The following is a 107197-nucleotide window of genomic DNA, read 5'->3' on the forward strand; positions in this document are numbered from 1 at the left end:
GTTCGAGGCGCCGCTGGCCCTCGGCACCGACACCGGCGGTTCGATCCGTCAGCCCGGCGCTCTGACCGGAACCGTCGGCGTCAAGCCGACCTATGGTGCGGTCTCGCGTTTCGGCGCCATCGCCATGGCCAGCTCGCTCGACCAGATCGGCCCCGTCTCGCGCACCGTGCTCGACGCGGCCCTGCTGCAGGAGGTCATCGGCGGCCACGACGTTCGTGACTCCACCTCCATCCCCATGAAGGTCCCGGCCATGGTCGCCGCCGCACGCGAGGGCGCCAAGCGCGACCTCAGCGGCATGAGAATCGGTCTGGTCAAGGAACTCAGCGGCGACGGGTACCAGCCCGGCGTCCAAGCGCGGTTCGACGAATCGGTCGCCCTGCTCAAGGACATGGGCGCGCAGATCGTCGAGGTCTCCTGCCCGCACCTCGAGTACGCCCTCGGCGCCTACTACATCATCATGCCTTCCGAGGTGAGCTCGAATCTCGCCCGCTACGACGGCATGCGGTACGGGCTGCGGGTCATGCCGCCCGACGGTGTGCCCCAGACGGCCGCCAACATGATGGCCGCCACGCGTGAGGCCGGTTTCGGCGACGAGGTCAAGCGCCGCATCGTCCTGGGTACCTATGCACTGTCCGCCGGGTACTACGACGCGTGGTACGGCTCGGCGCAGAAGGTCCGCACGCTCATCATCGAGGACTTCCACAAGGCGTTCGAACAGGCCGATGTGCTCGTCTCCCCGACTTCGCCCACCACGGCGTTCAAGTTCGGCGCCAAGATGGACGACCCGCTGGCCATGTACATGAACGACATCGACACCATTCCTGCGAACATGGCCGGAACCCCCGCCATGAGCATCCCCGCGGGTCTGAGCGACGACGGGCTGCCCGTCGGATTCCAGTTCATCGCGCCCCAGAAGCGCGACGATGTGATGTACAAGCCCGCGGCCGCACTTGAGGCGGCGCTCGACGAGCGTCGTGGCGGGCCCATCTGGGGTTCGCTCAAGACCCCCTGGCTGGCCAAGTAACGCATCGGAAGGATTGATATCATGGCTGAGAAATTGATGAAATACGCCGATGCCGTCGAGAAGTTCGACCCGGTCTTCGGTTTGGAAACGCACGTGGAGCTGAGCACCAACACGAAGCTCTTCTGCCCCGCGCACAGCGAGTTCGGCGGCGAACCGAACACGCAGCTGACCCCGGTGAGCCTGGGCCTGCCCGGGTCGCTGCCGGTGGTCAACAAGACCGCCATCGACTACGCAATCAAGCTGGGCCTCGCCCTGCACTGCAAGATCGCCGAGTGGAGCCAGTTCGCACGCAAGAACTACTTCTACCCCGACATGCCCCGCGACTATCAGATCTCGCAGTACGACAAGCCGCTGAACGGCGAAGGCTACCTTGATGTGGAGCTCGAGGACGGCAGCATCTTCCGCGTGCCGATCGAGCGCGCCCACGTCGAGGACGATGCCGGTAAGAACACGCATATCGGTGGTGCCGACGGCCGCATCGAAGGCGCCGACCATTCCCTGGTCGACTACAACCGCGCCGGAGTGCCGCTGATCGAGATCGTCACCAAGCCGATCGAGGGCGCGGGAGCCCGTGTGCCGGAGATCGCCGGCGCCTATGTGCGCGCGATCCGCGACATCGTGCGTGCCCTCAACATCTCGCACGCCCGCATGGAGCAGGGCAATATGCGCGCCGACGTCAACATCTCACTGCGCCGTCACCCCGGCGATCCGCTGGGCATCCGTTCCGAGACCAAGAACGTCAACTCGTTCCGCGGCATCGAACGCACGTTGCAATACGAGATTCGCCGTCAGGCCGCAAGGCTGGAGGACGGCCTCGATATCCTGCAGGAGACCCGTCACTGGGACGAGTCCTCGCAGACCACGGCCGGCGGCCGACTGAAGTCCGACGCCAACGATTACCGCTATTTCCCCGATCCCGATCTGGTCATGGTGCACGTCACCAAGGGGCACATCGAGGAGATGGCCAAGCAGATGCCTGAGATGCCGCACGAGCGACGCAAGCGTCTGCAGGCCGAATGGGGCTTCAGCGACCTCGAGATGCGCGACGTGCTCAACGCCGACGCCCTCGATCTCGTCGAGCAGACCGTCGACGCGGGAGCCGAGGCCGGCGCCGCCAAGAAGTGGTGGCTGGGCGAGCTTTCACGCGAGGCCAACGCCCGTGGCCTGTCCCTCGAGGAGATGCCGATCACGCCGCAGGATGTGGCGCAGGTCGAGAAGCTCGTCGTGGCGGGCAAGCTCAACGACAAGCTCGCCAAGCAGACCATCGCCGGCGTGCTCGCCGGGGAGGGGACGCCGGATGAGGTCGTCAAGAAGCACGGCTATCAGGTGGTCTCTGACGACGGTGCGCTGGATAAGGCCGTGGACGATGCCATGGCCGCCAATCCCGACGTCGTCGAGAAGCTCAAGAGCGGCAACATGAAGCCCATGGGTGCCATCATCGGCGCCGTCATGCGCGCGACGAGGGGCCAGGCGGACGCCAAGGCGGTCACCAAGATCGTCATGGCTCGCATCCGCGCCTAGTGGTCCAGCTGGCCTAGCGGTACAGCTGGCCTAGCGGCCTAGCGGCCTAGCGGCCTAGCGGCCTAGCCGCATAGGCCTGACGGTGCGACCGGTCCGTACACTTCCGTACGCGACTGGTACGACCGTGCACACCGTCCGGCGCCAAGCCGTCACTTGACAACCGCGCCCCAGCGTGTCGACGCTCCGACCGCCGAAACACCTGGCGAACGTCCGGAATCGACCCGAACCACTGGTCGAATCAATCCCGGACGTCGGAACACTACGGACACCGCTGGGGCGCGGTCGTATGTTCGAAGGCGTCCATTCATGCTCACGGCCGCCGGTCGGTGACCGTACAGCACCATTTAAGGTGGCCAGAGTAGCATGGTGACGTGGCGAATAACGGTGAACACCTGAGACAAGGGATGTGACGTATGACTGGGAAGTCCGAACCCCCGCTTGACGAGACGGCATCTCGGGAGCTGCCTGAACAGCTCACCATTCCACCGATCGACGGGGAGATGCTCAAATTGCGGCCCGCGGGTCTCGACGATCTGCACAAGCTCGATCGACTCGAGGCCTTCTACAATGCTTCCGGCATCACTGGCAAGGACGAGCAGTCCGAACGCGCCGCTGTGGCGGCATGGGTCCGTCGTTCTGTTGCTTGGAGTCAGGGCGTGGCGGCGGATCAGTCGGGTGTGGGCGATCCCGAATCCCGTCGCACCATCGCATGGTCCATCATCGTTGACTCCGCACGCACGTCGGGTGGCGTTGACGATGACGACAGAAGCACGCCGGTCGATGGCGTCATCGGCATGATCTTCCTCATCGACATCGATGGGTGGGCTCGTTCGGCGCGCATCCAGGTCGTGCTGGGCAAGGACTACCGGGGTCGCGGCTATTCCCGTGACGCCATGCCACGGGTCATGACTTACGGCTTCGCCCCCGAACCATCGGGACTGGGCATGCACCGTATCTGGGTCGCCGTGCCTGAGAAGAACACCCGTTCCCTCTCCGTCTACCAATCGCTGGGCTTCGAGCACAGCGGCATATCGCGTGACGCCCTCTGGGACGCCGAGAACGGCAAATACCAGGATCTCAACGTGCTTGACACCCTGGTCGACGAGTACGACCCGATTCGTTCGCTCGACGCCTTCGGCATGCATGTCATTGAACACAACCCCGGTGTGCGTGAGGCGCTCAGCGCCCGCGAGCATTCGTTGGCCATCGAGCAGCGGCTTGGCGTGCGGACCGGGGATGTCATCCCCGACGGTGCCGCTTCGAATGGCCAGCGGGTCCAGGCCGACCGGTCGGTCGGAGACGGTGCGGCACCGGAGAGCGGTCGTGGCGTGTCGGGAAACGGTGATCCGCGGGTCTCGGTGAATCCGACATCGTCCGATATCACCGAGTCCTTCGACTGGCTGGACGTGCAGGGCGTGGGTCCGCGCGATGAACACGTCGATGCCGGCACGCGTGGTGACGGTGGGGCGGTATCGGCGGCGTCGCATGCGGTGGCCGCGGAGCCGTCGAGTGGTCAATCGGAGGGCTCCGCTTCGACCGCTTTGACGGTGCCGGACGGTACCGATCCGGTCGAGCCGGACAGCTGGCCGTATGCCCCCAGCGCCCCGAAACGCTCCAAGCAGGCGTGGTGGCGCAATTTCGGGCGCGGACACAGAAACGGTAAGGGGGAATAGCCATGGCGGCCGAGGATCTGGACAACTACGAGACCGATGCCGAGCTGGCGCTCTATAAGGAATACCGCGACGTCATCAAGCTGTTTACCTACGTCGTGGAGACCGAACGCCGGTTCTATCTGGCCAACAAAGTGGATTTCAACGTCCGTTCGGCCGGGCAGGACGTCTACTTCGACGTCCAGCTTACCGATGCCTGGGTGTGGGACGTGTACCGTTCCTCGAGATTCGTCAAGAACGTTCGTATCGTCACGTTCAAGGATGTGAACGTCGAGGAAGTGCAGAAGTCGGATATCGATATCCCCGATACGCTGGGGTAGGCGACGCGGCGCACCCGTGCGGGTTTCTGGGGCGGGTACGTGAATATGCACGGCGCCGCATCGTGGCGGGCCGTGTGACTGTTACTATAACTGTTGATTAATCGCTGATGGATATCAGTGGAGTGGTATGAGGAGGACAAGTGGCACAGAAGCAATCTGTCGTGATCATCGGTGGTGGCCCCGCCGGTCTGACGGCCGCATGGGAACTGACGAAGGATGGCGGCGCCGAGCGCTATGACGTGACCGTGCTCGAGGCGACCAAGGAATTCGGTGGCATCTCCCGCACCGTGAAGCACAACGGCAACCGCATGGACATCGGCGGGCACCGCTTCTTCTCGAAGGACGACCGCATCATGCGGTGGTGGAAGAACATCCTGCCGCTGCAGGGTGCACCCTCGTACGACGACAAGAAGCTCGGCCGTCACCACGACCTCGAGCCCGGCGGTCCGGATCCCGAGCAGACGGACAAGGTGATGCTCAAGCGACACCGCGTCAGCCGCATCTTCTGGAACCACCACTTCCTCGACTACCCCATCTCGCTCACCCCCGGCCTGCTCAAGGCCTTGGGCTTCAAGCTGACCATGGAGGTGGGATTCAGCTATCTGTATTCGATGGTGCACAAGCTGCCCGAGGACAACCTCGAGAACTTCTACATCAACCGCTTCGGCCGCAAGCTCTACTCGATGTTCTTCGAGGGCTACACCGCGAAGGTATGGGGACGCCCGCCGAAGGAGATCTCCGCCGATTGGGGCGCCCAGCGGGTCAAGGGCCTCGACGTGGTCGCCGTGCTGAAGAACGCCTTCCTTAAGCTCATGCCGAAGAAGCGCGACAACAGCCAGGTCGAGACCTCGCTTATCGAGGAATTCTGGTACCCCAAGCTCGGCCCGGGCCAGCTGTGGGAAACCGTCGAACAGCAGTGCGTGGACCAGGGCGCCACCGTGATCACCGATGCGAAGGTCACCGAGATCGTGCGTGAGCACGGCACCATCAGCGCCGTGCGGTATGTCGATGCGAAGGGCAAGTCCACCGAGCTCAAGGCCGACGAGTTCATCTCCTCGATGCCGCTCAAGGACCTGCTCAACGCGATGGATGCCGCCCCGGTCGACGATCGCGCCGCGAAGTCCGGCAAGGCCGGCGCGGCCAAGGCGGTGCCGAAAGATATGGTGACCGTGGCGAACGGCCTGCCCTACCGCGACTTCATCACCATCGGCCTGCTCGTCAAGCGCCTGCGCATCACCAACACCACCGACATCCCGACGCTGGGCAACCCGCCGATCGTGCCGGATTGCTGGATCTACGTGCAGGACCCGGGTTACAAGGTCGGTCGTGTGCAGCTCTTCAACAACTGGAGCCCGTATCTGGTCAAGGACGTCGACAACACCGTGTGGGTCGGTCTCGAGTACTTCTGCCAGGAGGGCGACGAGTTCTGGACGATGAACGATGAGGAGGCCACCGCCTTCGCGATCAAGGAACTCACGCGTATGCGGCTCATCAACGGTCCGCAGGATGTGCTCGACTCCCATCGCGAACTGGTCAAGAAGGCGTATCCCGCCTACTTCGACACCTACGATCGCATGCCCGAACTCGCCGAGTACCTTGACTCCTTCGGCAACCTGTATTGCGTGGGTCGTAACGGCCAGCACCGGTACAACAACCAGGATCATTCGATGGCCAGCGCCATCGAGGCGGTCGGCAACATCAAGGACTGCAAGACCTCGAAGCGCAACGTGTGGTCGGTGAACACCGAGAAGTCTTACCAAGAGAAGAAGTAAGCGTTAACCGCTTGTCGTCGGTCGGCCACGTGTCGATGAGGCGACGAGCACGGTCACGGACCCCGTCTTGGCAGCAGTGCCAGGGCGGGGTCTCGTCGTCCGGGTTGCGCCCGTCCACGTCGCGTTATAGACTTGATACCGTTCAGTTAGCGGTTGAAGCTCTGAACGTTCATAGCGGTTATTCCGCATCTTTTTCATAGAGCTCTCGGGTATGCCCGTTGGGCCAAGGGAAGGCAACACCAGTGGCAACAAGCCAGAATATTGAGGATATGAAGCTGCCTGAGCTCAAGGAGCTCGCCAAGCACATGGGGCTGCGTGGAACGTCGACGATGCGTAAATCCACGTTGGTAGCCACATTGCAGGCGGCCCGGAGCGGTGGCGAGGCCCCGGCCGGAGTCAGCGTGCGCGTGCCCAAGACGGCTCCCGTCGCGGCGAACACATCAACGAACGCATCACCGACCACCGGGGCGACCACGGTGACGAAGGCGATGGGCGACGTGCCCGCAGCCTCGTCGTCACCGTTGGCCGGTGCACATGCCGGTGCGATGGGCACCGTTTCCGCGGGGAAGTCCGCGGCTGCGACATCCGCCGATCGCACGCCGTTCGAGGCGCCCGGTGATGGCAACGAGCGTCGCACTCGTACCGAGCAGCCGTCCGCCGAGAGGGGCCGGAGCCACGTTGGAGACCGGTCGGGCGCTCGTCGCCGTAATGACCGTCGTGACCGCGACGATCGCCATGACGAGGGGACCGAAGCCAATCTGCTCGACGAACTGCATATCGACGTTCCCGCGACCGATGAGGGCGGTTCCACGAGAATCCGTCGCCGCGAGGGCGGGCATTCCATGGATCGTGATCAGCCGCGTCGTCGCCGTCGTATCGAGGCCGCGCATGCAGGCTCCGAATCCGGTACCCGCGATTTGAGCGACATCCTCGCCGCGTTGCCTGTCGAGCATGACGGCGACGACGCTCACGACGAGCAGGAGGGCCAGGAACGGCAGCCTCGCGAATTCAATCGACGCAATCGCAACCGTGATCACGAGCGCGGGGAACGTGGCGACGATCGTCATCAGCGTCGTGGCCGTGGCAGGGATCGCGACTACAACAACCGTGACAATCGGGACAACCGTGAGGACCGCGACGAGCGCGATATGCGCGACGAACGTCGTGACAACCGCCGCGAGGAGAAGTCCGAGGATGTCGTGCCGGTCGCCGGCATCGTCGACGTGCTCGATTCCTATGCCTTCGTGCGTACGTCGGGCTATCTGCCCGGCCCGAACGACGTCTATGTCTCGATGGGTCAGGTCAAGCGTTACGGTCTGCGCAAGGGCGACGCCGTGCACGGCTCGATTCGCACGCCCCGTGAGGGCGAACGACGCAACCAGCGTCAGAAGTTCGTGCCGTTGCAGTCCATCGACACGATCAATGGCATGAGCGTGGAGGATTCCTCCGCGCGACCCCACTTCTCGAAGCTCACGCCGTTGTATCCGCAGGAGCGGCTCAAGCAGGAGACCACGCCGAACAAGATCATCGGCCGTCTCATCGATATCATCGCGCCCATCGGCAAGGGACAGCGCGGACTTATCGTCTCCCCGCCGAAGGCCGGCAAGACGATCACGCTGCAGAACATCGCCAACGCCATCGCGACGAACAACCCCGAGGTCCACCTCATGGTCGTGCTGGTCGACGAGCGGCCCGAAGAGGTCACCGACATGGAGCGCACGGTGCAGGGCGAGGTCATCTCCTCGACCTTCGACCGCCCGGCCTCGGACCACACCACGGTCGCCGAGCTCGCCATCGAGCGCGCCAAGCGTCTGGTCGAACTCGGTCAGGACGTGGTCGTGCTGCTCGACTCCATGACGCGTCTGGCACGCGCCTACAACATCTCCGCCCCCGCATCGGGCCGTATCCTGTCCGGTGGCGTTGACGCGCAGGCACTGTACCCGCCGAAGCGGTTCTTCGGCGCGGCCCGCAACATCGAGAACGGCGGCTCGCTGACCATCATCTCCTCGGCGCTGGTGGAGACCGGGTCCAAGATGGACGAGGTCATCTTCGAGGAGTTCAAGGGCACCGGCAACATGGAGCTGCGCCTGAGCCGTGAGCTGGCGGACAAGCGCCTCTTCCCGGCGGTCGACATCAACGCCTCGGGCACGCGCCGCGAGGAGCTCATCACGCCGAACGACGAACTGATGATCGTCTACCGTCTGCGTCGTCTGCTGGGCGGCCTCGAGCCGGAGCAGGCCTACCAGACGCTCGTGTCGCGTCTGAAGAAGGCGCCCACGAATCGTGACTTCCTGGGTACGATCGTGCAGCCGACCAACATGAAGATGAACTGACGGCGCAGTGCGCTGACCACGAGGGTGAACCGACCGCGAAGTGTACTGACGGCGGGGATGACTCAACCGCGAAGTGCACTGACGGCTGGTGACGGGTCGACGGCGTAGTTCGCTGACCTTGAGGACGCACTGACTGTTGGTGGTGGATCGCCGGCGGGGCGGGAACTGCCTGCACTCGACTGATTGGTGCGCCTGCACTTTCCCGGGCGAGGGGCATCCGTGAAGTGACAGCGGTTACGTAGTACCCGTCCTTCGCGGTCGGGGATCGCGGCAACCTGTACATTCACCCCGACAAACTCCCCAAACCCGCACCTCGCGGGTGTGGATGACGACGGTATGGTGTCGTGAGCATGCATGGTGATGCTCGCGGGGCCGTACCGTCGAATTCGTTCAGGCCATCATCTCGACTGGGTGGAAGGCGCGGGTGTGCCGGGCGAAAACCGGTGGTGTATGCGTGGCTGCAAATCGTCGCAGCCGCATCATGGCCTCGGTGAGTTCCTGGGTGTCGCCGGCGTACGACAGACGGATGAACCCCTCGCCTACCGCGCCGAAGGCATTGCCGGGGACTACCGCGACGTGTTCGTCATGCAGCAGGCGCGTGCTGAAGGTCTCGCTGTCCATACCCGTGCGGCGGATGTCGACGAAGGCGTAGAACGCCCCTTGGGGGTCAATGGCGTTGAGCCCGTTCGTCTCACGTAGCGCGTTGAGGACGATGCTCCGGTTGTGATCGTAATGCCTGCGCATGGATTCGATATGGTCGCGAGGCCCGGTCAGTGCCGCTACCGCGCCGTATTGCGCTGTCGCGTTCACCGAGGAATGCATGAGCTCCGCGATCTTCGCCGTCTGCTCGATGACCGCGTCGGGGGCGAGGAGGTATCCGATGCGCCAACCGGTCATGGCGAAGGTCTTCGACAGACTCTCCACCACGATCGTGCGCTCCTTCATGCCCGGAATGCCGGCTATCGACGGGGCTGCCGGCATGGCGGCGGTCAAGGCTGCTTCTTGTGGCGGCGGGACGACCGGGTTCGCCTGCGCCGACGGAACGACCGGGTTCGCCGCGGAACCGAAGACGTAGGGATGATATACCTCATCCGATATCGCCCAGATATCATGCCGAATGCACACCGCCGCGATGCGTCGCAACTCCTCAGCAGGGGTGACAGCGCCCGAGGGATTGCCGGGGGAGTTCAGTATGACCGCTTTCGTGCGTGGTGTGATCGCACGCTCGATATCGTCGGCGTTGAGTTGCATATGGTGCTGCGCGCGCAGCGGCACTGTGATCACGTCGGCACCGCAGAGCATCACCTCGGCATCATAGGACGTGAAGAAGGGCGAGGGGATGATGACTTCGTCGCCGGGCCCCACGACCGTCTTGAGGGCCAGGAACAGCCCCATCGTGGCGCCGTCGACCGCCTGGATCTCTGCTCGTGGGTCGTAACGCAGCCCTTTTACCTCGGCGCTGTAGCGCGCGACCGCAGTGCGGAACTCCTCGATGCCGAGGATGTTCGTATACTTCGTCTGGCCGTTCCTCATGGATGCGCACGCGGCCTCCACGATATGCGGTGCTGCGGTGTCGCTCGGTTCACCGACGCACAGCGATATCGCGTCGGGCACTGCGTCCACGCGATCGAAGACGTCGCGGATGCCGGAACGGGGGATATCGAGCGCACTCTGGGATAGGCGATGCTTGGGCTGGTTTTGCTCATGCTGGTTCTGCTCGGGCAGGCGAAGCTGGGGCTGGCTCTGCGGGGACGAGCCCTGTGGAGACGAGCCCTGCGGAGACGAGCCCTGCGGAGACGAGCCCTGCGGAGATATGCCCTGCGGAGACGCACGCTGTAGAGACGGGCCCTGCGGAGATATGCCTTGTAGAGACGAGCTCTGCGGGGTCGGGCGCTCTTGAGGAAGGCGAGGAGTAACCATGGTCGTCACTTTCGGAAGAATCGAGTATGTAATAGATAATCATCATAAAAATTACTCTGTACAAATTAACTATTGGTAAAATATACGGCGTAAGGATCCTCTGCTTGTCTGAGTGTCATGGTGGTGCGTGCATGCCTCGGCGGTGACGCGGACCCTAGCGGTGGTGCGGCCGTGGTGGTGACGCGGACCTTGGGGGATACGGACCGTGGTGGTGCGGCCCCTGGTGGGCTTGTGGTGCACTCGTGGTGCGTGATTCTGGCGGGCACAGGCATCGCGTGACGGGCGTCACCGACGTATCCTTGAATCAGAATTCTTGAACCATGGGATTGTGGTCGATACGAGTCGATACGAGTCAATACGAAAGGAACGCCCGCATGAAGGATGGGGAAGCCCGAGTTCGCAAGGCACAGGGGCGTGCCGCGGCCGATGCGGAACAGATCGATGCAACCGACGCCGTGATACTCGATGCGCTCGAGCGCGACGGCCGAGCCACACTGTCCGATCTGTCGGAGATATCGAAGCTTTCGGTGTCGGCGGTGCAGTCGAGGGTGCAGAAACTCGAACGGCGAGGCGTCATCATGCGGTATCGTGCCGTGATTGATGACGAACGGCGCGGGTTGCCCATCCGGGCGTTTGTCTCCGTCACGCCACTCGATTATTCGCAGGAATCGACGATTCCGGAGCGACTGGAGACCCTCGACGGGGTGATGTCCTGCCATTCGGTGGCCGGAGCTCCCAGTTTCGTATTGGTCGTGCGGGTGGCTTCGCCTGCGGCGCTGGAGGAGCTGCTTAATCTCATTCATCGCACGGTGCCCGTGAACACGGAGACGACGATGATCCTCAAGACCTATTTCGGCAAGTGAGCGCGTTGTGGGGTCGGTGGGGTCGCCGGGCGATACAGTGGGGTCCATGCATGTGAAGAATGAAGCGCACGACGACGATATCGAGGGTGACTGGTCCGGCACTGTCATCGATGCCGCACAGATGCGACGGGATCCGAAAGTCGAGCATGAGGTCGAGCGGATCGAGACGTTGCGGGGCTCCATAGACAATCTCGATGGTGCGATGGTGGCCATCCTGGCCGAACGGTTCCGAGCCACGGACGAGATAGGGCATGCGAAAGCGGCTGCCGGATTCGGTCCCGAGGACCCCGAACGTGAACGGGAACAGGCGTCACGACTCCGTGATCTGGCCGAGCATGCGGGGTTGGATGCGGGCATCGCGCGGCGTTACATGGAGTTCGTCGTCAGTGAGGCCAAACGCCGGCATCAGGAGATCGCCGAAGGACGGGTTGGTCGCTAGAGCCTAAACGACTGGCTGCGCGGGCCATGTTCGAGGTTTACGCGTGGTGCAAGTCGATGGTTTGGTGACGCAACTAGACGATTGATTGACGCAAGTTGGCGATATCCCGACAAGGATGGGCGGTTCGCTGACGCAAGTCGTCGGTTCACTGACGTAAGTCGATGGTTGCGTGACAAGGATGGGCGGTTGCCAGACGCAACTCGACGGTTGCGTGACATAGGTCAACGGTTCACTGACATAAGTCGCCGGTTCACATAGACAAGTAGGGTGATAGCTTTTTCGAAGGGCCATTTTCCGCCACTCGAAAAAGCTATCACCCTACTTGTCTATCAAATCTCGGGCGAGTCGGGACCGGGAGCCCGGACCTGAGGAGTCCGGACCCGTGGGTTGACGACTGTGCGAGTCAAAACCGGGAGTTGGGACGCGAGGAGTCGGGGGTGAGAGGAGTCGAGGGCGGGAGTTGGGACGTGGGGAGTCCGGACTGGGAGAGTTGACAACTGGGAGTCGGCACCCCGGAGGTGTCGGCACCCCGGAGGTGTCGGCACCCCGGAGAAGTCGACTCCCGTTCCGGACTCCCGGCGAGTCGCAACCTAAAAGCTTTGCAACCCCGGAACTCGACTTCCTAGAAGAATCGGGTTCCCAAGGCTCATCGCCTCGGAAACCCGATTCTTCGGTTGCTTCTGATTCAGCCCTTGTGCTTCGGCTTCTTGGCCGGAGGTTCGCCGAGCTCGGCATCATCGGCGATGCCGACGCTGAACTCGGGCACCTCGCCGGCGCTCTCGGCGCCGGTCGTCGTATCCGAGCTGGTGCCGGTTGTGCCAGTGGTGTCACCGGGCGTGGAGTTCGCGGGCGACGTCGAGCCAGTCGAGCCAGCCACAGCAGCCCCAGCCGAGCCAGTCGCACCAGCACCAACAGCACCCGCACCAGCCCCAGCTTCGGCCAGCCCGAGTTCACCGGTCACGCGACCGGCCTCAGCGATGTCGTCGAGCGCCTGACGCAGCGCCTCCACACCATCGGTGGTCGCGGTGAGCGTCGCGTGGAGAATCGGGGTCTTCATGGAGACCTTCGCCTGCGACTTCAGTCCGCGCAACTCGGCCAGCGCGTTGCCGGCCCACAGCAGCAGATTCGGATCCGTGCCGTGCGCGGCCTGGGCGTAAGGAGCCGAGGTGGGCCACGGGGCGCGGTGCACGGAGCCCTGCGGCGCGTGCATCCAAGACCAGATCTGCTCGGTGGCATACGGCAGGTAGGGGGCGAACAGACGCGCGAAAGCGTCCAGACCCAGACCCAGCGTGGTCCGAGCCGATTGGATCGCCTCGGCGCTGGGCACATGACCGGTCGCGTCGGCGGTGCCGTAGGCACGGTTCTTGACCAGTTCGATGTAATCGTCGCAGAACCGCCAGAAGAAGGTCTCGATGGTTTCGAGCGCCTTGGAATGTTCGTACGCATTGAGATTCTCGGTGGCTTCGTCGATCACGGCGGCCAAGGAGGCCATCACCGCGCGGTCGAGCGGTTCCGTGATCTGCTGCGGGTCCCATTGCGCCGTCGCGGCCTGGGCCACGTGGTGCTGATCGTCCTCGCGCCCGATGGCCAGCGCGAACTTCGTCGCGTTGAGCAGCTTGATGGCCAAGCGGCGGCCGATCTTCATCTGTCCTTCGTCGTAGGTCGCGTCGAGGCCGAGCCTGGCCGAAGCCGCCCAGTATCGTACGGCGTCGGCGCCGAACTTCTTGATCGGCTCGTTGGGGACCACGACGTTGCCCTTGGACTTGGACATTTTCTTGTGATCGGGGTCGAGGATCCATCCCGACAGGGTCGTGTGCGACCACGGCAGGCAGTGGTTCTCGAGGTGCGCGCGGTCGATGGAGCTGAAGAGCCAGGTGCGGATGATGTCCTGTCCCTGCGGACGCAGATCCATGGGGAACGTCGCCTGGAACAGGGCCTTGCTGGCCTCGTCGGGTTCGGCCCAGTGGGTCACGATCTGCGGGGTGAGAGACGAGGTCGCCCACGTGTCCATGATGTCATGCTCGGCCATGAACCCGTTGGGTTGGTCGCGCTGCGACTCGTCGTAACCGTGCGGCACGTCGCTGGTCGGATCGATCGGCAACTCGTCTTCGTTCGGCGTCAGCGGATGCTCGTAATCCGGCTCACCCTGCTCGTCGAGGCGATACCACAGCGGGAACGGGACGCCGAAGAAGCGCTGGCGCGAGATGAGCCAGTCGCCGTTGAGGCCGTGGACCCAGTTCTCGTAGCGCACGCGCATGAAGTCGGGGTGGAACTGCAGTTCCTTGCCGCGCTTGATGAGCTCGGCGTTGAGTGCCTCGTCGGTGCCGCCGTTGCGCAGGTACCACTGGCGTGAGGTCACGATCTCGAGAGGCTTGTCGCCCTTCTCGTAGAAGTTCGTCATACGCTTGGTCGGCGTGGGCTCGCCGTCGAGGTCGCCGCTGTCACGCAGCTGCTCGACGATGATCTTGCGCGCGGAGAAGGCGGTCTTGCCTTCGGTCATGGCGAAGATCTCGCGGCCCTTCTGGTCGGTGATCCAATCCGGTGTCGACATCACGATGCGTCCGTTGCGCTGGATGATCGGTCGGGTGGGCAGCTTGAGCTCGCGCCACCACTGCACGTCGGTCACGTCGCCGAAGGTGCAGCACATGGCGATGCCGGCTCCCTTGTCCATCTCCGCGGCCGGATGCGCGAGGATCGGCAGCTTGACATGGAACAGAGGGGAGTAGACGCTCTTGCCGAAGTACGGCTGGTAGCGCGGGTCGTCGGGGTTGGCGATGAGCGAGGTGCAGGCGGCGAGCAGTTCGGGCCGCGTCGTCTCGATGTAGATGGGGGTGCCATCCTCGAAATGGAAGGCGATCTTATGGTAGAAGCCGGGGTATTCGCGGCTTTCGAGCTCCGCCTGCGCGACGGCGGTCTGGAAGGTCACGTCCCACAGTCCGGGGGCGTCCTGCTGGTAGACCTCGCCGCGGGCGAGATTGCGCAGGAACGCCTTCTGGGCGACGCGCTGCGGGTGCTCGCCGATGGTGTGGTAGGTCTGCGACCAGTCGATCGACAGGCCCAGCGCGCGCCAGAGTTCCTCGAACTGCTGCTCGTCACGCTTGGTGAGCCGCTCGCACAGCTCCACGAAGTTCTTGCGGCTGATCGGCACCTGGTCGCGCGCCTCGATCTTCTTGCCGGTCGTGCCTTCGAACGGGGGCTTGAAGTCGGGGTCGTACTTGAGCGAGGTGTCCACGCGCACGCCGTAGTAGTTCTGCACACGCCGTTCGGTCGGCAGCCCGTTGTCGTCCCATCCCATGGGGTAGAAGACGTCGTAGCCCTGCATGCGCTTGAATCGCGCGATGACGTCGGTGTGGGTGTAGGAGAAGACATGTCCCACATGCAGCGATCCCGACACGGTGGGCGGCGGGGTGTCGATGGAGAAGACCGCCTTGCGGTCACGTGAGCCTTGGAATGCGTTGACGCCGGAATCGTCCCAGTTCTTACGCCAGATATCCTCGAGGCCGTCGACCCCGACCTTGTCGGGGAGGGGGCTCAGATTCGCCGTAATGGCACCGGTGTTGCCGGTTGTATCCTGATCAGTCATGGGTTTCAGTCTAGAAACCAACGGTGACATACGGTGTCTCACGGATCAAGCCGACAGCGCCGTCGCCGGCTTGATCACGATCGTCGGCTCGGCCACCATAGCCGGGTGAGCCACGTGCCGCCATCGCGTCGCCATCCGACCGGCATGGGCATGCCCATCGCGACGGCCATGCCGACCGTTATTTCACTTGCAGATTTTCGACGCGCAGACGGGCCCCGCTCATCGCGACCTGGTATCCCTCGAGCCGTGACTTCACCAGAGCCTGGTCCTTGCTCACATACAACCAATCGGCGGCGGCGTCCTGGCTCACGGTCCTTGCGAATTCCCGAAGATGGCGTTGGTAGTCCTTGTCGTTGGTCGAGGCCAGGGCATCGCGGTATTGGCGCTGCGCGGTGCCGTTGGTGTAGCGGAACACCGAATCGGCGTTGGCGAAGGTCCCGGCGGATTCGTCGCCCTCCAGCGTGGTGAGCGCGATGGTGTAGTTGCCGTCGGTCAGGCGGGTGGCCATGGTCGCGTCGTCGACGACCTGCATATCGACGCCGAAAGCGCCGTCCTGTTCCAACTGTTGGGTGAGGGCTTCGCCGAGATCGCGATACTCCTGCGGCACGAGGAACACGACGGTGCCCAGATACTGCGAGGAGAAGTAGGACAACATGGAGCGGGCCTCCGCGCTGTCGTGGGGGAACAGACCGGTCAGATCCTCGTAGCCGGGCTCGAGCGGTCCGATCGGCCCCCCGAGCCGAGTCGCGACATCATGCCTGCCGTTGATCGCCGCCGGCACGTCGATGAGATGGCGGGTCGCCTGACGGACGCGCTGGTCGGAAAAGATTGAGGAGGGGTCGGCGTTGAATCCGATGAGCACGGTTCTCGTGCCGTTGTCCTGGGCGATGGACAGCGAGGAGTCGTTACCCCGCAGCCGTTCGAGATCGATGGTGTCGGGCAGACCCATTTGGATCTCACCCTTGTGCAAGGCCGCGGCGACGGCGTCATCCGTGGCGAAATAGCGCAGCGTCACCTGCGATGAGGCGGGGTCGGGGCCGGCATACTTGGGGTTGCGGCGCAGGGTGATCGAGGATCCCGGCGTGTATGCGGCAACGACGAAGGGCCCCGAACCCATGGCCTGGGAGGTGTAGTTGATGGTCGCATCACGATCGAAGACGATCCCGATCGGGCCGCTCAACGCACGCAGGAGCCGTGGATTGGGCTCTCCCAAGGTGAGGACGAGCGTATGGGCGTCGGGGTTGGCCACGTTCGTGAGTTTGCCCAGCGTCTCGACGCCGGGGCGGTGCTGCTGTATCGCCTGCTGCAGCGACCACACGGCATCGGAGGCGTCGAGCGCGTCGCCGTTGGAGAAGGTGATGGCCCGGCGCATCGTGAAGGTGTAGGTCAGGCCGTCGCTCGATGTCTTCCACGATGAGGCTAGCGAGGCGTGCAGCCGATTGCGGCCATCGACGCCCACGAGGGTCTCATAGACGTTGTCGAGCAAGGCTTGGCCTACTGGCCTATCGCGCTCAGTGCGGATATCCAGTGATTTCGGTGCATCGCGCAGCCCGACGGCCACGGTGCTGTCCGAACGCACGTCCTCGCCCCACGGTGCCGGCACGTGGCGATCGGCCAGCGACCATGCGACCCACAGGAGGGCGAAGAGGGATACGGCCACGGCCAGGAAGATGGCCCACCGCCATGGACTACGACCTTGATGCTGTGCCATGATGCCTCACCTTCGTCGTTCAGAACAGCGCTGCACTGGGGCAGGTGGCGTTGAGTGGGCAGTTCGCACAATCGGGCTTACGTGCGTGGCATACCGCCCGACCGTGCAGGATCAGCCGGTGGGAGAGGTTTGTCCAGGTCTCGGGAGGGAAGCAGGCCGTGATCTCGCGTTCGATCGCCACCGGATCGGGGTGGGTGGAACGCCAGTCGGTGCGCCACCGCAATCTGCCGGTGACGCGCATCACGTGGGTGTCGACCGGGAATCCGGGGATGCCGAAGGCGTTGCCGAGCACGACATTGGCGGTTTTGCGCCCCACACCGGGCAGCGTGACCAGATCGTCCATCGAAGGGGGCACGGCGTCGTGCATCCGGGTGTGCACATCATGTGAGAGCGCGATGATGTGGGCGCTCTTTGAGCGGAAGAACCCGAGCGGATGGATGATGTCCTCCACTGCCTCCGGGTCGGCCGCCGCCAGCGATGCCGGCGTGGGGTAGCGGTCGAAGAGCTCGGGCGTCACCGAATTGACCCGGACGTCGGTCGTCTGGGCGCTGAGCACGGTCGCGATGAGCAGCTGGAACGGCGTCTTGAAATGCAGGGCGCAGGCCGGGGTGGGGATGGCCTCGCACAGCAGATCGTATTCGGCGTGCATGCGTTCCAGACGATGACGCCGTGATTCGCGTGGCATACCTGCCGCCTACTTCGTCTTCGTATCGGCCGAGGCCGCGTGGCCTTCAGATGCCTGGGCCGCGTCGCTGGCTCGGCGGCTGGCCCGTCGGCCCTCGGCGTCGCCATCGTCCGACTCCGGTTCGTGCGTCTCCTGCTCGGCTGGCGGCTCGGGCGGGTCGAAACGGTATCCGACATTGCGCACGGTGCCGATCATGTGCTCGTATTCGCCGCCGAGCTTCGCGCGCAGACGGCGGATATGCACATCCACGGTTCGGGTGCCGCCGTAGTAGTCGTAGCCCCATACCTCCTGCAACAGCTGTGCTCGGGTGAAGACCCGGTTGGGGTGCAGGATGAGGTACTTGAGCAGCTCGAATTCCTTATAGGCCAGATCGATCGGGCGGCCGTGCAGGCTCGCGGTGTAGCCGTCGGTGTCCACCACGAGATCGCCGCTGCGAATGTGTCCGTCCGCATCGCGCTGCGCCGGCTGGTCGCCGGGCAGTGGAGCCGTCATCTGACGCGTCCCGCCGTCGGCGATCATCCGCAGTCGGCCTTCGACCTCCGCGGGGGAGGCGCTCGTCACCACGACGTCGGCCACGCCCCATTGTGGGTTGACCACCGTGAAGCCGCCCTCGGTCAGAATCAGCATGATGGGGGTGCTCAGTCCGGTCGCCTGAACGAGGCGGCACAAGGTCTTCGCCATGGCGAGATCGTCTCGGGCGTCGAGGAAAAGAATGGTGTTCTCCGGCATCTTGACCAGGCTTGCGGCATCCATGGGCAGCACGCGTACACGGTGCGACAGGAGGGCAAGCGAAGGCAGCACGGAGGCGGGGTCACTCGCTGACGTCATCAGCGTAAGATCGGTCACGTAGCTCCTCTCTCCAAGCCTTATGGACACCAGTGTACAGCCGTGCCGCAACCGGCCGGTCCCGATGATTGCATCTCGGTTATGCAACCGACCTTGTGCGGGCTCCGCACTGGCCCTGTGTTGGCCTTGCGCGGAATTTGGGGTGAACTTGCACCGACCCTGCGCCTACTCTGCACCGACCCTGCGCCTACCCGGCGCCGGCTCGTATTCCCCCGTCGCATGTGTGTCATGATCCCCGCGGCACTCGGCCCGGCGCGTGTGGGGGTATGTGGGGTTAGATTGAAGGCATGCATGACGCCGGGCGGCACGTCGCCGGGCGTCAAGTGGGCCTTGACGACAAAGGGGATGGCGCATGACGGATATGGCTGGAAGCGATGAGGCTTCGCGTCCCGGACGGCCGTGGGGCCGTATGGTCGCCGCTCAGATTGTCGCCTATGCGCTGATGTGCGCCGCACTGGCCGCCTGCTGGTGGGGTGTACTGCCGCAGTTGGGCGTCAGCGTGATCGCCGTGGTGATACTGGCGGTCTTCGTGGTGGGTTGGCCGTTTGAGACGTTCGGCCCCCGTGCCGGTCTGGCGGAACGTGTGACGACCGCCGTGTTCGGACTGGTGTCGATAGGCATCGCATCCTGGGCGGGGGCCGGACAGGGCTTGGCGGGCCCGGGTCCGCGCAATGCCGGGTGGGGACCCGTGGCGCCCGCACTGGTGTGGTTCGCCGATACCATGGTTGGATTCTGGGCGTTCGCGTTCATCGTGATGGCCGTCGTGTTGGTCGTCATCGGCTTTATTCGACAGATGGCACGTGAGCGGCGCGATCACCTCATCCGGTTCCTGTCGACTTCGTTGTTGGGTGGCATCGCGGCCATTTCGCTGGGCGGTTGGGTCGTGGTCGCACGGTTCTGGCCGGCATGGCATACCGCGAGTGTGAACGGTTCCACCCAGATCGGGTTCGCCACGCTCCCGGTGGCGCTGTGGTCGATCCTGGTCGTGCTGATGGCGGTGGCCCTGTTCGTGGCGTCCTGCCGCTGGTGGGCGTGGGTGAGTCATGGACCAAGGACGTCTCTGGCTTGGTTGGGATTCGGTCTCCTGCCGATGATGTGCGCCGGATTGTTGCCGTTCCTCGCCACGGCCGGTCTGCTGGTGATTGCCTGAGGGCGAGCTTGCGACCGGGAGGGGGGCCTTCGAGCGGCCGGTCGCCGTGATGACCTCGTGCCGTGGATGACCTTGCCGTGACCGGCCGTCGCGTTGTTCCGTCGTGACCGTCCGCGTTGGGCGTCTGGCCCGAACGGAGCGTCTGACCCGGAGCGCCATCGGATGACGCATGATGGCCCGGATCGAGCGAATCGATCCGGGCCATCATGATATGGAGATGATGCACGCCAACTATGCCCGACCGGCATGCGCATCGTCGCGGTCGGGGTGATGCTTAGTGCTGTGCGGCGAGGCGCTCGCGGGCTTCCTTGATGTCCTGTTCGGCCTTGTCGACGCCGGCCCAGAAGTCACCGGGCTCGACCTTCTTGTTGGGCTCCAGCGCCTTGTACTGCTCGAAGAAGTGCTTGATCTCCGCCTTGTGGAATTCGCTGACGTCATCGATGTCCTTGATGTCGGCATACCGCACATCGTCGGGCACGCACAGGACCTTGTCGTCCCCGCCAGCCTCGTCGACCATGTGGTACAGGCCCACGGCGCGGCAGGAGATGATGCATCCGGGGAACACCGAATCCGGGATCATGACCAGTGCGTCGAGCGGATCGCCATCCTCACCGAGGGTGCCGTCGATGTAGCCGTAGTCATCCGGGTAACCCATGGACGTGAAGAGCGTGCGATCGAGGAAGATGCGGCCGGTCTCGTGGTCGATCTCGTACTTGTTCTTCGAACCCCGCGGTATTTCGACGACGACGTTGAACGATTCTGCCATTTCATAACTCCTTGACGACTGTGATATCGGGCTGGTACCGCCCTGGCCTCCAGCATACCCGTTCCGGCCCACTGCGGGGTGATGAAGGAGCGCGTGGATGAGGCCGGGACGCTCAGTATTCGACGCTGAGGATATGCGCCACGTCGCACCAGGGCGCCAGTGACACGAAGTTATCCCAGCCCCACTGGAACGAACGCCCCGTCAACTCGTCATGCATGGGTATCGCCTGGTCGGTCGGCAGGCCGTAGTCGCCGAGTTCCAGATGGACCATGGACTGATGGGCGTTGTGGCCATCGAGGTTCACCACCACCACCAGGGTGTCGGGTTTGCCCGTCGCCGTGAATTCGGCGGGCGTGTGACGGCAGAAGGCGATGATGTTCGGGTCGTCGGTGCGCAGCACGCTGAGATTGTGATAGCTGGTGGTTGCGGGGTGCCGGCGGCGTATTGCGTTGAGCGAAGTGAGCAGCTCGGCGATGCCGGAACCTTCGGCCTTGCTCCAGTCGCGCACCTTGACTTCGTATTTCTCGTTGCCGGCCTGTTCCTCGTAGCCGGCCCGCTGACGGTTCTCGATGAGCTCGTAGCCGCTGTAGATGCCCCATGACGGCGATCCCATCGCGGCGAGGACCGCTCGTATCGCGTGGCCGGCGACACCGTTATCCCGGATGTAGTCGGTGAGGATGTCGGGGGTGGTGGGCCAGAAGGTGTTGTGCTGGTAGAAGGCCGCATCGCCGTTGGTCAGCGGTAGGTAATCGCTCAGATCCCTCTTGCTGTTGCGCCAGGGGAAATAGCAGTGCGATTGCGTGAATCCGGCGTAACTCAGCGCCCTCATCATGCCCGGTCGCGTGAAGGCCTCGGCCAGGAACAGGGTTTCGGGGTGCTTGCGTGTGACGGCTGCGATGACGTCCTGCCAGAATCTCACGGGCTTGGTGTGTGGGTTGTCAACGCGGAAGATCGTCACGCCAGCATCGATCCACAGGCCCATGATGCGTTCGGTTTCGCGTTCGATGCCCGCCATGTCCTCGTTGAAGTCGATCGGGTAGATGTCCTGATACTTCTTGGGCGGGTTCTCGGCGAAGGCGATCGATCCGTCGGGCTTGTGCAGGAACCAGTTGGGGTGTTCCTTGACCCAGGGGTGGTCGGGCGAGCACTGCAGGGCGAAGTCCAGCGCGATTTCAAGGCCGAGCTCATGCGCGCGGCGGCAGAACGTCTTGAAGTCGTCCATGGTGCCGAGCAGCGGATCCACGGTGTCGTGGCCGCCGAGTTCGGAGCCGATTCCGAACGGTGAGCCGGGGTCGTGCGCGCCGGCGGTGAGGGCGTTGTCGCGCCCCTTGCGATTCGTGGTGCCGATGGGGAAAATCGGCGGAATATAGACCACGTCGAAACCCTCTTTGGCGGCCCGTTCCAAGCCCGAGACCGCAGAGCGCAGGGTGCCCTGCACGATCTCGCCGGTCTCGGGATCGAGATGGGCCCCTTCGGAACGGGGGAAGAACTGGTACCACGCGGCGAAGCTCGATTTCGGGCGTTGCACATGAACCGGCCTGCTGACCGTCGACACTGCCTCGCGCAACGGATGCGTCGTGTGCAGCTGTTCGATGACCGGGGTGTCGGCCGCAGCCAGACGGGCGTTCTCGTCCTGGCCTGAGTCGGCGACGGTTTCCGCGGCTCGTTCCAATACCCGGCGATTGCGTGCGTGCAGGCCGGAGTCGGTGCTCTGCGCCCAACGGCGCAGTATGGTGGCGCCGGTCTGCAACGTGTTTTCGATGTCGTCGCGGGCCGCCACTTTGATGCGCGCATCGTGCAGCCATGAGGCGTAGACGTCACGCCATCCCTCGATGGTCAGGCTCCAGTTGCCCAGTTGGCGTTTGATCGAGGGCCAGTCGCTCTGCCATGGCTTCGCATCGCTGTGCTCCCCGGCCTGCAGCTGCACCGACCAACGATCGAGACCCGGATTGACGCAGTGCATCGGCAACCGCTGCGTGATGCGGCCATGCGGAGTGCGCAACACCGCGTCGGCGCCGATGGTGGACCGGCCTTCGGTGAAGATCTGGGCGGAGACGTCGAAGGTCTCTCCCAGTTCGACGCGCATGGGGAAGACACCATCCTCGGCCTGGGGCGTGATGTCGATGATCGCCACCCTGCCGAACTGGCCGGGTGCGTGAATGGCGAGGCTGAGTGCGGGGCTGTCGGCGACGAAGCCGGCGCTTGGTCCCTGTACGGCGTCCTTCTTTGGCCGCCGTGTTCTATGTGACGTGTGCATGCTGTGTGTGCGCCCACTGGCGCTTCTTTTCGCTGCCATATAGCCATTGTAGGGCCTGATGCTCGGTATCGGCGTATATCGGGCCAAGGGGCGGCCTCGATGTGCCGGCGCCTGATGGCACTCCGCCCGACACGCCAGGTAGACCCTTCGACCACAGCATTCGGTGCTGACCCCGTGGGGCGTGGTCCGCGTGTCAGGCTCGTGGTCATACGCGGCGGCGCTGGATCGGTGCGTATCGATGACGGAAGGACAACCATGAAAGCGGTGTTACGCAATCGTGTCGTCGCGCTGATCGCCCTGATGGCGGCGGTGCTGATGGCCGTCGGCTCCCCGGTGACGGCCCACGCGGCCGATTTGAAACTGGCCGAGCCGGACCAATATCTGACCTATCGGGTCGACGGAGAGCAGCTGTTCATCGGTGTGGTGGCCGTTGACCCGCGGGGATCCCACTACTACTGCATCGAAGCGGGAGTGCCGGTCGACTATGTGGTGACAGGGACCTCGTCGATGGATGACACCGAGGATGCGCGCCGCCTGGCGTGGCTGATGGAGCACTATCGCGAGAGCGTCGACCGTGAGGCCCAGGCGGCCATCGGAGTGCTCACCCATGACCGATACGACCAGCATCCGGAAGTCTGGCGGAGGCACCGTGAGGTCATCGTCAAGGCCTACCCGCAGTTGGAGGCCCGGGCACAGGCGTTGTGGAAGGAGGCGTCGGATCGCTTGCCGGTGTCGGCCGCCGCATCGGTGCGCATGGTCGAGGGGCTGCGCCGCGGCGTGGTCGATATCGAGGTGAAGGAGGCGTCCGGAGCGCCGGCAACAGGCGAACGGTATACGGTCACGCTCGAGGGGCCGGCGGTGTTCGACAACGGCCAGGCGAGCATATCGGGCGCGTCCGGTACCGGGGTCGTCTCACATGCCTGGCGCGCCACCGGATCGGGTGAGGTGAAAGCGACCGTGACCTACCTGCGACAGGGCTTGGAGCATGTGGCGAGCGGACAGGATTTCATTCGGTTGTCGGGCGGCCGTCAGGTCGGAGGCAGGGGCGTCAACTTCTCGGTACGCAAGGAGTTCGTGCCCTCGCTGAGCACCGAAGTAAAGCCCAAAGTGGCCGATGCCGGTGGCATGGTGGACGATGTGGTGCGATCCGGTGTGCGCGGTGCCGAGGACCATTGGGTGCCGGATCTGGAACTGGTGGCGAGCGGCTGGTATTTCGACCGTCTGGATGCCGCGGCCCTCAGCCAGCCGATGGCCCCGCTCGCCCGGGAAAGCGCATCCCAGTTCCTGCGTCGGCTGCAGGATCATGGGCATCGGCCGGCCGCCTACGGCACGGCGCGATTCACCGGCCCGGGTCAACAGGCCGAGGTTCGCGCGGTGACGAAGCCTGGGGGTGAGCCATACCGGGCACCTGAATCCTCGGGGTTCGGCACGTGGGTGTGGGCTTTCGAGCGTGAGCGGCAGAGCGAGCGTGCCAAAGGATTCGTGACGGCCGACGTCGTCACCGGATTCCCGGACGCCACCGAAACCAACACGCATCGGGGACCGCTGCATGTCACATCCACGGTCACGGAGCACAGCGCGACCGTGGGCTCCGAGTTGAGTGACACCGTGACGGTATCAGGATTCCCCGATGATCACGGACTGTTCTCCGGGGACGAGAAGTTCGGGTTCATGGCCGATGTGCCGTTGGCGCAGATGAGAGTGTGGTGGGCGGGCGACGAAGGTGATGCGGCTCAGAACGAACGGTATCGGCCTCAGGGGGCCGAAGAGCCGAAGGAGGACGAACACCACCGGCTGATCGGACAGTGGGATTACCCCGCGAAGAACGGGGTCATCAAGGTGGGGGCCGGGGCGAAGGACGCCCACGGGAACCCGGTCTCCATCAAGGCGGACCGGCCCGGCTGGTATGTCTTCGTATGGTCCTTCACCGGCGATGACCGGGTCATGCCTGCGACCAGTGCCTATGACGATGCATGGGAACGTACACGGGTGGAACAGGTCGTTTCGCCTCGGGCCCCCAGCATTACGACGAAGGTCGACCCGGCCACGGTGAAGGTTGATGAGGAGTTCCGTGATACGGCCATCGTGAAGGGTGATCTTGAGGATGGTGCCCATGTCGAGTTCACGGCCTACGAGGCCGTCGACAAGGATGAGACGCCAGGCACGGGTCCCAAACTGTTAGACCGGGATCGTGTGGCCGTCGACCACAAGAAGGCCGAACAGGAGGTGGTGTCGTCGAAGGTGAAGTCGTCGAAACCTGGTCTGGTCTATTGGAAGGCGTCGGTCATCGGCCCTCATGGCGATGTCCTCGCCACCCATGCGTTGGGTGTCCCCGGTGAGGTGGTGACCGTAGAGGAGCCGGCGAAACCGGTGCTCGAGCGGCCGAAGCTGGCCCATACCGGTTCGGCCATGACACCGCTCACGGTGATCGGGATAGCGGCGGTGGTCACGGGAGGATGCATGCTGGCCGTGATTCGGCGGCGTTCGAAGTGACGCGTAGGAGCGCGTGAACGCGCGACCGGTTGGGCCACTGACTGGTGATCCACTAGTGGAGGCTATCGGTGCAGTTCGCTCTCCGAGCGTTGCGCCGATGGGTCCTCCAGCTGGATCGTGGTGTGGTGGACCCCGAAGTCGTGGTCGAGCAGTTCGTGAATCCGGGCCAGGACCATCGGTGCATGGCCGTCACGGAAACATTGGTCCGCCAGCGTCACATGGGCCGAAATGGTGGGCAGGTCCGAGGCGATGGTCGAGGCGTGCAGGTCGTGCACCGCCGTCACATGGGGTACGGCGAGGATCCGTCGCCGGATCTCCTCCAGGTCGAGTCCTTCGGGTGTGTACTCCATGAGGATGTGCAGGGTCTCGCGCAGCAGGTGGATGGCCCGCGGGATGATCAGCGCGGCGATGCAGAGTCCCGCCACCGGATCGGCCTGTTCCCATCCGGTGGTTGTGATGACGATGGCCGCCACGATCACGCCTACCGATCCCAGGGTGTCGGCGAGCACCTCGAGGAACGCCGCGCGGAGATTCATGCTCTCTGCGCGGCCTCCGGCCAGGATGAACACCGAAGTCACGTTGCACACCAGGCCGATTGCGCCGAAGACGACCAGTTCGTTCGACGGCACCGACGGCGGTGACACCAGACGTCCGATACCTTCGATGATCGCATAGGCACCTGCTGCCAGGAGCAGGCTGGATTGGAACAGCGCTGTCAGCACCTCCATGCGGCGCATGCCCCATGTTCTTCTCGCCGAGGGCCTGCTACCCATGAGATGGGCGGCGATCAACGCCATGAACAGGCCCGATGAATCCACGAGCATGTGCAGGGTATCGGTCAGCAGGGCGAGGCTGCCGGTCAGGGCGACGCCGACGATCTGCGCGATCATGATCGTCGTGGTCATGGCGAACGCGAGCGTCAGGCGACGGCGCTGCCTGCGTAGGCTCGCGGTGAATGTGCTGTCGTTGTCGTCAGTTGTGGTGTCGTGCGTCGAACGTGGCGTGTGCGTGTGCATCAGGACTCCCGCGATGTCATGGGTTCGGCGGCCGCGGCGGCGGGCTGGTGCGCGAGCAGCGTGCGGGCCATCGCGAGGATGCGCATGACCGCTTCGGGGTCGCGGATGGCGTAATACGAGGCGCGGCCCTCAATTCGCTTGGTGATAATCCCACTCGATTTGAGTCTGGTCAGATGCACGCTCACGGTCGACTGCGCCAGTCCGATATGGTCGACCAGTTCACCCACCTGGTGTTCGCCCAGGCTCAGGTGGGCGAGCAGACGCAGACGAGTGGGATCGGCCAGCGACCGCAGGAGCCCGGCGACGGCGCCGTAGGAGTCATCCAGGTTCCTTGTGGTGGGGTTGGGGCCGGCCGCCGTATCGGTCGTGCGTGAGACAGGTCCGGTAGGTGCCGATGTGAGCGCCTGACCGGCTGATGGGCCGTGTCGGGGGAGGGGTTCGATCCTCCGCTCGCGGCAGCGGATATATCGTCGTTAATCATCGTCATACCACGATGATATCGCTTGGCGACTATCTATTCAAGAAACCAATGCAAGATGGAATTATCCTTGCCGTCCCATAATCTGGGGGCATGGCATATGCCCATTGTCTGCAGTGAGGGGACTGCGCTGGGAACCTGTTGACGGCGGGCGCGATAGCCGAGAGCACTATGACGTACTGCGGGGTGATGACCATGAAGCACACGATGGTGACCGAAACCGGATTCCCGTTCGAGATGGCCGAGAAACATATCACGGTGGTTCGCCATCACCGGTGGATTGTCGGCCATGCCATCTGGGCTGCGGTGCTGGCGGTGGTGCTGGTGTTCGCCGGGGGCTGCGGTGCGAAATCCGCCGAGCAGCCTAAGGAAGTCGGTGAGAGCGTCGCCTCGGCTCGGAAGAAATACGCCACCTCACAGCCCTACGATGTCGCCAACAAGGAGATCGTCCTCGGTCAGAGCGAAGGTACCACCTTCAAACTGGCCGACATGGACTCATCCGTCACCTACGAGCCATGGTTCCGTAAGTCACACGGAGCAACGCCATTCGTGCTCTATCGCGACCCTGAATTGCACACGGTGGAGCAGGTGTATTCGACGGCCAGTATCCGCAGCGATGGCACGCTGACAATATCCCCCAAGGAACAGTATGACGAAGAGGTCAGGTGGACGGACGAGTACGGCAGCGTACAGAGAGACGACCAAGGGAAGATCCTGCGGCTCAAGCTGTCCAGCGGCAACCGGTGGGGTACGCGCGAGATATTGTATCTGGCCCAGTATAACGATCTGAAGACCGGGAAGTTGTTGAAGAAGCCGCTGGTGCACCTCATGAGGATCAAGCCCTCGAGTGGACAGCTGGCACGCCCGTCGACCACCATGCGGATCGGCGACGACGGCAACCTCACCCTGAGCTGGAAGCCGGTGCGTGGCGCGGCAGGCTATGTCATCATGCAGGTGGGTATCGGAGGTGCGGAGAAGTGGCCCAATCGCGACGGTGACGTGACCACCACCGCCACTTCACGCAGGATGCTGGCCTCCACGACCGCGACATCGTGGACGACCAGCGATAGGAACCGATCCTCTCTCGATGCCGCCAGCGTCAGGGCCGATGACCTGGCCGACGGCACTAGCGGAACATTGTGGCAGCAGGAGCATTACGGCAAGCTGAGGGATTATGAACTGTTCGTCCTCGCCCTCGACGACGACTACGTCCCCTCCTTTGAGAGCGATCACATCCTCGGACGCGACATCGCCTACAAGATTCCGTTGATGCGGGCCGGTGAGACGCTCAAGAAGGAGAACATCCTGTCCCCAAGGACCATCGATGATGTCCCGGTGACCTATCCGGTCACCATGGCCGATGGCATGATACGCAGATTCCCGGTCCACTTGGATGAGGAAGGGGCGAAGCTGTATGTCCATCGTCAGGATGGAACCGAATGGGTCAAGATTCCATTTCGTGTCATCGGCACGGAGCTGACCGACGAATTCTATGTCAGGGCGTCGTCGAAGGACTACCGCGGGAAGCTCGCCGACCATAATCGCAAGGCATTGGCCGCGCGGGCCACGGGTTCGGTGCAGACCGTCACCCCCATGGAGACTCGAAATATTGTCGCGACCAAGAAAGACGCGTATTCGGATTCGATACCATCCACGGATTACGTCGTCGAGGCCGACAATGCGCTTGAGGAATACCTCGGGGCCAACATGGCGGCAGGCAAGGAATATCTCGATCTCAAGGCCTTCCCCGAGGTCGGGGATGACGGCGTCCTGAGGCAGGCGATGGACTTGGTCCGACAGCGCAACCCCATCCTTCCGGCGGTGATTTCCTATTATTATTCGCCATCCAAAAAGTTGGTGGAGCTGCGCTATGGCGACCTCAAGGATGCGCTGAAGCAGACCACAACCCTGATCTCCAAAGTCGGCGCAATCAAGAAAGCAATCATCAAGGACGGCATGGGAGACGAAAAGAAGGTGGATGCCATCAATCGCTATATCGCGGACCATGCACAGTATGATTATGAGGCGTTGGACAAGAAGAATGCCGCTGAGGCGATAGCGGACCAGCAGGGCCAGGATTCACGTGAGGCGATTAAGGCCAAAGACGACATGGACCTCAACTACGGGTATGCATGGAAACCTGAGGGCGTGCTGCTCAAAGGCAAGGGGGTCTGCGCGAGTTACGCCTCGGCGTTCCAGTTGCTGGCTTCCCAATCGGGTTTGGAGAGCGCCTACATCACCGGGCAGACCAGTGGTGGGATGCACGCCTGGAATTATGTGAAGGTGAACCGGGAGTGGAAGATGGTGGATCCCACATGGAACGATTCCGACGCGAATCCCAACGCATACCTCAATCTCTCGCTCAAGGATGACCGGTATCTATCGACGCACATACCCGATTCGAGTTTCGTCAACCGCTACCACAATTGAATGCGATCGCCCTGATTCTCGGTGAGACGGATCGGTGGTCAGGATTGCGCGAGCTCCCGTTGGCCTTGTGGCAATGACAACGGGAGCTCGCGCAACGACCGTGCGAACCGCGAACCCGTCAGGATTCCTTCGCGGGGGTCTCGGCCACCCCGTCCAGATGGTTCGCGAGCAGCGCCATGGCGAACAGGTAGTCCGACAGCCGGTTGATGAAACGCAGCCCTTCGGGTCGCACCCATTCCGGTCGTGCCTCGTGCAGAGCCACGCAGGCGCGTTCCGCTCGGCGGGCCAGCACCCGGGCGACCTGCAATTGGGCTCCCGTATGGCCGCCACCGGGCAGTATGAACGCACGGATGCGGTCGACTTGCGCCATGATCCGATCGATCGACGTCTCAAGCTGGATGACGTCGTCATCGTGGATGTTCGCGCTGCCGTCGATACTCACGTCGGCCTGGAACCGATACAGCAATCGCTGGATATGCTGCAGGTCATCGCGCATGCCGACGGTCTGTTCCGAGAGGTCGGCGATCACGAGACCCAGCCACGACTGCGTCTCGTCGAGTGCGCCGACGGCGAGGATCTGCGGGTCGGTTTTGGAGATGAAATGACCGTCCATCTGACGGCTCTGGCCGCCGTCACCCTTCTTGGTGTAGATCTTCATGGTGCCGACCTCAGTGCGTCGCTACGCCGTTTGTGCCGGCGTTGGATGCGGTAGGTGATGCCGTGGAGGTGGCGGTGTTCAGCGCACCGCGATGCAGGGTGCGCTGGATGAGATCCACGGCCCACGGTGTGGCGATCAGCAGCAGCACCGCGGTCGAGGCGGCGTTGATGGCGTCGAAGGGTGCGGAGGCGCCGAGCGTGCCGAAGAACGCCAGAACCGTGTAGATGCGGGTGTAGGCCAGCCAGGTCCAGATGTCGAGGATCCAACCGTAGACGAACGCCGATGCGATGCCCCACAGGGCCATCACGATGCGATTACGGCTCCAGGAGGTATGGCGAATCCAGCCGGCGGCGGCACCCATCAGGCCCCAGGCCAGCATCTGCCACGGTGTCCAGGCGCCCTGGCCGAGCCAGATGTTCGAGATGAGAGCGGTGAGCGATCCGATGAGGAATCCGGATTCCGCGCCAAGCGAGAGGCCCGCGAGGATCACGATGAAGCTTGTGAGTTCGACGTCGGGAATCGGCAGTTTGACGATGCGGGAGACGACGGCCAAGGCGGCGAACGCCGCGCTCGCAGTGATCTCGCCGAGCGAGCCGACCCGGGCAGACCGCGTTCAATCACCCAGAACGCCGCTGCCACGATCATGGGGGCGACCGCCGTGGCGAAAGCGAACAGGTTGTTCGCGCCCAAACCCGATTGGATCATGAGCAACAGAAGGCACAACCCGATGACGCCGCCCATCCAGGCCGTGAGCCGTCCGGCCGGTTTGGCCGAGCTCGCCGATACGACGGATGCGGGGGAGGCCTCCGCCGCGCTTCGGGCCGCCACTTCGGGTGTGGCGTCGGGAGTCGGCGCGCCGGCCGATTCGCCGGTGGTCCCGGTGTGATGCATGTCGGATGTTGGTGTGGTGTTCATGGATTCCTTCATTCCTCTTATTCATTCGTATGGCCCGTCGGCGCTGATGCGTCGGCAGGCGCGTTATGGTCGCGATGGGTATCGCGACACGTTGTTCCGGGTTCATGGGGTCACGGCCCCACCCCGGTATCCTCCGGCACGAGGGCCTCCGGATCGCGCTCCCGCAGCAATCGGTGCACGCCGGTGGTCGAATAGTCCTGTCGTGCGATGATGGCCCGGGGGGTGTCATAGGCCACGAGTTCGCCGTTCATGAGCACGGCGTTCATGGTCGCGTACCTCACGCAGAACTCCGAATCGTGGCAGGAGAAGATGACCAGTCCACCCTGTGCCGCACGGCGTTGCATCGCCAGGCCGACCTCCGCCGATGCCGGGGCATCGAGGCCCTTCGTCGGCTCGTCGAGCAGGGTGATCGGACGTCGTTCATTCAACACCTGACGGACCGCAGCGAGCTGCTGCTCGCCCAGACTGGATGCCATGATCCGCTGGCGCGAGAGGTCGTAGGGGTCCATGCCGGCGTGCAGCTCAAGCACGGCCCGGGCGTCGGCTGGCACGTAGCCCACCAGCCCCGCGCTCCTCGATGGTCTCACCCTCGCGGGCCGTCCGAACACTCGGCGCAGCATGTCGCCGATGCCGGGGCGTCGACCGTTCGGGCGGTCCATCGGTTCCCCGCCCCGTGCCTCGGGGCATAGCGAGATCGTCCCGAACTGGGGGCGTGTGGTGCCGAACAGCATGTCCAGCAGCGTGCTTTTGCCGCTGCCGCTTTGTCCGCTGATCGCAATGATCTGGCCGAATCGGGCGTCCACACTGACATCGCGCACCGCGGGTGCCTGGGCGTTCGGGTAGGTATAGCTCACGTTGTGAATGCGCAGTGCAGGCGTAGCCGTAGTCGCGGGGGTCGCCGAGGGTACGGGGGATGTGCGGATTGAATGTGGGTGCCTTCCGACCGCGGTATCGTCGTCGCGGCGAGGGGATGAGCCTTCCGTGGCGGTCGAAGCCCGCCCGTGCGCCGGCACGGCCGCCGGCAGCTCAGCCAGTGCGGCACGGCCCTCCGCGACGGTCATGGGCAACGGGGTAACGGTGTCCGAACCCCGCGCCGACGGCATGGCGCCGGCGCCGCTTCGCGCATCGAGGAACAGCCGGGGCACGTCGGGGATCAGATCGCGGCACTCCTGTGTCCGATGCAGCATCGTGACGGCCTCGCGAGGCGTCCCGTCCGCCACGATGCGGCCGCGTCGCATCGCGATGAGGTGGGTGGCCGTATCCAACAGGCCATCGAGACGGTGCTCGGCCATCACGATGCTCATGCCGGCGTCGCGGTTGAGTCGACGCAAGAGGTCGAGGGTGCGTTGGCGGGTGACCGCATCGAGACCCGATGTCGGTTCATCCAACAGCAGGAGCCGCGGGCGGGTGGCCAGTATGGCCGCCAGGCACACCAGCTGGCGCTGCCCTTCGGAGAGCGCGGCGATCGGCGTATCGATGAGCGCGGCGATGCCGAGGAATCCGATGATGTCGTTCGCCTGCAACGCTACCGCCGACCGATCCACTGATGATCGATCCACCGACGAGCGCCCGTGCCATGACCGTCCGTGCATTGTCGGGCCGTTGCCGAGCCGAATCGCCAGGTCGTCGCGCAGCGTGGCGGCGACAAGGACGTCCTGGGTGCGTTGGGGCACGTATCCGATGTCCGTCGATCCCAGACATGCGTTCGCCGGTCCGCCGAACAGTTCGATGCTGCCGCCGCGCTCGCCTGACGGGAACAGCTCCGGTTTGAGATGGCGCAGCAGTGTCGTTTTGCCACTGCCGGTGAAACCGGAGATGATAGCGAACTCGCCGGCGTCGATGGTCAGGTCGATGTCGTCCAATGCCGGTTCAGGCCCCGGCCCCGGTTCCGGTTCCGTTTGCGGTTCCGGGGCCAGGGTCGGGGAATGGGGATCGCCCAGATCGGAGTGATCGTTGGTGGCGATGATGGCGGTTGCGGCGTCAGCGCCGTTGGTCGATGTGCCGGTCTCGGAAGCGGCCATCATGGGATCCTCGGCGAAGGTGAAGCGCAGATGGGTCAGGCGTGCAATCTCGACCATAGCAGGTCACCTCCCTCCTGGAGATACGGCAACGTGACGATGAGGAACGCCACGAGGAACATGACGGGGGAGTACATCCCCCACGGATGGATAAGCAGTACGGCGAGCATGGCGGCGGACCAGACGATCAAGCGCCACGACCGCCGGTTTCGGGCGTCGTGGAACCTGCCCGTACGGATCGGTGCGGCGGATTCGTACGGATTGTTCGCGTCGGCGGCGGAGTTGGCGCTTGGGGCGCTACCGGCGTTACCGGACTCGGAGTTACCGGTATCGCCCGGGTCAGCGGAATCACCCGTATGGGCGGTCGCGATGGTCAACGCGGCGGCCTTCGACGACGCATCCTCCATCGTCTCGGCCAACATGGCGTACAGCAATGCCCGCAGGAGCACCAATCGCCGCATGACGGCGTGCCCCGTCGGGTTCCCGCGCCGTGGATCGGACGATTGTGACGCGGCGGCTCCCATCGACATCGGGTCCGGCGACACCGTACCGGTCGTGGTCGAGCCGATTGCGCCGGCACCGACTGGGCCCACACCGATTGCGTCGGCACCAATCGCAATCGCACCGGTTTCGACCGCACGCCGGGCGAGCGGGAACAATGAGGCGAAGCGTGACATGAGCGCGGGAATCATGGCCATGCAGATGCCCATGGTGAGCACGAGACGGGGCGCGCGTCGTGAGGACACGGCGGTCATCACGCCTGTGTCATTACGGGTCTGCGAGAGGGCGGTGAGCACGAGGATCATGAACGAGATCGCGTTCAGCGCGCCGGCGTACAGGGCCTCGCTCGTCGGCCCCCATCCGTGGATGGTGAATAGTCTGACCGAACCCTGGGTGTGGAATATCGCCGTGAAGATCACGATGAACAACCCCATGGAGGCACCGGTCCACAGGCCGACAAGGAGACGTCGGAGTGCTCCGAACGCCAGTTCGAGTGCCACGAGCAGAAGCATGATCCACAGGCCGAGCCTGATGGATCCGTTGGTGCCGCCGGCGACCAGCACCGCCACATGGTGCCAGAGCACTGCTGCAAGCGACAGCCTGGTGAAGGCGGTCCTGCCGAACAATCGCATGCGGCGGCACGCCTTCACCATGGGTTCAACGGTCTTTCGTCAGTGACTCAGCGCACCGGGCATGCGCCGCCGGCGCAGTCGGTCTGGTTCACGAGTTCGAGATCCTTGAGGTCCGTGTTGCCGTTCATCCGGGCGAACACCTCCTGGGCATCGCCGCTGATCCGGGCGAGGATCTCCTCGTACTGAGCCTTGCTGATCGGCTCCTTCGGAGCCTGCTTGAAGCCCGAACCGGTGTACGGCAGCATCGATGTCGACTTGATGGAGCCGGCATACTGGCTGAGGACCGCGGGCAGCGAAGGCTTCTCCTCGTCACGGAAGGTGACGGTGCAGCTCACGGCGTTGTCGGCCCAATAGGTCTGCAGGAAGGCCTGGGTGGCCAGCTGTTCACGCGCCGAGACCGAACCCGCCGAGGCGAAGTCCTTGGCGTCGGCGTTCGCCGCACGCACCGGGAATTCCACGCACATGGTGTGCTTGGTGTATACGTCGGGCTCGATGGTGTAGCCGCAGGCCTTGAGCGCGGGCAGCAGGGGGTCGTCCTCCTGGAAGCGGATGCGCTGGATGAGGTACGGGGCGTAGTGGAAGTGCATGCCCTCCGAAACGCCGGCCAGCTTGGACACGGTGCCGGAAGGCTTCACGGTCGTGTGCTTGAGCGAGGGGGAGCAGCCGAGTTCCGCGGAGTAGCGCTTGTCGGCGTCGACCACGGCCTGGTAGAGCCCATTCATCACCGTGACGGCGTTCTGGTCGTACCGCGGCCGGCCGTTCTCGTCGGTGCCGACGACCACGCGGTGGCCGAAGCGGGTGAGGAACCAGTCCTGGATGCCGGAGATCGAGATGCCGATGCGCCGGTTGCGTTCGATGACGTTGCGCGAGACCTCCCAGTCGTAGCTGCCGAAAGTGACGCGTTTGGTATAGCGTGCGGCCAGCGAGAAGGCCTCGTTGAGATCCCAGCCCTGCTGCTCGGCGATGTTGGGGAATACCTCGAACAGGTTGCACGGCTCGCCGTTCTCCAACGTGATCTCGCCGCAGGGATTCGTGCCCTCGGCGTGGGCGTCGCTGGTTTCGGAACGCCCGTCGGCCAGACGGCCGTAGTGCCGGGAGAGGTCGAGGTCCACGATGCCGGGTTCGCCGTTGGTGCGGATGGCGTCGGCGATGCGTTCGTACTGCTCGGGGTCGCCGGAGACCGCCACGGAGTTGTTCGAGGCCCAGCGATGGTGATAGAGCTTGGTCTGATCTTGCTTCATCGTGACGAAGCCCTCGTCGTCCCAATCTCCCAAGGCGAGCTCGGCGGAACGGCGCACATTGCCGGCCACGACCGCCTTGCCGATGAGATTGCCGATGTCGGTGGCGTCGACGGCGCTCAGACCGCGCCCGAGGGAGGCGTTCAGCGTCTCGTTCACGTCGCGAAGCATCTCGATCAGGGGCGCCGCACCGGATGCAGTGCCGCCGAAGCCGTGGATGCGTGCACCGCGTGGGCGGATGTCGGAGGCATCGAGCACGAGCGAGGATCCGTCGCCGTTGAAGTAGCCGAAGTGCGCATCGATGACAGCTGCGAGGGCCAGTACCCAGCCCTCGCGCGTGTCGGGAATCGTGGAGAAGAAGGGGGACCGTGCGCTGTCGGTGCCGGAGGCCTTGCGCTGCGCGAGCCACTCGTCGCGGTCCACGGCACCCGAGGCGCGTGATTCCTCGGCGGACCCATTGGCGCCGTCGATGACGATGGTCAGATCGGTGGTGCGGGCGACCGCGGGTATGCGCGAGGTGTTATCGCGGGTGACGGAGAATCCGACGCCGCCGCCCTTCATGAGCTGGTCGAACATAAAGGCGAAGGGCATGGAGACCGCGGGCTGCTTGGCCTCGAGGTAGTCGGGCACGAGGGCCGACTTCCCATAGGGCTGCGGCCTGATCGCAACGAACCAGCAGTTGTTGAGGGAATCGCCGTGGCGCCGCTGATAGTCGGTGCCGCTGACCCACAGGTTGCGTCCAGAAGGCGTTGCCGACAGACCGTAGATCAGGGAGTACAGCCGCTTGGCTTCGTCCTGGAGGCCGTCGACGATCTTGCGGTCATCCTCGCTCACGGCGTTGGGGTCGATGTCGTGCAGCCGTGGGTCAAGGTTGATGTTGCCTTCGACGACGCGCTTGACGGTCTCCTCCCAGTCCTCGGTGCGGTGTTCCTCGTCGAGGAACCGCGCGTAGGTGCGCTTGTAGGTCACCCATCCGAGCGGGCCCCAATGCGGCTGCACGTCCTGGCGCACCTGTGCGATGGTGTCATCGTCAAGCGTGATGACTGGCTGATCGTTCATTGTCCTGTTTCTCCCTAGTAACCGCTACATATCATACAAAACCACTAGATATAGTAGTAACTTCATCAATTAATGCAACATGTAGTTGATTTGACATTCTCGCGTCGTTCGTTATACGGGCTGGGGATGGGTGCAGCCGCTCTCCCGCCGAGCATGCGCGGCCATGGGCAACGCCGAAACGGAGCGTCGGCAACGGCGCCCCCGCGTGTCTTCGCATCTCCCCGCGCGTGCCGTAGCGATGGTGCGATGGGCCGTGGCGCCCTTGTGCGGTGCCGCGGGTCGAAGTCGCGCAGCAGGCGACAAGGCGACACGATGCGGACGACAAGGCGATATGTGAGGAATGTCATGATGGGGAGTGGACCGGCGTGGTGCGAGGGATCGTCGTCGGATGCGTCGGTGAGGCGCAGGCGATTATGGAGCGCGTTCGCGTCATTTGACGTCAACCGGTTGACTCTTTATCGTGTGCCGTGTACGAAGCAGTGGCGGTAACGATGAGGTTACGGGGGTGCACATGCGTAACGATATGCGAACTGCGGCAATGCGGATGGGTCGGCCTGCAACGGCGGCGGCCTGGCGGGGACGGCACGACCTGAGACGGCCATGGCGAGGGCGAGGCGACACGGCATGCGGTGGCTCGCCCTCGTGGTGGCCGCCGCCGCATCCACGGCACTCGTCATCGGTGCCGGTTGGCCTCGACGGGCCGTCGCCGCGGGTTCCGGCGACCCGCGATCCGCAACGACGGCAGTGAGCGGCATGACCACGAGCCAGTTCGACCAGGCCTACCATTACCAGACCTCGCAGGGGTTCATGAACGACGTACAGACCATTTGGAAGGGCGGCGATGGGTATTATCACTTCCTTTACCTGCGCAACGCCCGGTACCGGCACGACGGCGACGGCACGGAGTGGTACCACGTCAAGACGAGGGATTTCGTGCACTATACGGATGTCGGCGTATCGATACCGAAGTTCAACGGCGTGTGGCAATGGATGGCGACCGGGTCGGTCATCACCAACGAGAGCGGATTCTTCGCCGATCTGCCCCGCACCGCCCTGGTCGCGTATTTCACCAGTTACATCGACGGCGTGCAGCGGCAGTTCGTCGCCTACTCGCGCGACGAGGGGAGGACCTTCCTGCCGTATCGCGACACCGCGGTGATGAGCGCGCCCCACGCCGAGACCAACGCCCGGGACCCATACGTCACCTACGACGCGCGGTCGAAGACGCTGGTCATGTATCTGGCGGAGGGCGACCGGATCGGCACGTATGAGAGCGCCGACGGCGTAGGGTTCCATCACGTCGGCGCCCCCATGCTCGACGATGGCGCGCTGGCCGACCTCGGTTTGGAGGACGGTGACCTGGGCCTCATCGAATGTCCGAATCTCAAGACCCTGCGCGACCCGCGGACCGGCGAGACCAAATCCATACTGTTCTTCGGTGCGAACGGCTATCGGTACGGTCAGACGACGGGCACCTACTATATGGTCGGGCATCTGGACGGCCACCATGTGTTCGTACCCGAGCAGCGGCCGTCGCGCGTGGACGACGGGTCCGATTACTACGGCGCCAACGTCATGCAGAACGGCGATACGCTCCTGACCTCCCTCGCCTGGATGGGCAATTGGGGGTATTCGGACAAGCCGATCAGCGACGACCACGGACCGGTCTACAAACTCGGTTCGCTGAGTCTGGCGCACCATCTGACTCTGGCTGGCAAGCCCGGCGACTACTCTCTGGTCAACACGATCATCGAGCCCAAGGCCCTGTACCAAGGCGCCGTGGCCGGCATCTCATCGAGCACCGGGCGTCGCCACACGATGCTCGACGTGAGCAGATCGACCAGGCAGAACACCGTGCTTACGTTCACGCCGGGTGAGGGTGGGGATGGCGATGGCGGCGGCGATGCCGGCGACGGCTGGAGTAGGGTCCATGGCCATGGCGATGGCGGCGGCGCGCTGAGCGGCACCATCACCGTGCGATTGCTGCACCGGGATGCGACGGAGACGATACGGTACGTCGCGGCGACCGGCGCATACGAGGTGACGCGGGAGACGAGCCGTATCGGTGACAGCGGCGGGTCGCGCGAATACGAAAAGTCCATAGCGGCTTCCAGCGGTGTCGTCGCGTCGCAGCGACTCACCTTCCATATCGTGCAGGATCAGAGCAGCGTCGAGTTCTACGTCGAAAGCAGCGGCCGATCCTACTCGATGGCGCGGTACACGGCCGATGACCACACGCGCATCCAGGTGAGCAGCGACACACCGACCCGCCTGACCTATGAGTTCAACGACATCCGCGACCCGCATGCCGCCTCATGGGCGCCGATGTCGTCGCCGATGCCCTTCGCAGTCCCGTCCCTCTCGTCGTCCTCTTCGTCGTTCCGCTGATTTTGCGGGCCGTATCGCCGAGCGTGCCGTCGATTTGGTGTTGTCTGTGACCGCGCTGTGCAAGTTCAACTGAATGCATGTTCAACTGTGCTGCATGTTCAACTGCGCCGTGCATGTCGCCACCGCGCTGCGGCGTCTCACCATGGCATACCTACCGCTCGGCGGCCCGGGCTTTCCCGGGCTGGATCTCGGCCGCATCATGGCATCACACACGGATATGTGCACACGGATACGTGACGGGGTCGGTCGTCCGTCCGGAACTCGTTGCAGATCGGCGGTTTCCGGCGCACGAGGGTCCCGGTGAATATGAAGGAGACGGCGATGAGCACGATGGTCAGGGCACGGCATCTGTCCAAATGGTATGGCACACACGAGGCGGTCCACGACGTCTCGCTGGACATTGCGCCCGGCGCATTGACGGCGGTGATCGGACCCAACGGGGCCGGCAAATCCACGACGATCGGCATGCTGACCGGTGTGGTCCGGCCCGATGGCGGCGTCATCGAGTACGGCGGGACGCGAGCGCAGCCGACGCCGCGAGCGCTGCCTCGGTCGCGGGCCGGGGCGCCCCGTCTCGGCGTCGTGTTCCAGGGCAGCGTGCTGGATGGGCCGCTCACCGTGCGGGAGAACCTGTCGATTCGTGCGCGGTTGTATGACGGGGTACCCGGCGGTCGGGTGGACGAAGTCATCGCGCTCGTCGATGCCACGGACTTCGCGGATCAGCGCTACGGCTCGCTGTCGGGAGGCCAGCGACGCAGGGTCGATATCGCCCGTGCGTTGATCAGCCATCCGACGTTACTGATACTCGACGAGCCTACGACCGGACTGGATATCGCGACCAGGAGGTCGCTGTGGACGATGCTCGATGGGTTGCGTCGGCGGGAGAACCTCTCGATCCTGCTCACCACGCATTATCTCGAAGAGGCCAACATCGCGCAACAGGTCTATCTCATCGACCACGGGCGGATCCATGCGCAGGGTTCCGCGCGGGATCTCATCGCACGCTACACGCAGTACACTCTCGAGATCACCTTCGAACCGAACCGCCGGAGCGATATCGAGTCGATGGTGCGCGGTCGTGTGAAGCATGCGCCGGGGGCGGTTCGCCGAGGCGATGACGGTCGGGGCGGTGGTCCTGACGATGCGGGCGATGGTCGTGGTGATGAAGGTGCCCGTGGTGGTGACGGCGGTCATGGCGTATCCGGGAACCCGGTCGTGATCGACGGCGACCGCATGCACCTGAGCGTGCCCGACGCCGACGCATGCATCGAACTGTTGATGGTGATGCGCCCGTATGTGCGTGATTTCCGATGCCTGCGCGGCACGATGAACGATGTGTTCCTCACCCTCACCGGACGCGATGCGCACGGCGCGAGTGCCTCCGCCGGCTCGGCTTGCGACGGTGCGACTCTCACTTCAACCGTTCCGACCGCTCGAACCGACCCAGCCGCTGCGGCCGTTGCAGACAGTATCATCACCGAAGGGTCCCGATCATGATCGCATTGACCACACGCAACCTCCTGCTGTTCATCCGAAACCGCAGCAACGTCCTGTTCTCCCTGCTCGGCGCGCTCATCGCCTTCCTGCTCTATATCGTCTTCCTCAAGCAGACGCTGGAGGGAAGCTGGACCGATGCGCTGCAGGCCGGCAACGCCGTCGCGGCGCTCGCACGAGGTCCGGCTGGGACATCTGCCGTCACTGCCGCGGATCCCGTCACCGTCAGCGACCTGCTCGACCCGTGGCTCATGGGCGGCATCCTGTCGATCACCGCCATCACCACCGCCTTGGCCGGCATGGGCCAGTTGGTCTACGACCGCGAGAACGGGCTGATCGACGACTTCCGTCTTGCCTGTCGCTCGACGTGGCGCATCCAGGCCTCGTACCTCGCCGGCTCGGCGATCATCAGCGTCGTCATGCAGCTGATCGTATTGGTCGTCACGGGAACGTATTTCAGCGTGGTCGACCATGTCACCCTTCCGTGGCGCGATGTGGCCGCCGACGTGCAACTCGCGGGGATCATGCTGTGCAGCGCGGTGTTCGGAGCGGCGCTGGCTTTCGCCCTCACCGTATCCATCACGACCCAGCGCGCGAATTCGGGACTGAACACGGTCGTCGGCACGGCGGCCGGATTCCTCAGCGGCGTCTATGTCCCGATCGGGGCGGTGCCCGCCGGCGCCCAGCACGTGATGAAACTCTGGCCGGGCGCCTACTCCGCCGCGTTGTTCCGACGATTGCTGCTGGGGGATGCCGTATCGCGCGCCTTCGGCCGGGCGCCCGCATCCGTCGCCGAGCGGTTCCGGGAGGATATGGGGATCGGATACGGCATCGGCGGCGTGCTCACCACCCCCGTTCAGGAGCTCGCGCTGCTTGCCGGCATCACGGTGATTATCGTATCCGCCATCCTGCTCGTACGATGGGTGTCGAGACATGTACCCATGGCGAATCAGGGACGGCGGCGCAGTGAGCATCATCTTCAAAGCGAATCCTGAGCTCGAGGATGGCGAGGTGAACGTCATCGTCGAGGCGGCGGCGCCCACCCCCGCGGTCGCCGAGCTCATGCGCTCGGTGGAGGCCATCGGCCAGAGCGCCTCGGGGTCGGTTGCCATCGAGACCTCCAACCGTCTGGAAATCGTTCGTAAATCCGCGATCGTCGCCATCGCCGTGCAAGGCGACGATTTATTGGTGCGCACCACGACGCACTCCCTGACCACCCGGAACCGACTCGTCAGATTGATGGCGAAGCTCTCGCCCCGCGATTTCGTGCAGATTTCCCGTCAGGTCGTCATCAACCTGCGTCATCTCGAATCGCTGGAGGCGAGCTATTCGGGCAATATGACCGCGCGGCTGTCCGGCGACATCCGCGAAACCGTCAGTCGCAGGTACGTGCCCGCGCTGCGTGAAGCCTTGGAGGCGTGATCATGGAACCGAACATCCATACGGACGGATCCGGCGCCCCGGATGTCGACGAGCATGACCTCAGGCGCGAACGGCTCCTGTCGCAGATCTCCGGGCGTGACCGGACCGCGGTGCGGACCCGCACATCAGTGCGGCGATCGTTCCCGGTGCATGCGTTGCGTGAAGCGGGGATCAACGCCATGGGTGGCGTCGGCGTCGGCTCCTTCGTGTTCCTGGCCGTGCAGGCCTTGGATCTGCAGCAGATACCCATCACGCCGCTGAGCGTGGTGACGTTGTTCGTGATGTCCGCGCTGATTGGTGTACTGAGCCTGCTGTTCAATTTGCAGCTTCCCTATGGGGCGACCCTGCTCATGCACTGCCTGCTCACATTCGGGCTGGTGACCGGGTGGTTGCTGATCAACCGCTGGTTCGTGGTCTTCTCGGGGCACTTCGCCGGTTTCGCCGCATTGTTCGCCGTCATCTACATACTCATCTGGGTTGGTGTCGTGCTGCACGGCTGGCTGCTCACCGAGCGTCTCAACGCTTCGCTGCGGCGTCGACGCCAGCGCGATGATAATGAAAAGGTCGACGATTGATTGACGTAAGTCGACGGTTCGCTGACGTAAGTCTACGGTTCGAATAGACAAGTCGATGGTTGACCGACTCAGGTCGACGGTTCGGGTACTGTCTTGAAGAGTGTGTAACTGGCTTTGATCGCCGATCCACTGGATCGGCGGGAAGGAGCCGGTGAACATGCCGACCGGGACGATGGCTGGTATGACAGCCAAAGACAAGGAACCCGACAGGGGGCGTTCCGCCGAGATGGACGCCGCCGTCGAGCCGGTAGCGTTTGGCGAAACAACAGGGCCTGGCGTCGGCCGGGCCGGGTGGCCTCCCGAAGCAATTCACCAAGACCGTGCCGGAAACCGCGTTGGACGAAGAGATGAACGAGCATCTTGGCCGCGCCAAGCACGAGAAGAGCAAGGACGGTCGGGCGCAAAACGCGCGCAACGGTGTCACGAGGAAGACCGTGATCACCCATGCGATGGGTCCGGTCGATATCGCGGTGCCGAGTGATCGTGATGCCTCGCGTCGCCCCGGTCATCGTGGAAAAGCGTCAGCGGCGCTTGAATGACGTGGACGAGGTGGTGCTCTCCCTGTACGCGAAGGGACTGACCACGGGCGAGATCAGTGCGCACTTCCGGGAGGTCCACGGCGCTTCGGTATCGAAGGAGACGGTCAGCAGGATCACGGACAGCGTCATCGAGGAGACGGACGAATGGGCGTCCAGGCCGTTGGATGCGGTATATGCGGCGATCTTCATCGATGCCATTCGAACGTCAAGGTCAGGGACGGTCAGGTCGCCAACCGGGCGTTCCGCGCGGCCATCGCGTGGATCCGGACGGCAATCGGGACGTGCTCGGCATCTGGGGTTCCCCCGCTTCGGAGGGCGCCAGGTACTGGCTCTCCGTGCTCACCGATCTGAAGAACCGGGGCGTGGGCGACGTGTTCGTGCCTCTATGCGACGGGTTGAAGGGCCTGCCCGACGCGGTGGGAACGGTCTGGCCGCTGTCGATCGTGCAGACCTGTGTCATTCACCTGATGCGCAACACGTTCAGGTACGCGTCCAGGAAGGACTGGGAAGCGCTTCGCCGTGACGTGAAACCCATCTACACGGCCGCCACACCGGCCGCCGCCGAACATGCGCGTGACGAGATGCTCGAACACTGGGCGGGCAAGTACCCGGCGGTCAAGGGCTTGTGGCTCAACGCATGGGAACGGTTCATCCCTTTCCTGGACTACGACGTGGAGATCCGCCGGGTCATCTGCTCCACGAACGCGATCGAGGGTCTGAACGCCAGGTTCCGCCGCTCCATCCGGGCGCGTGGGCACTTCCTTGGGCGGGCGGGCCGCATTGAAATGCCTCCACCTGACCGTGCGTTCGCTCGACCCCACAGGCAAGGGCCAGGTACGATGGGTGACACGATGGAAGCCCGCGTTGAACGCGTTCGCCATCACCTTCGCCGACCGCTGGCCGGACGGCAAGGAACAGCAACGAAAACCGCCAGTCACACACTTAATGAGATAGACCCACGGTTCGCTGACGCAGATCGGCGATTGACTGACATAGGTCGGCGGTTCGTGAACGCAAGTCGGCGATTCGCTGACATAGGTCGATGGTTGACCGACGCAAGTCGGCGATTGACTGACGCAAGTCAACGGTTCGCATAGACAAGTCGGGTGATACGAAAAACGAGGGGCCATATTCCGCGGTTGTTTTTCGCTATCGCCCGACTTGCCTGACGGATGGAGACCTGACCGTCCATTCTTCGGCCACGCTGACCAATGGCCGGACAAGCATGTTGTTGGATAGCTCTCTCATGGTATTTCATGGCATTTCAGGGCGTTTTCGGCCCATGATAAGGCGAGCATCACGCATGAAGTCGGTGACCTTGACGCGTCATACACGTTGTGTAGTGAATGGTGCGGAGTGCGCTGGTGCCTGACCCGTCGTGGTCCTGCAGATTGGCGGTATATGGCCGTTTCTCGTTTTCCGCTTTTCGAGGCTACTTGGAAAGTGCTACACAAAGTGAGGGCGATGGGTCATAAAGGGATATAAGCCGTGAAATGTATCCGCGCAGTGCTTGAGGATTCGTTTCCGCTGCCTCTTCAGCTGATTGAACTGATGTTTGGAAAGTAGAAAGCCCGGAACCATGAAGATTCAGGCCTTCAGCAACTGTGCGTACTGTTGTGCGTACTATGCGCCTTGAAGAAAAAAATAAGGGCGCCATATCGTTGATATGACGCCCTTTTAGTAGCGGGGTCAGGATTTGAACCTGAGACCTCTGGGTTATGAGCCCAGCGAGCTACCGAGCTGCTCCACCCCGCGACGGCTGCTGTAAGGCAGCTCAATACATCTTAAGGGCAGAATCGAGAATGTCAAGCCTGGGGCGGATATTCCCGAAGCACCGCGTGTCACAGCACTGGATTCACCTGCAGACGATAGTGGATGAACGGTAGAGTTCCACGACTGAGCTCCAGTTTCATCACCATGTATATGAATGCCATATGAATGCATTTGATCACCGCTCGGCCGTCGGGTCGCGGCACGCGCCTCACGATCCACCGTCCCGTCACTCATCCACCTGCGAGGCATTCGCCTTCTGCCCGCGAGACGTTCGAGAGACGTTCGACCCTCTGCCCCCGCGAGACGTTCACCTCGCGACCCTTGACCAGACGCTCCTGGGACAACGTTCACACCTGCTCGCAAGACATTCATCCGTTGCCCGCGAGGTGTTCGACCCCTGCCGGCAAGGTGCTCACCCACCGCCCGCGCGCACGCCCCAACGCTGGGCCCTGAGCGAGCGCAGCATGCGCGATATCCACCGCGATGCGATAATACCGGTATGCCTATCAAGATTCCCCGTGGTTTGCCGGCGCGTGACATTCTTGACGCGGAGCGCATCTTCGCGTTGGAACAGCCCGAAGCCGAGCGTCAGCGTGTCCGCCCTCTGCGTCTGGTCATACTCAACCTCATGCCGAAGAAGATCGAGACCGAGACGCAGCTGCTCCGGCTCATCTCGAAGTCCCCGCTGCAGGTCGACGTCGATTTCATGACCACCTCGACCCACGAGTCCAAACACGTCAGCGCGGATCATCTCGTCAAGTTCTACGAGAGCCTCGATGCGTTGCACGACAATTACTATGACGGTCTGGTCATCACGGGCGCACCCGTGGAGCACTTGGAGTTCGATCAGGTCGACTACTGGGAGGAATTCAAGCAGATCCTCGATTGGTCCTCCAGCCACGTGTTCTCGACCATGTATCTATGCTGGGGCGCCATGGGTGCGTTGTGCTACCGGTATGGCGTGCGCAAGCACATGCTCGACACCAAGATTTTCGGCGTTTTCCCGCAGTATCTGCAGGATGAGTACTGCTTCCTGACCAACGGCTTCGACGAGATCGCGCTCCAACCCCATTCGCGCCTGGCCGGCGTGGACGAGGGCGATGTGGCACGCCACTCTGATCTGCAGGTCCTCACCTGGGGGCCGCAGAGCGGACCCGGGCTCATCGCGACCAAGGACTTTTCGGAGGTCTTCGCGTTGGGGCACTGGGAGTACGGCAAGTACACCCTCGCCGAGGAGTACGAGCGGGACAAAGCCAAGGGCATGGATAACGTGCCGCTGCCCTACAACTATTTCCCCGACGACGACCCCACCAAGGAGCCGTTGTTCGCATGGCGCGCCCACGCCAATCTGCTGTGGCGCAACTGGCTCAACTGGGTCTACCAGACCACGCCCTACGACCTCGCCGAAGTGCCGTCGTTACGCGCCGCCAAGCGCCTCGGTACCGATCGGTCGATCCGGCACCGGCCCGGCAGCCCGCGTGACGACGGGTTCGAGCCGTTCAGGAACACCGGCTACGGGGTGCGATCCGAGGGCTGAGGCAGGGTGAGCGTGCCATGTGTCGCATGGAGCACACCGCACGTCGTCGGGAAACGCCGTGGAGGCCTTGCGCGCCAAGACTGGCGGAGCATTGGAGTTTGCCGACGTAGAATGTGCACCGAGTCATTCGAGGCGGAGTGTCGGCCGGCTCTCGGGTCCGGCTCGGCGCGTCCCCTCGAATCTGTCGGGTGTGATGTAACCATCGCGTTACCTCCGTCCCGTGGTTGGGCTTAGACTTGAGCGTGAATGAGCTAGGAGGCGTAGATGAGTGGATTCCAGGGTGCGGGCATGCTGCTCGCCGCCAAGGCGGGTCCGGATTTGCCGGCGATGAAGGACTTCCTTCCCCCGCAGATTCTGTTTCAGGGCACGCCGTTCGCAATCAACCGCATCATCCTGATCCGTATCGTCGCCACCATCGTCCTGTTGGTCGTGATGTCCGTCACCGCTTCCCGGGCCAAGCTGATTCCCGGACGTTGGCAGAGCGCGGTCGAGTGGCTGCTCGATTTCGTGCGCACGAACGTCGTCTATCAGGTGATGGGCGAGGAACGCGGCAAGCGTTTCGTGCCCATGATGACGACCCTGTTCTTCACGATCTTCATCTTCAACCTGTGCAGCGTGATTCCGGGCGCCAATATGGCTGCGACCGCGAGCATCACCATGCCGTTGGTCTTCGCCCTGTGGATTTTCGCGCAGTACTGGGTCGCCGCCTGCCGAGAGCAGGGCTTCTTCAAGTACCTGCGTTCCGAGCTGGCCCCCGCTGGGGTCCCGCCGCTGCTGCTCATCCTCATCGCACCCATCCAGCTCATCGAGGTCCTGCTCATCCGCCCGTTCTCGCTTACCGTTCGACTCTTCGCGAACATGGTGGCAGGGCATTTGCTCGTGGCCACATGCCTGGCGTTCACCCAGTACTATCTGGTCGACGCGCAGAACGCGCTGCTCGCGGGCGCCGGTGTGCTGTGGTTCGTCGGCGGTATGGTGTTCACGCTGTTCGAGATGTTCGTCGCCGCGTTGCAGGCTTACATTTTCACCATTCTCGGCTCGGTCTACATCAGCCAGAGCTATCCCGAGCTGGGGTAGTATCAATGAATTGTGCGTTCCCGCGCCGCGGGTTCGCGTACCGCATGTTTTCGGTAGGAAAGGACAACATATGGATATCGTTACTCTCGCTGAGGTCTCCGGCAATATCAGCGTCCTCGGTTATGGCCTGGCCGCGTTGGGTCCTGGCATCGGCATGGGCATCCTGGTCGGCAAGGCGTTGGAGAGCACGGCTCGCCAGCCCGAGGTCTCCGGCCGTCTGCAGACCATGATGTTCATCGGCCTCGGCATGATCGAGCTCCTCGGTCTGCTCGGCTTCGTCGCCTTCATGCTTGCCTGAGATGCGTTCGCCCGCAAGGGCGTGCCCGTCATATCAGTAGGTAATCGGAAAGGAGGCGTCCATGGTAGAGTCAGCCCGTTCAGGAATTGATTTGTTCATCCCCAGCCTGTACGACGTCGTGTGGTCCCTGGTCATCCTCGTGATCGTTGCGGCGGTGTTCTATAAACTCGTCATACCGAAGTTCCAGGCGGTCTTCGATGAACGAGCGCAGAAGATTCAGGGCGGCATCGCCAAGGCGAATGCGGCTCAGCGCGACGCCGAAGATGCCAAGCAGCATTATCAGGAGCAGCTCAGCCGTGCCCGCGTCGATGCGTCGAAGATACGTGACGACGCCCGTGCCGAAGCTTCCCATATCATCGCCGACGCGCGTTCGCGTGCCGAGGGTGAGGCCGCTCAGATCACCGCCAACGCGCAGCGTTCGTTGGAATCACAACGTCAGCAGGCGCTCGTCTCCCTCAAGGGCGACGTCGGCACGCTGGCTGCGGCTTTGGCGGGAAAGATCCTCGGCGACAAGTTGCAGGATGCATCCGTGCAATCCTCGATGCTCGATACGATGATCGACAATCTGTCCTCGGAGCAGCAGTCCGATCAGCAGTGAGTCGAGATCCGGTAGTGGTTCGACGCCCAACCCGGATACAAGGAATTAGGAGGTGATCATGCGAGGAGAGGCATCGCGTATATCCGACAGGGCATCACGAGACTCCATGGCGGCCCGATTGAAGGACGCTGGGGAGCGTGCGTGCCGTATCGGCCGTGAGCTGTTCGATATCACCGCACTGCTTGATGGCAATCCGGCCATCGCAGCGGCCCTGACTGATCCTTCACGCCCCGTGGACGACAAGTCGGCGTTCCTGCGCACGTTGCTCGGCGATAAGGCTGATCCGCTGACCGCGGAGATACTCACTGATCTGGTGAAGCGCAAGTGGAGCCGACCGAAGGATATCGCCAATGCGGTGGAGGACTTCGGTGTGGACGCGTTGATGTATTACGCGGATTTCACCAAGTCGACGCTCAAGGTCTCGATCGAGCTCGCGCAGCTGCATTCGTCGCTGCTCAACCTGCCCGTCGTGCGCTCCAAGCTGTATGACGATCTGGCCACGCCTGAGGCGCGCGTCAAGCTCCTGCGGGAGCTGCTCGCGAACAGCGGTTTCGATCAGGTGACGATGATCCTGGCGGAGCACGGCACAGCCAATCTCCGTAAGCGCCGTTATCTGGCCACCATCCAGTGGCTCATCCGCAAGCTGTCGAACCACATGGGCGAGTCGATGATCACCGTGACCACGGCCACGCCGTTGACTCCGGAGCAGATGCACAAGCTCGTGGCCTTGTATACGGCCAAGCTGCAGCGTCCCATCCACATCAACTCGGTGGTGGATCCGGCGGTGCTCGGCGGCATGCGCACGCAGGTGGGCGACGAAGTGACCGACAACACCGTGGTCAACCAGTTGCGGCATCTCGAGGGGCATATCAAGGCCACGGCCTGATGCACGCACATGACTTCACAAGAACAATCAATCAATAAGGAGTGATCATGGCAGAACTTACCATTGATCCCGCCACGATACGCAAGGCGCTCGATGATTTCGTCGAGTCGTACAAGCCGTCGGACACCCCCACCCAGGAGGTGGGATACGTCTCCACGGCCGGTGACGGCATCGCGCACGTGACGGGGCTGCCTGGTTGCATGGCCAACGAGCTGCTGACCTTCCAGGACGGCACGCTGGGTCTGGCATTCAACCTTGACGCCCGCGAGATCGGCGTGGTCATCCTCGGCGACTTCGTAGGAGTCGAGGAGGGCCAGGAGGTCCGGCGTACGGGCGAAGTGCTGTCCGTGCCCGTCGGCGACGGGTATCTCGGACGAACGGTGGACCCGTTGGGCAAGCCGATCGACGGACTGGGCGAGATCAAGAGCGAAGGACGACGCATCCTCGAGGCCCAGGCGCCAGACGTGATGCACCGTCACCCCGTCGACGAGCCCATGCCGACCGGACTGAAGGCCATCGACGCCATGACGCCGATCGGCCGCGGCCAGCGTCAGCTCATCATCGGCGATCGTCAGACCGGCAAGACGGCCATCGCGATCGACACCATCATCAACCAGAAGAGCAACTGGGAGACCGGTGACCCGAGCAAGCAGGTGCGTTGCATCTACGTGGCCATCGGTCAGAAGGGCTCCACCATCGCCTCCGTGCGACAGAGCCTCGAGGAATCCGGCGCCATGGACTACACCACGATCGTGGCCAGCCCCGCTTCGGACTCCGCAGGATTCAAGTACATCGCCCCGTACACCGGTTCGGCCATCGGCCAGCACTGGATGTACCACGGCAAGCACGTGCTCATCGTCTTCGACGATCTGTCGAAGCAGGCCGAAGCCTACCGGTCGATTTCCCTGCTGCTGCGTCGCCCGCCGGGGCGCGAAGCCTACCCCGGCGACGTGTTCTACCTGCATTCCCGTCTGCTCGAACGCTGCGCCAAGCTGTCCGACGATCTGGGCGGCGGTTCGATGACCGGTCTGCCGATCATCGAGACCAAGGCGAACGACGTCTCGGCGTACATCCCCACGAACGTGATCTCCATCACCGACGGGCAGATCTTCCTGCAGTCCGACCTGTTCAACGCCAACCAGCGTCCCGCCGTCGACGTGGGCATCTCGGTGTCCCGAGTCGGTGGAGCCGCGCAGACCAAGGCGCTCAAGAAGGTATCGGGCACCCTGAAGATCTCGCTGGCGCAGTACCGCTCGCTGGAATCCTTCGCCATGTTCGCCTCCGACCTCGACTCGGCCTCCAAGGCCCAGCTGACCAGGGGCGCGCGGTTGACCGAGCTGCTCAAGCAGCCTCAGTTCTCCCCGTATGCCATGGAGCAGGAGGTCGTTTCGGTGTGGGCCGGCACCCACGGCAAGTTCGATGATCTCGATCTCGCCGACGTGCTGCCCTTCGAGAAGGCCCTGCTGGACTACCTCGCGCACAACACGACGATCCTCAAGACCATCGCGGAGACCGAGGACTTCACGGCGGACACGGAGAAGACGCTCGACCAGGCGGTCGAGGAGTTCCGCTCCACGTACGTCACGAAGGCCGGCAAGCCGCTCGTCGACAAGCAGCCCGCGGTGGTCAAGCCCACCACGGTCGAACAGGAGCAGTTCGTCGCGGGGGAGAAGAAGTAGCCGATGGCCTCCCAACTTGCATTGAAATCACGGATCAATTCCACCACGTCGTTGGGTAAGATCTTCAACGCCCAGGAGATGATCGCGTCCTCGCATATCGCGAAGGCGCGCACCGTGGCGTTGAATGCCAAGCCCTACACGGATGCGATTTTCGATGCGGTGCAGGCGCTGGCGGCGCACAGCGATATCGATCACCCGATCATGAAGGCGCAGGACCCGAACTGCAAACGGGCCGCGGTGCTGGCATTGACCGCGGATCGCGGCATGGCCGGGGCCTATACCTCGTCCATCCTTCGCGAGACCGAAGCCTTGCTCGCCCGGCTCAAACAGCAGGGCAAGCAAGTGGACCTCTACGTCTATGGCCGTCGCGGCGCCAGCTACTACCGCTACCGTGACCGTCCGCTCATGCAGTCATGGGAGGGCGACAGCGATCATCCGGGCGTGGACGTGGCCGAGGCCATCTCCAAGACGTTGCTCGACGCCTACATGCGTCCGACCGAGGAGCATGGGGTCGGCGAACTGTACATCGTGTTCACGGAATTCGAGAACATGGTCGTGCAGCGGCAGCGCGTGTTGCGTATGCTCCCGGTCGAGCTGATTCGCACGAACACCGCGGATGACAGCGAGGGAGCGATCGTGGGTGATTCCGCGACCGACGACCCCGGCGAGAAGGAGGGCGTGAGCGCCCTGTACGCCTTCGAACCGAGCGTCGACAAGGTGCTTGACGCGATTTTGCCCAAGTACATCCAGTCGCGCATCCACGAATGCCTGCTCACCGCCGCCGCTTCGGAGACCGCCAGCCGGCAGAACGCGATGCATACGGCCACCGACAACGCCAACAACCTGATCGACGATCTGACCCGCAAGCTCAACGCCTCGCGCCAGGCCGCCATCACCCAGGAACTTACCGAGATTATCGGCAGCGCTGATGCGCTGAACAAAGAGGAAGAGTAGGAACGCATATGGCTGAAGATCAGACCACAGCGGCTTCCGAGGAGACGACGGCGGAACCGACGTTCGGGCGCATCACACGCGTTCAGGGCTCGGTCATCGACATCGAATTCCCGGTCGGCCACCTGCCCGACATCTACAATGCACTGACCGTGAAGATCACCAACGTGGGCAGCACGGAGGGCGAGACCCTCCATGAGATCCCGTTGGAGGTCGAGCAGCATCTGGGCGATTCCACGGTTCGCGCCGTCGCCCTCAAGCCCACGGACGGTTTGGTGCGTGGCGCCGCGGTCACCGATACCGGCGGCCCCATCGAGGTGCCGGTCGGCGATGTGACCAAGGGACACGTCTTCGACGTCTCCGGGCACATCCTCAACAAGAAGGATGGCGAGACGATCACCGTCAAGGAGCGCTGGCCCATCCACCGCAATCCTCCGGCTTTCGATCAGCTCGAACCCAAGACGCAGATGTTCGAGACCGGCATCAAGGTCATCGATCTGCTGACCCCGTACGTCGAGGGCGGCAAGATCGGCTTGTTCGGCGGCGCCGGCGTCGGCAAGACCGTGCTCATCCAGGAGATGATCCAGCGCGTGGCGCAGAACCACGGCGGCGTTTCCGTGTTCGCCGGTGTCGGCGAGCGTACCCGTGAGGGCAACGACCTCATCGGCGAGATGCAGGAGGCCGGCGTCCTCGAGAAGACCGCACTGGTCTTCGGACAGATGGATGAACCGCCGGGAACGCGTCTGCGTGTGCCGCTGACCGCGCTCACCATGGCGGAGTACTTCCGCGATGTCCAGAACCAGGATGTGCTGCTCTTCATCGACAACATCTTCCGGTTCACCCAGGCCGGGTCCGAGGTCTCCACGCTGCTGGGGCGTATGCCTTCCGCAGTGGGATACCAGCCTAACCTGGCCGACGAGATGGGCGCCCTCCAGGAGCGCATCACCTCGACCCGAGGCCATTCCATCACATCGCTGCAGGCCATCTACGTGCCCGCCGACGATTACACGGATCCGGCCCCCGCCACGACCTTCGCCCACTTGGACGCCACCACGGAGCTGTCGCGAGACATCGCCTCCAAGGGCATCTACCCGGCCGTCGATCCGCTGGCCTCGACCTCGCGAATCCTCGATCCGCGTTACGTCGGTCAGGCCCATTACGACTGCGCCAACCGCGTCAAGGCAATTCTGCAGCGTAACAAGGAGCTGCAGGACATCATCGCCCTGATCGGCATCGACGAGCTCGGCGAAGAGGACAAGACCACGGTCAACCGCGCGCGCAAGATCGAGCAGTTCCTTGGCCAGAACTTCTACGTGGCGCAGAAGTTCACCGGACGTGAGGGCTCCTATGTCCCCGCGGACGAGACCATCGAGGCCTTCACGAGGATCTGCGACGGCGTGTACGACAACGTCTCCGAGCAGGCCTTCACGGGCATCGGCGGCATCGAGGATCTCGAGCGCAAGTGGCACGACATGCAGAAGGAATACGGTGAGTGATGAGTGACGCGACGCTGTTGGAAGTGAACCTCGTCGCCGCCGATCACCCCGTGTGGTCGGGCAAGGCGAAGTCGGCGACCATTCCGGCCGCCGACGGAGTCATGGGCATCCTGCCCGATCACGAGCCTGTACTCACGCTCATCGATGCGGGACGGGTCGTCCTCGTCGACGCCGAGAACGTGCGGCACATGTTCGAGGTCACGGACGGTTTCATCTCGTTCGATTCGAACCGTTTGACCATCGCGGTCGAACGGGGCAGGGACGTCGTGATTACCAAGGACAGTGACTGATGCCATCTCCTCGCTGAACCGGGAGTGTGGCTCCGCGGTTCGGCGCATGGCGGGCGGTCTTCTTCGGAAGGCCGCCCGTTTCGTATCGGTGAGTTGCGGCGATGGCTTGCTTCATGCTGCTGCCGTTGGTGTTTGCGTGGGCGATGCCGCCCAGGATGTATGGCGGCCATCCGAAGCGATGGCTGCTACAGTGGGTTGCCGTGCGTATCATAGTCGCCGATTGCTCGGCACAATACTCCGGACGCCTGCAGGCCACACTGCCGCCCGCACGACGGGTGCTGCTGGTCAAGGCCGACAACAGCCTGCTCATCTTCTCCGAACTGGGATCGTTCAAACCGCTCAATTGGATGGCTGCCCCGTGCACCATCCACGAGATCGAGCCGGGTTCTGAGGAGGACAGCGGCGCCGAGATCGAGCCGGGCGCCGATGCCGACGGCGCTGAAATCGAACCCGCGCCGCGTCCCGTGCGCATCCTGCATGTCGCGGCAGCGAAGTCGAACGACGTCCTCGAAGTGACCTTGTACCGTGTCTTCAGCGACGAATCCTTCGATCTGGGTCTCGACCCCGGGTTGGTCAAGGACGGCGTCGAGGATCATCTCCAGCATTTTCTCGCCGAGCAGATCGAGCGGATCGGCGAAGGCGCGCGGCTGGTGAGCAGGGAGTACCCCACGCCCATCGGCCCGGTCGACATCATGGCGGTCGATGCCGAAGGCAAGCACGTGGCCATCGAGATCAAACGGCATGGCGGCATCGACGGGGTCGAGCAGCTCACCCGATACTGCAAGCTGCTCAACCGTGACCCCCTGATCAGCCCGGTGCGTGGCATCTTCGCCGCGCAAACCATCACGCCGCAGGCCAGGACGTTGGCGCAGGACCGCGGCTTCGAATGCCTGTTGCTGGACTATGACGATATGAAAGGCACCGACGACGGCAGCCTTCGTCTGTTCTGAAGGCGGCCCTCATCGGTGCCTGGTGGCTTCCCGGCCTACGGTCGGGAGACGCGGTGGCCTCGGTGGCCGGGGTATGCGGCGGTCACGAGGCGTACAGGATGTCGACGACGAAGTAGAGCGTCGAGTTCGCAGGAATCTTCGCCTGCGCCTTGCTGCCGTAGCCTTCGTTCGGCGGGACCACGAGCAGCACCTGCGATCCGACGGTCTGTCCGGTCAGGCCCTTCTTCCAACCGGTGACGACGGAGCTGAGCGGGAAGCTCGCCGACTGGCCGCGGTCCCACGACGAGTCGAACTGGGTGAGCTTGCCCTTGGTGTCAAGCGTCCAGCCGGTGTACTGGGCGTCGACGGTGTCCGTCTCCTTGACCGTCGTCCCCTTGCCTGTGATGAGGGGCTGTGCCACGAGTGATCCGTCGGGTTTGTAGCCGTTGAGATCGAGCGAAGGCTTGCCGTTCTTGTCCAGCGTCACCTTCGGCAGATTGGCGGGCACGTTCGCCACCTTCTCGCCTTGGGCGCGCGTGAGGGCCTTCTGCCGCGAGATGAGCGTGAGCGCCATGATGTACGAGGTGCCCGAACTGTTGCTGTCGTTGACGCCGAAGGCCAGGGTCGCGCCGACGCGCTGGCCCTTGATGACGGAGTAGTAGCCGCTGGTGGTCGAACCCTTCTGTATGGTCAGTGTGCAGTCCGGGGTGTTCTTCTCCCAGGTGCTCATGAGTTCGCTGCCGTCCTTGGCGTTGAGCGCGATGCCTTGGGCGCACACACGGTCGCCATCCTGGATCGTCGCGCCCTTGCCCTGCTGCAGTACGGCGTAGGTGTCGTTCTCTACGCTCATCGGGTGATGGAAGGAGATCTTCGGTTTGCTGCCCGGGGTCCCCGTGGCCGATATGCCGGGGATCTGCTTCATGGTCGTGGTCGGTGACGAAGAAGAAGAGGGCTGCGTCTTCGCCGTGGCGGCGCCGCCGCACGCACCCAGCGTCAGGCAGACGACGAGCGAACAGAGGGCGGCCAGAGCCTTGAATGATGGTGATGGCGTGGAAATGCTATGCATGGGCACCACAGTACCGCCGCGTCCTGATTTGCTTACGTTCAGCAAGCGTTCGGAACTACCTGTAGAATGGAGGGCGTTATGACATTTGCACAGGAACAGCCCGAGGAGCGGGCCAGCGCACCGCGTCCCTCACATCACGCCGTCATCATGCGCGGTGTCGTCGCGCCGATGCTCGGCTTGCTGGCGGTCGCGAGCATCGTCTTCGGCGTATTGAACGCCACCATATGGAAGCCCGATGTCCATGTCAATGCCGCGGCACGTGTCAGTGCGACCCGCTACGTGGTCACTGACCCAGGGGTGCTGCGAATCGTGGATGACCATGCTCGGCTGCGCGTCTCGGGTGCCGGCGATCACGATGTCTGCATCGCTTTGGGCAGCCCCAAGGATGTGGCCGGCTGGGTAGCCGGTCAGGCCGTGAGCAGAATCACGGGGCTGGGATCGTGGTCCACATTGTCGGTCGAGCGCATGAAGGCGCAAGGCCCCACGGGGCAAGGCGATGCCGACGTGGACATCAAGGATTCCGATATGTGGTCCAAGGTCTCCTGCGGTTCCTCCGAGGCGACGATACGTGCCGACCAGGGGCAGTCCGGCGATGTGGCGCTGGTTGATCTCGGTGCCGATGACGCACGGGCGACCATCGCCATGCGTGCCGTTCGGCAGAAGACGCCCGACTTCGCGATGCCGTTCTATTTCGTGGGTGGGTTGCTCGCCCTGTTGACGGTGCTGGCGGCATCGGTCTTCGCCATGCCGTATCACAAGCGGCGCAAGCGGATGGTGGAGAGCGAGCCTGTCGAGTCGGCGGATGAGGTGGCCATCAGCGAGGCCTTCACCGGCAGCATACGTGGATTGACTTCAGCGGTGCGCAAACCCAAGGGCGGCTCCAGGCATAAGCGTCACTCTGACCGCGCTGCGGCGGAGGCGGTGACGAATGGCGGCTCGTCGGCGAAGGATGGCGTTCTCGGTATCGGCGCCCCACCCGACGGTTCGAACGGGGCCCTGCCAGCGTCTCCCGCCGTCATCGATCCCATGAACCGTAATCTCGTAGCCGATGTGCAGGGTGCGCAACCCACTACGGGTGCGCTTTCCGGTTCCTCGTATGCGTCCGGCTCCACCGATATGAACGGGGAAGGCGGCAGTGAGCTTCAGAGCGGCTCGACCGACGGCCCGGGCAGTGGGTTGTCGAATGCTGGGTCGTCGGACGCGGACGCCGAGACCACGGTGATTTCCGCCAACGAACTGCAGGCCTATTTCGCTCGACTCTCCCAGGAGTTCGCGCCTGATGATGGGGACGACGCGGAAGAAGCGTCCGGTTCGGCAGAGCGATCTGATGATGCGAATACAGACAGTCCGCATGCAGGTGCCTCGCAATCGTCGGATGAACATATTGATGGCGCCGAGGACACATCGGACTCAAAGCCAGCCGATGCCGAGCACGACGACGAAGCGGATAAAGAAGGGCAGCAATGATGAGTACGTGGACCACGAAGATCGCCGCCGCGGGCCTTGCCGTCATGATGATGGCGGGTCTGGCCGCCTGCGAGGGCCAGGTACCCGTTGCGCAACCCGAAACGAGCAGTACGCAGACCCCGGATCTGACCAAGGCCCAGGAGAAGCGGATCCGCCAGAACATCCTTACGGTTGTGGACAAGGCCAATGACGACAAGAACACCGATGGTCTTGATCAGCGCATGTCCGGGCCCGCGTTGGAGATACGCACGAGCGAGATCAACATCGCCAAGGTGACCGGCAAGCTCGACGCGAAGACCGCGATCCCCACCGACATGACCCAGACGGTCGTGCCGACGGATTCGGGTTGGCCGAGGCTCGTCTACACCATCACCACCACGACCGAGGACCAGCAGTCGAAGCGACTGCTCGTGCTGCGGCAGGACAGCGCCCGAAGCAACTACAAGCTGTGGGGCGTCGCCAGGCTGTTCCAGGGTGCTAAGCTGCCGAAGTTCGCCATCCCCGATCTCGGGGCCGAGATGGGTAACGAGAACGACAAGGGTCTTGTCGCCACACCCAAGGAGGCGGTGCGGCGGTACGCGGACGTGTTGCAGAACGGCGCGTCCAGCCAATACGCCTCAGGGTTCTCCGATGATTTCTTCCGTGACAGCCTTGGCGATCTGACCAAAACGGTCGAGGAGGGCATGAAGCGCAACAACGGCACCCAGCAGCAGGTGTTCACGCCCGCGAATGACGCCATCAGCGTCATGCGTTCCTCGGACGGCGGCGACCTGGTCGTCGCGCGCATCGACTCCCAGTGGACCCGTGCCGCCGGTGAAGGCCGCGAGTCCCAGCCGGCCTCGGACGCCGAGAAGGCGCTGTTCGGCAACGGCAAGCCCACCAGCACGATGCGGGTCACCTACGTCAACGTCGTCGCCCTGTACATCCCGCCGGCGAAGGACAAGCAGCCCATCACCGCGGTCGGCGCCGAATGGCAGCCGGTCAAGGTCGAGGCGGTCTAACGAATCGTGCGATCACGTGGTCCCGCAGGGCGAGTGGCGTGCGTCGCCGTCGACGTGCCTCGCCATGGCGGGCGCAGCGGGTCGCCAAGCAACTGATGACCGAGCAATGAATACTACGGAGGCATGATGGCAGACAAACAACAGTTCAACCCGGGGGTGTCCCTCGCGGGCGCCGTGGATCTCGAATCACTCAAGCACCAGGTCAAGGCCGAGCCGGGGCAGGCCGGGGGAGCGCCTCGGGCCGGCGGGTACGTCATCGACACGAGCGAGAACACGTTCCAGGCGATGGTGCAGACCTCGACGACCTTCCCGGTGCTGCTGCTCCTGTGGGTGCCCACCGATGAGCGTCTGTTCGCCCTCGCGAAGAGCCTGGGCGATGCCGTGAACGCGTTGGACGGCAAGATCCAGCTTTCTCGCATCGACATTAAGGAGAATCCTTCGATCGCCCAGGCGTTGCAGGTGCAAAGTGCGCCCGCGCTCTTCGGCCTGGTCGGGGGTCGGCCCATTCCGATCATCCAGGGTCTGCCCGGCGACCAGGAGGTGAAGCAGATCGTCGAACAGGTCATCCCGCAGATCATCGAGGCCGCGCAGAAGTCCGGCGTGACCGGTACCGCGCCGTATTCGGGAGATCCAAAGGCCGAGCGGTCCGAAGACGATGCCGCCGGTACGGAACCCGAGGTTCCTCCGGAGCACGCCGAAGCCGTACGTCTTGCCGAACAGGGCGACTACGCGGGCGCCGCGGTGGCCTACGAGCAGGTGCTCGAACAGGATCCCTCCGACGCCTTGGCCGCGCGCGAACGCTCGAAGGCGTTGTTGTTGGCCCGCTCAGGCAAGGCCGACGTCCGCGTCGTGAGAGCGGCAGCGGCCGATAAGCCCGACGACGTCGAGGCTCAGCTCGCGGTCGCCGACATCGACATGATCGGCGGACAGATCAACGACGCGTTCGAACGGTTGCTGGACTACATCGCGGCCGGTCATCGTGCCCAGATCGATCCGGTGCGTCGCCGGTTGCTCGAATATTTCGCCATTCCCGAGGCGACCGACGAGCGGCTGCGCCATGCCCGGCGTCGTCTGGCGTCGCTTATGTACTGATGTTGTCGATTCGTTCCGTTCGCTCTGTGTGTTCTGTGTTCTATTCGTGGCGGTTACGGCCGAAGACCTGTTCGAAATGCGTGCCTTCGACGGCGAGTTGGTGGCTGAAGGCTTCGCTCCATTGCGAGAAGGGGTGCGAAGCCAGGCCGTCGTTCGAGAAGCGCGCCTGATCGGTGATTTCCGTGATGCAGAAGTTCGGTATGACCAGATTCGTCACCGGGCTGCTGCGCTCGGCCTCCGCCACGATCAACGGGGCGTTGTCGCCGCCGAATACATCGATGCTCCACCCATCCTCGCCCAGCCACGCGGAGAAACGGTTCTTGATGATGGGCACCCCGCCGCGGCGGATGAGTTCGCCGGCGATATGCGGGTCGACCTCCCGCTCCGCCTCGTATCGGGTGCCGCCCACCGAGGGGCCTTTGATGGTGACGAAGGCCTGGGTGAAGGAGTCGCGGTACTCGCTCAGCACCGCCATCGGATCGGTGTCGGCGTCCACGGGAATGCGCACGGAGTTGCTCTGCAGGCGGATGCGCAACGCGTAGTTGTCGGCGTGCACGTAGTAGCTCTGGATGATGAGCGTGGGCGCGTCCCCGTCGTCCAATTCGTCGGGCATCTGACGGCAGAAGAACCGGCGCTCGTATTCGAAGTCGTTCATCGGATTATCCATGTCACCAGTGTACGCATGAACGCGTTTCGTGGTGGGGGTCAACGTTCGCCGACACGCATGGACGCGTTTCGTGGTGGGGGTCAACGTTCGCCGACACGCCCGGATTTTTATAGACAAGTCGATAGATACAAATCCGCACCCGCGGAATATGGCCCCTCGATATTTGTATTGCCCGACTTGCCTACGATAATCCGGGTGTGTCGCGTGGATCGATCCGATATGTGGACAGAAACATGGACGCGGACCCGGATATCGGACCCGGACTGACCTGGACACGGGCATATCCAGAGGGAAAGACGATGGATGCTCGTGAGTCCACGCCTTTCCGATGTTCCTGCCATCGCGATCAGCGGCGTAGAACGCGAGCTCTCAGTCCGCCGGGGCCCAACGTCGCACCCCTCGCGTGGTCGGGCGGGCGTGTATAGTGGTGTGGTGTTGCGGGCTTGTAGCTCAGTGGATAGAGCGTTCGCCTCCGGAGCGAAAGGTCGTGGGTTCGAATCCCATTAAGCCCACCAGAAGTGCCATGCGGGAGTGTGTGACGTCGATAGGCGCCACGCACTCCCGTTGTGTTTCCGGCTTTTGCTCCATGTGTCACGCTGTGCCCGTCTTGATGCAAGAAGAGCGTTCCCGTTGCGCTTCTTTGTCTGCACCGTCATATACGCATTTCATGGAAGACCGTGGAGAACGATGCCGCGGGTGTCGCGCGAAGTTGTTCCGTGCCGGTCCTCGGGTGTCGCGCGAAGTTGTTGCGTGCCGGTCCTCGGGTGTCGCGCGAAGTTGTTGCGTGCCGGTCCTCTGATCTCCCCGTTTAGCGGCGGTCAGCCAAATCTCGTGCGTAGTCGGCCCACGCGCGGAGGTAGGCGGTGGTCTCATTGCCCTCGCGCCGGCCGAAGCATAACGTGAACAGGCGGCCGATCATTCCGGGATAGGTCTGTCGGCGACGCAGTACGCAGGCACAAGGACCTGTGGGTTCGACCGAGCACAGCAGACATGATCGAAGTGGTCCGAGCCGCGCCTCGATGTGCACGAGACCGGTTCCCGTGTCGACTTCGGCGATGCGGCAGTGCATCACCGGGCCCTCGCTCGTTCGGACCAGATAGCGGTGTCCGGTCTTAAGCACCACGGAATTGGTCGGAGAGACCGCGGAACTACGCGAGAAGTTCGCGGCATCGGCATCGGCCTCGACGCTTCGCACCGTGGCGAGGTTCGGCGGCCAGTGTTCCATGTGCTCCAAGGCAGCCCATGCGGTGGCGGCGGGCACGTCGACCGGCAATCCATTGGAGAAATCGTTGTGAGTCGCCATGGCCTTGATTCTATCGTCGCGTGTACCGGGGGATTTGATGTCGACCACCGGAGGGGCTCGGCACACGTCGGGTGTGTGCACCTGCACGTCCGCCTACACAGGCAGGTGCACACTTGCACATCCGCACCCACATCCGCGTCCACCTGTGTACACCTGCACATCCGCATCCACACATACCCACGCCACATCCGCACATACCAACGCCGAGGCGCAGGAACCGCGGCGACATCATATCGATATCGGCGATCCCCACGCCCCGGCGTGGCGGTGATGATGGAAACTATCGGTTATCTCGCGAAGTCGACGTCCTTGCTCTCCTTGAAGGCGAGCAGCGCGACCAGCGCGAGTGCGGACATCGCGCCCAGGTACCAGCCGAGCGCCCAGATGCCGTAATTGCTCACCAGCCAGGTGGCGAGGGTCGGGGCGAAGGCGCCGCCGAGTATGGCCGCCAGGTTGTAGGCGAATCCGGCGCCGGAGTAGCGCACCTTCATCGGGAACATCTCGGGGAGGTAGGCGCCGCAGGGGCCGAAGAGGCTGCCCATGAGCACGAAGCCGACGCAGAGGAACACGAGCGCGCCCATGAAGTTGCGCTGACCGGTGAGCAAGCCCGGGGCCAGGAAGCTGAAGACCAGGGTGGCGGCGGTGGCCGCGAGCAGCACGCGCTTACGGCCGACCGCATCGGCACGCAGGCAACTGAGCACGATGAACGCGGCGAAGAACAATACGGAGAACACCTGCATGAAGAGGTACTCGTGCTGGGTGAATCCGAGGCTCTTCACGCCATAGGACAGCGACCAGGTGCCGAGTATGTAGAAGATGGTGTAGGTGATGCCCATGGCGCAGGTTCCGAGCACGACGTTCTTCCAGTAATGGCGAAGCTCGAACAGGGGGTGATGCGCGGTGCGCTGCTCATGCGAGGCCTTGCGATAGACGGGTGTCTCGCTCATGTGGATGCGCATGTACATGCCGACGACCACGAGCACCGCCGACAGCAGGAAGGGAAGACGCCAGCCCCAGGCCTGCATCTGCTCCTGCGTGAACACGCTGGTCAGCACGAGGTTGAGGCCGTAGGAGAGCAGGAATCCGATCGGTGCGCCGAGGTTCGGGAATGATCCGTACAGCGCGCGTTTGTTCCTCGGGGCGTTCTCCGTGGCGACCAGCGCGGCGCCGGACCATTCACCGGCGAGGCCCAGACCCTGGCAGACGCGGCACAGGCACAGGAGCACGACCGACCAGATGCCGATCTTGGCGTATCCGGGCAGTAGACCGACCACGAAGGTCGAAGTGCCCATCACCATCAGTGCGACCACCAGCGTCTGCTTACGGCCGAGCTTGTCGCCGAAGTGTCCGAAGAGCAGGGAGCCGAAGGGCCGGGCCAGGAAGGAGATCGCGAAGGTGAGCAGCGACTGCAGGGTGCCGACCACGGGATCTGATTTCGGGAAGAACACCGCCGAGAAATAGGTCGCGGCGGCGATGCTGTAGCAGTAGTTGTCATAGAACTCGATGGCGGTGCCGACCATCGAGGCGCTCATTATCTCTCCCAGTGAGTCTCGGGTTCTCGGGGCGCTTACCGCCGTCGAGGTCAATGTGCTGGTCATGTTGTCTTCTTCTCTTGGTGTACGACTCCTCCAGGGTTCTCGGCGGTGGGGGAGGGTGTTATCAATGGGTCGATGGAACCGTGCGGTATATGGGTATGGGACTGCTCGAACGGCGTTGGGGCGATATCCTTTGTGGGGACGTGCGATGACCGGAGATTTCGCGATGGCGATAGCGTGGGCTATCGCGCCGTGAACGGATTCTTGGCGCCCGGCCTCATACGGTGTAGGTATGCAGGCTATCGTGCCGTGGGGTCTATGCGAATGATGGCATCAATACTGATTGTGTCAATGAGTGATGCGCAACGTCGAACGGTTCAGTTATACGGGGGATCAGCGCGTCGATGAGGACGCGACGATAATTCGGCGCAGCTCCGCGACGGTCGTCAGTGTAACGACTCGCAGCATGGCATTGCGCTTCATGGAGACCTCTTCCCGACTGAGTTCGTTCGACCCATCAGTAGAACACCGATGTATGTGGTATTCCGTGGCTCCCATTATGGGACGTCATCGCGATGAGGCCAGCTCATGGTCACTATGTGGACCTGTGGGGTGGGACGGCGTTGGGTGATCGCGCGCATATGCACCGTCCGTCGACGGCCTGGCGCGCGTTGTGAGCGTCGTTGGCCGTACACCGCACATCACAGATGAACCGCACATGAACTCATGATGATATGTAGCTGAAACCGGTGTCGGCAGGCTCGTTCCGGCCGTACAAATGAGATGAGGCCCGTCGGTATGTATGTGATTGGAGCGATGGGCGCAGGAGGATGGCCGACACCCGTTGCGTGGGTGGGAGCCTCATGAGGATAGCCGAATATGGAATTCGGAAGGACAGAGAATGAGTACACAGAAGTCGCGTCACGCCTTCGGGCGAATCGCCACGGTGGCCGTCGCCTCCCTGGCGATGATCATGGGCGGAGCCGTGAGCGCCCATGCGGAGGCAGCGTATCCATCGGATAAGAACCAACCCGATCTGGTCAATCTGCTTGCGCAGTACAAGGACTACTACAACCCATCCAATGCATTCAACAGCAAGGATCCGTCATCATTCGGCAAGGGGACCGTGGTTGATGCGAAGGTTCTCGGCCACAATGATCAATCCACACAGCAGATTAACAATGCGGCCGCCGCCGGCGGCGATGGTGTGACCCCGACTGAGCAGCAGAAGCGTGCGCTGATTGATTCCGACTACAAAATGAGCGAGACTCTCCCCGATGCTCTGGGTTCTCAGTTGGGAGCGTGGTTTTCGCAAGGTCTCAGCGACGGCACCTTGTCGAAGACCGCCGATCTGCTCACTCGTACCGACCCGGTTTCAGGCAGGGGCAACTCCTTGGTCGCTGACTATCTCGATACCGGCACCGCCAAGACCACGTTCAATCACCCGCGCCCCTACGTCGACCGTACTGAGGCGGGATATCCGGCGGCGGGATTGCACACGACGCTGGACATCAAGCGAGTTCCCGCGTGGACCGATGAGCAGGGCCGGAAGCACAACCCCAATTACGATGGCATGACGATTTCGGGCTCGTTCCCCTCGGGGCACACGACCTACGCGTTCTCCGGCGGTGTCGGACTGGCCACGCTGTTCCCGCAGTTGGGAACCGAAATCGTCACACGTGCTTCCGAGGCGGGCAACAACCGCATCGTGCTTGGTGTCCATTACTCGCTCGATATCATGGGCGGGCGCATCGATGGTGAGGCGGGCAACACCGCCCGATGGTCGGATGACCAATTCCGTGCCGACAAGCTCATGCCCGCTTACAACGAGCTCCAGAGCTACATGGCGAACAAATGTGTGAGTAATAACGTCGTGTCCAAGCAGTCCAGCGACTACGACACCGTTGGGGCGTGCGTGGCCAAACTCGGTGCCAACGGCGCCAAGGGCTATGCCAACGCCTTCACCGACGCCGTATCCACGAAGCCCGTCACGGACCGCGCTTCGGCCATCGACGCCTACACCGCCAGAATGTCCTACGGATTCGCACAGGATGCCGCCAAGGCCGGACAGGCCGCCGTGGTGCCCCAGGGCGCCGAGAACCTGCTGCTCACCGCGTTCCCCGATCTGAGCGATGCCCAGCGCCGTCAGGTGCTGGCCGCTTCGGAAAGCGACTCCGGTTACCCCCTGGACGCCAGCTCGCAAGGATATCAGCGGCTCAACCTCGCCAAGGCATTCAGCGCCAAGGTGGTGCTCAGCGCCGACAAGTCAACCATCCTGTCCCTCACGTTCGGCAACAAAGCACCACTAACCACGGTCGTCAACAGCGGTGATGGCGTCACCTCGCTGCTCACCGACTTCAACACCTACTGGAAGGCGGGCGTCGGCGTGACGGACGCCAGCAAGGCCGTGCTCAAGCATGACGACGAGCTGACCGAGTCCATCAACAACAAGGCCTTCGCCGAGGGCAAGGACGGTCAGGGCGCCCGTGCCGTATCCGACGCGCAGATGAATTCCACCAACACCCTGTACGACGCTCTCGGCCCGGTGCTGGGAAGCTACTACAAGAAGGCCATGGACGCCGGCAAGCTGCCGAAGACCGCCCAATACCTGGCGGCGATGAACAAGTCCGCCTCCACAAGCAACGCCAAGGCCACCTACCAGCACCCGAGGCCCTACATCGATCGTCAGAACTACGTGGGCACGACGCTGAACCTCAACGGGCTCAAACAGACGCTCACCATCGACAAGGTGCCGGCGTACTCCGACTTCAATTGGGGCGATGGGTCGGCCAACGTCGACGAATACGCCGACCTGTACAACTCCGGTTCGTTCCCCTCCGGACACACCACGTTCGCGTTCACCCAGGGCACCGGTCTGGCGAGCATCCTGCCTGAGCTCGGTCCCGAGATCATGACGCGAGTCTCCGAAGCGGGCAACAACCGCATCGTGCTGGGCGTGCACTACCCGCTCGATATTCTCGGCGGGCATATCGCCGGGCAGTACGGGGTCGCCACCGCGCTGAACGACGACACCGCACGCCAGCAGAACGCCGATGCCCGCGCCGAGCTGGTCTCGCTTCTCACCGCGCAGTGCAAGGCCGACAAGCACGGCGACACCCTGCAGCAGTGCATCGACACCACCGGTGCCAATGCCAACCAGGGCTACGCCAACGCCTTCGTCGACGAGGTTTCGACCAAGCCGGTAACCGACCGGACCTCCGCCATCGCGGCCTATAAGGCCCGCATGTCCTACGGATTCGAGAAGACCGGTGCGGCGGATGCCGCTCCCGTGGTGCCGGATCAGGCGGTCAATCTACTGGACAACGTCACTGCCTTCTCCGCGCTGACCAAGGATCAGAAGAAGGCCGTGCTGGCCGCGACCGAAGGTGGTTCGGGCTACCCGCTCGACGCCTCCAGCCAGGGCTGGGCGCGCATCGATCTGGCCGCGGCCTACAGCGCCAAGGTCACGCTCAGCGCCGACGGCACGAAGATCAAGAGCGTCGAACCCGGGCAGGCCACCGCTTCGGTGGTCCGCGCGACGACCGGCGGCGGGAATGCCGGGCATCCTGGAGACACCGGGGATACCGGGCAGTCTGCGGGTCAGCAGCCGTCGCACAACGACAACACCGTGAAGCCGAAGCCGACCGCCCAGGATGGTTCCGCGACGGGAACGAAGACCGTGGGATCCAAGCATGCCGGCCTGGCGACCACCGGTTCGAGCCTCGCGCCGATCGCCACCTTGCTGGTCACGCTGGTCATCATCGGCACGGTGACGCTCGAGGTGATCGGCTACCGGCGCCTTCGCCGATGATCCCAGCACTCGGCGCCGTGTGGCGTTGAGCCAGGTGAGTCGATACCGATATGGCGGCTGAGGCGCGGAGCATTCCGTGTCCCGGCCGCCACTCGTATGGTTATGAGGATTCGGCACGGCACCGTCGTGCATGTGCCGACGGGACGCATGCAGGTCCCGTCAGTGGCTGTGCATATCGTGACGCCGTGAACGGTGAAAGGCCGTTGCTCGACCGCCTGATTTGGATGGGCAGAGCCTTCTGGTTGCGATGGTAAGAGGGGGGTACTGTAGCCATCGAAGATAGCTCATAACGTCAATGTCGACAGAGGGTGGCGTATGGTTGCGTTGCTGAGAAGACAGCTGAGATCGGGGTTCCTCAGCTGGAAGTGGGGCGTCGTCGCGGTGGCGACGGTGCTCATCTTGCTGTTGCAATACCGCACCGCATTCTATATGCCATGGAAGTTGCTGCAACCGAACCCGAATTTCTTCAACTACATGCTGTTGTTCAGCTATTTCGGACGGGGATCGAATATCTATCTCGTGGTGCTGCCGTTCCTGGCGGCGTTCATCGGAGGCAGCATCTACTCCGATGAACGCCTCAGCGGGCGGCTCGGCCTGATCCAGACGCGCACCCCCCATGATCGCATTGCGCGCACCTCGTTGCTCTCGGGATTCATCCTCGGCGGTTGTGCGGGTATCACCCCGCTCATGGTCAGTCTGGTCATCGCCGTGATTCACCGCCCCCATATGTGGTTCGTCGAAGGCGTCCTCAATGCCTACAACTATCCGCTCATCGACAGTCGCTCGTGGGTGTATGGCATATACCGATACAATCAGATTCTGCTGCTTGTACTCACGGTCATCTATGTGTTTGTCCTTGCCGGCCTCATGGCTGATGTCGCCGTTAGCGTTTCGTTCTTCACGCGTACACGCTACATCGAGGTGCTGGCGCCCATCATCCTCACCGTGGCGGTGTGGGGTTTCGCGGGGGTGTTCGACGTGTATGGACTGTGCTACATCAATTTCCTGCATTTCGGCGTGGCGAACAGACCCCCCAACGAGCTCGGCGCCGCGCTCACCCTGCCGGTGCTGGCCGCGATCGTGGCCGCGTTATACATGCGGAAGCGTGCCCGGGATGCGTTCTGATGTGATGATGCGCTGGCAACGGATGAACCTCATCGCCAAGCTGGTTCTGTTGACGTTCGTGCTGCTCTCGGTCGGCACGAGAGTGTATCAGTTCGTGGATCCCAATGTGCCCACAGCGGCGTCCTCCATCGATTATTTCCTCAATGTGAATGCGTTCGCCACTCCCGAGATTTGCCCCTTTCTGATTGTGTTCTGCGCAGGAGCCACGCGGTATGAGGCCTTTGAACGGGTAAGGGTTTCGGCGCATCACGAACTCGGGGCCAATGTCATCTGGATGGTGCAGTGTGCCGCCGCCGTGGCGTTGTTCGGATTGCTCTCATGGTGTGGGGTCGAGTTCCTCCTCTCCGGAAGAACATGGGACATCCCCCTGGGTGTGAGCGTGGCGGTGTTCGCGCAGATGCTGATGAACACTTTCATGGAACTCATCGTCATCGGGTTCGTCCAGTTTCTGCCGATCAACGCCGGCGTGTCATGGGGCAAGGCCATGTCCGCCATGTTGCTGTTCCTGCTCGTCTGCAATTGGGTGTTTCACAACTGGGCGGAGATCATACCGGAGACGTTGTTCTACTTCCTGCCTCTGGTGCCGCCTACGTTCGACGGTCTGGCGTCCGCAAAACTGCCGCCGTTCGTGGGGGCGGTCGTGCTGCTGGTTCATGGCCAACCGGTTCCTCTATGATCACCATGAACGATTGACGGACTGACATGCGACGGCCATGGTTTGACCTCGGTGCGCAACTGCGTGATCGTCTCGCGCTGCGCGTGGCGTTGGGTTCCATCTACATCTGCATATTGCTGGCCTATGTGCTGGGAGTGCCCGATGCCGACAGGTTTCCCGGCATGATGCCCCGGGCGGATGCCACGCCGTATACGGCGCTTCCCTTCGATATGACATCATTCGCCTTTCTCATGTTCGGTGTGCTGCTTTCCCTGGAACAGCCGAGCGACTATCTGCTTGCGGACAACTGGATGGTCTACATCCGGCGACGTCGCGGGTTGGGCAGGTTCATGCGCTATCTGGCGGTGGTGCTCGCATACGCCCTGGCATTCTTGTTCCCTCAGCTCGCGATTACCTGGTGGGCGGTCCGGGGGTCTTTCAACGGGCATGTTCTGGAGGGATTCGTGTGTTCGACCGGCATGGTGATCGTCCTGCTCCTGGTCGCCAACATCGCCAGGATGTTGGATGGCCGCGCTGTGGGGTATCTCATATGCCTGGTGGTGGCATATGGCTATTCGGGCGTCGGGGACGTCCAGCATGCATTCGTGGGGCACACGTTGGGAGTTGTGCCGAACTGGTCCATCATCATCGTCGTGTCGGTCGTGGGCCTGACCGGCGTCAACGTCACGATCTTCAACCACAAGGAATTGCTGTAGGAGGCATACATGTACGTGCAGATCAACGACTTCACGAAGACCATCGGCGGGAAAACCGTGCTTGACGCGATTCGTGTGGGGTTCGAGGAAGGTACGGTGAACGGCATCGTCGGGCCCAACGGCTCCGGGAAGACCATGCTGTTGAGGGCCCTGTGCGGGTTCATACGCCCCACCGCCGGAGGCGTATCCATCGCCGGCAAGCCCGTCGTGTTCAACGAAAGCCTGCCCGAGCGTGTCGGCGTGATCATCGAGATGCCGGGCTTCATCGCGGGCAGAACGGCGATGGAGAACCTCGAGTATCTCGCCGGGCTCGACGGCGACTGGGATCCACGAGAGACGCTGAGGCTCATGAGCCTGTTCGATCTGTACGAACACCGCGACAAAAAGGTCAAATCCTATTCACTGGGCATGCGTCAGAAGCTCGCCATCGTGCAGGCGCTCATGGAGCACCAACGACTGGTGCTCCTCGACGAACCGACCAACGGGCTCGACCGCGCATCGGTCACAGCGTTTCTCGAGGAAATCGGTCGGCAGCGGGAGGGCGGGGCCACCGTGATCATCGCCTCCCACCACGATGACGAGATCAGGCAGGTCTGCGACCATATCTATACCATGGAAAACGGCCGTTTGGACACCGGCCACGTCGTATCGCCCGCGGTCGTTCTTGCTGGCGGGCATGGTGACGAGTCGGCTGACTGAACCGGCGCGTTCCGGCGCCCGCGAGAGCGTTCAGTCGTTCGGATCGTCTGGTTCCTCGTCGGTATAGTCAGAGCCGGCATCGTCGCGCTCGCGATGACGGGACCACTCGCGCACCATCTCGTCGTGATGCTCGTTGAGCGCGGCCTTCACGCCCGATTTCACAATCGCGCGGTAGAAGAGGAACACGAAGACCATCAGCACCGAGGTGACGGCGAACGCGACCAGTGCGCTGCCGACGTGCTCCTTGTCCTGTTGGGACAGGGGCAACGGATTCTTGGCCTGTGCCGTCTTCGCGACGTCGCGCCATGCCGCTTTGAGGTTGTCCGCCTGACCGGTGAACTGATCGCCGAGCTGATTGCGCAAGGCGTCGAGATCCAGGTCGTTGAGCTGTTGCAATGTCATGATTGCCTCCCTGTGGTATCGGGTGCCGGCGCCGTGACGACTTGGGGACGCCCCGATGCCGACCTTGTGCACCCATCATCCCATATAATGCTGATGCTTGTTTGTTTCAGGGGCGTAATAGCAGGCTTGGCCAAGCCGGTTTTCTGCGGTGATGATCGGATTGCAGTGGATTCTGAGCCGAGCGTGCAAGTTTTGAGAACTTGGTGAAGTAGGACGGTCCGTTTTCGGCTTCATTCCGGTCGGTTTTCCAAGGATTTGGGGCGTTGCTACTTCGGCAAGTTCTCAAAACTTGCACGCTCGCCGCGAGTGGGCTCAAATACAGGCTCCGGATGTGTCCGACGCAGCATTTCGGGGCCGGACTAGGCGCGGAGCTCGACGGTGCACTCGACGGTGCGCACGGCGGGGCGTGCGAGCACCCATGGCCCGGCGTGACCGGGGTCTCATGCGCGGGCCCGGGCGTCCCGCGTCCCGCGGCAACCCACATTCGTCCGCCGGTCCTCTGGAACGGAGCTCTCCGGCAGGTGCAGCGCTCAGTGTCACGATGGACGGGGCTGTCACGAGTGCGTATGATGAACCTTCGCCCGCGGTCATGACGGCTGCGGCGCCCGCGGAGGTCATGCGTGAAGGCCCATGACGACCGGCAATGGACGCGCTGCTCGTCGGCGTGGTATGTGGTATGTGAGGAGAATACGGGATTTTATGGTCGGTATGCGTGATGTGGCGAAGAAGGCCGGAGCCTCCCTGAGCACGGTGTCGTTGGTGGTGAACGGCAACGGGTATGTGTCGAGGGAGATGCGCGGGCGCATCGAGCGCGCCATGGCGGACCTCGATTACATCCCCAACGAGTTGGCGCGCAATCTGTATCGTGGTCGCACCGGCATCATCGGCATGATCGTGCCCACCATTCGTCATCCGTTCTTTGCCACGCTGACGGCCGCCGTCCAGCGCGCGCTGTCCGACAAGGGGCTGCGCACCATGCTGTGTTCGACGGCGGACGCCGGTCACGGCGAGGCGGAGTACGTCGACATGCTGCGCCGCCACATGATGGACGGCATCATCATGGCCGCGCACACCACGCATGATAAGGATTATTGGACGTCGATAGGCCGGCCGGTCGTCGCCTTCGACCGGTATCTGGGGCCGGGCATCCCAGTCGTTCGGGCGGATCACCGGCAGGAGGGCGAGCTGGTGGCGGACCTGCTGCTGCGTACGGGCGCCCGACACGTTGCGGCGATCGGCGGTCCGCGGGAGCAGTTCCATGATTGGTCGGGGCGTTCTTCGTCCGGGCACGCCGTGGACCCGGTCGGCGGTACCTTCGGTACGACGTTCCCTACTGTGGATCGCTATCTGCAGTTGGAGCGTCGGCTCGGAGCGGAGGGGGTGCGCTGCGCGTACCTCGAGTCGGGTGACGTCGATGATTTCGCCGGATACTCACACGCCGCCCGTGCGGTGTTCGAACGGTACCCAGACGCCGATGCCATCGTGGCCCCCGACGTCGGTGCGGCCTATGGCGTGCAGGAGGCGCTCCGAAGGGGGGTGCGCATACCCCAAGACCTGCAGGTCGTCGCCTATGACGGCACATATGTGACCCAGACGGCAGGCTTGCGCATGACCGCCGTGCGGCAGGACTTCGATGCGATGGCCGCCATGATGGGCCGCAGGATGCTGGAGGCGATCGATGCCGATGCCGCGCGCGGTGCACCGTTGTCAGCGCCGTCTCCGACAACCGCCTCACAGTCGGCTTCGGACCCGGTGGCGGCCGCCGGCGTCGGTGCGGCGGGCGCTGCACCGGATGGCGTCGACGGGTCGCACGAGGCCGTCATCCCCGTCGCCATGGTGCCTGGCATGACGACGCGTTGAGAGGGTGGGTAAGTTGTGCCCCTCGAATGCGTGCGATAGTATGAAACCGGTTCGATATCGTATGATGTGAGTCTGCGATTCGTCAACATTTGCCCGCTCATGACGTCAAAGGGGTCTCATGCATAATCAGGTACAGCTCATCGCGTATGCGAATCGGTTTGGCGACGGCGACCTCGCCTCGTTCACGAATGTCCTGCGCACCAGGTTCGACGGTGTGTACACGGGCGTGCACATCCTACCGTTCTTCACGCCGTTCGACGGCGCCGACGCGGGCTTCGACCCCGTCGATCACACCACGGTGGATCCCCGGTTGGGATCCTGGGACGACATCGGCGAGCTGAGCCGCACCCACGAGATCATGGTCGACACGATCGTCAACCACATGTCGTGGCAGTCCCGGCAGTTCCAGGACGTCATGGCCAACGGCGAGTCCAGCCCGTACCACGGCATGTTCCTGACCATGGCGAGCATCTTCCCTGAAGGTGCCACCGAGGAGGAGCTGGCCGGCATCTACCGCCCGCGTCCGGGCCTGCCGTTCACGCATTACCGGTGGGGCGACAAGACCCGCCTGGTATGGACCACGTTCACGCCCCAGCAGGTCGACATCGACACCGATTCCGACGAGGGCTGGCAGTATCTCACCTCCATTCTCGACACCCTGTCGCGCAGCCACGTCAAGGACATCCGGCTCGATGCCGTCGGCTATGGCGCCAAGGAGCGCCATTCCAGCTGCTTCATGACCCCGAAGACCTTCCGTCTGATCGAGCGCATCCGGCAGGCCGCCCAGGACCGTGGGTTGGAGACGCTCATCGAGGTCCATTCCCATTACAAGAAGCAGATCAACATCGCCTCGAAGGTCGACCGGGTCTACGATTTCGCCCTGCCGCCGTTACTGCTGCACTCCTTGTTCACGGGGCACACCGCCTCACTCGCGCACTGGGTCGATGCACGCCCCAACAACGCGGTCACCGTGCTGGACACGCATGACGGCATCGGCGTCATCGATATCGGTTCCGATCAGCTCGACCGCAGCCTCACCGGGCTCATCCCCGATGAGGAGGTCGACTCCCTGGTCAAGACCATCCACGCGAACACCCATGGCGAGTCCGAAGCGGCGACCGGCGCGGCCGCCAGCAATCTTGATCTGTACCAGGTCAATTCGACCTACTACTCCGCGCTGGGCCGCAACGACCAGCATTACCTCGCCGCGCGCGCGGTGCAGTTCTTCGTGCCGGGGATACCGCAGGTGTACTACGTGGGGGCCATGGTCGGCGCCAACGACATGGAGCTGCTGCATCGGACGAACAACGGTCGTGACATCAACCGCCACTACTATTCCACGGCGGAGATCGACGAGAACCTGCAGCGCCCCGTGGTTCAGGCACTCAATGCCCTGTGCCGTCTGCGCAACACCCTCGACGCCTTCGACGGCACGTTCTCGTACCGCGTCGACGACGCCGGTCATGATGCGCAGTCCGCGCCGATCGAGCTCTCTTGGAAGGGCGAGCACACCAGCGCGACGTTGGTCTTCGATCCGGCCCGCGGTCTCGGCGCCGATGACACCGATTCGGTCATCTCGCTGCGGTGGAGCGACGCCGATGGCGAGCATCGCACGGACGATCTGATCGCCGACCCGATCAAGTAGGTCGCCGGAGCGCGCATAGGCAACGGCTAGGCATCGGGCGTAGGCCGTCACATATGACTCGATACGGGTGACGGCCGGAACGCCCGACGTGATACATCGGACTCAGACCCGGACTCAGGAGGACAATATGGGGAACGAAACGACGAACCAGGCGCAGCAGCGTGTGGCCACGGATGAGGCCCCCGCGGCATTGGGTGCGTACAGCCAGGCGGTGAAGGCGAACGGGTTCGTCTTCGTCTCCGGACAGCTGGGCCTCGACCCGGCGACGGGGGAGCTGGCCGGGCCGAGCGCCGGTGAGCAGGCGCGGCAGGCATTGCGCAATATCGCCGGGATCCTGCGTGCGGCGGAATCCGACATGAGCCGCGTCGTGCGTGCGACGATCTACCTGGCCGACATCGCTGATTTCAGCGAGGTCGACGCCGTCTACGCCGAGGTCTTCGACTCGGGCGTGCGTCCCGCGCGGGTGGCCATCGGCGGCAACGCCATACCGAAGGGTGCGCTGGTCGAGATCGACGCCATCGCCCTGGCCTGAATATTTCGCTGCCCCTTTCGACCGCATTGAACGCCATGAGTGCCGACCCCGCATCCTCGATGAAGCTGTGGTGCACCCGGGCCGCGCCCGACGACTCCGGGCTGCTCGACACCATGACGGAACGGTCTGTTGCCGATGCGGCGGTTCGCGATACCGCGGCCGAACACCGGTCTGCATTGCCCTGCATCCATGTGGATCCTTCCCGCCGACGGCAACGCATCGACGGATTCGGCGCTTCGATCACTGAAGCCTGCGCATGGCTGTGGTCCAACCGTGTGCGGGACCGGGAGGGCATGATACGAGCCGTGTTCGATCCGCATGACGGCATCGGACTGTCCCTGCTGCGCCAGCCGATCGGCCCATCCGACCATGTCACGGCACCGTACCGTTTTCTGCGCCGTTTACCCGACCGACGGCTGCACTCATTGGATTTCGGTGAGGAGGATCGCCGCATCCTGCCGATGGTGCTCGCGGCCGCACGGGCCGTGGCGGGAGGAGACACAGGCCGCATGGCGGCCGGAGTGGCACCGGTGTTCGAATCCGCGGAAGGTGAGCGGGGCCATGGGCCGCACCCCACCGAGTCATCTCCTGCCGAACCGCGTCTCACCGAACCGCGCCCCACGCATCAGCGTCTGCGTATCATTGCCTCGGCGTGGAGCGCCCCATGGTGGATGAAGACGAACGGCAGCGTGCTTGGCCAGTGGCGTGCATGGCCGCACGTGCAGGGTTACCTGCGGCGGTCCTGCTATGACGCCTATGCACGCTATCTCACCGCATTCTGTGCGCACTACCGGGATTGCGGCCTTGACGTCTTCGGCCTGACGCCCGTCAACGAGCCCGATAACGCGCAGTCCATATGGCCGTCGATGGCTATGACGCCGGCGCAACAGGCCCGGTTCGTCTCCCGGTATCTCGCGCCACGGTTGCGCGAGGCCAACCTGGATGGCATACGCGTGATGGGCTGGGACCATAACTACGCCACACCGCGCTACCCGGACGGCGGGTTCGTGAGGTCGCTGTATGCCGACGAGCGGGCTAAGGCCGCCCTGGCGGGGTCGGCGTGGCATTACTACGGCGGCGACCCGGCGACGATGACCGCCATCCACCGGTACTGGCCCGACCACGGCATCTGGGTCACGGAGGCCTCGGGCGGCGAATGGGGGCCGAGGCTGTGGAGGGACGCACTGCTGACCATGGGCCGGCGCATCGTGGCCATGCTCAACCACTGGGCGCAGGCCGTGATCCTCTGGAACGTCGTCCTCGACGAACGTGGTGGACCGGACTACTACTATCGCAACAGCGCCGAGGGGCATTCGCTCAACCGCGGTCTGCTCACCGTGCTCGACGACGGCACCTGGCGGGCCAACGCCGACTACTATGCGCTGGGGCATTGCAGCCGGTTCGTGCCGGCCGGGTCGTTCGTGGTCGAGACCAGGGACGACGCCCGCGATGGCGTGCCGGCGCACGTCGCCTTCGTGACGCCTACGGACCGGCGGGTGCTGGTGATGATCAACGACCGCGCCGGGGCGCGCGATGTCGTCGTCGAGGAGGCGGGGCGCCGATGGGTCGTGAACCTGCCGCCATATTCGCTGTCGACCGCGGTGTGGTCGGGGGCCTGATCGGTTCGCCCAGACGTGCCTTCGGTGTGTGCGCCACACGCCGGTGTGGTCGGGGGCGTCGCCGCGCGGCGGCCTGTCACCTGCGCCGGTAGACTGTGAAGAATGAGTCCTGAAGCATTAAGTGAACTGATTGCAACCATCGCGCATCATCTCGTCGCCAGCGGCGCCGCCGGCGCGCTGACCGATGAGCTCATCCCCGGTGTGGACCGACTGGCCGTCATGCGGCCACGCGATCGTGCCCACGGGGATTGGGCCTCCAACGTGGCCATGCAGCTGGCCAAGAAGGCCGGCATGAAGCCGCGCGATCTCGCCCAGCTCTTCGCCGATGAGCTCGAGGGGGCCCAGGGCGTCGCGGGCGTCGAGGTCGCCGGCCCCGGCTTCATCAACATCACGTTGGATTCCGCCTCGGCGGCCGCCGTGGTCGACCAAGTCCTGGCGCAGCACGGCGACTATGGCAGGAACACGCACCTGTCGGGCCGGACACTCAACCTCGAGTTTGTCTCCGCCAACCCCACCGGGCCGATCCACATCGGCGGCGTGCGATGGGCCGCGGTCGGCGACTCCATGGCGAGGGTGCTGGAGGCCAACGGCGCGACGGTGGTGCGCGAATACTACTTCAACGACCACGGCGAGCAGATCAACCGCTTCGCCAAATCGTTGGTCGCCGCCGCGCACGGCGAAACGACCCCGGCGGACGGGTATAAGGGCGCCTACATCGACGAGATCGCCCAGCGGGTCATCGAGGAGGCGCAGGCCGACGGGCTCGACATCCTCGCGCTGCCGCGTATCGACGCCGGAGCTGACAAAGAGGGGGAGCCGCTGGGCGAGGGCGACTCCGCACAGCGCGAGGAGTTCCGCAAGCGCGCCGTGCCCATGATGTTCGCCGAGATCCAGCAGTCCATGGCCGAGTTCCGCGTCGCGTACGACGTGTGGTTCCATGAGAACAGCCTGTACGCGGACGGCGAGGTTGAGAAGGCCTTCGCCGTGTTGCGCGCCCAGGGCGACATCTACGAGAAGGACGGCGCCACCTGGTTCGCCTCCACCAAGCACGGCGACGACAAGGACCGCGTCATCATCAAATCCGACGGCGACTACGCCTACTTTGCCGCCGACATCGCCTACTACTGGAACAAGCGGCATCGTGCCGTGAAGCCCGCCGACGTGGCGATCTACATGCTCGGCGCCGACCACCACGGCTACATCGGCCGCATGATGGCCATGTGCGCCGCGTTCGGCGACAAGCCGGGCGAGAACATGCAGATTCTCATCGGGCAGCTGGTCAACGTGATGAAGGACGGCAAGGCGGTGCGGATGTCGAAGCGCGCCGGCAACGTCGTGACCATCGACGATCTGCTCGAGGCGATCGGCGTGGACGCCGCCCGGTATTCGCTGGCCCGCACCGACTACAACACGAGCGTCGACATCGACTTGAACCTGCTCGCCTCGCACAGCAATGACAACCCGGTCTATTACGTGCAGTACGCCCACGCGCGCGCCTGCAACGTCGATCGCAACGCACAGGCCGCAGGCATCGACGCCTCGGCGGCGGATCTGGCCCTCCTGGATTCGCCGTCCGACGGCGAGGTGCTCGCCGCACTCGCGCAGTGGCCCGCCGTCGTGGCCCAGGCCGGCGACCTGCATGCCCCGCATCGCATCGCCCACTACCTCGAGGAGCTTGCGGGCGCCTACCACAAGTGGTACAACCTCGAGCGCGTCGTGCCCATGGCCCTCACCGGCCAGGAGGAGGAGCTGCCCGAGGAGCGTCGTGAGGCGTTGCGTCGGTCCAAGGCCCCGCAGGCGTCCCGCGCCGCGGCACGGCTCAAGCTCAACGACGCCGCACGGATGACGATCGCGGCCGGTCTCGATCTGCTCGGCGTCCAAGCGCCCGAACATATGTGATCCCGGTTATGCCCGCTTGGCTGTGTCCTGCACGATGGCATGTGCCGATGGGCGTCGCCGACGATAGGGTGAGGTAACGGTACGCGGCCCATGATGCCGCGGGATGATGGGGGAGCGACGATATGGCAGTGACATCGATCTGGCCTGAGGCGAGTGCGGTGGATGAGCGTGGCGAGGTGACCTTCCACGGGCATACCGCGCAGTCGTTGGTGCGGGAATTCGGCTCCCCGCTGTACGTGGTCGACACCGATGAGATCCGCACCCGCGCCCGGCGATTCGTGCGGGCTGCGGCCGAGGCCTTTGCGCACACCACCACCCACGTGAGTTTCGCGGCCAAATCGTTCATCTCCAAGGAGGTCCTGCGCCTGGTCACGGGCGAGGGCATGTTCGTGGACACCTGCACCATGGGCGAGATGCGCATCGCCCTGGGAGCCGGAGTGCCCGGCCGTCGCCTGGTGCTGCATGGCAACAACAAAAGCGACGCCGAGATCGAGCTCGCGGTGCGCGAAGGCTTCGCCAAGATCGTCGTGGACTCGCCCGACGAACCCGCCAGGATCGCGGCCATCGCCCACCGACTGGGCAAGCGGGCCAAGGTCATGCTCCGCGTCACCGTGGGCATCCACGCCGGAGGCCACGAATACATCTCCACCGCCCACGAGGATCAGAAGTTCGGCGTGGGGCTGCTCTCCGCGGGCGTCGATCCGTCGGTCATCGACGTCATCGACCGGCTCATCGACCATCATGGGGGTCACGGCGGCCAGAGCGACGGTGAAGCCGACGGCAGGCCGGACGGCGATGTCGGATCAGCGCCGCGCTATCGGATGCGCTATCCCTACGATCTGGACCGGTCGGCCGTGGACGAGGACCAGCATCGGTTGATCGCCGCCATGACCGCGGTCTCGCAGGGTCCGGCGCTCGGCGTGCTCCGGGCCATATTGGCCCTGAAGCCTGATCTGGAGCTCGTCGGCATCCATTCGCATATCGGTTCGCAGATCCATGATGCCGGAGCCTTCATCGAAGCGGCGAAACGCATGATGCTGCTGCGGCGCACCTGCTATGACGCCACCGCCTACATGCTTCCCGAGGTCGATCTGGGCGGCGGCTTCTCCGTGGCCTACACCGATGACGAGGACGCCATGGACGTCGGGCGCGAGCTCGCTCGTCTGGCCGCCGTGGTGACCGACGCCAACACCGCGCTGGGCATGCCCGAACCGAACATCTCCTTCGAACCGGGTCGGTGGATCGTGGCGCCCGCAGGGGTCACGCTCTACACGGTAGGCACCGTCAAGCACGTCGCGTTGCCGGCCGGGACGCTGGATCGCGCCGGTCGGCCGTTGGCGCAACGCGTGTACGTGTCGGTCGACGGCGGCATGAGCGACAACATCCGCCCGGCCCTGTACGACGCCGAATACACCGCGCGTCTGGCGAACAGGGCAGGATCCGAGACATCGATGACGGCGCGCGTGGTCGGCATGCACTGCGAATCCGGCGACATCCTCGTGCACGAATGCCCCCTGCCCGCCGACCTGCGCCGCGGGGACGTGCTCGCCATCCCGGTCACCGGCGCCTACGGTCGGACCATGGCCAGCAACTACAATCAAGCGCTCATCCCCGCCGTGGTCGGCGTCGGCGAAGCCGGAGCCATGTGATGATCCGTCGCCAGACGATCGACGACCTGCTTGGCCTCGATCTCGGATAGTCCGGGGGCGCGGGCGCACGATGACGTACAGTTAGCCTAGACATGCGGGCCGCACCCTGCATCGATATGACCTCAAGGAGGGCACACGTGGCATCTGACAACGAGAACCCCATACGCATCGGATTGCTGGGCATCGGGACGGTGGGTTCCGAAACCGCGCGTCTGCTGATCGAGGATTGCGAGGAGCTTTCCGCGCGCGTCGGCAGGGCCATCGAACTCGTCGGCGTGGCGTGCCGCAATCCCGACGACGTCGATTTCCCCTGGCTTGATCACGGTCTGTTGACGACCGACACCGAGGCGCTGTGCCGCCGTGCCGACATCGTCGTGGAACTCTTCGGGGGGCTCGAACCGGCGAGGACGATGGTCACCCTGGCCATGGAATCCGGGGCGAGCGTGGTCACCGCCAACAAGGCGCTGCTGGCCACCTATGGTCCCGAACTGTACCGTACGGCCGCGGCGCACGGCGTCGACCTGTACTTCGAGGCGGCCGTGGGCGGCGCGATCCCCATCGTGCACCCGCTGCGCGAATCCCTCGCCGGCGACCGGGTCGAGTGGATGCTCGGCATCGTCAACGGCACCACGAACTACATCCTTGACCAGATGACCACCGAAGGGCTCGATTTCGACGTGGCCCTGAAGCAGGCACAGGAACAGGGCTATGCGGAAGCCGACCCCACCGGCGACATCGAGGGTGAGGACGCGGCCAACAAGGCCGCCATCATGGCGACGCTCGCCTTCCACACCAACGTCGTCCTCCGCGACGTGACCGCCGAGGGCATCACCAGCATCACCGCGGAGGACATCGAGGCGGCCACCGCCGAGCACAAGGTCATCAAGCTGCTCGCCGTCATGGAGAACGACGAGTCCGGGGTCTCCGCACGCGTGTACCCCGCGCTGATCGACGAACGCCATCCGCTCGCCTCCGTGCACGGCAGTTTCAACGCCATCTTCATCCATGCTCGGGCCGCCGGCGACCTCATGTTCTACGGGCGCGGCGCGGGCGGCGCACCGACGGCCTCGGCAGTCGTGGGCGACGTCGTCACCGAAGCCCGGCACATCGCCCAGGGCTGCACCGGACCGAGCATCCCCATGTATCTCGACCTGCCCAAGGCGCCGCTCGATGCGGCCAAGGCCGCGTTCGCCGTGCGCTTCGTCATCCACGACAAGCCCGGTGTGCTGGCCGCCATCGCACGGGAGTTCTCCGACCACGGCATTTCGATCAACGGCGTCAATCAGGACCTCACCCCCACCCGGCACGATCCGGGGTATTCCGGTGAGCTCCAGCAGCTGCGTCTCGTGACGCACCAATGCGACGAACAGACCCTGCGCACCACCGTGAAGGCGGTGCAGGGACTCGATTTCGTAACCGGGACACCATCGGTGCTCCGGGTGTTGGCCTAAGGCGGCGGGCATGGCCGCCCAGACGGACAAGGAGCAACGCATGACATCGAGATACCGTCACGTGAGCGTGCAGGTGCCGGCGACCACGGCGAACCTCGGGTCCGGGTTCGACACCATGGGCCTCGCACTCAACTTTCACGACGAGCTCTCCTTCACCGCGCACGACGATCCCGCCGATCACGGCGTCGACGTGAGCATCGAGGGCGAGGGCGCCGACACCCTGCCCCGGGACGAGACCCACCTCGTGGTCTCGTCGTTCCGCAAGGCGTGCCGGACGTTGGGGCTGGGGCGCGTGGGGCTGAGTCTGCACGCCCGTAACCGCATTCCCCAGGCCCGGGGCATGGGGTCGTCGGCCGAAGCCATCGTCGCCGGCATCACCGCGGCCATGGCCATGGTGCAGGGCGATCCGGATCGGCAGGCCATCTTCGATATGGCGGCGACGATCGAAGGGCACCCCGACAACGTTGCCCCTGCGGTGTTCGGCGGTCTGACGACCTCCTGGCGGCTTGACCTACCGGAAGGCCAGGGGTCGATGACCATACCCGGCTCCGAACCGCTCTCGCGCGGATTCCATGTGGCGCGCTATGCGGTGGATCCCGCCATCACCGTCTCCGTCTTCGTACCGGACTTCGAGCTCTCGACCGAGCGGGCACGGGAGGCGCTGCCCGATGCCGTACCCTACGCCGACGCCGTCTTCAACCTCTCCCGGGCCGCGCTCCTGCCCGCCGCGCTCAATCCCGGCCTGGCCGGTGCGGGCGATGACCCCAACGCGCTGCTGTTCGCCGCCACGCAGGATCGGCTCCATCAGCCCTACCGTCGCGGGTTGATGCCGGAATCGTGGAGACTTATCGAGACGTTGCGCTCCCGTGGATTCGCCGCCGCCGTGTCGGGCGCCGGGCCCTGCGTGCTGGTGCTGCATTACGGCCGGGCGCAGGACGTCATCGACCACGAGGCCCGCGAGCAGCTGGATTCGGGGCGCTGGCGCGTGCTGCACCTGCCCATCGATCACCGGGGCGTGGCCATTGACGTCGCCTGACGTCGGTCCGGACGGTTCACGGGGCGCAGCCATGCGGTACATATCCGTGTGCTGCATATTCCCGTGATACCTATCCAAGTAGAACACCAGTAGTACGCATCCGTCTGGGTGCGCAACAAGCGTCGTCATCGACGCGGACGGGAAGCATGCATGTCCATCCAAGTCGTACTCGCCTCACAGTCGGTCTCCCGGCGCAACGTCCTCACCACGGCCGGTGTGTGCCCGATCATCAGGGTCTCGCACGTCGATGAGCCGGCGGCGCTCGCAGCCTATGCGGATCGTCAGGACGTCGCGGTCGACGAGCTGGACACGTCCCAACGTGTGACCGTGCTCGCGCAGGCCAAGGCCCAGGCCGTATACGAGGCCTATCGCGACGTGGCACGCACGGCCGGCGAGGCCAGTGGCGAACAGGTGACGGCCCGACCTCTGGACGCCGAGACGTCCAGGTCCGCGAAGGCCGATGGACATGCGGCCCCCGCTGCCGAACGGCGGTTCGTGCGGATGTCGACCACCACGCGTGCATTCCTGGAGGCCCATCTGCCCATGAGTACCGAACCGCTGAGCGGCAGCGCGTCGACGAGTAACGGGCTGGGGCACGGCGAGGTCGGGCCCCTGATCATCGGCTGCGATTCCATGTTCTGCCTCGACGGGGTGAGCTATGGCAAGCCCCACAATCCCGATACCGCGCGCCAGAGGCTGCGGGCCATGCGCTCTCGCACCGGTGAGTTGTGGACGGGCCATTGCGTCATCGATTTCGCCACCGGCCGGCAGGTGGCGGGGACGAGCCATGCGCGGGTGACGTTCGGCGACTATTCGGACCGTGACATCGAACGGTACATCGCCACCGGCGAACCGTTGGAGGTCGCGGGTTCCTTCACGTTGGAGGGCTTCGGTGCCGCGTTCATCGACGGGGTCGAGGGCGACCCGCACGGCGTCATGGGTGTGAGCCTGCCGTTGCTGCGCCATCTGGCTAGGCAGCTGGGCGTCGAGTGGACCGATCTGTGGAATGTGACGCCGCATGTCGCCGAGCCCGTCGGCAAACGCGAGGCGAAGATGCAGACCCCGCCCAAGGAGAACGTGCACCAGCCGGGTGACGGCTGGGTGGAGTGCGCCTGCGGCCGCAGACACTGGGGCGTCAACGGCGCGGCTGGCGTGCTGCTGGCCCGGCGGGACGAGACCACGGGCCGCATCGTGGATGTGGTGATGCAGCACCGCGCGATCTGGAGTGCGGAGGGTGGCACGTGGGGCATTCCCGGCGGTGCCATCGCCGACGGGGAGAGCCCCATCGAAGGGGCTCTGCGCGAAAGCTTCGAGGAAGCCAACATCGCGGCCCGGGACATCGAGGTCGTCGGCGCCTACCGCGAGGACCACGGCCCCTGGGCCTACACCACGGTGATCGCCTTCGAAAAGCCGGGACACCATGTCGCGCCCCGCGCCAACGACGACGAGAGCCTCGAGATCGCCTGGGTGCCCATGGACGAGGTGCCGCATCGCCGTCTGCTCACCGCGATGCGTGCCGATTGGCCGAGGTTCGCCGTGCGGCTGGAGGAGCTGGCGGCGTCCGTGCCGTCGCATCATTCCCGCGGATGAGGCCGCCGTATCATCGTCGCGCCAATCATCCATGGGCACGATGGTGAGGCCTTGCCGGCGGCCATAGGCTGGCGGCATGACATCTCCAGTATCCGTAGCATCTTCCGCATCCGCAGCGCCTCCGGCAACCACGGCCTCCACCGCAACCACCGCGCCCGTCGCACCGTCGTCATCGGTCCTCGAGGCCGTCGATCTGGTCATGGACTATCGACATGACCTCGCACGCACCCGCACCGCCCGCACCGTCACCGGTGCGCCGCGTGCACCCATGGCCGACGCGCTCGCCCAACAGCCTCTCGCTCTGAACCACGTGCATTGCGTCCTGCATGCCGGCGAATCCATTGCCGTGATGGGGCCCTCCGGCTCGGGCAAATCGACGTTGCTGCACGCCATGGCGGGGATCATCAGGCCTACGGGAGGCGAGGTGCTCTACCATGGTGGTGATATCGGCGCCATGACCGATCGTGACCGCACGGCCCTGCGCCGGCGCTCCTTCGGATTCGTCTTCCAATCCGGGCAACTGCTGCCCGAACTTGGTGCGGTCGAGAACATCGCGTTGCCCATGATGCTCGACGGCGCGCCCTACGACCAGGCGACCGATGCCGCCATGCTGTGGTTGGAACGACTGGGGCTGCGCGCCTTGGCCGCCCAGAGACCGGGGGAGATGAGCGGCGGTCAGATGCAGCGCGTGGCCATCGCCCGCGCCCTGTGCATTCACCCCGACGTCGTGTTCGCCGACGAGCCCACGGGGGCCCTCGACCAGACCACCGGACGCGAGGTCATGGACATCCTCATGCGTGCGGCGCGGTCCTGCGACGCCGCGGTGATCGTGGTCACCCACGACCCCAACGTCGCCCGGTGCTGTCAGCGCACCCTCATGATGCGGGACGGCCGCCTGCTGCCTTCTCAGACGCCGGAGGTGAGTCGATGAGCACCCTGAGCCTGTGGCGGTTGTTCCATCGTCGTGGCAGGGGCGACCTCCGCGACACCTCGGTGCTGGCGATCGTCGCGTTTGCGGCGGCCGCGGCCATATTCCTCACCGTGCTGGGAGGCGTGCACGGATTCCTGTGGCGAGCCTCACCCGACCATGGCCTACGATGCCTGTTCGACCAGGCATCGTGCGTCGTGCGGCAGGCCCCGGCTGGTTCCGGCGGTTCGGGGGCCGCCATGTACAACGAGCTGTACCTTATGTTGGCGATCTTCGCCTGCCTGCTGCTCGCCGTGCCCTTCGTGGCGTTGGCGGGTTCCGCGGCGCGTCTGGCGGCGTCGCGTCGGGATGCACGTCTGGCGGGTCTTCGTCTGGCCGGGGCCACGAATGGCCAGGTCATTCGTCTCACGGCGCTTGATGCCGCCGGTCAGGCTGGCATCGGCGTGCTGGCGGGCATGGTGGGGTATGTCGCCATGATGCCGGCGGTGGGGCTGCTGAGCTTCCAAGGACGGCATTTCGGCGTATCGGAGCTCTGGGTCGGTGTGCCGACGCTGCTCGCCGTGGCGGCCGGCATGGTCCTGCTCGCCTTGGTGTCCTCGCTGGTCACCCTGCGCCGGGTCTCGGTCACCCCGCTTGGCGTCATGCAGCGCGCGGCACGGCCGTTGCCCGGCGCGTGGAGGGTCGTCGCGTTCGTGGCCGCGTTGGCCGGTGCCGTCGGCCTGTTGCGTTCGCGTGCCCCCCCAGGCCGCCGCGGCCGGCGTGATCGTGGTTTTCGCGGTGGTCATCGGGTGTTTCGCCCTGGTCAATCTCGTCGGCGTCTGGGCCGTCGCCGCGCGTGCGCGCCGCATGGCCCGGCATCCGCGTCGAGCCGCGTCACTCATCGCTGCCCGTCGCATCCTCGACGATCCGAAGCGCGCCTGGCGTAACGTCTCGGGCATCGCATTGGCGGTCTTCATCGCCGGCGTCACGTCGGTGACCGGCTATGTTGGGTCCATGGTCAGGGATGCGGATGCGTCCTCGGCGATGATCATGGGCGATATCGCCACGGGAGGCATGCTGACCCTCGGATTCGCCTCGGTGCTGGCCGCCGTGAGCTGCGGCGTCATGCAGGCCGGCAACGTCGCCGATCAGGAGCGCGAGTACCGGATGCTCATGCTGGAGGGCACCGATGCGGCGACGTTGGATCGCGCCCGGTTCATCGAGGTGCTGACCCCGCTCAACACGGTGGTGGTCATCGCGGCGGGGTGCTCCATGCTACTCATGCTGCCCCTGTTGGGTACCGCCATGGTGAGTGCGGCGGCCCTGGTGTCCTTCCTCGGCGGCATCGCCCTGTGCTATGCGCTTGTCATGATCGGCGTGCTCTGCGCCAACCGCGCGGCCCACCGCATCACCGATCCCGGCGAACATGCGGTGCCCCGTGTCGACGACTGAACGGTGTCGTCGACACGCTGGCGATCTGAGGTCCCACGGGTGTCGCCGTCCATACCGGTTGATGCGGCGTGGGCGACGGCCTCAGCTCAGGAGCGCGGCGACGACGGCGATGATGATCGGGCTGCTGATCGTGGAGATGAGGATGCCGTCGCGGGCGAAGCTCAGCCCCACGTTGTAGCGGGACGCGTAGTTGTAGACGTTCTGTCCGGTGGGCAGTGCGGCGAGCACCACGCAGGCGTACAGCGTGGCGCCGCGGAAGCCCATGAGGAAGTAGGCGAGCAGGAACGCGATCACCGGCATGGCCACGTTCTTGAGCAGGACGACGGCGATGGTGGCGTCGCGACGCTTGCGCTCGTTCATGGGCCTGCTGCCGCGCAGCGACATGCCGAAGGCCATGAGGATCAGCGGCACGGCGGAGTCCCCGATCATCTTGATCGGGTCGAAGATGAAGTTCGGGACGGGATACCATCCGATGCGTGCGTTGAGCGCCGAGACGAGGATGCCGGCGAGGCTGCCCAGGAGCAGCGGCTGGTGCAGGGGCTGCGAGGCAATCGCCTTGAGCGAGGCCTTGCCCTTCGTCGTCACGTCGAGCGTGGTCAGGCCGATGGGGGTGAACACCGCCTGCTGCATGACGAGAATGGGGGCGACGAGAGCCGGATTGCCGAGAATGTAGGTGGCGATCGGCAGGCCGATGTTGTTCGAATTGAGGTAGAGCGAATTGAGGGCCCCGATCGTAGCGTCGGCCGCACCGAGGTGGAAGAACGACCGGTTGAGCAGCAGGAAGGCGACGCCGACCGCCATGGCGGAGAGAAAGGCGACGATGATCGAGGGGTGGAAGATCTCGAAGATGGGTTCCTTCGAGAGTATGGCGAACATCAGGCATGGGCTGGAGATGAAGAAACTCACGCGGTTGAGCACCATCTGGGCGCTCGGCCCGCCGATCTGCATCCGCGCGGTCAGATAGCCCACGAGTATGACGATTCCGATGACGCAGAATCCCTGCATGGCGCTTACTAGACCCGGCATGGTGTCCTTTCCGTTGCGATGCACGCGATACCTCCCCAGTGTGCCACGGCATGCGGGCATCGACCGTGCGGATGTCCGCGGAGCCGTGAACCTTCATGTCCGCAGAATCCCGTGCCGCTGCCGGGACACGGGGCCGTTACCGGCTAGGATGGCGAATATGAGCATGCCTGCGAACGACCCCGTCCATTCCTCGAACAACCCTGTGAACCCGTCGAACGACACCCTGACCGCATTGAGCGATTTGCAGGCGATCGGAGGCACGCTGCCCGAACCCGATGGCGCCCTGGCCCCCGCCGATCCCTGCCTGCCCCGCGAACGGGAGCTGACCCGTCTGTTCGCCGACATCATGGCCGTGCGCTCCGTCAGCGGCGAGGAAGGGGCGCTCGCCGATCGGATCGAACGCATGCTGCGCACGCAGCCGCATCTTCAGGTACGCCGTCACGGCGATACCGTTGTGGCGGTGCACGATGCGGGGCGCGACCACGGCGTGGTCCTCGCCGGGCACATCGACACCGTGCCCGTAATCCGCAACTTCCCGCCGATGATCCTGCGCCCGGGCGACGGGCGCATCGACCCCGGGGTCGCCCGCGAGCATCCGGACGAACCGGTGATGTGGGGCAGGGGATCCACCGACATGAAGGCCTCCGACGCCGTGCTGCTGTATCTGGCCTGCACGGTGCTCGAACCGCAGTTCAATCTGACCTACGTCTTCTACGACCACGAGGAGGTGGCCGCCGAGCATAACGGCCTGCGCAAGGTGCTGCAGGACCATCCCGATTGGATCAGGGGCGATTTCGCCATCATCGGCGAACCCACCGGCGGGGCCATCGAGGGCGGTTGCAACGGCACGATGCGGTTCGACGTCGTCAGCCACGGGGTCGCGGCCCACTCCGCACGGGCTTGGATGGGGCGCAATGCGATCCACGCGGCGGGGGAGATCCTCGACCGCCTGCGCGCCTACACGCCGCAGGACGTGACGGTGGACGGACTCACGTATCGCGAGGGCGTGAACGCCACGATGATCTCCGGCGGAACCGGCACCAACGTCATACCCGACGAATGCCGGATCCATGTCAACTATCGGTTCGCACCCGACAAAACCCTGGCACAGGCCAAGGCCCTGATGATGGGGGAGGACGCCGGCGCCGAACTGGGCAACGGCGAGCACGAGGCGACGGGCGGCATGTTCCGCGGATTCGGCATCGAGATGCGCGACGAATCGCCGGCCGCGAGACCCGGTCTCGACGCGCCCCTGTCGCGTTCGCTGGTCGAGCTGGTCCGTGCCCGCACCGGTGCGGACCCCCATGCCAAGCTCGGGTGGACGGATGTCGCCCGGTTCTCGGCGTTGGGCATACCGGCCGTCAACCTTGGCGCGGGCAGCGCGCTGTTCGCCCACAAGGCCGACGAACAGATCGCCATGGGTGACCTGCCGCGCATGGAATCCTTGCTGCGCGATTGGCTGACCGGGCGGGTCGGTCAGGTTGGTCAGCCCGGTCAGGGCGACTCCCGCGCATAACCGATCGTCGTCGCGCGACCGTGTCGCGTGCCACGGCGGCGTGTCCGGATCGGTGTGCCTAGGGCGGTGACGACTGGTCCTCGGGTGCGTCATACCGACCGGTTCATCGCGGTCGGGCGCAGGCCGGATGCACGAGTTTGCGTTTTTTGTGTCATACTTAGCAGTGGCGGTTCTGCAAGCCGTCGCAGCATCGATGACGTCGATCCCCTCGCATAGTCACGCGAGCGCCGGTGTCCGTCGTCGATCAGCTAGGACTTTTCGGTTGCTTCGAAGGGCGCAGCAGATGCGCGGCCGCGGTGAGAGCGTGGTGTGAGACCTGACGGAGCCGTAGCGGTGGTGCGATTGCAGCGCAACACCAAGGAGCATTGTGCCCGATATGAATACCAGTCATTCCGAGAATGCGGCAGAGCAGCACGCAACGACCTTCTCCGCAGGAGCCTCGCCCGATGTAGGCCGCGACGAAACGCCGCAGACCACGACCCGCCATAAGCGCGGCGGGCGCAGGGTGGTGCGCGGCGCGGGTGCCGCGGGTGCCGCCGTGAAGCTGCACGTCGAGGACCGTCCCTCCATCTTCGAGGAGCCCCGTCTCCACCAATCCGATGTCCAGTCCGACGACCGCTCCGACGCCGACGCGACGCACGGCTCGGGGGAGGCGGATGCCCCGGCGTCGCACGCATCGCGTTCGCCGAGGGGCGGGCGTAAGTCGAACGGCAGTACCGGTCGCACGGTCAGGGGCAGGCGGCGTGCCGCTGGTACGCGAGACGCCGCCGAGTCAGATGATGCGACGAACGTGGCCGATGACGCCTCTACAGGCGAGTCGGAGACGTCGGCCGAGTCCACCGCGAATGCCAAGGACGAGGGCGCATCGTTCACGGGTCGCGGACGTCGCGGCAGGTCGTCCGAGGGCCGCTCATCGTCGCGTCGCAGGTCGACCGAGCAGGATTCGGCCTCGGATCGTGGCGATCGCGGGTCCGCACATGCCGGCCGTCCCATGGCTTCGTTGCTGTTCCAGGAGCCGGTGCTGCCGGTCAATGCCCCGGATGACGACGAGGAACCGACGTCTTCGCGTAGTCGGTCGCGCAGTGACGACGACCATACCGATGATGATGAGCGCGAGGGCGAGTCCACACGGGGTTCGCGTCGCGGCCGCACCCGTCGTGGTCGTTCGACCGACGATCGGGACGATCGTCGCGGACGTCGTGCGGAGCATGAGGATGATTCGTCGCGCTCATCCTCCGATGATGAGGGCTTCGAGGAGCCCGATGAGCGACCGACGCGCGTCCGTCGGCGCAGAACCGTTCGACACGACGAACCTGAGCATGATCGCGAGCGTGACGAGCGCGAGGACCGCGACGGCGATGATGAGAGTTCGTCCTCTGGTCGGGGCTCGCGTTCGCGCAGGCTCAATGCGCAGGAGCGCATGGCAGCCGGCGAGGTGGAGCGCATCGAGGAGGATCTCGAATACGACGCCATCACCTATGCGCCGATCGACGACGAGGAGTCGCAGGACCACACGACCGGTCGGCGTCGCCGCCGCAGCCACTCCGAGCGTGACGAGGATGGCGACGAGCGTCGTGAATCCTCCTCGCGCCGCGAGGAGTCGCAGGATCGCGAGACGTCATCGCGCCGTCACCGTCACGAGGATGAGGACAGTGGTACGCTGACGCGTCGCCGTCGCCGTCGTCGTTCGCAGCATGGTTCCGAGGACCAGGAGGAGGAGCGCGGTTCCCGTCACTCCCGCAAGCAGCAGTACATCGACGAGATCACCGACGTCGAGGGGTCCACGCGCCTTGAGGCCAAGAAGCAGCGCCGGCGCGACAACCGCCGTGAGCGCGGCCGTCAGAACCAATTATTCGAGCAGGACTTCCTCGCCCGTCGTGAGAACGTGGAGCGCCTCATGGTCGTGCGTGAGCGCGGACACCACACGCAGATCTCGGTCATCGAGGACAACGTGCTGGTCGAGCACTATGTCTCCGACATCCAGGAGGTCGCGACCGTCGGCAACATCTATCTGGGGCGCGTGCAGAACGTGCTGCCCAGCATGGAGGCCGCGTTCGTCGACATCGGCCAGCCGCGCAACGGCGTCCTGTACGCCGGCGAGGTCAACTGGGACTCCACCAGACTGGACGGCCAACCCCGACGCATCGAGCTCGCCTTCCGTTCGGGCGATCCGGTCCTCGTGCAGGTGACCAAGGATCCCATCGGGCACAAGGGCGCGCGTCTGACCTCGCAGGTCACGCTCGCCGGGCGCTTCCTCGTGCTCGTGCCCTCCGGCGGCATGACTGGCGTGAGCCGCAAGCTTTCCGACCATGAGCGTTCCCGCCTCAAGTCCATCGTGTCGAAGATCTCCCCGAAGAACATGGGCGTCATCATCCGCACGGCGGCAGAGGGGGCTTCCGAAGAGGCGCTCACCAAGGATCTCGAGAACCTCACCCACCAGTGGGAGACCATCGTCGCCAAGCGCGAGGAGTACCGCCACGGCAAGCGTCCTAAGCTGTTGCAGGGTGAGCCTGACGTCGCGATCCGCGTGGTGCGCGACATCTTCAACGACGACTTCTCCAAGCTCGTCGTCGAGGGCGGCACCGTGTACGACCGCATCGAACAGTATCTCGACACCATGGCCCCCGATCTGCGCGACAAGCTCGAGCGTTGGGACCCGGGCGAGCATAACGGCAAGGACGTCTTCGACAAGTGGCAGATCGACAGCCAGCTGCGCAAGGGCATGGAACGTCAGGTCTACCTGCCGTCCGGCGGTTCGATCGTGATCGACCGCACTGAGGCCATGAGCACGGTCGATGTGAACACGGGCCGGTTCATCGGTCGCGGCAAATCGCTGGAGGAGACCGTCACCCGGTGCAACCTCGAGGCGGCCGAGGAGATCGCCCGGCAGCTGCGGCTGCGTGACATCGGCGGCATGGTGATGATCGACTTCGTCGATATGGTCATGCCCGCGAATCGCGATCTGGTCCTGCGCCGGCTGGTCGAATGCCTCGCACGAGACCGCACGAAGCATCAGGTGGCCGAGGTCACGTCGCTGGGCCTCGTGCAGATGACGCGCAAGCGCATCGGCCAGGGACTCGTCGAGGCCTTCTCCGAGGAGTGCCCGACCTGCAAGGGCCGTGGCTTCCTCGTGCATGACGAGCCGACCATCTCGTCCGATTACGACGACCCCTACGCCATGCGCGGCGGGGATCCCTTCGTCAAGACCAACAAGCACGGCCATGGCACCGTCGAGGTTTCGGCGCCCAAGGGTTCGAGCACCGAGGTCAAAGCGAAACTCGCGCAGATCGCCGCGGCCGCGGTCTCCTCAACGGATACCGACGAGTGAGCGCTGTTCAATAGGCCCTGACGCTGGGCGTGGACCGGGCTTCGATCGGGCGGGGTCCGGTTCGGTGAGGACCGGGCGGCTACGGCCCTGACACACGTCGTCGTTTCGACTTGACGTGGGTGGAGGGGTCGGTGTAGCCTAAATAGCTGGTGTCTGGCCGCGATGCTCAACCGTGCCGGGCAGTTAGCTTTCCAAAATAGCAAGGAACGATTATGTACGCGATTGTGAAGGCCGGTGGCCATCAGGAAAAGGTCGAGGTCGGTGACGTCATCCTGGTCAACCGTCTCGATGCGAAGAAGGGCGATGCCGTGGAATTCCCGGTCGCGCTCGTTGTCGACGGCGCCAAGGTGACCTTGGGCGCCAAGGATCTTGCCCAGCTTTCCGTCAAGGCGGAGGTCGTCGACGACGAGGCCAAGGGTCCCAAGATCAACATCATGAAGTTCAAGAACAAGACGGGCGTGACTCGTCGTAAGGGCCACCGTCAGCAGCTGACCGCCGTCAAGGTAACGGCGATCGCCTGATCGGGCTCGTCAACAGGACCGAAAGGAACAGACATGGCACATAAGAAGGGCGCATCCGCCTCACGTAACGGTCGCGATTCGGGACCCCAGTACCTCGGTATCAAGAAGTTCGGCGGCGAAGCAGTCGTGGCCGGCAACATCATCGTGCGTCAGCGTGGCAGCAAGTTCCACGCCGGAGAGAACGTCGGCACGGGCAAGGACCACACGCTGTTCGCCCTCGCGCAGGGCAACGTGAAGTTCGCCGTTCGTCGTGACCGCAAGGTCGTCGACGTCATCGCCTGACGCGTTTCGCGTAGCATAGGGCCGTGCTCGTTTCGAGCACGGCCCTTTCTGCATTCATACGGCCACCTTCGTGTGCCGGGGTTCGCTCCCGGCGGCGCAGGGGCCCCGGCAAGTAAGATGGGGATATGACAGATTTTGTGGATCGCGTGACCGTGCACACCAAAGGCGGCGACGGTGGCAACGGCTCGGCGGGAGTCCGCCGCGAGAAGTACAAGCCGCTCGCAGGCCCCAACGGGGGCAATGGCGGTGACGGAGGATCAGTGGTGTTCGTCGCCGAGTCGAATGCGAACAGCCTCCTGGACTACCGCTTCATGCCTCACCGCATCGCGGGCAGCGGCACCATGGGCCTGGGCGACACGAAGGACGGTTCGAAAGGTGGAGACCTGATCCTGCCGGTGCCGCCGGGCACCATCGTCTTCGAAGCCAAGGGCGCCGTCGGCGAGCAGAAGCAGCCCGGAGCCCAGCTGGCCGACCTGAGTCATCCCGGCGACCGTTTCGTGGCGGCCGCGGGCGGCATGGGAGGCCTGGGCAACGCCGCGCTGGCCAGCAAGACACGTCGTGCACCCGGATTCGCTCTGCTCGGTGAGCCGGGCGAGGAGCGCGACGTCATCCTGGAGCTCAAATCCATCGCTGATGTGGCTTTGGTCGGCTTCCCGTCCTCGGGCAAGTCGAGCCTGGTCGCCGCGATGAGTTCCGCCAAGCCGAAGATCGCCGATTATCCGTTCACCACCCTGGTGCCGAATCTCGGCGTCGTGATGGCCGACGAATACCGCTTCACGGTGGCGGACGTACCGGGGCTGATTCCCGGCGCCTCGCAGGGCAAAGGACTCGGGTTGGAGTTCCTGCGCCACATCGAACGCACCGAGATCATCGCCCACGTGATTGATTGCGCGACGTTGGAGCCCGACCGCGATCCCGTCGCCGACTACCATGCCTTGGAACACGAGCTGGCGCAGTACGCGAGCCAGCTGAAGTTGCCGTTGGGCGCCATTCCCATCCCCGAACGCCCCAGGGTCATCGTGCTCAACAAGGTCGACGTCCCCGAGGCCCATGAGCTGGCCGATTTCGTGCGTCCCGAATTCGAGAAGCTCGGGCTGCGCGTCTTCGAGGTCTCCACCGCCTCCCATGAAGGACTGCAGCAGCTGGCCTATGCCCTGGGCGAGATGGTCACCGAGTGCAAGGCGCAGATCGCCGAACGTGCCCGTGACGAGGAGGCCGCCCGTGTGGTCATCAAGCCACTGGAGCAACCCCAACGCCGCCGCAGGAGCGACGACGAAGGCGGTTCGGGCCATGACTTCTCCATCGAGCGCCGCGAGCGCCGCAGCGGTGAGCCGTGGTTCATCGTCACCGGGGCCAAGCCGGAACGCTGGGTGCTGCAGACGAATTTCGACAATGACGAGGCCGTCGGCTACCTCGCCGACCGTCTGGCCAAGCTCGGTGTCGAGAAGGCACTACGCTCCCATGGCGCCCGGCCCGGCGATACCGTGCGGATCGGCAAAGGTGACCGTGCCGTCGAATTCGAATGGGATCCGACCATCGCCGCCGGTGCCGAGATGCTCGACGGAGCTCAGCTGGGCGCCCGCGGCAAGGACCTGCGGCTCGGCGATCCGGAAGGCCGCACTCGTCGGCGCACCAATGAGGAACGCCGCCGCGAGTATCACGAGATGATGGATGCGAAGGCGGCGGTGCGCGAGGCGATGAAAGAGGAGCGCGAGGTCGGGCATTGGGCCGATCCCGGCGTCGATGACGATCGTCACGACACCCAGGCGAAGATCGGACGATCGAGTCAGGAATGAACACCCCATCGCAGTCTCAGGTGCGCTCCAGCGTCGCACAGGCGCGCACCATCGTGGTCAAGGTCGGATCCAGTTCGCTGACTCACGCCTCCGGTCGGCTTGACGTCGAGCGCCTGCACGCCCTCGTCTCGGCCATCGCCCACACCTCGCTGATGGGCGCGAGGCTCGTGTTGGTCTCCTCGGGTGCCATCGCCGCCGGATTCGGACAGCTGGGGTTCGACGAGAGGCCGTCCGACGTCGCCACCCAGCAGGCCACCGCCTCCGTGGGGCAGGGGCTGCTCATGGCCCATTACGAATCGTCGTTCGGCCGCTTCGGTCTGCGCGTCGGACAGATCCTCATCACGGCGGAGGACACAATCAGAGCCACCCAGTACCGCAACGCCCGCAGGACGCTCGACCGGCTGCTCGAGCTCGGGGTCGTGCCGATCGTCAACGAGAACGACGCCCTGGCCAGCAACGAGATCCGGTTCGGCGACAACGATCGGCTGTCGGCGTTGGTCGCCAACATGGTGCGGGCCGATGCGCTGGTGCTGCTCACCGACGTCGACTGCCTGTACACTGAGCCGCCCAGTCGGCCCGGGGCCCGGCGCATCGCCTATGTGCCCGATGTGGTCAACGCACTGGATCACGTCAAGGTCTCAGGCAGCGTCTCCGGTGTCGGCACCGGCGGCATGGTGACCAAACTCGAGGCGTCGCGCATCGCCGCCGTCTCGGGCATCCCCACCGTGCTGACCAGCGCCGACAACGCCGGACCCGCGCTCATGGGCGACGCCGTGGGCACCATCTTCGCCCCCGTGCGTCACCGGGGCTCGTCACGGCGTCTGTGGATATCCTTCGCCGCCGAACCGCGGGGCGGGCTCGCGGTGGACACCGGCGCGGCCAAGGCCATACGTGGCGGCCGGGCGAGTCTGCTCGCCGCCGGTGTGGTGGGCGCCCACGGTGATTTCTCGGCGGGGGATCCGATCTGGGTCAGCGACGAGGCGGGCGAGCACATCGCCAAAGGTCTGGCCGGATACGATTCGGAGGAGGTCCCGCATATGCTGGGCCGCAACACGACGCAGCTGCGTCGTCTGCTCGGCGAGGCCTACGCCCATCCGCTCGTGCATCGCGATAACCTCGTCCTTGTCTGATCGTGCATCGTGACTAACTCTTCCTTGTGCGATGGTGCACGGGGACGAACCTCGTCCTCGTCTGCTTGCCGTTCGTCCCGCGGGGTCCGTCCCCGGTGATCCCTCACGCGGGGCCGTCCCTCACGTCTCTTTCCCCGAAGTCCTCCCCTCGGTGTTTTCCCGTGCCCCTGTTTTCCCTTGCCCCTACTAGATTGGTAGGCATGACAATGGCTGATTGGCAAATGCTCAGTGACCGTATCCGACATGTGGAGCCCAGCGCCACGCTGGCCGTCGATTCCAAGGCGAAGGCCATGAAGGCCTCCGGCATCGACGTCATCGGTTTCGGTGCCGGGGAGCCGAATTTCCCGACCCCCGATTATGTGGTCGACGCCGCGGCCCAGGCCTGCCGCGATCCGAAGAACCATCGCTACACCCCGACTGCCGGGCTACCTGAACTGCGCCGCGCGATCGCCGACAAAACCCTGCGCGACAGCGGCTATGCGGTCGCTCCGGAGCAGGTCGTGGTGACCAATGGCGGCAAGCAGGCCGTCTACGAGTCGATGCAGATCCTGCTTGATCCCGACGACGAGGTCATCATCCCCGCACCCTATTGGACGACGTATCCCCAGGCCGTGCGTCTGGCCGGCGGCGTGCCCGTCACGGTTTTCGCCGGCGCCGACAGAGGCTTCGAACCCGATATCGACCAGATCGAGGCCGCTCGGACGCCCCGGACCAAGGCGATCATCGTCAATTCCCCCTCCAATCCGACCGGGGCGGTGTGGAGCGAGCGGACCATCACCGAAATCGGGCGCTGGGCGCTCGACCACCACATCTGGGTGATATCCGATGAGATCTACGAGCACCTGCATTACGACGGGGTCGATACCACCTACATCGGCGCGGGCGTTCCGGAGCTGAGGAACCAGCTGCTCGTGCTCAACGGCGTGGCCAAGACGTATGCGATGACCGGATGGCGCGTGGGGTGGATGATCGCCCCCGAACCCGTCGCGAAGGCCGCCGCCAAGCTCCAGGGGCATCTGACCTCGAACGTCTCGAACGTTTCCCAGCGTGCCGCGATCGCCGCGGTCGGCGGGAACCTGGATGCCGTCGTCGCCATGCTCCGGGCCTTCGACCGACGCCGTGCCGCGATCGTCGACGCGCTCAACGCCATCGACGGTGTCGTGTGCCCCACGCCCAAGGGGGCGTTCTATGCGTTCGCGGATGTGCGCGCCCTGCTTGGCCGTGCCCTGGGGCCGAACGGTTCGAACGCCGAGACCTCCGCGCAGCTCGCCGAGCTGCTGCTTGACGAGGCCCATATCGCCGCCGTGCCCGGCGAGGCTTTCGGCGCCCCCGGGTATCTGCGCTTCTCCTATGCCTTGGCTGACGACCAGCTTGATTTCGGCATGCACCGCTTCGCCGCGTGGGCTGGGGCGGCCCGGTAGGTTCCTCATGACCGACACGTCCAGCCGGCGGTTCGTGTGGCGCGAACACCCGACTGGACGAAATCAAGGGGTTTCGCTACTATGACTACTTGGCGGTTTTCCGCGTGCCTGCATATCGGCGACGCGGTGGATGTCAGCTTAGGGAAGTGGCGCAATTGGTAGCGCAACGGTCTCCAAAACCGTAGGTTGTGGGTTCGAGTCCCGCCTTCCCTGCCAATACCTGAGTGGTACCAAAGGCCGAACGAAGGACGGGAATGGCTAAGACACGCGAGAGTGACAAGGCTGTGAGGCCGAATGTGTTTATGCGTATCGGCTTGTTCATCAAGCAGATCATCGACGAACTCCGCAAGGTCGTCTCCCCCTCCGGCAAGGAGCTGCTGGGTTGGTCCTTCGCCGTGTTCGTCTTCGTCCTCATCCTGATGGCGCTGGTCACGGGCATGGACTTCGGACTGGGTAAGCTCACCCTGTGGATCTTTGGGTGATACGAGGGTGATACGAGACTGTGAAGGTGGATTTAGGCATGAATGACGATGAGTTGAAGGCCGACGCCGCGAATGGCGACACGGTGAGTGGTGACGTGGTGAATGACGGCACGGTCAGTGACGGCAACGCGCAAGGCGATGCCGCGAACAACGATGCCGCGCAGGCCGATGGCGCCGCGCAGGCTGAGGATACGCAGGCTGAGGATACGCAGGCTGAGGATACTTCCACGGATATCGCGGCCAACGTCACTGCGGACTCCTCCACTGGGGATGCCGGGGTTGACGCCGCTGCTGATTCCGATACTGCCGATACTGCAGATTCTGCCAATACCGATTCCGCCAATGCTGATTCCAATGCCGAGGTTTCCGCTGCGGATGATGTCCTGACGGATGGTGCTCATTCGGCCGCCGTCAGTGCCGATGCCGCTGATGGCGCTGAGACCGCTGACACCAATACCGATGCCCAGCAGGCCGATGATGGAGAAACCGCCGCAAGTGCCGATAGTGCGGATAACGCTGATGCTGCTTCCGGGGATGATGCCGGTGCACGCGCGGTCAAGGAATTCTCCAAGAGCCTGCGTACGTTGGACGGCAAATGGTATGTCCTTCATACATATTCCGGGTATGAGAAGCGCGTGAAGACGAACGTCGAATCCCGAGTCCAGAGCTTCGGGCTCGAGGACAAGATCTTCCAGGTCGAAGTGCCGATGGAAGAGGTCGAGAAGCACACGGACAAGGGCAAGAAGGTCGTCACCCGCGTGCGCATCCCCGGTTATGTGCTCATTCGCATGTGGCCCGATGAAAACGCGCGTCGCATCGTGCGCGAGACCGAAGCCGTCACCGGCTTCGTCGGCCCCACCAAGGACCCTGCGCCGCTCAGCCGCAAGGAAGTCGTGCGCATGATGGCCCCGATGATCGCCTCGGAGGCGCTCAAAGAGGCGGGGGACAAACCCGCCGTCGCCAAGAAGCGTACCGTCGAAGTGTCGTACGCCGTGGGCGATCAGGTTACCGTCACCGATGGTCCGTTCGCGACGATGGCCGCCATGGTCTCCGATGTCGAGCCGACCACGCAGAAACTCACCGTGCTTGTGTCCATCTTCGGCCGCGACACACCTGTCGAGCTTGGTTTCGACCAGGTCGAGAAACTCGTCTGAATCGGCGTCGCGCGGCTTGACAAGGAGTCGCGCCGTGTGGTCATCCGGTTTGCGGTGTTCGAATCGTCGATGACCTCTTATGTACTTGTCCTGTGCCCCGGGTGCGTCCCGGGGCACAGGCGTATCCGGGGCAGTGTGCTCAGGGCATTCGGCGGCTAGTGGCCATGCGATGTGCCGGGTTGACGGTCGGTGCTCTTGGAGAGTGGTTGGTTTGGTCGGCGAGTGGCCGGTTCGGCCGGCGAGTGGCCCTTGCGTAGGGGGGATGGTTAGTTTGGTCGGCGAGTGGCTGGTTCGATCGGCGGATAGTTCGTTTGGTCGGCAAATGGGTGGTTCGATCGGCAAATGGCCGGATAAATGGAACGTTGCGCCTCATACCCGTTAGGCAACTGGGGTGATAGCGAAACGCAACTGCGGAATATGGCCCCTCGATTTTCGTATCACCCGACTTGTCTACGTGAATCGACGACTTGTGTCGGGCAACTGTCCACTTTGGGCGGTGAACCGTCGACTTGTGTCTGTGAAACTCGGACTTGCGTCTGTGAATCGGCGACTTGTGTCAGTGAATCGGCGACTTGTGTCAGGCAACCGTCCATCTTGGATCGTGAATCGTCCACTTATGTCAGCGAAGTTGCGATTCTTGTCGGTGAATCGGCGACTTGTGTCGGTGAATCTCCGACTTATGTCGGGCAATCGTCGACTCTTGCATAGCAATCGCTAACCTGTCCACGGTGACGGATGGGGTGACGGTGATGCCAATGGTGACGGATGCGGCAACACCGACGGCGCCCGGTACGCGGGCAAGCATGCGTGCCCCTGTCGACAGTCCGGTCAGTGCAGCCGGGGTGGGGCGGGGTGTGCAATACGTTCCGGTCTTGGGTGGGCTCCGTTGTCCGGTTCTCCGGGCATACTGGTGAAGCTTGTGTCCGCGGTCCAGTATTGCGGATGCGACGGTAAGTATTCACTGCGGGAGGTTGTCGGCCACGGGTGTGGACGGCGGCCGCATGCACCGCTGTAGAGAAAGAAGAACCATCACCATGGCTCCCAAGAAGAAAGTCTCAGCGCTGATCAAGCTGCAGATCGAGGCCGGCAAGGCGAATCCCGCCCCGCCGCTCGGCCCTGCGCTCGGTTCGCACGGCGTGAACATCATGGACTTCTGCAAGGCGTATAACGCCCAGACGAAGGACAAGATGGGTCAGGTCGTCCCTGTTGAGATCACCGTCTACGAAGATCGCTCCTTCACCTTCGTGCTCAAGACCCCGCCGGCCGCAGCCCTGCTGCTCAAGGCCGCCGGCATCGACAAGGGCACCGACAACCCCCAGACGCACAAGGTCGGTTCGGTCACCAAGGCCCAGGTTCGCGAGATCGCCGAGACCAAGATGGCTGACCTTTCCGCTCGTGACGTCGAGGCCGGGATGAAGATCATCGCGGGCACCGCCCGTTCGATGGGCATCACGGTTACGGACTGAGAGGAGAAGGACAGATGGCTAAGCATTCCAAGAAGTATCGCGAAGCGTCCGAAAAGGTCGATCGCAACAACCAGTACACCGCCGCCGAGGCCGTGGCCCTGCTCAAGAGCATGCCGAAGCGTGGCTTCGACGAGACGCTCGAGGCCGTGTACCGCCTGAACGTCGACCCGCGCAAGGCCGATCAGCTCATCCGTGGCGTCATCAATCTGCCCCACGGCACGGGTAAGACCGCGACCGTCCTCGTCTTCGCCCGTGGCCCCAAGGCCACCGAAGCCACCGAGGCCGGAGCCGACATGGTCGGCGATGACGATCTGATCGCCAAGGTCCAGGACGGATTCCTCGACTTCGACGCCGTGGTCGCCACCCCGGACATGATGGGCAAGGTCGGTCGTCTCGGCCGCGTGCTCGGTCCCCGTGGCCTCATGCCGAACCCGAAGACCGGTACCGTGACCATGGATGTGGCCAAGGCCGTGTCTGACATCAAGGGTGGCAAGATCGACTTCCGCGTCGACAAGAACGGCAACCTCTCCTTCATCATCGGCAAGATGTCGTTCTCCGCCGACGATCTGACCGAGAACTTCCAGTCCGTGGCCGACGAGATCAAGCGTCTGCGTCCGTCCACCGTCAAGGGCCGCTACATCGCCAAGGCGACGTTGAGCTCTACGATGGGCCCCGGCGTTCCGCTGGACATCGCCACGCTCGCCTGACGCACCTGCCGGACGCATGGCGCCGTACGCCGTATGAGCAAGATCATGTGACGTGGACCATGTAGCCGATTGATATCGTCGTATCGACCGAGGGGTCGCATCCGTATGGGTGCGACCCCTCGGTCGTTCGTATATCACACCCGAAGCGCCGGCATTGCATCGCACCAGGAACGCTGGCATGACATCACATCCGAAGCGCTGGCATGACATCACATCCGGAACGCGCCGGCACTACGAGGCGTCGCGCATTCGTCCGACGGCGATGGCGGTGCGCAGGACGAAGGCCTCGCGTGGGTCGGTCGCGTCCCAGCCGGTCGTCTCGGCGGCGCGTTTGAGCCGGTATCGCACGGTGTTGGGGTGGACGTTGAGCTCGCGGGCCGTCATGTCGAGCGAACCGCCGGAATCGATGAACGCCGAGATGGTGCTGAGGGTGGGGTCGTCCGGGCTTTCGCCGAGCAAGCTGGAGAAGACGGCGGTGTACAGCTCGTCCCTGGCCGCGGCGTCGCCGAGCAACGCTCGCTCGGGCAGGACGTCGTCGGCCCGCATCGGCCGGGGCAGCGTATGCACGGCGGCGGCGGCGTCGAGTGCGCTGAACGCCGCGTGCAGCCCCCGGCAGGCCCCGGCGACCTCGCGGTTCGCAGGAACCAGGCACACGGGGTGTTGCTCGTCGAACGCCCCCAATACCGCCGTGCATGTCACCTCGGGTGTGGCCGCGCCCTGCACCGCCACGAGGACGGCGACGCGGGAGCCGTGGCGTCCCATGATCTGCAGTTTGCCGCCCAGGTTGCGTATGCCGGCGAGGATGGTCCTGTGCACGGTGGCGTAGGATGCGGCGGGCGTGCCCGCCACCACGAAGCAGGAGAAGTCCTCCGGCCACCCCAGCACATGCAGCAGCGCGGACACTCGGGAGTCGTGCAATCCGTGGCAGAGCGCCTCGAAGGCTATCGTCTCGATATGACCGGTCAACGCCTCATCGCGCTCGACCGTTTCGCAGCCGTCTGCGCCGCCATCTTCGTGTGTGTCCACCTGGTTGTCGCCGTGGTTGCTCTCCCGGTCCTCGGTCCGTGCGGGGGTACTACGTACCATGCCCAACAGGTCCAGCACGTCGTCGTGCTCCCCATCCGCCGCGTCCTGCGGTTCGTGTCGTGGGTTGTGCCCTGGTTGAGATTCGGTCATGCCTCCAGCTTAGCCGACGGCGCTGTGCGTGGCTGGGATTCGCGCCAGTAGGTCAGCGCCACGAACCCGAAGACGAAGGCGACGGGCAGCATATGCCGCTCGAAGTTGTTCGCGGGGGAGGTGATCATCACACCCATAAGGAGCAGCAGCGGCACATGCCAGGCCAGGATACGCCACCGTCGCCCGATGACCTCCGCCGCGCCCAGCAGGAGCGTGAGGATGACGTAGAAATTGCCATGCACGATCCAGCCCAGCACCGGTATCGCACCGACGGCCGGCGCCCGTTGTGCCACGGTGGTGCGCCAACCCGGCTGCCAGTATTTGATCCATGTCGACCAATCGGTGACGTAGTCGTTGGTCAGGTAGTAGGCCATGGGAACGTATGGTTGGTCGTTCACGTCGAAGTAGCCGAAGCATTTGGCCAGGAAGGCGTCCGTGGCGATGCGCGGATTGGCGCGCACGATCTGCCACCATGCCCGGTTGAAGTCGCGCATGTCATCCTTGGATACGGAGCGCCAGCGATAGCTCACTTTCTTGGACTGGATGCCCGAGGATTTGACGGGATCAGCGTCCTGCTGGAAGTACGAGTCGCCCATCTGATCGAGATTGAAGATGGGCGCGAGCAGTTCCCGGGCGGAGTCGGGTATGCCCGCTGGGTTCAGTTTCGCGACCCGGGCGATCTGCTGCAACTGTATGCCCCGGGACTCGATCGGATCGCCTTGGATGACCATGCCGCTGGAGAACAGCAGCGCCATCGCCCCGTGAATCAGGAGGGCGGGCAGCGCCAGGGCGACGAGGTAGGTCCGCCAACGCCGACGGTCGCTGATGACGAGGAGCACGACCTGGATCACGATGAGATACCAGGCGTATTTGGCCGAGATCATCATCACGCAGGTGCTGACCGCCATGGCCACGACGGTTCCGGTGCGAGGGCGTATGCGGCCCCGGCATCCGTGCGCGGGCCTCTGGGTCATATGCAGTTCGTATCCCAGCGAGAACCACCAGACGAAGGCGAAGGCGAAGACCGGAGATTTCGTCAGCGAGATCGTGGAGAACAGCACCAAAGGGCAGGTCAGGAAGAAGAGCATGATGACACAGCGGGCTACCGGTCCGGCGGGCGTCGTCTGGGTCATGGTGTCGTGTTCGTGCGCGCTGAGCGCTCCATGCGGTCTCATGCCGCGTTCCGGCCGCATCGGGTCGCGCGGCGTGAACCGCTCGACCCTCGGATCCTCAACGCTCGCGACGGTCCGTGCCTCACGCCGCCAAGGTAGGTTGAGGAATCGATCGGCGCAGGAGGCGCAGCAGTACGCCGCGAACAGGCATTGGCCCAGCGACAGTACGACGATGCCCAGATCGTTGGACCCGCTGAGGAAGCGCGAAACCCCCGCGACCGCCCCGTATAGGACGGTGAGCACGATGTTGTGCTGATCGGTCAGATAGGTGGGGTCGGTCGGCCACATGTAATGCGCGGTCGGGTAGATATCCATGGGGACGAAGGAGAAGAAGCCGATGTAGGGCTGCCGCATGCCGGCCCACTGGTTGTAGGCCCAGCTGAATTCGCGGATCTGCGAGCGGATGTCGGCGCCGAAGGCGCTCAGCAGCGTCACGGGCACCCACAGCCATCCGAGGCACAGGATGGTCCCGATCTTCCAACGGCGGTCGGTGATGCGGACCAGGCCATAGCCCAGATGTCGGGTGGCCACGATGCGCCAACGTTCCATCCGTCGTATCGCCGTACGGAACCGGGGTGAGTTCGCCAGGCGTGACGGTACGAGACGCAGCGCCGCACGGCCGACCGCCCGGGTGAACCGTGCGCGAGACCAGGTCTGCGGCCACACCCGCTGGCCCCGCGACCATCTGACCAGAGCCACCACCACGCCCAAGCTCACGCCGAAGGCGAGCACCATGATCACGGCGTTGAGCCATGAGAACTGCGCCAGACCTTGTTGGGCCCAATATAACGGGCCGATGCCGGTGCACAGGCCGATCCACAGGCATGCCGCCACCGCCAGGGACCACGCCGCCACATCGCCACCGCGTTTCCCGCGCGGCGATGACGTTCGCGGGGTGGGTCTGGCGCCGGTTTCGGAGGTGATTTCGGCTCGGCCGTGGGCATGGCATTGGGGGCCTCGCGCGAGATCGATCATGTCATGGATTCTAGCCGGTGCACCCGAATGCCGGTCGCGTCGCGGTGGCCCTTCGGATGTCAGCGGCTAGAGTGGAATCATGACCACATCCAAGCACACGAACTCCGAAACCGAACCTGACACCCCACCCGACGCCGCTGGCGTGGCGACGTCCGCATTGCCGCCCGCCATGCCCCGGACCGCGGCCGTCGCGGACCGCATCGAGACCTTCGCCGTCGTCGATTCCACGAACGTCCGGGCCCGCCATCTGCTCTCCGAGGGGGCATTGGAGGAGTTGTCCCCGCAGAACGGGGAGGAGCCGATGATCGTCGTCGCCGCCGATCTGCAGCGCAGCGGGCATGGTCGTTTGGGCCGGTTCTGGTTCGGTCGTCCCGGGGATTCCTTCATGGTCTCCTTCGCCACCGCACTGCCGCGCGCTCTGGCCACCGACCCAGGGGTCAACGGTTGGGTGCAGATGGCCGCCGGGATTGCCGCCATCGACGCGCTGCGCGACGCGTTGGGTGAGTGTGGCGCGTCGACGTCGGGGGAGTCCGCCCCTTTGCAGCTCAAATGGCCCAACGACATCTTCTGCGATGGTCATAAGCTCGGCGGGATCCTGTGCGAGCTGGTGCCTCTGGGCAGGCACGGTGCCGCGGCCGATTCCGCCGGTGCCGCGGACATGGATGACCTGGTCGGCGTGGTGGTCGGCGTGGGCATCAATCTTCGCGTTCCCGCCGATCGCCTGCCCACCGCGCAATCGACATCCCTGCACTTGCATTATCCGGGCCTGGCGCCGACCGGTCCGCTGCGTGATGACATCGCCGCGGCCATGGTGACGTCGCTGCGGGAGTCGCTGCATCGTCTGTGCGAGGCGCCACGTGAACAGATGGAACAACTGCATACGCGGGTGCTCGAGGAGTCCTACACCCTAGGTCGCCGTGTCGAGGTCAAGCTCGCGGACGGCGGGATCATACGCGGCGAGGCGTTGTCGGTCAACGCCGATGCGTCGCTTACGGTGCGTGACGCCGAGGGTGCGACGCATGTCGTCAGTACCGGAGACGTCGGCGTGCTGCCGGTGTGAGAGCAAGAGACAGATACGACGGGGCGCCCACCGGCCTATGGACCGGTGGGCGCCCCGTGCGCGTCAGTGTGGTTGGTGTGTCAGAACAGCTTGGCGAGACCGGAGACCGCCAGCGAGGCCACGACGGCCTTGATGACGTCACCCACGACGAAGGTCATGGAGGCCAGGGCGACCGTGCCGAGCGGCACGCCCGTGATGGCGGACTGGACGAGGAATCCGAAGGCGTAGACGACGACGCCGCAGCCGATGATGCTGGCGAACAGGTAGCGCCCGGCCGTCATCGCGTATCCGCGCAGACCGTCGGTGTTCGCGCGGCCCTTGAGCCATGCGGTGACGATCACGCCGGGCAGGAAGCCCAGCAGGAATCCGGCGCTGGGGCCGATCAGGGCCATGGTCGAGGTGCCGCCGGCGAACACCGGCAGACCGGCCGCTCCGGCGATCAGGTACAGGGCCACCGCGCTGCCCGCCTCGGCCCAGTTGAGCGACAGGGCGGTCACCATGACCACGAAGGTCTGCAGCGTGATCGGCACCGGGGTGCCGGGAATCGCGATCTCACCGGCAGCGGCGGCGAGCCACAGCAGTACGGCGAACAGCACCGATCGTGAACCGGAGAAGAGCAGACGGCGTGAGAGCGGGAGATGAGCCTGAGCGCTTTGTGATGGCATGAGTGATGGCATGGTGCGACCTTTCATCGACATGATTCGTTGACATGATTGCTACGACGTCCGAGGCGTCGACGCCCATCATGGTACGTGGCGGTGGTGCGGCGGGCATTGGTGGGAATCTACAAGATACCGGGGTGCGCGTTGTGCGGGGCCCGTGCCCGGACGGCGCCAATCCGCGCCGTTCCGGCGATGGCAGGCGGATCCTGTCGTGTCGCACCGGCCGCGTGGCCGTTTCCCAGATCGGCATGGAACGCCGACTTACGGTGACGTTTGTGGAACCCGACAAAAGGGCCGCCGCGCTTTTGTAGTTTTCTCCCTGACCTGCGGGCCTTCGCGGCGTTACGTTGGAAAGTATGGTCAATCGGGTCAATACAGTATTAGTGGCGAACCGTGGTGAAATCGCGCTGCGCGTCATTCGCACCGCGCGCGAGATGGGTATCGCCACCGTCGCCGTCTACGCGGATCAGGACCGCAACGCGCAATACGTCGCCATGGCCGACGGGGCATATCTGCTGCCGGGGGACACCTACCGCGACACGTATCTCAATGAGGACGGTCTCATCGACATCCTGCACCGCAGCGGTGCGGATGCCATGCATCCCGGCTACGGCTTCCTGTCCGAAGTGCCGGAGTTCGCCGACAAGGTACAGAAGGCGGGCGCGGTGTGGATCGGCCCCGATCCCGAGGCGCTCACCGATCTGGGGGACAAGATCACGGCCCGCAGGGTCGCCAAGAAGGCGAAGGTGCCGCCGGTGCCGGGCATTTCGGATCCGGTGCGCGATATCAGGACGCTCCTGGAATTCGCCCACACCCACGGGTACCCGCTCATGCTCAAGCGCACGGACGGCGGCGGCGGTCGCGGCATCACCCTGGTGCACGACGACGACGAGCTGCGCAGCTTCTATATGAACCACGACGCGTTGCAGGGCGGCGATCTGGACGAGTACTTCGTCGAACGCTTCATCGACCAGGCCCGGCACGTCGAGACCCAGTGCGGCCGCGACAGCCACGGCAACTTCACCGTGTATTCGACGCGCGACTGCTCCGTGCAGCGCCGCAACCAGAAACTCATCGAGGAGGCCCCGGCGCCGTTCCTCTCCGAGGAGGTCGACGAACAGCTCCACCGTTTCTCGTGCAACCTCTTCGACGCGGTCAACTACGTGGGGCTCGGCACCTGCGAGTTCATGGTCACCGGCAAGAACAAGGTCTACTTCCTTGAGGTCAACCCGAGGTTGCAGGTCGAGCACACGGTGAGTGAGGAGGTCTGCGGCCTGGATCTCGTGCGCGAACAGCTCAACATCGCCCGCGGCGGCGAGCTCACACAGGTGAACCAGACGCGTGGCCACAGCTTCGAGCTGCGCATCACCAGCGAGGACCCCGCCACGAATCTCACCCCGAGCTCCGGTACGCTCAGCGAGATCCGCTGGCCCTCCGGCCCCGGCATCCGCGTCGACTCCGGCGTCAAGGAGGGGGACACCATCTCCCCGAAGTTCGATTCCATGATGGGCAAGCTCGTGGTCTCCGCCCAGGACCGCCCGTGCGCGGTCGCCCGCGTGCGGCGCGCCTTGGAGGAGTTGTCCATCACCGGTGTGCCGACCCCCGCGGGTCTGTATAAGACGATCTTCAACGACCCCGCCTTCACGGCTGAGTACCATCCGTTCTCCGTATCGACCAAATGGCTCGAACGCACCTACCTGAACCGCGAGCCGGCCAGCGCCGGCAGCGGCCAGCCCGCGTCGCTGGCCGCCGGTAAGCCGGAGGACGCCGACGCCAAACCGTCCACCGAGTCCTTCGTCATCGAGATGAACAACCGTCGGGTCAAACTCACCGTCCCCGTCGACATCGTCGATTCCCTCACCGGTTCCGCGWMGCGYYCGAKGCGAACAGTGGTCTGCATGATGATGCCTCTTT

At 64.2% G+C, this 107197-nt stretch carries 82 protein-coding genes, 3 tRNA genes and 3 pseudogenes; 62 read left to right on the plus strand and 26 right to left on the minus strand.

Translation table 11 applies throughout. From position 1 onward, the window contains the following. The 6 genes from BMON_RS05470 to rho all read left to right on the plus strand — a co-directional run. Window positions 1-1024: amidase family protein (locus BMON_RS05470; RefSeq protein ID WP_034885332.1), on the plus strand; the 1024-nt coding region annotated here is incomplete at its 5' end. 21 nt (window positions 1025-1045) lie between these two features. Then, on the plus strand, window positions 1046-2545 hold the full coding sequence (gatB, locus tag BMON_RS05475) for an Asp-tRNA(Asn)/Glu-tRNA(Gln) amidotransferase subunit GatB (protein WP_033512796.1): 1500 nt from the start codon (window positions 1046-1048) through the stop codon (window positions 2543-2545). A 413-nt stretch (window positions 2546-2958) separates the two neighbouring features. After that, on the plus strand, window positions 2959-4218 hold the full coding sequence (locus tag BMON_RS05480) for a GNAT family N-acetyltransferase (RefSeq protein ID WP_033512797.1): 1260 nt from the start codon (window positions 2959-2961) through the stop codon (window positions 4216-4218). A 2-nt stretch (window positions 4219-4220) separates the two neighbouring features. Continuing rightward, window positions 4221-4535 carry a DUF2469 domain-containing protein gene (locus BMON_RS05485; RefSeq protein WP_033512799.1) on the plus strand — a complete coding sequence of 105 codons (315 nt, stop codon included), beginning with the start codon at window positions 4221-4223 and terminating at the stop codon, window positions 4533-4535. A gap of 140 nt (window positions 4536-4675) precedes the next feature. After that, window positions 4676-6307, plus strand: coding sequence for an NAD(P)/FAD-dependent oxidoreductase (locus BMON_RS05490; protein ID WP_033512801.1), 1632 nt, complete (start codon window positions 4676-4678; stop codon window positions 6305-6307). Window positions 6308-6549: 242 nt separating this feature from the next. Beyond that, window positions 6550-8640, plus strand: coding sequence for a transcription termination factor Rho (rho, locus tag BMON_RS05495; RefSeq protein ID WP_033512803.1), 2091 nt, complete (start codon window positions 6550-6552; stop codon window positions 8638-8640). Between the two features lie 390 nt (window positions 8641-9030). Here rho and BMON_RS05500 read toward each other — a convergent pair whose 3' ends face one another. Together BMON_RS05500 and BMON_RS10680 are read right to left on the minus strand one after the other, a co-directional pair. Next, window positions 9031-10284, minus strand: coding sequence for a pyridoxal phosphate-dependent aminotransferase (locus BMON_RS05500; RefSeq protein ID WP_366915310.1), 1254 nt, complete (start codon window positions 10282-10284; stop codon window positions 9031-9033). After that, complete coding sequence (locus BMON_RS10680; protein WP_420307693.1) at window positions 10170-10472, minus strand: pentapeptide repeat-containing protein; 303 nt, start codon at window positions 10470-10472, stop codon at window positions 10170-10172. The genes BMON_RS05500 and BMON_RS10680 overlap by 115 nt, the downstream gene beginning before the upstream one ends. 462 nt (window positions 10473-10934) lie before the next feature. Between BMON_RS10680 and BMON_RS05505 the strand changes: the two genes are divergently transcribed. Beyond that, window positions 10935-11423, plus strand: coding sequence for an Lrp/AsnC family transcriptional regulator (locus BMON_RS05505; RefSeq protein WP_051917925.1), 489 nt, complete (start codon window positions 10935-10937; stop codon window positions 11421-11423). 46 nt (window positions 11424-11469) lie between these two features. Beyond that, a complete protein-coding gene (locus BMON_RS05510; protein ID WP_051917926.1) occupies window positions 11470-11862 on the plus strand; it encodes a chorismate mutase in 393 nt (130 codons plus the stop codon). A 685-nt stretch (window positions 11863-12547) separates the two neighbouring features. Here the strand turns inward: BMON_RS05510 and valS are convergent. The 4 genes from valS to BMON_RS05530 all read right to left on the minus strand — a co-directional run bounded on the left by valS (window position 12548) and on the right by BMON_RS05530 (window position 18687). Next, window positions 12548-15445 carry a valine--tRNA ligase gene (gene valS, locus BMON_RS05515; RefSeq protein WP_033512804.1) on the minus strand — a complete coding sequence of 966 codons (2898 nt, stop codon included), beginning with the start codon at window positions 15443-15445 and terminating at the stop codon, window positions 12548-12550. Window positions 15446-15623: 178 nt separating this feature from the next. Then, window positions 15624-17156: an ABC transporter substrate-binding protein gene (locus BMON_RS05520; RefSeq protein WP_033512806.1), complete on the minus strand. Its 1533-nt coding sequence runs from the start codon at window positions 17154-17156 to the stop codon at window positions 15624-15626. A 19-nt stretch (window positions 17157-17175) separates the two neighbouring features. Further along, a complete protein-coding gene (gene nth / locus BMON_RS05525) occupies window positions 17176-17841 on the minus strand; it encodes an endonuclease III (protein WP_033512808.1) in 666 nt (221 codons plus the stop codon). A 9-nt stretch (window positions 17842-17850) separates the two neighbouring features. Further along, window positions 17851-18687, minus strand: a complete 837-nt coding sequence (locus BMON_RS05530) for a winged helix-turn-helix transcriptional regulator (protein ID WP_051917927.1) — start codon at window positions 18685-18687, stop codon at window positions 17851-17853. A 352-nt stretch (window positions 18688-19039) separates the two neighbouring features. On the opposite strand from BMON_RS05530, the gene BMON_RS05535 reads away from it, so the two are divergent. Beyond that, window positions 19040-19837: a hypothetical protein gene (locus BMON_RS05535; protein ID WP_033512810.1), complete on the plus strand. Its 798-nt coding sequence runs from the start codon at window positions 19040-19042 to the stop codon at window positions 19835-19837. Window positions 19838-20111: 274 nt separating this feature from the next. On the opposite strand, the gene BMON_RS05540 is transcribed toward BMON_RS05535, so the two are convergent. Together BMON_RS05540 and BMON_RS05545 are read right to left on the minus strand one after the other, a co-directional pair. After that, window positions 20112-20603, minus strand: coding sequence for an inorganic diphosphatase (locus BMON_RS05540; protein WP_033512812.1), 492 nt, complete (start codon window positions 20601-20603; stop codon window positions 20112-20114). 112 nt (window positions 20604-20715) lie between these two features. Then, window positions 20716-22899, minus strand: coding sequence for a maltotransferase domain-containing protein (locus BMON_RS05545; RefSeq protein ID WP_081882921.1), 2184 nt, complete (start codon window positions 22897-22899; stop codon window positions 20716-20718). A 216-nt stretch (window positions 22900-23115) separates the two neighbouring features. Between BMON_RS05545 and BMON_RS05550 the strand changes: the two genes are divergently transcribed. Further along, the gene (locus tag BMON_RS05550; RefSeq protein WP_033512814.1) at window positions 23116-25353 is read left to right on the plus strand and encodes a hypothetical protein; all 2238 of its coding nucleotides are present in this window, start codon (window positions 23116-23118) and stop codon (window positions 25351-25353) included. A gap of 62 nt (window positions 25354-25415) precedes the next feature. Here the strand turns inward: BMON_RS05550 and BMON_RS05555 are convergent, their stop codons facing one another. Both BMON_RS05555 and BMON_RS10580 read right to left on the minus strand, forming a co-directional pair. Next, window positions 25416-26369: a cation diffusion facilitator family transporter gene (locus BMON_RS05555; protein WP_033512816.1), complete on the minus strand. Its 954-nt coding sequence runs from the start codon at window positions 26367-26369 to the stop codon at window positions 25416-25418. Further along, the gene (locus tag BMON_RS10580) at window positions 26369-26833 is read right to left on the minus strand and encodes a metalloregulator ArsR/SmtB family transcription factor (protein WP_202805451.1); all 465 of its coding nucleotides are present in this window, start codon (window positions 26831-26833) and stop codon (window positions 26369-26371) included. Before BMON_RS10580 ends, BMON_RS05555 begins: the two co-directional genes overlap by 1 nt. A 209-nt stretch (window positions 26834-27042) precedes the next feature. Between BMON_RS10580 and BMON_RS05565 the strand changes: the two genes are divergently transcribed. After that, complete coding sequence (locus BMON_RS05565; RefSeq protein ID WP_161786333.1) at window positions 27043-29277, plus strand: transglutaminase domain-containing protein; 2235 nt, start codon at window positions 27043-27045, stop codon at window positions 29275-29277. 118 nt (window positions 29278-29395) lie between these two features. Here the strand turns inward: BMON_RS05565 and BMON_RS05570 are convergent, their stop codons facing one another. Then, window positions 29396-29935 (minus strand): cob(I)yrinic acid a,c-diamide adenosyltransferase, encoded by a 540-nt coding sequence (locus tag BMON_RS05570; RefSeq protein ID WP_033512820.1) that lies wholly within the window; start codon window positions 29933-29935, stop codon window positions 29396-29398. 10 nt (window positions 29936-29945) lie between these two features. Next, complete coding sequence (locus tag BMON_RS05575; RefSeq protein ID WP_081882923.1) at window positions 29946-30515, minus strand: ECF transporter S component; 570 nt, start codon at window positions 30513-30515, stop codon at window positions 29946-29948. Between the two features lie 78 nt (window positions 30516-30593). Here BMON_RS05575 and BMON_RS05580 point away from each other — a divergent pair, with 78 nt between their 5' ends. After that, a complete protein-coding gene (locus tag BMON_RS05580) occupies window positions 30594-30821 on the plus strand; it encodes a hypothetical protein (RefSeq protein WP_156098622.1) in 228 nt (75 codons plus the stop codon). Window positions 30822-30960: 139 nt separating this feature from the next. On the opposite strand, the gene BMON_RS05585 is transcribed toward BMON_RS05580, so the two are convergent. From BMON_RS05585 to nrdJ, 3 genes are read right to left on the minus strand one after another with little or no spacing between them, the layout of a single operon-like run. After that, window positions 30961-32928, minus strand: a complete 1968-nt coding sequence (locus tag BMON_RS05585) for an ATP-binding cassette domain-containing protein (RefSeq protein ID WP_033512822.1) — start codon at window positions 32926-32928, stop codon at window positions 30961-30963. After that, entirely contained in the window at window positions 32907-34001 is a 1095-nt protein-coding gene (locus BMON_RS05590) for a hypothetical protein (RefSeq protein ID WP_152595770.1), read from the minus strand. Before BMON_RS05590 ends, BMON_RS05585 begins: the two co-directional genes overlap by 22 nt. A 47-nt stretch (window positions 34002-34048) precedes the next feature. After that, window positions 34049-36298, minus strand: coding sequence for a ribonucleoside-triphosphate reductase, adenosylcobalamin-dependent (nrdJ, locus tag BMON_RS05595; protein WP_033512826.1), 2250 nt, complete (start codon window positions 36296-36298; stop codon window positions 34049-34051). A gap of 624 nt (window positions 36299-36922) precedes the next feature. On the opposite strand from nrdJ, the gene BMON_RS05600 reads away from it, so the two are divergent. The 6 genes and pseudogenes from BMON_RS05600 to BMON_RS05625 all read left to right on the plus strand — a co-directional run bounded on the left by BMON_RS05600 (window position 36923) and on the right by BMON_RS05625 (window position 43670). Next, entirely contained in the window at window positions 36923-38686 is a 1764-nt protein-coding gene (locus BMON_RS05600) for a glycoside hydrolase family 32 protein (protein WP_051917929.1), read from the plus strand. A 321-nt stretch (window positions 38687-39007) separates the two neighbouring features. Then, window positions 39008-40183 carry an ABC transporter ATP-binding protein gene (locus BMON_RS05605; protein WP_051917930.1) on the plus strand — a complete coding sequence of 392 codons (1176 nt, stop codon included), beginning with the start codon at window positions 39008-39010 and terminating at the stop codon, window positions 40181-40183. Then, a complete protein-coding gene (locus BMON_RS05610; RefSeq protein ID WP_051917931.1) occupies window positions 40180-41175 on the plus strand; it encodes an ABC transporter permease in 996 nt (331 codons plus the stop codon). The genes BMON_RS05605 and BMON_RS05610 overlap by 4 nt, the downstream gene beginning before the upstream one ends. Further along, on the plus strand, window positions 41147-41602 hold the full coding sequence (locus tag BMON_RS05615; RefSeq protein WP_033512827.1) for a LytTR family DNA-binding domain-containing protein: 456 nt from the start codon (window positions 41147-41149) through the stop codon (window positions 41600-41602). Before BMON_RS05610 ends, BMON_RS05615 begins: the two co-directional genes overlap by 29 nt. Window positions 41603-41604: 2 nt before the next feature. Further along, window positions 41605-42177, plus strand: coding sequence for a DUF3021 domain-containing protein (locus BMON_RS05620; RefSeq protein ID WP_033512828.1), 573 nt, complete (start codon window positions 41605-41607; stop codon window positions 42175-42177). A gap of 226 nt (window positions 42178-42403) precedes the next feature. After that, a pseudogene (locus BMON_RS05625) lies at window positions 42404-43670 on the plus strand (IS256 family transposase). A 727-nt stretch (window positions 43671-44397) separates the two neighbouring features. On the opposite strand, the gene BMON_RS05630 reads toward BMON_RS05625, so the two are convergent. Next, window positions 44398-44471 (minus strand) — tRNA-Met (locus tag BMON_RS05630). A 517-nt stretch (window positions 44472-44988) separates the two neighbouring features. On the opposite strand from BMON_RS05630, the gene BMON_RS05635 reads away from it, so the two are divergent. From BMON_RS05635 to nucS, 10 genes are all read left to right on the plus strand, one after another. Next, on the plus strand, window positions 44989-46026 hold the full coding sequence (locus BMON_RS05635; RefSeq protein ID WP_033511431.1) for a homoserine O-succinyltransferase: 1038 nt from the start codon (window positions 44989-44991) through the stop codon (window positions 46024-46026). 264 nt (window positions 46027-46290) lie between these two features. Then, window positions 46291-47103: a F0F1 ATP synthase subunit A gene (gene atpB, locus BMON_RS05640; protein WP_033511433.1), complete on the plus strand. Its 813-nt coding sequence runs from the start codon at window positions 46291-46293 to the stop codon at window positions 47101-47103. A gap of 70 nt (window positions 47104-47173) precedes the next feature. Beyond that, entirely contained in the window at window positions 47174-47401 is a 228-nt protein-coding gene (gene atpE, locus BMON_RS05645; RefSeq protein WP_033511434.1) for an ATP synthase F0 subunit C, read from the plus strand. 61 nt (window positions 47402-47462) lie between these two features. After that, window positions 47463-47999 carry a F0F1 ATP synthase subunit B gene (locus BMON_RS05650; protein ID WP_033511435.1) on the plus strand — a complete coding sequence of 179 codons (537 nt, stop codon included), beginning with the start codon at window positions 47463-47465 and terminating at the stop codon, window positions 47997-47999. Between the two features lie 58 nt (window positions 48000-48057). Further along, window positions 48058-48885: a F0F1 ATP synthase subunit delta gene (locus BMON_RS05655; RefSeq protein WP_033511767.1), complete on the plus strand. Its 828-nt coding sequence runs from the start codon at window positions 48058-48060 to the stop codon at window positions 48883-48885. A 47-nt stretch (window positions 48886-48932) separates the two neighbouring features. Then, window positions 48933-50564, plus strand: coding sequence for a F0F1 ATP synthase subunit alpha (atpA, locus tag BMON_RS05660; protein WP_033511436.1), 1632 nt, complete (start codon window positions 48933-48935; stop codon window positions 50562-50564). A 3-nt stretch (window positions 50565-50567) separates the two neighbouring features. Continuing rightward, the gene (locus BMON_RS05665; RefSeq protein ID WP_033511437.1) at window positions 50568-51518 is read left to right on the plus strand and encodes a F0F1 ATP synthase subunit gamma; all 951 of its coding nucleotides are present in this window, start codon (window positions 50568-50570) and stop codon (window positions 51516-51518) included. An 8-nt stretch (window positions 51519-51526) separates the two neighbouring features. Further along, window positions 51527-53011 carry a F0F1 ATP synthase subunit beta gene (gene atpD / locus BMON_RS05670; protein WP_033511438.1) on the plus strand — a complete coding sequence of 495 codons (1485 nt, stop codon included), beginning with the start codon at window positions 51527-51529 and terminating at the stop codon, window positions 53009-53011. Next, window positions 53011-53301, plus strand: coding sequence for a F0F1 ATP synthase subunit epsilon (locus tag BMON_RS05675; RefSeq protein WP_033511439.1), 291 nt, complete (start codon window positions 53011-53013; stop codon window positions 53299-53301). Before atpD ends, BMON_RS05675 begins: the two co-directional genes overlap by 1 nt. Before the next feature lie 200 nt (window positions 53302-53501). Continuing rightward, on the plus strand, window positions 53502-54251 hold the full coding sequence (nucS, locus tag BMON_RS05680; protein WP_033511769.1) for an endonuclease NucS: 750 nt from the start codon (window positions 53502-53504) through the stop codon (window positions 54249-54251). 82 nt (window positions 54252-54333) lie between these two features. Here the strand turns inward: nucS and BMON_RS05685 are convergent, their stop codons facing one another. Continuing rightward, window positions 54334-55296 (minus strand): FKBP-type peptidyl-prolyl cis-trans isomerase, encoded by a 963-nt coding sequence (locus BMON_RS05685; protein WP_152595701.1) that lies wholly within the window; start codon window positions 55294-55296, stop codon window positions 54334-54336. Between the two features lie 78 nt (window positions 55297-55374). Between BMON_RS05685 and BMON_RS05690 the strand changes: the two genes are divergently transcribed. From BMON_RS05690 to BMON_RS05700, 3 genes are all read left to right on the plus strand, one after another. Next, complete coding sequence (locus BMON_RS05690; protein WP_051917932.1) at window positions 55375-56763, plus strand: hypothetical protein; 1389 nt, start codon at window positions 55375-55377, stop codon at window positions 56761-56763. Continuing rightward, window positions 56763-57764, plus strand: coding sequence for a DUF8094 domain-containing protein (locus tag BMON_RS05695; protein WP_033511775.1), 1002 nt, complete (start codon window positions 56763-56765; stop codon window positions 57762-57764). The genes BMON_RS05690 and BMON_RS05695 overlap by 1 nt, the downstream gene beginning before the upstream one ends. Window positions 57765-57890: 126 nt before the next feature. Beyond that, a complete protein-coding gene (locus tag BMON_RS05700) occupies window positions 57891-58856 on the plus strand; it encodes a tetratricopeptide repeat protein (protein ID WP_033511777.1) in 966 nt (321 codons plus the stop codon). A 40-nt stretch (window positions 58857-58896) separates the two neighbouring features. On the opposite strand, the gene BMON_RS05705 is transcribed toward BMON_RS05700, so the two are convergent. Then, window positions 58897-59523, minus strand: coding sequence for a CYTH domain-containing protein (locus BMON_RS05705; protein ID WP_033511441.1), 627 nt, complete (start codon window positions 59521-59523; stop codon window positions 58897-58899). Between the two features lie 439 nt (window positions 59524-59962). On the opposite strand from BMON_RS05705, the gene BMON_RS05710 reads away from it, so the two are divergent. After that, window positions 59963-60038, plus strand: a tRNA-Arg gene (locus BMON_RS05710). 293 nt (window positions 60039-60331) lie between these two features. On the opposite strand, the gene BMON_RS05715 is transcribed toward BMON_RS05710, so the two are convergent. Both BMON_RS05715 and BMON_RS05720 read right to left on the minus strand, forming a co-directional pair. Further along, window positions 60332-60826: a hypothetical protein gene (locus BMON_RS05715; protein ID WP_152595702.1), complete on the minus strand. Its 495-nt coding sequence runs from the start codon at window positions 60824-60826 to the stop codon at window positions 60332-60334. 287 nt (window positions 60827-61113) lie between these two features. Next, window positions 61114-62424: an MFS transporter gene (locus tag BMON_RS05720; protein WP_033511445.1), complete on the minus strand. Its 1311-nt coding sequence runs from the start codon at window positions 62422-62424 to the stop codon at window positions 61114-61116. Window positions 62425-63262: 838 nt separating this feature from the next. Between BMON_RS05720 and BMON_RS05725 the strand changes: the two genes are divergently transcribed. The 5 genes from BMON_RS05725 to BMON_RS05745 all read left to right on the plus strand — a co-directional run bounded on the left by BMON_RS05725 (window position 63263) and on the right by BMON_RS05745 (window position 69367). Next, window positions 63263-66172 (plus strand): phosphatase PAP2 family protein, encoded by a 2910-nt coding sequence (locus BMON_RS05725; RefSeq protein WP_051917933.1) that lies wholly within the window; start codon window positions 63263-63265, stop codon window positions 66170-66172. A 324-nt stretch (window positions 66173-66496) separates the two neighbouring features. Beyond that, the gene (locus BMON_RS05730) at window positions 66497-67297 is read left to right on the plus strand and encodes a hypothetical protein (RefSeq protein ID WP_152595703.1); all 801 of its coding nucleotides are present in this window, start codon (window positions 66497-66499) and stop codon (window positions 67295-67297) included. Next, entirely contained in the window at window positions 67287-67973 is a 687-nt protein-coding gene (locus tag BMON_RS05735) for a hypothetical protein (protein ID WP_033511449.1), read from the plus strand. Before BMON_RS05730 ends, BMON_RS05735 begins: the two co-directional genes overlap by 11 nt. 26 nt (window positions 67974-67999) lie before the next feature. Next, entirely contained in the window at window positions 68000-68668 is a 669-nt protein-coding gene (locus tag BMON_RS09270) for a hypothetical protein (RefSeq protein WP_051917934.1), read from the plus strand. Window positions 68669-68677: 9 nt separating this feature from the next. Further along, entirely contained in the window at window positions 68678-69367 is a 690-nt protein-coding gene (locus BMON_RS05745) for an ABC transporter ATP-binding protein (RefSeq protein ID WP_081882928.1), read from the plus strand. A 30-nt stretch (window positions 69368-69397) separates the two neighbouring features. Here BMON_RS05745 and BMON_RS05750 read toward each other — a convergent pair whose 3' ends face one another. Next, window positions 69398-69769, minus strand: coding sequence for a hypothetical protein (locus tag BMON_RS05750; protein ID WP_033511451.1), 372 nt, complete (start codon window positions 69767-69769; stop codon window positions 69398-69400). Between the two features lie 699 nt (window positions 69770-70468). On the opposite strand from BMON_RS05750, the gene BMON_RS05755 reads away from it, so the two are divergent. From BMON_RS05755 to BMON_RS05805, 11 genes and pseudogenes are all read left to right on the plus strand, one after another. Further along, complete coding sequence (locus BMON_RS05755) at window positions 70469-71629, plus strand: LacI family DNA-binding transcriptional regulator (RefSeq protein WP_033511453.1); 1161 nt, start codon at window positions 70469-70471, stop codon at window positions 71627-71629. A 118-nt stretch (window positions 71630-71747) separates the two neighbouring features. Beyond that, a complete protein-coding gene (gene gtfA / locus BMON_RS05760) occupies window positions 71748-73274 on the plus strand; it encodes a sucrose phosphorylase (protein ID WP_033511455.1) in 1527 nt (508 codons plus the stop codon). A gap of 127 nt (window positions 73275-73401) precedes the next feature. Then, window positions 73402-73806, plus strand: coding sequence for a Rid family detoxifying hydrolase (locus BMON_RS05765; RefSeq protein WP_033511456.1), 405 nt, complete (start codon window positions 73402-73404; stop codon window positions 73804-73806). Between the two features lie 35 nt (window positions 73807-73841). Continuing rightward, complete coding sequence (locus BMON_RS05770; RefSeq protein ID WP_051917935.1) at window positions 73842-75425, plus strand: glycoside hydrolase family 30 protein; 1584 nt, start codon at window positions 73842-73844, stop codon at window positions 75423-75425. Between the two features lie 102 nt (window positions 75426-75527). Then, window positions 75528-77324, plus strand: coding sequence for an arginine--tRNA ligase (gene argS / locus BMON_RS05775; RefSeq protein WP_033511457.1), 1797 nt, complete (start codon window positions 75528-75530; stop codon window positions 77322-77324). A 122-nt stretch (window positions 77325-77446) separates the two neighbouring features. Next, the gene (locus BMON_RS05780) at window positions 77447-78973 is read left to right on the plus strand and encodes a diaminopimelate decarboxylase family protein (RefSeq protein ID WP_420307685.1); all 1527 of its coding nucleotides are present in this window, start codon (window positions 77447-77449) and stop codon (window positions 78971-78973) included. 137 nt (window positions 78974-79110) lie between these two features. Beyond that, window positions 79111-80424: a homoserine dehydrogenase gene (locus BMON_RS05785; RefSeq protein ID WP_033511460.1), complete on the plus strand. Its 1314-nt coding sequence runs from the start codon at window positions 79111-79113 to the stop codon at window positions 80422-80424. Between the two features lie 40 nt (window positions 80425-80464). After that, window positions 80465-81460 carry a homoserine kinase gene (thrB, locus tag BMON_RS05790; protein ID WP_034885338.1) on the plus strand — a complete coding sequence of 332 codons (996 nt, stop codon included), beginning with the start codon at window positions 80465-80467 and terminating at the stop codon, window positions 81458-81460. Between the two features lie 150 nt (window positions 81461-81610). Then, window positions 81611-83050 (plus strand): Maf family protein, encoded by a 1440-nt coding sequence (locus BMON_RS05795; RefSeq protein WP_033511461.1) that lies wholly within the window; start codon window positions 81611-81613, stop codon window positions 83048-83050. A gap of 199 nt (window positions 83051-83249) precedes the next feature. Then, window positions 83250-83981, plus strand: a complete 732-nt coding sequence (locus BMON_RS05800; protein WP_051917936.1) for an ABC transporter ATP-binding protein — start codon at window positions 83250-83252, stop codon at window positions 83979-83981. Continuing rightward, window positions 83978-85409 (plus strand): annotated as a pseudogene (locus tag BMON_RS05805) (ABC transporter permease). Before BMON_RS05800 ends, BMON_RS05805 begins: the two are co-directional and overlap by 4 nt. 81 nt (window positions 85410-85490) lie before the next feature. Here BMON_RS05805 and BMON_RS05810 read toward each other — a convergent pair. Continuing rightward, window positions 85491-86435, minus strand: coding sequence for an AEC family transporter (locus BMON_RS05810; protein WP_033511785.1), 945 nt, complete (start codon window positions 86433-86435; stop codon window positions 85491-85493). A 223-nt stretch (window positions 86436-86658) separates the two neighbouring features. Between BMON_RS05810 and dapE the strand changes: the two genes are divergently transcribed. The 9 genes from dapE to secE all read left to right on the plus strand — a co-directional run bounded on the left by dapE (window position 86659) and on the right by secE (window position 96911). Further along, entirely contained in the window at window positions 86659-87951 is a 1293-nt protein-coding gene (gene dapE / locus BMON_RS05815; RefSeq protein WP_420307697.1) for a succinyl-diaminopimelate desuccinylase, read from the plus strand. A gap of 376 nt (window positions 87952-88327) precedes the next feature. Next, window positions 88328-91279, plus strand: coding sequence for an Rne/Rng family ribonuclease (locus BMON_RS05820; protein ID WP_033511466.1), 2952 nt, complete (start codon window positions 88328-88330; stop codon window positions 91277-91279). Window positions 91280-91491: 212 nt separating this feature from the next. Then, the gene (gene rplU, locus BMON_RS05825; RefSeq protein ID WP_033511468.1) at window positions 91492-91800 is read left to right on the plus strand and encodes a 50S ribosomal protein L21; all 309 of its coding nucleotides are present in this window, start codon (window positions 91492-91494) and stop codon (window positions 91798-91800) included. Between the two features lie 33 nt (window positions 91801-91833). Next, window positions 91834-92082, plus strand: a complete 249-nt coding sequence (gene rpmA, locus BMON_RS05830) for a 50S ribosomal protein L27 (protein ID WP_033511470.1) — start codon at window positions 91834-91836, stop codon at window positions 92080-92082. A 125-nt stretch (window positions 92083-92207) separates the two neighbouring features. Further along, window positions 92208-93878, plus strand: coding sequence for a GTPase ObgE (obgE, locus tag BMON_RS05835; RefSeq protein WP_033511472.1), 1671 nt, complete (start codon window positions 92208-92210; stop codon window positions 93876-93878). Continuing rightward, window positions 93875-95008: a glutamate 5-kinase gene (proB, locus tag BMON_RS05840; protein ID WP_033511474.1), complete on the plus strand. Its 1134-nt coding sequence runs from the start codon at window positions 93875-93877 to the stop codon at window positions 95006-95008. Before obgE ends, proB begins: the two co-directional genes overlap by 4 nt. 206 nt (window positions 95009-95214) lie before the next feature. Beyond that, the gene (locus BMON_RS05845; RefSeq protein ID WP_033511476.1) at window positions 95215-96429 is read left to right on the plus strand and encodes a pyridoxal phosphate-dependent aminotransferase; all 1215 of its coding nucleotides are present in this window, start codon (window positions 95215-95217) and stop codon (window positions 96427-96429) included. A 140-nt stretch (window positions 96430-96569) separates the two neighbouring features. After that, a tRNA-Trp gene (locus BMON_RS05850) sits at window positions 96570-96645 on the plus strand. A gap of 38 nt (window positions 96646-96683) precedes the next feature. Continuing rightward, entirely contained in the window at window positions 96684-96911 is a 228-nt protein-coding gene (gene secE / locus BMON_RS05855; protein WP_033511479.1) for a preprotein translocase subunit SecE, read from the plus strand. 32 nt (window positions 96912-96943) lie between these two features. On the opposite strand, the gene BMON_RS10685 is transcribed toward secE, so the two are convergent. Then, the gene (locus BMON_RS10685) at window positions 96944-97522 is read right to left on the minus strand and encodes a hypothetical protein (protein WP_420307699.1); all 579 of its coding nucleotides are present in this window, start codon (window positions 97520-97522) and stop codon (window positions 96944-96946) included. On the opposite strand from BMON_RS10685, the pseudogene nusG reads away from it, so the two are divergent. The 3 genes and pseudogenes from nusG to rplA all read left to right on the plus strand — a co-directional run. Next, a pseudogene (nusG, locus tag BMON_RS05860) lies at window positions 97442-98065 on the plus strand (transcription termination/antitermination protein NusG); the annotation flags it as partial. The gene BMON_RS10685 and the pseudogene nusG overlap by 81 nt on opposite strands. A 1034-nt stretch (window positions 98066-99099) precedes the next feature. After that, window positions 99100-99531, plus strand: coding sequence for a 50S ribosomal protein L11 (gene rplK / locus BMON_RS05865; protein WP_033511482.1), 432 nt, complete (start codon window positions 99100-99102; stop codon window positions 99529-99531). Window positions 99532-99545: 14 nt separating this feature from the next. Continuing rightward, complete coding sequence (gene rplA, locus BMON_RS05870) at window positions 99546-100238, plus strand: 50S ribosomal protein L1 (RefSeq protein WP_033511484.1); 693 nt, start codon at window positions 99546-99548, stop codon at window positions 100236-100238. A 231-nt stretch (window positions 100239-100469) separates the two neighbouring features. Here the strand turns inward: rplA and BMON_RS05875 are convergent, their stop codons facing one another. Continuing rightward, window positions 100470-101414, minus strand: coding sequence for a helix-turn-helix domain-containing protein (locus BMON_RS05875; protein ID WP_237745351.1), 945 nt, complete (start codon window positions 101412-101414; stop codon window positions 100470-100472). Then, complete coding sequence (locus BMON_RS05880) at window positions 101411-103561, minus strand: DUF6020 family protein (protein ID WP_237745352.1); 2151 nt, start codon at window positions 103559-103561, stop codon at window positions 101411-101413. The genes BMON_RS05875 and BMON_RS05880 overlap by 4 nt, the downstream gene beginning before the upstream one ends. 79 nt (window positions 103562-103640) lie before the next feature. Between BMON_RS05880 and BMON_RS05885 the strand changes: the two genes are divergently transcribed. Next, entirely contained in the window at window positions 103641-104621 is a 981-nt protein-coding gene (locus tag BMON_RS05885; protein WP_051917937.1) for a biotin--[acetyl-CoA-carboxylase] ligase, read from the plus strand. A gap of 80 nt (window positions 104622-104701) precedes the next feature. On the opposite strand, the gene BMON_RS05890 is transcribed toward BMON_RS05885, so the two are convergent. Further along, the gene (locus BMON_RS05890) at window positions 104702-105298 is read right to left on the minus strand and encodes a biotin transporter BioY (RefSeq protein WP_051917942.1); all 597 of its coding nucleotides are present in this window, start codon (window positions 105296-105298) and stop codon (window positions 104702-104704) included. 341 nt (window positions 105299-105639) lie between these two features. On the opposite strand from BMON_RS05890, the gene BMON_RS05900 reads away from it, so the two are divergent. Next, window positions 105640-107197, plus strand: a 1558-nt coding sequence (locus BMON_RS05900) for an acetyl-CoA carboxylase biotin carboxylase subunit (protein WP_051917943.1), incomplete at its 3' end; no start/stop codon positions are given.

Source organism: Bifidobacterium mongoliense DSM 21395, assembly GCF_000741285.1.
Lineage (GTDB): Bacteria > Actinomycetota > Actinomycetes > Actinomycetales > Bifidobacteriaceae > Bifidobacterium > Bifidobacterium mongoliense.

Coding starts and splice junctions, on each gene's coding strand:
- gtfA (WP_033511455.1), top strand. CDS start 71,748: ATGCATAATCAGGTACAGCTCATCGCGTATGCGAATCGGTTTGGCGAC.
- BMON_RS05795 (WP_033511461.1), top strand. CDS start 81,611: ATGTCCATCCAAGTCGTACTCGCCTCACAGTCGGTCTCCCGGCGCAAC.
- BMON_RS05765 (WP_033511456.1), top strand. CDS start 73,402: ATGGGGAACGAAACGACGAACCAGGCGCAGCAGCGTGTGGCCACGGAT.
- BMON_RS05755 (WP_033511453.1), top strand. CDS start 70,469: ATGGTCGGTATGCGTGATGTGGCGAAGAAGGCCGGAGCCTCCCTGAGC.
- BMON_RS05600 (WP_051917929.1), top strand. CDS start 36,923: ATGCGGTGGCTCGCCCTCGTGGTGGCCGCCGCCGCATCCACGGCACTC.
- BMON_RS05725 (WP_051917933.1), top strand. CDS start 63,263: ATGAGTACACAGAAGTCGCGTCACGCCTTCGGGCGAATCGCCACGGTG.
- BMON_RS05610 (WP_051917931.1), top strand. CDS start 40,180: ATGATCGCATTGACCACACGCAACCTCCTGCTGTTCATCCGAAACCGC.
- atpB (WP_033511433.1), top strand. CDS start 46,291: ATGAGTGGATTCCAGGGTGCGGGCATGCTGCTCGCCGCCAAGGCGGGT.
- BMON_RS05695 (WP_033511775.1), top strand. CDS start 56,763: ATGAGTACGTGGACCACGAAGATCGCCGCCGCGGGCCTTGCCGTCATG.
- rplK (WP_033511482.1), top strand. CDS start 99,100: ATGGCTCCCAAGAAGAAAGTCTCAGCGCTGATCAAGCTGCAGATCGAG.
- thrB (WP_034885338.1), top strand. CDS start 80,465: ATGACATCGAGATACCGTCACGTGAGCGTGCAGGTGCCGGCGACCACG.
- BMON_RS05635 (WP_033511431.1), top strand. CDS start 44,989: ATGCCTATCAAGATTCCCCGTGGTTTGCCGGCGCGTGACATTCTTGAC.
- BMON_RS09270 (WP_051917934.1), top strand. CDS start 68,000: ATGCGACGGCCATGGTTTGACCTCGGTGCGCAACTGCGTGATCGTCTC.
- BMON_RS05705 (WP_033511441.1), bottom strand. CDS start 59,523: ATGGATAATCCGATGAACGACTTCGAATACGAGCGCCGGTTCTTCTGC.
- valS (WP_033512804.1), bottom strand. CDS start 15,445: ATGACTGATCAGGATACAACCGGCAACACCGGTGCCATTACGGCGAAT.
- atpA (WP_033511436.1), top strand. CDS start 48,933: ATGGCAGAACTTACCATTGATCCCGCCACGATACGCAAGGCGCTCGAT.
- BMON_RS05480 (WP_033512797.1), top strand. CDS start 2,959: ATGACTGGGAAGTCCGAACCCCCGCTTGACGAGACGGCATCTCGGGAG.
- obgE (WP_033511472.1), top strand. CDS start 92,208: ATGACAGATTTTGTGGATCGCGTGACCGTGCACACCAAAGGCGGCGAC.
- BMON_RS05510 (WP_051917926.1), top strand. CDS start 11,470: ATGCATGTGAAGAATGAAGCGCACGACGACGATATCGAGGGTGACTGG.
- argS (WP_033511457.1), top strand. CDS start 75,528: ATGAGTCCTGAAGCATTAAGTGAACTGATTGCAACCATCGCGCATCAT.
- nth (WP_033512808.1), bottom strand. CDS start 17,841: ATGCCACGCGAATCACGGCGTCATCGTCTGGAACGCATGCACGCCGAA.
- BMON_RS05720 (WP_033511445.1), bottom strand. CDS start 62,424: ATGACCAGCACATTGACCTCGACGGCGGTAAGCGCCCCGAGAACCCGA.
- BMON_RS05810 (WP_033511785.1), bottom strand. CDS start 86,435: ATGCCGGGTCTAGTAAGCGCCATGCAGGGATTCTGCGTCATCGGAATC.
- BMON_RS05550 (WP_033512814.1), top strand. CDS start 23,116: ATGAAAGCGGTGTTACGCAATCGTGTCGTCGCGCTGATCGCCCTGATG.
- BMON_RS05650 (WP_033511435.1), top strand. CDS start 47,463: ATGGTAGAGTCAGCCCGTTCAGGAATTGATTTGTTCATCCCCAGCCTG.
- BMON_RS05875 (WP_237745351.1), bottom strand. CDS start 101,414: ATGACCGAATCTCAACCAGGGCACAACCCACGACACGAACCGCAGGAC.
- BMON_RS05665 (WP_033511437.1), top strand. CDS start 50,568: ATGGCCTCCCAACTTGCATTGAAATCACGGATCAATTCCACCACGTCG.
- rplA (WP_033511484.1), top strand. CDS start 99,546: ATGGCTAAGCATTCCAAGAAGTATCGCGAAGCGTCCGAAAAGGTCGAT.
- BMON_RS05520 (WP_033512806.1), bottom strand. CDS start 17,156: ATGGCACAGCATCAAGGTCGTAGTCCATGGCGGTGGGCCATCTTCCTG.
- rpmA (WP_033511470.1), top strand. CDS start 91,834: ATGGCACATAAGAAGGGCGCATCCGCCTCACGTAACGGTCGCGATTCG.
- BMON_RS05535 (WP_033512810.1), top strand. CDS start 19,040: ATGACGGATATGGCTGGAAGCGATGAGGCTTCGCGTCCCGGACGGCCG.
- BMON_RS05715 (WP_152595702.1), bottom strand. CDS start 60,826: ATGGCGACTCACAACGATTTCTCCAATGGATTGCCGGTCGACGTGCCC.
- BMON_RS05690 (WP_051917932.1), top strand. CDS start 55,375: ATGACATTTGCACAGGAACAGCCCGAGGAGCGGGCCAGCGCACCGCGT.
- BMON_RS05750 (WP_033511451.1), bottom strand. CDS start 69,769: ATGACATTGCAACAGCTCAACGACCTGGATCTCGACGCCTTGCGCAAT.
- BMON_RS05565 (WP_161786333.1), top strand. CDS start 27,043: ATGAAGCACACGATGGTGACCGAAACCGGATTCCCGTTCGAGATGGCC.
- BMON_RS05545 (WP_081882921.1), bottom strand. CDS start 22,899: ATGGCAGCGAAAAGAAGCGCCAGTGGGCGCACACACAGCATGCACACG.
- rplU (WP_033511468.1), top strand. CDS start 91,492: ATGTACGCGATTGTGAAGGCCGGTGGCCATCAGGAAAAGGTCGAGGTC.
- BMON_RS05885 (WP_051917937.1), top strand. CDS start 103,641: ATGACCACATCCAAGCACACGAACTCCGAAACCGAACCTGACACCCCA.
- BMON_RS05770 (WP_051917935.1), top strand. CDS start 73,842: ATGAGTGCCGACCCCGCATCCTCGATGAAGCTGTGGTGCACCCGGGCC.
- BMON_RS05685 (WP_152595701.1), bottom strand. CDS start 55,296: ATGCATAGCATTTCCACGCCATCACCATCATTCAAGGCTCTGGCCGCC.
- BMON_RS05845 (WP_033511476.1), top strand. CDS start 95,215: ATGGCTGATTGGCAAATGCTCAGTGACCGTATCCGACATGTGGAGCCC.
- BMON_RS05675 (WP_033511439.1), top strand. CDS start 53,011: ATGAGTGACGCGACGCTGTTGGAAGTGAACCTCGTCGCCGCCGATCAC.
- BMON_RS05540 (WP_033512812.1), bottom strand. CDS start 20,603: ATGGCAGAATCGTTCAACGTCGTCGTCGAAATACCGCGGGGTTCGAAG.
- BMON_RS05800 (WP_051917936.1), top strand. CDS start 83,250: ATGGACTATCGACATGACCTCGCACGCACCCGCACCGCCCGCACCGTC.
- BMON_RS05620 (WP_033512828.1), top strand. CDS start 41,605: ATGGAACCGAACATCCATACGGACGGATCCGGCGCCCCGGATGTCGAC.
- BMON_RS05570 (WP_033512820.1), bottom strand. CDS start 29,935: ATGAAGATCTACACCAAGAAGGGTGACGGCGGCCAGAGCCGTCAGATG.
- gatB (WP_033512796.1), top strand. CDS start 1,046: ATGGCTGAGAAATTGATGAAATACGCCGATGCCGTCGAGAAGTTCGAC.
- BMON_RS05485 (WP_033512799.1), top strand. CDS start 4,221: ATGGCGGCCGAGGATCTGGACAACTACGAGACCGATGCCGAGCTGGCG.
- BMON_RS05890 (WP_051917942.1), bottom strand. CDS start 105,298: ATGCCATCACTCATGCCATCACAAAGCGCTCAGGCTCATCTCCCGCTC.
- BMON_RS05780 (WP_420307685.1), top strand. CDS start 77,447: ATGGCAGTGACATCGATCTGGCCTGAGGCGAGTGCGGTGGATGAGCGT.
- BMON_RS05735 (WP_033511449.1), top strand. CDS start 67,287: ATGCGTTCTGATGTGATGATGCGCTGGCAACGGATGAACCTCATCGCC.
- secE (WP_033511479.1), top strand. CDS start 96,684: ATGGCTAAGACACGCGAGAGTGACAAGGCTGTGAGGCCGAATGTGTTT.
- BMON_RS05820 (WP_033511466.1), top strand. CDS start 88,328: ATGAATACCAGTCATTCCGAGAATGCGGCAGAGCAGCACGCAACGACC.
- BMON_RS05745 (WP_081882928.1), top strand. CDS start 68,678: ATGTACGTGCAGATCAACGACTTCACGAAGACCATCGGCGGGAAAACC.
- atpE (WP_033511434.1), top strand. CDS start 47,174: ATGGATATCGTTACTCTCGCTGAGGTCTCCGGCAATATCAGCGTCCTC.
- BMON_RS10685 (WP_420307699.1), bottom strand. CDS start 97,522: ATGAAGGACATACCATTTGCCGTCCAACGTACGCAGGCTCTTGGAGAA.
- BMON_RS05505 (WP_051917925.1), top strand. CDS start 10,935: ATGAAGGATGGGGAAGCCCGAGTTCGCAAGGCACAGGGGCGTGCCGCG.
- BMON_RS05700 (WP_033511777.1), top strand. CDS start 57,891: ATGGCAGACAAACAACAGTTCAACCCGGGGGTGTCCCTCGCGGGCGCC.
- proB (WP_033511474.1), top strand. CDS start 93,875: ATGAACACCCCATCGCAGTCTCAGGTGCGCTCCAGCGTCGCACAGGCG.
- atpD (WP_033511438.1), top strand. CDS start 51,527: ATGGCTGAAGATCAGACCACAGCGGCTTCCGAGGAGACGACGGCGGAA.
- BMON_RS05590 (WP_152595770.1), bottom strand. CDS start 34,001: ATGCGATTGTTCGGCAGGACCGCCTTCACCAGGCTGTCGCTTGCAGCA.
- BMON_RS05880 (WP_237745352.1), bottom strand. CDS start 103,561: ATGATCGATCTCGCGCGAGGCCCCCAATGCCATGCCCACGGCCGAGCC.
- BMON_RS05555 (WP_033512816.1), bottom strand. CDS start 26,369: ATGCACACGCACACGCCACGTTCGACGCACGACACCACAACTGACGAC.
- BMON_RS05585 (WP_033512822.1), bottom strand. CDS start 32,928: ATGGTCGAGATTGCACGCCTGACCCATCTGCGCTTCACCTTCGCCGAG.
- BMON_RS05605 (WP_051917930.1), top strand. CDS start 39,008: ATGAGCACGATGGTCAGGGCACGGCATCTGTCCAAATGGTATGGCACA.
- BMON_RS05655 (WP_033511767.1), top strand. CDS start 48,058: ATGCGAGGAGAGGCATCGCGTATATCCGACAGGGCATCACGAGACTCC.
- nrdJ (WP_033512826.1), bottom strand. CDS start 36,298: ATGAACGATCAGCCAGTCATCACGCTTGACGATGACACCATCGCACAG.